The organism is Bradyrhizobium sp. USDA 4486, from assembly GCF_054057995.1.
This window is the reverse complement of sequence record NZ_JBSRZV010000001.1, coordinates 3373280-3488622: the sequence shown is the minus strand read 5'-3', so window position 1 is coordinate 3488622 and position 115343 is coordinate 3373280. Positions and strand designations below refer to the sequence as shown.

At 65.1% G+C, this 115343-nt stretch carries 103 protein-coding genes, 4 pseudogenes and 3 riboswitches (2 of these 110 running past the window's edge); of the genes and pseudogenes, 86 read left to right on the top strand and 21 right to left on the bottom strand.

Annotation, left to right across the window (positions count from 1 at the left end):
* Positions 1–954: the 5' portion of an AMP-binding protein gene (locus ACVWY3_RS17195; RefSeq protein ID WP_456839518.1), read on the bottom strand. Its footprint begins 540 nt before the window's first position; 954 of the gene's 1494 nt are visible here — the first part of the coding sequence; it begins with the start codon at positions 952–954; its stop codon lies beyond the left edge, outside the window.
* Positions 955–1123: 169 nt separating this feature from the next.
* Between ACVWY3_RS17195 and ACVWY3_RS17190 the strand changes: the two genes are divergently transcribed.
* The 36 genes and pseudogenes from ACVWY3_RS17190 to ACVWY3_RS17015 all read left to right on the top strand — a co-directional run bounded on the left by ACVWY3_RS17190 (position 1124) and on the right by ACVWY3_RS17015 (position 38932).
* Positions 1124–2383, top strand: coding sequence for an ABC transporter substrate-binding protein (locus ACVWY3_RS17190; protein ID WP_456839517.1), 1260 nt, complete (start codon positions 1124–1126; stop codon positions 2381–2383).
* Positions 2384–2472: 89 nt separating this feature from the next.
* A complete protein-coding gene (locus ACVWY3_RS17185) occupies positions 2473–3375 on the top strand; it encodes a branched-chain amino acid ABC transporter permease (RefSeq protein ID WP_456839516.1) in 903 nt (300 codons plus the stop codon).
* Entirely contained in the window at positions 3372–4391 is a 1020-nt protein-coding gene (locus ACVWY3_RS17180; RefSeq protein WP_456839515.1) for a branched-chain amino acid ABC transporter permease, read from the top strand. The genes ACVWY3_RS17185 and ACVWY3_RS17180 overlap by 4 nt, the downstream gene beginning before the upstream one ends.
* 135 nt (positions 4392–4526) lie before the next feature.
* Entirely contained in the window at positions 4527–5282 is a 756-nt protein-coding gene (locus ACVWY3_RS17175) for an ABC transporter ATP-binding protein (protein ID WP_456839514.1), read from the top strand.
* On the top strand, positions 5279–5992 hold the full coding sequence (locus ACVWY3_RS17170; protein ID WP_456839513.1) for an ABC transporter ATP-binding protein: 714 nt from the start codon (positions 5279–5281) through the stop codon (positions 5990–5992). The genes ACVWY3_RS17175 and ACVWY3_RS17170 overlap by 4 nt, the downstream gene beginning before the upstream one ends.
* Positions 5993–6033: 41 nt before the next feature.
* Entirely contained in the window at positions 6034–6375 is a 342-nt protein-coding gene (locus ACVWY3_RS17165; RefSeq protein ID WP_456839512.1) for a hypothetical protein, read from the top strand.
* Between the two features lie 110 nt (positions 6376–6485).
* Entirely contained in the window at positions 6486–7544 is a 1059-nt protein-coding gene (locus ACVWY3_RS17160; RefSeq protein WP_456839511.1) for a YeiH family protein, read from the top strand.
* Between the two features lie 251 nt (positions 7545–7795).
* Positions 7796–8968: a fumarylacetoacetate hydrolase family protein gene (locus tag ACVWY3_RS17155; protein ID WP_456839510.1), complete on the top strand. Its 1173-nt coding sequence runs from the start codon at positions 7796–7798 to the stop codon at positions 8966–8968.
* 91 nt (positions 8969–9059) lie between these two features.
* Positions 9060–10178, top strand: coding sequence for an IS630 family transposase (locus ACVWY3_RS17150; RefSeq protein WP_456839509.1), 1119 nt, complete (start codon positions 9060–9062; stop codon positions 10176–10178).
* Positions 10179–10539: 361 nt separating this feature from the next.
* Positions 10540–11505 carry a galactofuranose ABC transporter, galactofuranose-binding protein YtfQ gene (gene ytfQ, locus ACVWY3_RS17145; RefSeq protein ID WP_456839508.1) on the top strand — a complete coding sequence of 322 codons (966 nt, stop codon included), beginning with the start codon at positions 10540–10542 and terminating at the stop codon, positions 11503–11505.
* A gap of 114 nt (positions 11506–11619) precedes the next feature.
* Complete coding sequence (locus tag ACVWY3_RS17140; RefSeq protein ID WP_456839507.1) at positions 11620–13164, top strand: sugar ABC transporter ATP-binding protein; 1545 nt, start codon at positions 11620–11622, stop codon at positions 13162–13164.
* Positions 13161–14153, top strand: a complete 993-nt coding sequence (locus ACVWY3_RS17135) for an ABC transporter permease (protein WP_456839506.1) — start codon at positions 13161–13163, stop codon at positions 14151–14153. Before ACVWY3_RS17140 ends, ACVWY3_RS17135 begins: the two co-directional genes overlap by 4 nt.
* A complete protein-coding gene (yjfF, locus tag ACVWY3_RS17130; RefSeq protein ID WP_456839505.1) occupies positions 14150–15130 on the top strand; it encodes a galactofuranose ABC transporter, permease protein YjfF in 981 nt (326 codons plus the stop codon). Before ACVWY3_RS17135 ends, yjfF begins: the two co-directional genes overlap by 4 nt.
* Positions 15127–15897 carry a FadR/GntR family transcriptional regulator gene (locus ACVWY3_RS17125; RefSeq protein ID WP_456839504.1) on the top strand — a complete coding sequence of 257 codons (771 nt, stop codon included), beginning with the start codon at positions 15127–15129 and terminating at the stop codon, positions 15895–15897. Before yjfF ends, ACVWY3_RS17125 begins: the two co-directional genes overlap by 4 nt.
* Positions 15898–15899: 2 nt before the next feature.
* Complete coding sequence (locus ACVWY3_RS17120; RefSeq protein ID WP_456839503.1) at positions 15900–16826, top strand: Gfo/Idh/MocA family protein; 927 nt, start codon at positions 15900–15902, stop codon at positions 16824–16826.
* 2 nt (positions 16827–16828) lie between these two features.
* A complete protein-coding gene (locus ACVWY3_RS17115) occupies positions 16829–17905 on the top strand; it encodes an aldose epimerase family protein (RefSeq protein WP_456839502.1) in 1077 nt (358 codons plus the stop codon).
* Positions 17902–18783, top strand: a complete 882-nt coding sequence (locus ACVWY3_RS17110; RefSeq protein ID WP_456839501.1) for an SMP-30/gluconolactonase/LRE family protein — start codon at positions 17902–17904, stop codon at positions 18781–18783. The genes ACVWY3_RS17115 and ACVWY3_RS17110 overlap by 4 nt, the downstream gene beginning before the upstream one ends.
* A gap of 71 nt (positions 18784–18854) precedes the next feature.
* Complete coding sequence (gene chvE / locus ACVWY3_RS17105) at positions 18855–19928, top strand: multiple monosaccharide ABC transporter substrate-binding protein (protein ID WP_456839500.1); 1074 nt, start codon at positions 18855–18857, stop codon at positions 19926–19928.
* 134 nt (positions 19929–20062) lie between these two features.
* A pseudogene (mmsA, locus tag ACVWY3_RS17100) lies at positions 20063–21641 on the top strand (multiple monosaccharide ABC transporter ATP-binding protein).
* A complete protein-coding gene (gene mmsB / locus ACVWY3_RS17095) occupies positions 21638–22828 on the top strand; it encodes a multiple monosaccharide ABC transporter permease (RefSeq protein ID WP_456839499.1) in 1191 nt (396 codons plus the stop codon). Before mmsA ends, mmsB begins: the two are co-directional and overlap by 4 nt.
* A gap of 480 nt (positions 22829–23308) precedes the next feature.
* Positions 23309–23737 (top strand): hypothetical protein, encoded by a 429-nt coding sequence (locus ACVWY3_RS17090; RefSeq protein WP_456843580.1) that lies wholly within the window; start codon positions 23309–23311, stop codon positions 23735–23737.
* A gap of 140 nt (positions 23738–23877) precedes the next feature.
* Positions 23878–24453 (top strand): cytochrome c oxidase subunit 3 family protein, encoded by a 576-nt coding sequence (locus ACVWY3_RS17085; protein ID WP_456839498.1) that lies wholly within the window; start codon positions 23878–23880, stop codon positions 24451–24453.
* Positions 24454–24455: 2 nt separating this feature from the next.
* Positions 24456–24716 (top strand): cytochrome C oxidase subunit IV family protein, encoded by a 261-nt coding sequence (locus ACVWY3_RS17080; protein WP_456839497.1) that lies wholly within the window; start codon positions 24456–24458, stop codon positions 24714–24716.
* 112 nt (positions 24717–24828) lie between these two features.
* On the top strand, positions 24829–25281 hold the full coding sequence (locus ACVWY3_RS17075; RefSeq protein WP_456839496.1) for a c-type cytochrome: 453 nt from the start codon (positions 24829–24831) through the stop codon (positions 25279–25281).
* Positions 25282–25333: 52 nt separating this feature from the next.
* Positions 25334–26680, top strand: a complete 1347-nt coding sequence (locus ACVWY3_RS17070; protein ID WP_456839495.1) for a cbb3-type cytochrome c oxidase subunit I — start codon at positions 25334–25336, stop codon at positions 26678–26680.
* Positions 26681–26742: 62 nt separating this feature from the next.
* Positions 26743–27549 (top strand): AAA family ATPase, encoded by an 807-nt coding sequence (locus tag ACVWY3_RS17065; RefSeq protein ID WP_456839494.1) that lies wholly within the window; start codon positions 26743–26745, stop codon positions 27547–27549.
* Between the two features lie 9 nt (positions 27550–27558).
* Positions 27559–29478 carry a VWA domain-containing protein gene (locus ACVWY3_RS17060; RefSeq protein WP_456839493.1) on the top strand — a complete coding sequence of 640 codons (1920 nt, stop codon included), beginning with the start codon at positions 27559–27561 and terminating at the stop codon, positions 29476–29478.
* A 73-nt stretch (positions 29479–29551) separates the two neighbouring features.
* The gene (locus ACVWY3_RS17055) at positions 29552–30217 is read left to right on the top strand and encodes an HAD family hydrolase (protein WP_456839492.1); all 666 of its coding nucleotides are present in this window, start codon (positions 29552–29554) and stop codon (positions 30215–30217) included.
* A 4-nt stretch (positions 30218–30221) separates the two neighbouring features.
* Complete coding sequence (locus ACVWY3_RS17050) at positions 30222–31172, top strand: sugar-binding transcriptional regulator (protein WP_456839491.1); 951 nt, start codon at positions 30222–30224, stop codon at positions 31170–31172.
* 216 nt (positions 31173–31388) lie between these two features.
* The gene (locus tag ACVWY3_RS17045; protein ID WP_456839490.1) at positions 31389–32699 is read left to right on the top strand and encodes an ABC transporter substrate-binding protein; all 1311 of its coding nucleotides are present in this window, start codon (positions 31389–31391) and stop codon (positions 32697–32699) included.
* 90 nt (positions 32700–32789) lie between these two features.
* Positions 32790–33662: a carbohydrate ABC transporter permease gene (locus ACVWY3_RS17040; protein WP_456839489.1), complete on the top strand. Its 873-nt coding sequence runs from the start codon at positions 32790–32792 to the stop codon at positions 33660–33662.
* A 1-nt stretch (position 33663) separates the two neighbouring features.
* Complete coding sequence (locus ACVWY3_RS17035; protein WP_456839488.1) at positions 33664–34494, top strand: carbohydrate ABC transporter permease; 831 nt, start codon at positions 33664–33666, stop codon at positions 34492–34494.
* A 10-nt stretch (positions 34495–34504) separates the two neighbouring features.
* A complete protein-coding gene (locus ACVWY3_RS17030) occupies positions 34505–35512 on the top strand; it encodes an ABC transporter ATP-binding protein (RefSeq protein WP_456839487.1) in 1008 nt (335 codons plus the stop codon).
* Positions 35513–35531: 19 nt separating this feature from the next.
* The gene (locus tag ACVWY3_RS17025; RefSeq protein WP_456839486.1) at positions 35532–36305 is read left to right on the top strand and encodes an SDR family NAD(P)-dependent oxidoreductase; all 774 of its coding nucleotides are present in this window, start codon (positions 35532–35534) and stop codon (positions 36303–36305) included.
* A gap of 39 nt (positions 36306–36344) precedes the next feature.
* The gene (locus ACVWY3_RS17020; protein ID WP_456839485.1) at positions 36345–37991 is read left to right on the top strand and encodes an FGGY-family carbohydrate kinase; all 1647 of its coding nucleotides are present in this window, start codon (positions 36345–36347) and stop codon (positions 37989–37991) included.
* Positions 37992–37996: 5 nt separating this feature from the next.
* On the top strand, positions 37997–38932 hold the full coding sequence (locus ACVWY3_RS17015; protein WP_456839484.1) for a carbohydrate kinase family protein: 936 nt from the start codon (positions 37997–37999) through the stop codon (positions 38930–38932).
* A 6-nt stretch (positions 38933–38938) separates the two neighbouring features.
* On the opposite strand, the gene ACVWY3_RS17010 is transcribed toward ACVWY3_RS17015, so the two are convergent.
* Positions 38939–39826: a LysR family transcriptional regulator gene (locus ACVWY3_RS17010; protein ID WP_456839483.1), complete on the bottom strand. Its 888-nt coding sequence runs from the start codon at positions 39824–39826 to the stop codon at positions 38939–38941.
* A 121-nt stretch (positions 39827–39947) separates the two neighbouring features.
* Here ACVWY3_RS17010 and ACVWY3_RS17005 point away from each other — a divergent pair, with 121 nt between their 5' ends.
* The 6 genes from ACVWY3_RS17005 to ACVWY3_RS16980 all read left to right on the top strand — a co-directional run bounded on the left by ACVWY3_RS17005 (position 39948) and on the right by ACVWY3_RS16980 (position 46855).
* Positions 39948–41372 (top strand): amidase, encoded by a 1425-nt coding sequence (locus tag ACVWY3_RS17005; protein WP_456843387.1) that lies wholly within the window; start codon positions 39948–39950, stop codon positions 41370–41372.
* Positions 41373–41459: 87 nt separating this feature from the next.
* Positions 41460–42410, top strand: coding sequence for an ABC transporter permease (locus ACVWY3_RS17000; protein WP_456839482.1), 951 nt, complete (start codon positions 41460–41462; stop codon positions 42408–42410).
* The gene (locus tag ACVWY3_RS16995) at positions 42407–43288 is read left to right on the top strand and encodes an ABC transporter permease (RefSeq protein ID WP_456839481.1); all 882 of its coding nucleotides are present in this window, start codon (positions 42407–42409) and stop codon (positions 43286–43288) included. Before ACVWY3_RS17000 ends, ACVWY3_RS16995 begins: the two co-directional genes overlap by 4 nt.
* Before the next feature lie 2 nt (positions 43289–43290).
* Positions 43291–44304 carry an ABC transporter ATP-binding protein gene (locus ACVWY3_RS16990; protein ID WP_456839480.1) on the top strand — a complete coding sequence of 338 codons (1014 nt, stop codon included), beginning with the start codon at positions 43291–43293 and terminating at the stop codon, positions 44302–44304.
* Complete coding sequence (locus ACVWY3_RS16985; protein ID WP_456839479.1) at positions 44301–45305, top strand: ABC transporter ATP-binding protein; 1005 nt, start codon at positions 44301–44303, stop codon at positions 45303–45305. Before ACVWY3_RS16990 ends, ACVWY3_RS16985 begins: the two co-directional genes overlap by 4 nt.
* 56 nt (positions 45306–45361) lie before the next feature.
* The gene (locus ACVWY3_RS16980) at positions 45362–46855 is read left to right on the top strand and encodes an ABC transporter substrate-binding protein (protein ID WP_456839478.1); all 1494 of its coding nucleotides are present in this window, start codon (positions 45362–45364) and stop codon (positions 46853–46855) included.
* 370 nt (positions 46856–47225) lie between these two features.
* On the opposite strand, the gene ACVWY3_RS16975 is transcribed toward ACVWY3_RS16980, so the two are convergent.
* Positions 47226–47861, bottom strand: a complete 636-nt coding sequence (locus ACVWY3_RS16975; RefSeq protein ID WP_456839477.1) for an alpha/beta hydrolase — start codon at positions 47859–47861, stop codon at positions 47226–47228.
* Positions 47858–48796, bottom strand: a complete 939-nt coding sequence (locus ACVWY3_RS16970) for a ring-cleaving dioxygenase (protein WP_456839476.1) — start codon at positions 48794–48796, stop codon at positions 47858–47860. Before ACVWY3_RS16970 ends, ACVWY3_RS16975 begins: the two co-directional genes overlap by 4 nt.
* A 127-nt stretch (positions 48797–48923) precedes the next feature.
* Here ACVWY3_RS16970 and ACVWY3_RS16965 point away from each other — a divergent pair, with 127 nt between their 5' ends.
* From ACVWY3_RS16965 to ACVWY3_RS16945, 5 genes are all read left to right on the top strand, one after another.
* Entirely contained in the window at positions 48924–49832 is a 909-nt protein-coding gene (locus tag ACVWY3_RS16965; RefSeq protein WP_456839475.1) for a LysR substrate-binding domain-containing protein, read from the top strand.
* Between the two features lie 354 nt (positions 49833–50186).
* Positions 50187–50978 carry a hypothetical protein gene (locus ACVWY3_RS16960; RefSeq protein WP_456839474.1) on the top strand — a complete coding sequence of 264 codons (792 nt, stop codon included), beginning with the start codon at positions 50187–50189 and terminating at the stop codon, positions 50976–50978.
* A gap of 44 nt (positions 50979–51022) precedes the next feature.
* Entirely contained in the window at positions 51023–51553 is a 531-nt protein-coding gene (locus ACVWY3_RS16955; protein ID WP_456839473.1) for a hypothetical protein, read from the top strand.
* A gap of 277 nt (positions 51554–51830) precedes the next feature.
* Entirely contained in the window at positions 51831–52412 is a 582-nt protein-coding gene (locus ACVWY3_RS16950) for a tetratricopeptide repeat protein (protein ID WP_456839472.1), read from the top strand.
* Positions 52413–53428: 1016 nt separating this feature from the next.
* A complete protein-coding gene (locus ACVWY3_RS16945) occupies positions 53429–53944 on the top strand; it encodes an inorganic diphosphatase (RefSeq protein ID WP_456839471.1) in 516 nt (171 codons plus the stop codon).
* Between the two features lie 284 nt (positions 53945–54228).
* Here ACVWY3_RS16945 and ACVWY3_RS16940 read toward each other — a convergent pair whose 3' ends face one another.
* Both ACVWY3_RS16940 and ACVWY3_RS16935 read right to left on the bottom strand, forming a co-directional pair.
* Entirely contained in the window at positions 54229–54486 is a 258-nt protein-coding gene (locus ACVWY3_RS16940) for a hypothetical protein (RefSeq protein WP_456839470.1), read from the bottom strand.
* Positions 54487–54745: 259 nt separating this feature from the next.
* Positions 54746–55912, bottom strand: a complete 1167-nt coding sequence (locus ACVWY3_RS16935) for a caspase family protein (protein WP_456839469.1) — start codon at positions 55910–55912, stop codon at positions 54746–54748.
* A 327-nt stretch (positions 55913–56239) separates the two neighbouring features.
* On the opposite strand from ACVWY3_RS16935, the gene ACVWY3_RS16930 reads away from it, so the two are divergent.
* Positions 56240–56920, top strand: a complete 681-nt coding sequence (locus tag ACVWY3_RS16930) for an SGNH/GDSL hydrolase family protein (protein ID WP_456839468.1) — start codon at positions 56240–56242, stop codon at positions 56918–56920.
* A gap of 56 nt (positions 56921–56976) precedes the next feature.
* On the opposite strand, the gene ACVWY3_RS16925 is transcribed toward ACVWY3_RS16930, so the two are convergent.
* The 4 genes and pseudogenes from ACVWY3_RS16925 to cobU all read right to left on the bottom strand — a co-directional run bounded on the left by ACVWY3_RS16925 (position 56977) and on the right by cobU (position 60388).
* Positions 56977–58182 carry an acyltransferase family protein gene (locus ACVWY3_RS16925; protein WP_456839467.1) on the bottom strand — a complete coding sequence of 402 codons (1206 nt, stop codon included), beginning with the start codon at positions 58180–58182 and terminating at the stop codon, positions 56977–56979.
* Positions 58183–58467: 285 nt separating this feature from the next.
* A complete protein-coding gene (gene bluB / locus ACVWY3_RS16920) occupies positions 58468–59100 on the bottom strand; it encodes a 5,6-dimethylbenzimidazole synthase (protein ID WP_456839466.1) in 633 nt (210 codons plus the stop codon).
* A gap of 4 nt (positions 59101–59104) precedes the next feature.
* On the bottom strand, positions 59105–59887 hold the full coding sequence (cobS, locus tag ACVWY3_RS16915; protein ID WP_456839465.1) for an adenosylcobinamide-GDP ribazoletransferase: 783 nt from the start codon (positions 59885–59887) through the stop codon (positions 59105–59107).
* A pseudogene (gene cobU / locus ACVWY3_RS16910) lies at positions 59884–60388 on the bottom strand (bifunctional adenosylcobinamide kinase/adenosylcobinamide-phosphate guanylyltransferase). The gene cobS and the pseudogene cobU overlap by 4 nt, the downstream one beginning before the upstream one ends.
* A gap of 138 nt (positions 60389–60526) precedes the next feature.
* Between cobU and cbiB the strand changes: the two are divergent.
* Positions 60527–61451 (top strand): annotated as a pseudogene (gene cbiB, locus ACVWY3_RS16905) (adenosylcobinamide-phosphate synthase CbiB).
* Between the two features lie 12 nt (positions 61452–61463).
* Positions 61464–62429 carry a threonine-phosphate decarboxylase CobD gene (gene cobD, locus ACVWY3_RS16900; protein WP_456839464.1) on the top strand — a complete coding sequence of 322 codons (966 nt, stop codon included), beginning with the start codon at positions 61464–61466 and terminating at the stop codon, positions 62427–62429.
* On the opposite strand, the gene ACVWY3_RS16895 is transcribed toward cobD, so the two are convergent.
* Positions 62418–63866 (bottom strand): cobyric acid synthase, encoded by a 1449-nt coding sequence (locus tag ACVWY3_RS16895; protein ID WP_456839463.1) that lies wholly within the window; start codon positions 63864–63866, stop codon positions 62418–62420. The genes cobD and ACVWY3_RS16895 overlap by 12 nt on opposite strands.
* A 5-nt stretch (positions 63867–63871) precedes the next feature.
* A complete protein-coding gene (gene cobO, locus ACVWY3_RS16890) occupies positions 63872–64507 on the bottom strand; it encodes a cob(I)yrinic acid a,c-diamide adenosyltransferase (protein WP_456839462.1) in 636 nt (211 codons plus the stop codon).
* Between the two features lie 40 nt (positions 64508–64547).
* Positions 64548–64766, top strand: a riboswitch (cobalamin riboswitch).
* A gap of 93 nt (positions 64767–64859) precedes the next feature.
* Between cobO and ACVWY3_RS16885 the strand changes: the two genes are divergently transcribed.
* Genes ACVWY3_RS16885 through cobJ form a run of 7 tightly spaced genes read left to right on the top strand, consistent with a single transcriptional unit; the run spans position 64860 to position 72767 of the window.
* A complete protein-coding gene (locus ACVWY3_RS16885; RefSeq protein ID WP_456839461.1) occupies positions 64860–65234 on the top strand; it encodes a DUF1636 family protein in 375 nt (124 codons plus the stop codon).
* The gene (gene cobW / locus ACVWY3_RS16880) at positions 65231–66265 is read left to right on the top strand and encodes a cobalamin biosynthesis protein CobW (RefSeq protein ID WP_456839460.1); all 1035 of its coding nucleotides are present in this window, start codon (positions 65231–65233) and stop codon (positions 66263–66265) included. Before ACVWY3_RS16885 ends, cobW begins: the two co-directional genes overlap by 4 nt.
* Positions 66265–69513 (top strand): cobaltochelatase subunit CobN, encoded by a 3249-nt coding sequence (gene cobN / locus ACVWY3_RS16875; protein WP_456839459.1) that lies wholly within the window; start codon positions 66265–66267, stop codon positions 69511–69513. The genes cobW and cobN overlap by 1 nt, the downstream gene beginning before the upstream one ends.
* Positions 69510–70673 carry a precorrin-3B synthase gene (gene cobG, locus ACVWY3_RS16870; RefSeq protein WP_456839458.1) on the top strand — a complete coding sequence of 388 codons (1164 nt, stop codon included), beginning with the start codon at positions 69510–69512 and terminating at the stop codon, positions 70671–70673. Before cobN ends, cobG begins: the two co-directional genes overlap by 4 nt.
* Positions 70673–71302 carry a precorrin-8X methylmutase gene (locus ACVWY3_RS16865; protein ID WP_456839457.1) on the top strand — a complete coding sequence of 210 codons (630 nt, stop codon included), beginning with the start codon at positions 70673–70675 and terminating at the stop codon, positions 71300–71302. Before cobG ends, ACVWY3_RS16865 begins: the two co-directional genes overlap by 1 nt.
* A gap of 2 nt (positions 71303–71304) precedes the next feature.
* Positions 71305–72036: a precorrin-2 C(20)-methyltransferase gene (locus ACVWY3_RS16860; RefSeq protein ID WP_456839456.1), complete on the top strand. Its 732-nt coding sequence runs from the start codon at positions 71305–71307 to the stop codon at positions 72034–72036.
* On the top strand, positions 72033–72767 hold the full coding sequence (gene cobJ, locus ACVWY3_RS16855) for a precorrin-3B C(17)-methyltransferase (protein ID WP_456839455.1): 735 nt from the start codon (positions 72033–72035) through the stop codon (positions 72765–72767). Before ACVWY3_RS16860 ends, cobJ begins: the two co-directional genes overlap by 4 nt.
* Here the strand turns inward: cobJ and ACVWY3_RS16850 are convergent.
* The gene (locus ACVWY3_RS16850; RefSeq protein WP_456839454.1) at positions 72743–73489 is read right to left on the bottom strand and encodes a cobalt-precorrin-6A reductase; all 747 of its coding nucleotides are present in this window, start codon (positions 73487–73489) and stop codon (positions 72743–72745) included. The genes cobJ and ACVWY3_RS16850 overlap by 25 nt on opposite strands.
* Here ACVWY3_RS16850 and cbiE point away from each other — a divergent pair.
* From cbiE to cobT, 8 genes are all read left to right on the top strand, one after another.
* Positions 73488–74669 carry a precorrin-6y C5,15-methyltransferase (decarboxylating) subunit CbiE gene (gene cbiE / locus ACVWY3_RS16845; RefSeq protein WP_456839453.1) on the top strand — a complete coding sequence of 394 codons (1182 nt, stop codon included), beginning with the start codon at positions 73488–73490 and terminating at the stop codon, positions 74667–74669. The genes ACVWY3_RS16850 and cbiE overlap by 2 nt on opposite strands.
* Positions 74666–75034: a cobalamin biosynthesis protein gene (locus ACVWY3_RS16840; RefSeq protein WP_456839452.1), complete on the top strand. Its 369-nt coding sequence runs from the start codon at positions 74666–74668 to the stop codon at positions 75032–75034. Before cbiE ends, ACVWY3_RS16840 begins: the two co-directional genes overlap by 4 nt.
* A complete protein-coding gene (gene cobM, locus ACVWY3_RS16835) occupies positions 75031–75813 on the top strand; it encodes a precorrin-4 C(11)-methyltransferase (protein WP_456839451.1) in 783 nt (260 codons plus the stop codon). Before ACVWY3_RS16840 ends, cobM begins: the two co-directional genes overlap by 4 nt.
* Positions 75813–77123, top strand: a complete 1311-nt coding sequence (locus ACVWY3_RS16830; protein ID WP_456839450.1) for a cobyrinate a,c-diamide synthase — start codon at positions 75813–75815, stop codon at positions 77121–77123. Before cobM ends, ACVWY3_RS16830 begins: the two co-directional genes overlap by 1 nt.
* Positions 77120–77851, top strand: a complete 732-nt coding sequence (cobA, locus tag ACVWY3_RS16825; RefSeq protein WP_456839449.1) for a uroporphyrinogen-III C-methyltransferase — start codon at positions 77120–77122, stop codon at positions 77849–77851. Before ACVWY3_RS16830 ends, cobA begins: the two co-directional genes overlap by 4 nt.
* A 44-nt stretch (positions 77852–77895) precedes the next feature.
* Positions 77896–78115, top strand: a riboswitch (cobalamin riboswitch).
* 37 nt (positions 78116–78152) lie between these two features.
* Positions 78153–78830, top strand: a complete 678-nt coding sequence (locus ACVWY3_RS16820) for an energy-coupling factor ABC transporter permease (protein ID WP_456839448.1) — start codon at positions 78153–78155, stop codon at positions 78828–78830.
* 41 nt (positions 78831–78871) lie between these two features.
* Positions 78872–79621, top strand: a complete 750-nt coding sequence (cobF, locus tag ACVWY3_RS16815; protein WP_456839447.1) for a precorrin-6A synthase (deacetylating) — start codon at positions 78872–78874, stop codon at positions 79619–79621.
* Between the two features lie 9 nt (positions 79622–79630).
* Positions 79631–80689 carry a nicotinate-nucleotide--dimethylbenzimidazole phosphoribosyltransferase gene (gene cobT / locus ACVWY3_RS16810; RefSeq protein WP_456839446.1) on the top strand — a complete coding sequence of 353 codons (1059 nt, stop codon included), beginning with the start codon at positions 79631–79633 and terminating at the stop codon, positions 80687–80689.
* A 74-nt stretch (positions 80690–80763) separates the two neighbouring features.
* Here the strand turns inward: cobT and ACVWY3_RS16805 are convergent, their stop codons facing one another.
* Positions 80764–81336, bottom strand: coding sequence for a histidine phosphatase family protein (locus ACVWY3_RS16805; RefSeq protein WP_456839445.1), 573 nt, complete (start codon positions 81334–81336; stop codon positions 80764–80766).
* A gap of 72 nt (positions 81337–81408) precedes the next feature.
* Positions 81409–81610, top strand: a riboswitch (cobalamin riboswitch).
* 114 nt (positions 81611–81724) lie between these two features.
* Between ACVWY3_RS16805 and ACVWY3_RS16800 the strand changes: the two are divergent.
* Both ACVWY3_RS16800 and ACVWY3_RS16795 read left to right on the top strand, forming a co-directional pair.
* Positions 81725–84080, top strand: a pseudogene (locus ACVWY3_RS16800) (TonB-dependent receptor plug domain-containing protein).
* A 12-nt stretch (positions 84081–84092) separates the two neighbouring features.
* Positions 84093–85523, top strand: coding sequence for a PepSY domain-containing protein (locus ACVWY3_RS16795; RefSeq protein ID WP_456839444.1), 1431 nt, complete (start codon positions 84093–84095; stop codon positions 85521–85523).
* Between the two features lie 114 nt (positions 85524–85637).
* Here ACVWY3_RS16795 and ACVWY3_RS16790 read toward each other — a convergent pair whose 3' ends face one another.
* Positions 85638–86330 (bottom strand): O-methyltransferase, encoded by a 693-nt coding sequence (locus tag ACVWY3_RS16790; RefSeq protein WP_456839443.1) that lies wholly within the window; start codon positions 86328–86330, stop codon positions 85638–85640.
* Between the two features lie 105 nt (positions 86331–86435).
* Complete coding sequence (locus ACVWY3_RS16785) at positions 86436–87302, bottom strand: AraC family transcriptional regulator (RefSeq protein WP_456839442.1); 867 nt, start codon at positions 87300–87302, stop codon at positions 86436–86438.
* 294 nt (positions 87303–87596) lie between these two features.
* Here ACVWY3_RS16785 and ACVWY3_RS16780 point away from each other — a divergent pair, with 294 nt between their 5' ends.
* From ACVWY3_RS16780 to ACVWY3_RS16755, 6 genes are all read left to right on the top strand, one after another.
* Positions 87597–89045: an NAD-dependent succinate-semialdehyde dehydrogenase gene (locus ACVWY3_RS16780; RefSeq protein WP_456843386.1), complete on the top strand. Its 1449-nt coding sequence runs from the start codon at positions 87597–87599 to the stop codon at positions 89043–89045.
* A gap of 768 nt (positions 89046–89813) precedes the next feature.
* Complete coding sequence (locus ACVWY3_RS16775) at positions 89814–91823, top strand: hydantoinase/oxoprolinase family protein (protein ID WP_456839441.1); 2010 nt, start codon at positions 89814–89816, stop codon at positions 91821–91823.
* Complete coding sequence (locus ACVWY3_RS16770; protein ID WP_456839440.1) at positions 91820–93400, top strand: hydantoinase B/oxoprolinase family protein; 1581 nt, start codon at positions 91820–91822, stop codon at positions 93398–93400. Before ACVWY3_RS16775 ends, ACVWY3_RS16770 begins: the two co-directional genes overlap by 4 nt.
* Before the next feature lie 10 nt (positions 93401–93410).
* On the top strand, positions 93411–94706 hold the full coding sequence (locus tag ACVWY3_RS16765) for an aminotransferase class III-fold pyridoxal phosphate-dependent enzyme (RefSeq protein ID WP_456839439.1): 1296 nt from the start codon (positions 93411–93413) through the stop codon (positions 94704–94706).
* A gap of 137 nt (positions 94707–94843) precedes the next feature.
* Positions 94844–95776 carry an N-carbamoyl-D-amino-acid hydrolase gene (locus ACVWY3_RS16760; RefSeq protein ID WP_456839438.1) on the top strand — a complete coding sequence of 311 codons (933 nt, stop codon included), beginning with the start codon at positions 94844–94846 and terminating at the stop codon, positions 95774–95776.
* A 5-nt stretch (positions 95777–95781) separates the two neighbouring features.
* On the top strand, positions 95782–96441 hold the full coding sequence (locus ACVWY3_RS16755; protein ID WP_456839437.1) for a flavin reductase family protein: 660 nt from the start codon (positions 95782–95784) through the stop codon (positions 96439–96441).
* Here ACVWY3_RS16755 and ACVWY3_RS16750 read toward each other — a convergent pair.
* Positions 96438–97100 carry an aspartate/glutamate racemase family protein gene (locus tag ACVWY3_RS16750; protein WP_456839436.1) on the bottom strand — a complete coding sequence of 221 codons (663 nt, stop codon included), beginning with the start codon at positions 97098–97100 and terminating at the stop codon, positions 96438–96440. The genes ACVWY3_RS16755 and ACVWY3_RS16750 overlap by 4 nt on opposite strands.
* Positions 97101–97156: 56 nt before the next feature.
* Between ACVWY3_RS16750 and hydA the strand changes: the two genes are divergently transcribed.
* From hydA to ACVWY3_RS16685, 13 genes are all read left to right on the top strand, one after another.
* Positions 97157–98626, top strand: a complete 1470-nt coding sequence (gene hydA, locus ACVWY3_RS16745; protein WP_456839435.1) for a dihydropyrimidinase — start codon at positions 97157–97159, stop codon at positions 98624–98626.
* Between the two features lie 16 nt (positions 98627–98642).
* The gene (locus ACVWY3_RS16740) at positions 98643–99617 is read left to right on the top strand and encodes an NAD-dependent epimerase/dehydratase family protein (RefSeq protein ID WP_456839434.1); all 975 of its coding nucleotides are present in this window, start codon (positions 98643–98645) and stop codon (positions 99615–99617) included.
* Position 99618: 1 nt separating this feature from the next.
* The gene (locus ACVWY3_RS16735; protein WP_456839433.1) at positions 99619–100368 is read left to right on the top strand and encodes an SDR family oxidoreductase; all 750 of its coding nucleotides are present in this window, start codon (positions 99619–99621) and stop codon (positions 100366–100368) included.
* On the top strand, positions 100365–101801 hold the full coding sequence (locus tag ACVWY3_RS16730) for an NAD(P)-binding domain-containing protein (RefSeq protein ID WP_456839432.1): 1437 nt from the start codon (positions 100365–100367) through the stop codon (positions 101799–101801). Before ACVWY3_RS16735 ends, ACVWY3_RS16730 begins: the two co-directional genes overlap by 4 nt.
* Before the next feature lie 119 nt (positions 101802–101920).
* Positions 101921–103540, top strand: coding sequence for an ABC transporter substrate-binding protein (locus ACVWY3_RS16725; RefSeq protein ID WP_456839431.1), 1620 nt, complete (start codon positions 101921–101923; stop codon positions 103538–103540).
* 31 nt (positions 103541–103571) lie between these two features.
* The gene (locus tag ACVWY3_RS16720) at positions 103572–104603 is read left to right on the top strand and encodes an ABC transporter permease (RefSeq protein WP_456839430.1); all 1032 of its coding nucleotides are present in this window, start codon (positions 103572–103574) and stop codon (positions 104601–104603) included.
* Positions 104600–105448, top strand: coding sequence for an ABC transporter permease (locus tag ACVWY3_RS16715; RefSeq protein WP_456839429.1), 849 nt, complete (start codon positions 104600–104602; stop codon positions 105446–105448). Before ACVWY3_RS16720 ends, ACVWY3_RS16715 begins: the two co-directional genes overlap by 4 nt.
* Complete coding sequence (nikE, locus tag ACVWY3_RS16710; RefSeq protein ID WP_456839428.1) at positions 105445–107115, top strand: nickel ABC transporter ATP-binding protein NikE; 1671 nt, start codon at positions 105445–105447, stop codon at positions 107113–107115. Before ACVWY3_RS16715 ends, nikE begins: the two co-directional genes overlap by 4 nt.
* A gap of 140 nt (positions 107116–107255) precedes the next feature.
* Positions 107256–108857 carry an ABC transporter substrate-binding protein gene (locus tag ACVWY3_RS16705; RefSeq protein ID WP_456839427.1) on the top strand — a complete coding sequence of 534 codons (1602 nt, stop codon included), beginning with the start codon at positions 107256–107258 and terminating at the stop codon, positions 108855–108857.
* A 17-nt stretch (positions 108858–108874) separates the two neighbouring features.
* Entirely contained in the window at positions 108875–109816 is a 942-nt protein-coding gene (locus tag ACVWY3_RS16700) for an ABC transporter permease (protein ID WP_456839426.1), read from the top strand.
* Positions 109813–110736, top strand: coding sequence for an ABC transporter permease (locus ACVWY3_RS16695; RefSeq protein WP_456839425.1), 924 nt, complete (start codon positions 109813–109815; stop codon positions 110734–110736). Before ACVWY3_RS16700 ends, ACVWY3_RS16695 begins: the two co-directional genes overlap by 4 nt.
* A 19-nt stretch (positions 110737–110755) precedes the next feature.
* Positions 110756–111745: an ABC transporter ATP-binding protein gene (locus ACVWY3_RS16690; RefSeq protein ID WP_456839424.1), complete on the top strand. Its 990-nt coding sequence runs from the start codon at positions 110756–110758 to the stop codon at positions 111743–111745.
* Positions 111742–112728 carry an ABC transporter ATP-binding protein gene (locus ACVWY3_RS16685; protein ID WP_456839423.1) on the top strand — a complete coding sequence of 329 codons (987 nt, stop codon included), beginning with the start codon at positions 111742–111744 and terminating at the stop codon, positions 112726–112728. The genes ACVWY3_RS16690 and ACVWY3_RS16685 overlap by 4 nt, the downstream gene beginning before the upstream one ends.
* Positions 112729–112804: 76 nt before the next feature.
* Here the strand turns inward: ACVWY3_RS16685 and ACVWY3_RS16680 are convergent, their stop codons facing one another.
* The 4 genes from ACVWY3_RS16680 to ACVWY3_RS16665 all read right to left on the bottom strand — a co-directional run.
* Positions 112805–113092: a YciI family protein gene (locus tag ACVWY3_RS16680; RefSeq protein ID WP_456839422.1), complete on the bottom strand. Its 288-nt coding sequence runs from the start codon at positions 113090–113092 to the stop codon at positions 112805–112807.
* A gap of 62 nt (positions 113093–113154) precedes the next feature.
* A complete protein-coding gene (locus ACVWY3_RS16675) occupies positions 113155–114129 on the bottom strand; it encodes a sugar ABC transporter substrate-binding protein (RefSeq protein WP_456839421.1) in 975 nt (324 codons plus the stop codon).
* Positions 114130–114170: 41 nt separating this feature from the next.
* Positions 114171–115148, bottom strand: coding sequence for an ABC transporter permease (locus ACVWY3_RS16670; RefSeq protein ID WP_091887690.1), 978 nt, complete (start codon positions 115146–115148; stop codon positions 114171–114173).
* A protein-coding gene (locus tag ACVWY3_RS16665; RefSeq protein WP_456839420.1) for an ABC transporter permease crosses the window boundary here: on the bottom strand, positions 115145–115343 show its end. The gene runs 752 nt beyond the window's last position; only the last 199 of its 951 coding nucleotides appear in the window; its start codon lies off the right edge, out of view — the gene reads right to left on this strand; it ends in the stop codon at positions 115145–115147. Before ACVWY3_RS16665 ends, ACVWY3_RS16670 begins: the two co-directional genes overlap by 4 nt.

Here is a 115343-nt window from a genome sequence, read left to right as displayed (position 1 = left end):
CGAGCCGATCTTCTCGATCTCGCGGCCCGCTTCCATAAAGGTGTCGCCGCCCATGGTCTCGGTGAGGCCATAGGCGTCGATGTAGCGCGCATTGCGGAAGAATTCCGAGAAGGCGCGGATGCGCAGCTCCGGCGTCTTCTCGCCGCCGCCGATCGCCCATCGCAGGCTCGACACGTCGTGGCGATCGCGGGTCGGGCAGGTGAGCATTGCGGTGGTCATGACAGGCGCGAACCAGGCGGCGTTGAGCTTGTCCTCGGCGATCGCGGCGAGCGCCGTTTCGGGCTCGAAGTTTCGCTCGATGCGGATGAAGCCGCCGTGCCAGAGCACGGCGATGCCGGGCAGGTCGAGCGCGCCGACGTGATAGAGCGGGCCGACGACGAGCAGACGCACGTCGGCGCTGAGGCCGAGCGCGATCGTCTGGTCGGCCGACTTCCAGTAGAAATTATCGTAAGAAAGCATCACGCCTTTGGGGCGATCGGTCGTGCCCGAGGTGTACATCAGCCGCATCAGGTCGGATGGCGCGCGGACGTTCATGGATACAGGTGCCGCGTCGCGCGCGAGATGCGTGACGCTTTGTTGCGCGGCCTCGCTCAGAACGACGGTCTTTGCGCCCGCTGCGTTCGCAACCAATTCTTCATCGATGATCAATAGCCGCGCGCCGGCATTGCCGGCGATATAGCCGATCTCGTCGCGGGAGAGGCGAAAATTGATCGGCAGGAACACCGCGCCGAGATGGCTGGTCGCAAACACCAGCTCCAGGAACGCCGCGCTGTTCTTCATCAGCACGGCGACGACGTCGCCGGCTCCGATGCCTTGCGAGGCGAGCCAGCCTGCGGCTTGCCCGATGCGCGCATCGAGCGCCGCGTAGGAGATCACCTCGCCGCGATATTTCAGCGCGGGCCGGTCCGGCGTTCGCCGGGCATGAAAGGCGATGAAGCTCGAAAGGTTGATCATGCTGCGGTTTCGGGCCGATTGGTGGCCACGTTTCCTCCCATTCTGAATTCTGACTCATAATTCATGTTTGTCTTGACGTCACCCCCTGCCTCTGAAATTGTTGGGAACACGGAGACGAGACGATCTTCGACAAGGGACTGGAACGCCGACCCGAAAGAGGGAGGGGAAAATGAAGAGAACCCGCACGCCGGGCGTCAGCCGCCGTTCAACACTGGCGCTGATGGGCGCCGGTGTGATGAGTGTTGCCGCGCCGTGGGTGGCGCGCGCCCAAGCCAAGACCATCAAGATCGGCATGCCGACGATCTTGTCGGGCCGCGTCGCGCAGCTCGGCACATCGTCGCGCAATGCGGTGATGCTCGAGGTCGAGAAGGTCAACGCCGCCGGCGGTCTTGCCGGCCGACAGATCGAGATGGTGATCCGCGACTCCAAGGGCCAGCCGCAGGAAGCAGCCCGCGTCGCGCGCGAGCTCGTCAACACCGATGGTTGCGAGCTGCTGATCGATGCCGAAGCCTCCTCCGGCGCCTTCGCGGTGCATGAGGTCGCGCGCGATCTCGGCGTGTTCTGCGTCCACACCAATTCGGAAACGTCGTCGCTGACCGCCGATCCCAAGCAGCACATTCCGAATGCCTTCCGCACCGCGCGACAGGGCGTGCACGATTCTATCGTCGGCGGCAGCTATGCCGCGGCGATCGCAAAGGCGAAGGGCTTGAAGAAATGGGCGACCTGCTCGCCCGACTACGCCTATGGCCGCGACACCACGGCGGAGTTCACGCTGTACCTCAAGCGCTTTGCGCCCGAGGTCGAGATCATCAGCGAGTCCTGGCCGAAGCTGTTTCAGCCCGACTATACCGAGGTGGTCACCAAGATCCTGCAGGCCAAACCGCAAGCGCTCTATTCCTGCTTGTGGGGCGGCGATCTGACCTCCTACATTGACCAGGCCAACATCTACGCGATGTTCGGCCAGATGGAGGTGTTCGCGGTTAACATGGCCGACTACACCGCGCTCACCGTGGTGAAGAACCTGCCCAAGGGCATCCACTCCGGCAACCGCTACATCAAGACGTTCCCGGCCACGCCGGAGAATGCCGCCTGGGGCGACGCCTACAAGGCCAAGTACAATGAATACCCGACCAACTGGTCCTGGGAGAACGCCACTGCCATCATGCTGATGGCGGAAGCCGCGAAGAAGTCGAACTCCGCCGACGGCAAGAAGATCGCGGAGGCGCTGAAAGGCCTCACAATCAAATGCCCGTTCGGCGCCGACGGCACCGTGACGATGCGCGGCGACGACCACACGCTGGTCGGCTACGCCATCGGCTGGGGCACCACGATTCCGCAGGAGCCTTATGTCCCGGAGGTCAAGGCCGGCGACTGGAAGACCATCTTCGAGTTAGAGGCCGAGTGGAAGAAGAGCAAGGGTTACAACTGATGTGATGTGCGGCGGAGGCGGGTGACTTCCTCCGCCGTTTTCGTCTGGCTTTCGCGCCACATCGGGCGCGCCGCAATGAAAGTGCTCCCGTGGACCTCGATGCGCTCACCGGCTGCCTCTCCAGCTCCGCCTGCCTGGTGACGCAAACCACCAGCGGGCTCATCATCGGCATGCTGCTGTTCCTGGTCGCGGTCGGATTGACCCTGATTTTCGGCGTGCTCAAGGTCGTCAATTTCAGCCACGGCGCCTTCTATATGTTCGGCGCATATTTCGCGATGACGGCCAATCAGCTCACCGGCAGTTTTGCGCTGGCGATGCTGGCCGGCGCGGCAGGCACCGCCATTCTCGGACTGATCTTCGAGCGCGTCTTCATGAGCCGCGTCTACGGCGCCGACGTTTTGATGCAGCTCCTCGTCTGCTACGCCTTCGTGCTGATCTTCGACGACGTCGTGCGCATCATCTGGGGGCCGGAGTTCAAGTCGATGGGCATGCCGTCCGCGTTCCAGGTGATGCCGCTGTTCATCGCCGGCGGCGTGGTGCCGCCCTATTATCTCTTGCTGATCGGCGTCGCGCTGCTCGCGGCGATCGTGCTCGGCATCGGGCTGTCGCGCAGCCGCATCGGCAAGGTGATCCGCGCCGCAGCACATAATCCCGGGATGGTCTCCGCGTTGGGCATCAACACCGGCCTGATCTATGGCGGCGTGTTCGCGCTCGGCGGCATGTTGGCGGGGCTCGCGGGCGCGCTGGCTGCGCCCGTGCGTTCGCTGACGCCCGGCATGGGATTTTCGGTGCTGATCGAATCCTTCATCGTCACCGTGATCGGTGGCATGGGCTCGATCCTGGGTGCGCTGATCGGAGCGCTGCTGCTCGGGCTGATCCGCTCGTTCGGCTCGCTCGGTTTTCCCCTGTTCACGGAAGGCCTGATGTATCTGTTCATGGTGATCGTGCTGGTCTCGAAACCCACCGGCTTGTTCGGCAAGGAGGCAGCATGACCGAGCTGGAGGCCGGACGCGCGCAAACGCTAGCGCCAGTGCGAAGCGGCTCGGCGCTTCATCGCTACCGCGACGTGCTGATCGCGCTGGCCGCCTTTGCCGTGCTGGCGAGCCTGCCGCTGTTCACGGGCAGCAAGGCGCTGCTCGATTTCGTGATCCGCTGCTCGGCGTACGGCCTGTTCGCGACCTCGCTCAATCTGCTGGTCGGCTACACCGGCCTGACCTCGTTCGGACACGGCATGTTCTTCGGCCTTGGCGCATACAGTTTCGGCCTGATCATGCAGAAGCTCGGCGTGCCGATCCCCGTGGCTTTCGTCGCGACACTCGCAATCACCGCGGTGATCGCCGCCATCATCGGCGCGATCTGCGTGCGGTTGAAAGAGATCTACTTCGCCTTCGTCACGCTCGCGTTCCAGATGCTGATCCACTCGACTATTTTGTCTTGGGCGTCTTTCACCGGCGGTGATCAGGGCTTGCGTGGCGGCATCCCGCGCCCGGTTTTCCTCGGCATCGATCTCGCCAACCACGTCCACCTCTATATCGCGAGCTGCGCGCTGCTGATCCTCGGTCTGCTCGCGATGCGCCAGATCGCGCAATCGCCGTTCGGCTACACACTGCGCATGATCCGCGACAACGCCACGCGCGCGAGCTTCCTCGGCATCGACGTCTGGCGCGCAAAACTCACCGTCTTTGTGCTGGCGGCGCTGTTCGCGTCGATGGGCGGCATGGTGATGGCGCTGTTCGTCTCCGGCGCCTATCCCGAGTTCGCCTACTGGACGATCTCGGGCGAGGGCATTTTCATCAACATGCTCGGCGGCGTCTCGACGTTCCTGGGGCCGATGGTCGGCACCGTGCTGCTGCTCCTCCTCAACGACACCGTCACGCGCTTCACCGAATATCACGGCATCGTGCTCGGCATGGTCATCCTGTTCTTCGCGCTGGGCCTGCGCAAAGGCCTGCTCGATTTCGTCGCCGAATGGTTCGCGCACCGGCGCGATGCAGGCGAGGGGCGCTAGCATGCCTGGAGTGTTCAAGATGGAGTCATTCCGGGGCGCACGAAGTGCGAACCCGGAATCTCGAGATTCCGGGTCTGGCCCTGACGGACCATCCCGGAATGACGGGGCCAGGCGAAGGCCTGAGGGGCGCTAGCCATGCTGGAGATCCGCAAGCTCGCAAAGTCTTTTGGCGGCGTGAAGGCGACCAACGACGTCTCGCTGGATTTCCCGGATGGTTCGCTCACGGCGGTGATCGGCCCGAACGGTGCCGGCAAGAGCACCTTCTTCAACCTGATCACCGGCGCGTTGAAGCCGGATTCCGGCCAGGTGCTGCTCGACGGCGTCGATCTCGCTGGCCGCTCGCCGCCGGAGATCGTGCGTCATGGCATCGGCCGTGCCTTTCAGGTCGCAAGCATCTTCAAGTCATTGACGGTGCAGGAAACCATGCTCGCCGCGGTCAGCGCCGACCAGCGCTCGTCGGCGGTGCTGCACAAGCGTTTTCCCTTGCCGGAGACGCGCGACCGCGCCGAGCGCGTGATGGAGCTGCTCGGCCTTGCCGGAAAGCGTCATCGCACCGCCGCGACGCTGTCGCATGGTGACCAAAAGCTGCTCGACATCGCTCTCGCGCTCGTTCTCGAACCGAAGGTGCTGCTGCTGGACGAGCCGACCGCCGGCATGGGACCGGAAGAGCGCTGGCGCATGATCGACAAGGTGCGCGAGCTCTGGGAGACCCAGAAGATCACGGTCATCTTCATCGAGCACGACATGGACATCGTGTTCAAGATCGCGCCGAAGATTGTCGTGCTTTGCTACGGCCGCATCCTCGCGACCGGCACGCCGGACGAGATCCGCAACAACAGCGCGGTGATCGATGCGTATCTCGGCACCGAACATGCGGGAGCCGCCGCATGAGCACGCCGGTCATCGAGGTCGCCGATCTCGACGTCTTTTACGGCACGAGCCAGATCCTGTTCGGCGTCGGCCTCTCTGTGCGACAGGGCGAGACCATGGCGCTGCTGGGGCGCAATGGCGCCGGCAAAACGACGACGATGAAAGCGATCATGGGCCTTGCGCCGCCGCGGCGAGGCAGGGTCAGCCTTCGCGGCGCGGTGATTTCCGGCCACAAGCCGCACCGCATCGCGCGCGCCGGGCTCGGCTTCGTGCCTGAGGATCGCCAGATCTTTCCGGAGCACACGGTCGAGGACAATCTCATCATCGGGAAGAAGAAAGGGCCGGAAGGCCAGGACGAATGGCCGATCAAGCGCATCTACGAGGTCTTTCCGCTGCTGGAGCCGCTGCGCCATCGTATCGCCGGGCGTCTCTCTGGCGGCGAGCAGCAGATGCTTGCGATCGCGCGCACGCTGATGGGTAATCCGGCGCTGCTGCTGCTGGACGAACCGAGCGAGGGGCTCGCACCGATCATCGTGCAGCGGATCGGCGAGCTGTTGCGGCAGCTTCGTCAGATCGGCTCGACCGTGCTGATCGCCGAGCAGAACATGCATTTCTGCCTGGGCCTTGCGAGCCACGCCACGGTCATCGACAAGGGCCAGATCGTCTATGCCGCCGGGATCGAGGAGCTGAAAGCCAACGACGCCATCCGTCGCCGCTATCTGGCCCTCTAGGCCGGTGGCCGGGGTCCAAATAGGCCGAAAGAAGAAAACCATTGCCTTGGCGCCGTCGAGAGGAAGGAGTTTCCCCTCCGGAGGATAAAAACGCCAATCGCTTCCATTGCTGTTTTGGGCCGAAACGACGACATTTCCGCCAGAGATTGATGGATTTGACCGCCATGGAACGCACCGGATTTGAGCCCTTCGGCGAGCAACTGGTGTCCGCAACGGACACCCAGCCGCGGTCGCGCGCCTCAAAAATGTTGCTGCGGGTCGGCACCGGCCTGTTCTGGTCGCTGGTCGCCGGCATCGTGCTCGCCCGTGCCGCTTTCTTTGAGCCGGGCGTCTATGATGGCTTCAGCCGCGTCGCTTTGCTCGCCAAAAGCCTGATCTTCTGACCCTCGCTCTTCCGGGCCGAGCACAGAACTTCCCTCGGCCCTGATATGCCGAAAACTTATTCCCCAATCGGACGGCGCTGCGTATAAATCCTTCCCCTTGGGAGAGATTTGTGTCGCAGAATCAAGCATCCAGCCCGGCCGATTCCAAGCCGGCCACCACCGCGAGCCGGGTCCTCGCGTTGATTCCCGGCATTCTTCTGTGCATCGTCGTCGCCGGGGTCTCGGCTCTGCTGGAGCGGGCTGAGCTCGGCGTGTTCGAGCATCCCTATGTCGAGGCGCTGGTGATGGCGATCCTGCTCGGCATGGCGCTGCGCAGCTTCTGGAAACCCGCGCCACGCTGGCAGGCCGGCATCGCCTTCAGCGCCAAGCAGCTGCTCGAAGTCGCGGTCATGCTGCTCGGCGCCTCCATCAGTTTTGCCGCCATCGCGGCCTCGGGCATCGCGCTGCTGGCATCGATCGCGGCCGTCGTCGGGGTCGCGCTCTGCGTCTCCTTCGGCCTCAGCCGGATGCTCGGCCTGTCGACGCGGCTGTCGATCCTGATCGCCTGCGGCAATTCGATCTGCGGCAATTCCGCGATCGCGGCGGTGGCGCCGATCATCGGCGCCAACAATGACGAGATCGCATCGTCGATTTCCTTCACCGCTATCCTCGGCGTGATGATGGTGCTGGGCCTGCCGCTGCTGATCCCGTTGCTGCAACTGTCCGCCACGCAATACGGCATCCTCGCAGGTCTCACCGTCTACGCCGTGCCTCAGGTGCTCGCCGCAACGGTGCCGGCCGGGCTGGTCTCGACGCAGATCGGCACGCTGGTGAAACTGATGCGCGTGCTGATGCTCGGGCCGGTCGTGGTCGTCCTGTCGCTAGTCGCCTCGCGCTGGCAAAGCGGTGCCAAGAAGGCCAATGTCGGTTTCTTCCGTCTTGTTCCCTGGTTTATCCTCGGCTTCCTCGCGCTGGCGACCTTGCGCTCCCTCGAGATCGTGCCGGCGACGGTAGTAGGGCCGGTGACGAAGATCACGAGTTTTCTCACGGTTGTGTCGATGGCCGCGCTAGGTCTGGGCGTCGATGTGCGCGTGCTGGCGAATGTCGGCGGCCGGGTGACGGCGGCCGTGACGCTGTCGCTGCTGCTGCTGCTTGGCATCAGCATCGCGCTGGTGCACTGGTTCAAGTGAGGCACACGAAACTGCCGTCGGGGTGAGCGAAGGCACGAACGCGCGGTGTCCACCATCTGCGTGACCAAAGATGCTGGGCACCCTCCGCTTTGCCCACCAATACGAGACCGTCGTCTCCGCAAGCGGGGAGGGCTTAATGAAATCCTCTAGCGATTGGCCGTGGACTTCCCATGCCAGACCGCTATTGGTTTTCGCCAATGTGGTTGGCCGTGAGCAAGCGCGGCCGATCCGACGAGAGCGAGGACGCGGCCATGACGACTTTGACGGTAAAGGACCTTCTCCCCGAGGACGGAACACGCGGCACGCTCGCCGGCCGCGTCTGGCTGCCGCAGGTGAATGGCCCCGCCGTGGTCGCCGTGCGCGGCGCTGGCGTGTTCGACGTCACGGCAAAATTTCCGACAATCAGCGCACTCTGCGAGGAGAACGATCCGGCCAAGGCGTTGGCCGCGGCGAAGGGCGAGCGCATCGGCGGTCTCGAAGCCATCGTGGCCAACACCGCGCCCGATAGTCGTGACCCCAAGAAGCCGTGGCTGCTCGCGCCGGTCGATCTCCAGACCTTGAAGGCCGCCGGCGTCACCTTCGCGATTTCGATGTTGGAGCGCGTGATCGAGGAGCGCGCGAAGGGCAATCCGGCGTCGGCCGAGGCGATCCGCAAAGAGGTGACGCGGCTGATCGGTGACGATCTGTCAAAGCTCAAGCCGGGCTCCGACCAGGCGATGCACCTGAAGCAGGTGCTGATCGATCAGAACGCCTGGAGCCAGTATCTCGAGGTCGGCATCGGCCCCGATGCCGAGGTCTTCACCAAGGCGCCGACCATGTCCTCAGTCGGCACCGGCATGGATGCGGGCCTGCATCCGAAGTCGACCTGGAACAATCCGGAGCCGGAGCTCGTGTTGTTCGTCTCCAGCCGCGGCAAGATCGTCGGCGGCGCGCTCGGCAACGACGTGAACCTGCGCGACTTCGAAGGCCGCTCCGCGCTGCTGCTGTCGAAGGCCAAGGACAACAACGCGTCCTGCGCGATCGGCCCACTGCTGCGCCTGTTCGACGACAGTTTCACGCTCGATGACGCGCGCAAGCTCGACATCAGCCTGAACGTGACGGGTGCGGACGGCTTCGTCCTCGACGGCCATTCCTCGATCAGCAAGATCAGCCGCGATCCGACCGATCTCGTCGCGCAGACCATCGGCAAAATCCATCAATATCCAGATGGATTCGTGCTGTTCCTCGGCACCATGTTCGCTCCCGTGAAGGATCGCGACGCGCCGGGGCAGGGGTTCACCCACAAGCGCGACGATATCGTCACCATCGCGGCGCCGCAGCTCGGCAAGCTCGTCAACCGCATGCGCACCAGCGACGAGTGCGAGCCCTGGACGTTCGGCATTGGTGCGCTGATGAAGAACCTGGCGCAGCGGAAGCTGATCTAGTGTCCTGAGTCACAAGTTCGCAATCGTAGATTCGCAGTAGATTCGCGTCGCTGTGCCAGAGATGGCGGCTGTAACAGCGACGGAGGATCTGATGTCGGCCCAGCGGCTTGCGCCCCTGATATTGAGCGATGATGAGCTTGCCGAACTTCAGTCGCTGACGATGCGGCGGAAGACGGCGCAGGCGCTGGCTCTGAGAGCCCGGATCGTGCTGACCTGCGCGGAAGGCGGTCAGAACAAGGAGGTGGCGGCCAAGCTAGGCCTGGAGCGGGGAACGGTAGGCAAGTGGCGGCAGCGTTTTGTAGAGCAGCGCGTGGCCGGGCTGCACGACGAGCCGCGTTCCGGGGCGCCGCGCACCATTGACGATGCCCGCATCGAAGCCGTGATCGTGCGGACGCTGGAAAGCTGCCCCGAGAACGCCACTCATTGGAGTTCTCGGGGCATGGCGAAGGCCAGCGGCCTGTCGGTGTCAACGGTGCAGCGCATCTGGCGGGCCTTCGGGCTCCAGCCGCACCGGCTAGAGACATTCAAGCTCTCCACCGATCCGAACTTCGTCGCCAAGGTGCGCGACGTCGTCGGCCTTTACGTCTCGCCGCCGGCACACGCCATCGTTCTGTGTGTAGACGAAAAGTCCCAAATCCAGGCGCTGGACCGCAGTCAGCCGATGCTGCCGATGCGTCCCGGTCAGCCGGCTCGAAGGAGCCGTGACTACAAAAGGCACGGCACCACATCGCTGTTCGCCGCTCTCGACATTGCGACCGGACGGGTCATCGGCAAATGCTACGGACGCCACCGAGCCGCCGAGTTCCGCAAGTTCCTCGACGAGATCGAGGCCGCCGTACCGGGCGAACTCGACGTCCATCTCGTCATGGATAACTATGCAACGCACAAGACGCCGCTGATCCGGAAATGGCTAGCCAAAAGGCCGCGTTGGCATGTGCACCTGACCCCGACCAGTTCGTCATGGCTCAATCAGGTCGAGCGCTTCTTCGCGCTCCTTACCGATAAGAAGATCAGGCGCGGCGTCTATCGCAGTGTCGCTGCCCTCAGGGCGGACATCACCTCGTTCATCGAACGACACAATGCCGATCCGAAACCATTCCGATGGACTAAGTCCGCTGACGACATCCTTGGTTCCATCGAGCGCTTCTGCCGATACAATGCCCCGGCACAAAACGGACCAATGTTGCGAACTTCTGGTTCAGGACACTAGCTCTTTTCCTGCGTCTGCTTGCGGCTTCGTCATGGCCGGGACTAGTCCCGGCCATCTACGTCTTGCTTGCGGCACAAGGTGTGGAGCCCAGAACAAGCCGGGCATGACGCGTTGCTGGCACGCAAACCACCCCGCACGTTTTCCTTCATCCTCCCGTTGCACTTGCGGAACAAAATCGCGCTTGGCGTGTCATCTGCGCGGCCGTCCCGCACGCCTGCGCCGCTTCATCTAATAGTCAAATAATATGACTATACGGAACCGATCTTACGTGAAATAGTAGCTTCCGCCAGCCTAAGGGGCCGGCCTGCGGGTGCCATGCTACCAATCGGCGCCCGAGATAACTCTTGGGAGACACGCCTTGATGATCCCTAAAGCCCTCTTTGCGGCCAGCGCCATGGCCGCGTTGCTTCTCGCGTTGCCGGTCAGTGCCGCAGAGCTCACGATCGGCTTCTCGCAGATCGGATCGGAATCCGGCTGGCGCGCGGCTGAGACGTCGGTCTCCAAGCAGGAGGCGACCAAGCGCAACGTCAATCTCAAGATCGCGGACGCGCAGCAGAAGCAGGAGAACCAGATCAAGGCGATCCGTTCCTTCATCGCGCAGAACGTCGATGCAATCTTCCTTGCGCCGGTCGTCTCGACGGGGTGGGATTCGGTGCTGAAGGAAGCCAAGGAGGCCAAGATCCCGGTCGTGCTGCTCGACCGTGACATCGATCCCTCGGGCAAGGAGCTCTATCTCACCGCCGTCACCTCGGATAGCGTGCATGAAGGCGAGGTCGCCGGCGACTGGCTGGCAAAGACGGTCGGCAACAAAGCCTGCAACATCGTCGAACTGCAGGGCACGGTCGGCGCCAGCGTCGCCGCGAACCGTAAGAAGGGTTTTGACACGGCGATCTCCAAGCATCCGAACCTGAAGGTGGTGCGCAGCCAGACCGGCGACTTTACCCGCGCCAAGGGCAAGGAGGTGATGGAGAGCTTCATCAAGGCCGAAGGCGGCGGCAAGTCGATCTGTGCCGTCTACGCGCACAATGACGACATGATGGTTGGCGCCATCCAGGCGATGAAGGAAGCCGGCCTCAAGCCGGGCAAGGAGATCCTCACCGTCTCGATCGACGCGGTTCCCGACATCTTCAAGGCGATGGCCGCGGGCGAAGCCAACGCCACGGTGGAGCTGACGCCGAACATGGCCGGCCCTGCGCTCGATGCCATCGCGGCCTTCAAGGCGAAGGGCACGGTGCCGCCGAAATGGATCCAGACCGAGTCGAAGCTCTATACGGCTGCCGACGATCCGCAGAAAATCTATGACAGCAAGAAGGGCCTTGGTTACTGAGGTGAAATGCGCCGCCGCGATGGATCATCCGGCGGCGCCCCTTCGAATCCGCTGCGCGAACGATTAGGCTGGCTGTCCGCGTCCCAAGCGCGGCACCGGTGGGAGTGAATTGCCATGGAGAACGGCCTTGACGCTGCTCCGCCGCTACTGGAGGTGCGCGGGATCAGCAAGAGCTTTGGCGCGGTGCGCGCGCTGCAGGAGGTCGACTTCACGCTCCGCGCCGGCGAGATCCATGCGCTGCTCGGCGAGAACGGCGCCGGCAAGTCCACGCTGATCAAGGTGATCACCGGCGTCTTTCCGCGGGATGCCGGTATCATCAGGATTGGCGGCGAGGAGGTTGCGCCGCGCTCGGCCAAGGCCGCACTTGGGGCCGGCATCGCCACGGTCTACCAGGAGGTCAATCTGTTGCCCAATCTCTCGGTGGCGCAGAACCTGTTCCTCGACCGGCAGCCGATGCGCTGCGGCATCGTGCGCGAAGGCGAGATGCGGCGCCGCGCCAAAGCGCTGCTTGCGGATTTCGGTCTCGATATCGACGTCACCGCGCCGCTCGGCAACTACTCCGTGGCGGTCCAGCACGTCGCCGCGATTGCGCGCGCCGTCGATCTCTCCGCGCGGGTACTGATCCTGGACGAGCCGACCGCGAGCCTCGACCGTCATGAAGTCGAGATCCTCTTCGGCATCATGCGACAGCTCGCGGGGCGCGGCATCGGCATCGTCTTCATCAGCCATTTCCTCGACCAGGTCTACGAAATTTCCGACCGCATCACCGTCCTGCGCAATGGCCGCCTCGTCGGCGAGCGCGAGACCGCCTCGCTGCCGAGGCTGGAGCTGATCCGCATGATGCTCGGCCGCGAGCTGGCCGAGACCACCAGCGCGCGGGCCTCGGCCGGCGAGCACAGGACACGCGAGGTTTGCGCGAGCTTCGAAGGCTATGGCAAATCAGGCTATGTCGCACCGTTCAATCTCGAGCTGCGCGACGGCGAGGTCGTCGGTCTCGCCGGTCTGCTCGGCTCGGGCCGCACCGAGACGGCGCGGCTGGTGTTCGGAGCCGAGCGCGCCGATTGTGGGCAGGCGAGGGTGGAGGGCACGGCCGTACGGCTGCAGTCGCCGCGCGATGGCGTGCGCCACGGCTTTGGCTATTGCCCGGAGGAGCGCAAGACCGACGGCATCGTCGCCGAGCTCACCGTGCGCGAGAACATCGTGCTCGCGCTTCAGGCCAAGCGCGGCCTGCACCGTCCATTGTCGCGCCGCGAGCAGGACGAGATTGCGCGTCGCTATGTCAGGATGTTCGACATCCGCCCGCCCGATCCCGAGCGCGCCGTCGGCCTGCTCTCCGGCGGCAACCAGCAGAAGGTGCTGCTCGCACGCTGGCTCGCGACCTCGCCGCGGCTCCTCGTGCTGGATGAACCCACACGCGGCATCGACGTCGGCGCGCATGCCGAAATCATCCGCCTGATCCGCGAGCTCTGCGACGATGGCCTCGCACTGCTCGTGATCTCTTCCGAGCTCGACGAGATCGTGACCTATTCCGACCGCGTCGTCGTGCTGCGCGACCGCGCCCATGTCGAGGAGCTCCAGGGCGAGGCGATCGACCTCACCAACATTCTCGCGGCCATCGCCGCCGACGACTCGGCCATCGCGCATGAGGGCAGGGCATGACAGCGCTGTTGCCGCGCCGCGGCCTTGCCCAGATCCTCGCGCTGATCGTCATCGTGGCGGTCGACCGCGCGGTTTCGCCGCAATTCTTCGACCTGCGCCTCCAGGACGGCCGCCTGTTCGGCAGCCTGATCGACGTGCTCAACCGCGGCACGCCGGTCGCGCTGCTCTCGCTCGGCATGGTGCTGGTGATCGCAACGCGCGGCATCGATCTCTCGGTCGGCGCGGTGATGGCGATCTGCGGCGCGATTGCGGCGACCCTCGCGGACAGCCACGGGCTGCCGGTGGTGCTGGTGGCTGCGCTGGGAGCCGGCCTCGTCTGCGGCTTGTGGAACGGTTTTCTCGTCGCCGTGCTCGGTATGCAGCCGATCGTGGCTACGCTGATCCTGATGGTGGCGGGGCGTGGCATTGCCCAGCTCATCACCGAAGGGCGGATCGTGACCTTCTCTTCGCCGGACCTGGTCTGGCTCGGTAATGGTTCGGTGCTCGGCTTGCCGGTGCCGGTCGTGATCGCCTTGGGCATGCTCATCCTGACCGGCGCGGTGGTGCGCGGCTCGGCGCTGGGGCTCCTGATCGAGGCGACCGGCGGCAATGCGCGCGCGAGCGAGCTTGCTGGCGTTGGCACCCGCGCGATGATCCTTTCCGTCTATGTCTGGTGTGGCATCTGCGCCGCGCTGGCCGGCGTGATCGCGGCGGCCGACATCATGGGCGCGGATGCCAACAATGCCGGTCTCTGGCTCGAGCTCGACGCCATCCTCGCCGTCGTAATCGGCGGTACCTCGCTGTTCGGCGGCCGCTTCAGCCTCGTTCTGGCCGTTCTCGGTGCGCTGATCATCCAGACCATGAACACCGGCATCTTGCTGTCCGGCTATCCGCCGGAGTTTAATCTGCTGGTCAAGGCGGTGGTGGTGCTCGCGGTGCTCCTGCTGCAATCGCCGAAACTACCGGGCATTGCCGGTGTCGTGTCGCGGCTGTGGAGGACGAAAGCATGAAAAGCTTGCCACCCGTCCTCATCACCGCCGTCGTGCTCGTTGTGGCCTTTGCGGCCTGCGCGGTGCAGTTCCCCAACATTGCCTCGACCCGTGTGGTCGGCAATCTCCTCACTGACAACGCCTTCCTCGGTATCGTCGCGACCGGCATGACGTTTGTGATCATCTCCGGCGGCATCGATCTGTCGGTCGGCTCGGTCATTGGTTTCACCACCGTGTTTGTCGCGCTCGCGATCGAGCGCTGGGGCGTGCCGCCGCTGGTCGCCTTCGTCGCCATCCTCGCGCTCTCGGCTGCCTTCGGCGCGGCCATGGGCGCTGTCATCCATATCTTCGACCTGCCGCCCTTCATCGTGACGCTGGCCGGCATGTTCCTCGCTCGTGGCGCGAGCTTCCTGCTCTCGACCGAATCGGTGCCGATCACCGCACCGTTCTATTCCACCGTGTCCGATTTCGCGCTGCGGATGCCCGGCGGCGGGCGGTTGACGGCGATCGCGGTCATCATGCTCGTGATTGTGATCGGCGGTGTCTTGCTGCTGCATCTCACCCGGTTCGGGGCCAATGTCTATGCGCTCGGCGGCAGCCGGACGACCGCGAGCCTGATGGGCGTCGCGGTCGGCAAGATGACGATCAAGATCTACATGCTGTCGAGCCTGCTCGCAGGCATCGCCGGCATTGTCTTCTCGTTTTACACCAGCGCCGGCTATTCGCTCTCGGCGGTCGGCGTCGAGCTCGACACCATCGCCGCTGTCGTGATCGGCGGCACGCTGTTGACGGGCGGGCAGGGCTCGGTGATCGGCACTTTCCTCGGCGTGCTGATCCAGGGTCTGATCCAGACCTACATCAATTTCGACGGCACGTTGTCGAGCTGGTGGACCAAGATCGCGACCGGCGTGCTGCTGTTCGCCTTCATCGTTTTTCAGCAGGGCCTTGTCGCGCTGGCGGGCCGACCGGTGGCGAAACGAGCGGGAGCCGTCTCATGACCTCGCGCATCGTTGTTATTCCGACACGACGAGCCCATTCCAACCATGCAGAAGTCGCCCGCTCGATCGGCGTCGACATCATCGCGGGCCGCTATGCCGAGGGCACGCGGCTTCCCGGCGATGCCGAGATGATCGCGATGTTCGGCGTGTCGCGGCCGGTGCTGCGCGAGAGCGTGAAGACGCTGGTCGCCAAAGGCCTGCTCAGCACCAAAGCGCGGGTTGGCACTATCGTGCGCGAGCGCGCCGCCTGGAACATGTTCGACGCCGACGTGCTGGCCTGGCATCTCGATGCCGGCATCGACAAGCGCTTCCTCAACGACCTCGCCGAGATCCGTCTCGCGGTCGAGCCGCGCGCCGCCATGCTCGCGGCCGCACAGCGATCTGAAGAGGACATCGCCGAGCTTCGCCGTAGCATGGAACGCATGCGTCTTGAAGCCTCCGACTCCGTCGGCTTTGCCGACGCCGACCTCGCGCTTCACGTGGCGGTGGCGCGTGCCTCGGGCAATCTGTTCATGCGCTCGATAGGGCACGTCATCGAGGCCGCGCTTCGCGCCTCGTTCCTGCTCAGCGCTCCGGTCGAGCAGGAGGACCGCGACACCGTGTTGCTCTGGCATCAGAAGATCGTCGATGCGATCGCCGCCGGCGATGCGGAAGCCGCATCAGAGGCGATGATTTACGTCATTCACAACGGCACGCGCCGCCACGAGGGTACGGTGATCGAGACTGCCCCGGCGGACCCGCTACCGTCAGCAGATACTGGAGAATAAGCGTGCGCGAACTTCGCATTGCCATCGTCGGCTTCGGCAAGATCGCACGCGATCAGCATGTCGGCGCGATCGCCGCCGTAGAAGGCGCGACGCTCGCCGCCGTTGCCAGCCGCAACGCCGCGTTGCCGGGGCTGCCGCATTTTGCGACCATCGAGGAATTGCTGGAGCAGGGCCCGCTGGTCGACGCCGTCTCGCTCTGCACGCCGCCGCAGGTGCGCCGCGCCCAGGCCGCCGCGGCGCTCGCGGCCGGCAAGCATGTGATGCTGGAGAAACCGCCCGGCATCGGCGTTGCCGAACTCGATCCGCTCATCGCGATGGCGACGGAGGCAAAGCGGACGCTGTTTGCGACCTGGCACTCGCGCTACGCGCCGGCAGTCGAGCCGGCGCGCGCATGGCTGGCCACGCGGCGGATCAAATCCGCACACATCAACTGGAAGGAAGACGTCCGCGTCTGGCATCCCGGGCAGACCTGGATCTGGGAGCCGGGCGGGCTTGGCGTATTCGATCCCGGCATCAACGCGCTGTCGATCCTGACTTGGATCCTGCCGCAGCCGATGTTCGTCACCTCGGCCGAACTTGCGTTCCCGGCCAATTGCCAGGCGCCGATCGCCGCGAATCTGAACCTGACGGATATCAACAGCCTGCCCATCAGTGCCGAATTCGATTTCCGCCAGACCGGGCCGCAGAGCTGGGATATCTTCGTCGACACCGACAAGGGGCAAATGACGCTGTCTCGCGGCGGCAGGATCATGGCGGTCGACGGCAAGGTTGTTGCCGAGGCGCCTGATGAGGAATATCGCGAGCTGTACCGGCGTTTCGTCGCGCTCACCGCGACCGGAGCGAGCGACGTCGACTTGGCGCCGCTCCGTCTCGTCGCCGACGCGTTCCTGCTCGGCAGGCGCACCCTGGTCGAACCTTTTGTGGACTGAACATGGCTGGCTCAAAAACAACAAAAGACGTCTTCGGAATGCTGCCTGACGGTCGCAAGGTCGAGCGCATCGTGCTGCGCGGCGAGGGCGGGTTTGAGGCCCACATCATCACCTATGGCGCGGTGATCCAGGCGCTGATCGCGCCGGACGCCAACGGCGGCACCGACGACGTCGTGCTCGGCCATGATGCTTTCGCCGGCTATCTCGCCGAACGGAAGTTCTTCGGCGCCACCGTCGGCCGCTACGCCAATCGCATCGCCAAGGGACAGTTTTCACTCGATGGCGAGACCGTCCAGCTCCCCGTCAACAACGGCCCGAATGCCCTGCACGGTGGCCTCGACGGTTTTGATCGCAAGCTGTGGGACATCGCCGCGACTGACGATGGCGCCGAGCCCGCAGTGACGCTCGCTTACACGAGCCCGCACGGTGAGGAAAACTATCCCGGCAAGCTCGAGGTCCGCCTGACCTATCGTGTGACCGGTCCGGCCGCGCTGTCTCTGATGATGGAAGCACGGACGGACCGTTCGACGATCGTCAACCTCACCAACCACAGCTTCTTCAACCTGGAAGGAGCCACATCCGGTACGCCCATTCTCGATCACCAGCTGACGGTCGTCGCCGAGCATTTCCTTGCCATCGATCCCACCGCCATTCCGCTGCCCGAGCCCCCACGCGCAGTGGCAGGCACGCCATTCGACTTCCGCGAGGCGCAGACCGTCGGTGCGCGCATCCGCGAGAGCCACGAGCAATTGCGCAACGGCAGGGGCTACGACCACACCTACTGCCTTGGGCGCGACGGCAAGCTGGCGCTCGCGGCGCGGCTGGAGGCACCGCGCTCGGGCCGTGTCATGGAGCTCTTGACCAATCAGCCGGGGCTTCAGGTCTATTCCGGCAATTATCTCGACGGCACGATCTCAGGCAAGGGCGGCAAGCTCATTCGGCAGTCGGATGCAATATGCCTCGAACCGCATATGTGGCCCAATTCGCCGAACCGGCCGGACTTTCCGAGCCCGCGCCTCGATCCCGGCCAAGTCTATCGGCATCACACCGTCTATCGCTTTGGGACGAGGTCGCCATGACGGAGCAGGTACCAACCTCGGTTCTATCTGCCGAGCAGTGTCATCTCGGCGAGGGACCGACCTATGACGTCACCACCGACACCGCCTGGTGGTTCGACATTCGCGAGGGACGTCTGTTCGAGGCGCATCTCGCCAGCCGACGCATCCGCGTCCACGCCCTCGGCCGGATGGCGAGCGCGCTCGGGCGCATTGATGCCGAGCGTCAGCTGATCGTCGCGGAGGATGGCCTCTACATCCGCACACCCGCCGACGGCGCGATGACATTGCTCTGTCCGCTTGAAGCCGATAATCCCGCGACGCGCTCCAATGACTGTCGCGTGCATCAGTCCGGCACGTTCTGGATCGGCACCATGGGCCGCAAGGCGGAAGCCGGGGCCGGCGCGATCTACGCGTTCCACCGCGGCAAGATCTCGACGCTGTTTCCCGGCATCAGCATTCCGAACTCCATCTGCTTCTCGCCGGATGGCGCCACCGGCTATTTCGCGGACACCGCGCGCGCGGTGCTCTACGCTGTGCCGCTCAATCCAACCACCGGCCTGCCGCGCGGTGAGCCGGAGGTGCTGCTGCGCCACACCGGCGTCGGCGGTCTCGACGGTTCGGTGTGCGATGCCGAGGGGAACATCTGGAACGCCTGCTGGGGCGCGGCCCGCATCGATGTCTACTCGCCGCAGGGCGAGCGCCTGCGCTCGCTCAGCGTGCCGGCAAAGCAGTCGAGCTGCCCGGCCTTCGTCGGCCCAGATTTCTCGCGCCTTCTCGTCACCTCGGCCTGGCAGGACATGGATGCGGCGGCGCGGGCTGCCGATCCGCAAGCCGGCTGCACCTTTCTCTTGGAGGCATCCGCGCACGGTCGCGCGGAGCCCGACGTCAAGCTCGCATAGGAGACCAGAGGCAATCCACCCAAGTTCTCGACGAAACGAAGAAACAGTCTGACACCCAAAGGGAGTGAAATATGCTGAAATTGAAGACGACTTTCCTCGCGCTTGCTCTCGCGAGCGCCGCTGCGATGATCGCTGGTGGGCCTGCGTCCGCCCAGGAGAAAGCAACTGTCGGTATCGCCATGCCGACCAAGTCGTCGGCGCGCTGGATCGACGACGGCAACAACATGGTCAAAGTGCTGAAGGAGCGCGGCTACAACACCGACCTGCAATATGCCGAGGACGACATCCCGAACCAGCTTTCGCAGGTCGAGAACATGGTGACCAAGGGCGCCAAGGCGCTTGTGATCGCCGCGATCGACGGCACCACGCTGTCCGACGTGCTCAAACAGGCGAAAGCAAAAGGCATCACCGTGATCGCCTATGACCGCCTGATCCGCGGCACGCCGAACGTCGACTATTACGCGACCTTCGACAATTTCCAGGTCGGCGTGCTCCAGGCGGAGTCGATCGTGCAGGGCCTTGGCCTGAAGGACGGCAAGGGTCCGTTCAACATCGAGCTGTTCGGCGGCTCGCCCGACGATAACAACGCCTACTTCTTCTACAACGGCGCGATGAGCGTGCTGAAGCCCTATATCGACAGCGGCAAGCTCGTCGTCGTGTCCGGCCAGATGGGCATGGACAAGGTCGCGACCCTACGCTGGGACGGCGCCACTGCCCAGGCCCGCATGGACAATCTTCTCAGCGCCTACTACGGCAACAAGAAGATCAACGCGGTGCTGTCTCCTTATGACGGTCTCTCGATCGGCATCATCTCCTCGCTGAAGGGCGTCGGCTACGGCAGCGCCGACCAGCCGATGCCCATCATCTCCGGCCAGGACGCCGAGGTGCCCTCGATCAAGGCCATGCTGCGCGGCGACCAGTATTCGACCATCTTCAAGGACACCCGCGACCTCGCCAAGGTGACCGCCGACATGGTCGACGCCGCACTCGCCGGCAAGCAGGTCACGGTCAACGATACCAAGACCTATGAGAACGGCGTCAAGACCGTGCCGTCCTATCTGCTCAAGCCGGTCGTGGTGTACAAGGACAATTGGGAGAAGGTGCTGGTCGACAGCGGCTACTACAAGAAGTCGCAGTTCCAGTAAAAGTTGCTTCTCCGTCATTCCGGGGCGATGCGTAGCATCAAGCTATGGTGCGCAATTGCGCACCTGAGAATCTCGAGGTTCCGGGTTCGCCCTTTGGGCGCCCCGGAACGACGGTGATTTAAGGACATGACACGATGACCGCCATGCTGGAGATGCGCAACGTCAGCAAGAGCTTTGCCGGTGTGCAGGCGCTGCGCGACGTCAACTTTTCAGTCGAGGCCGGCCAGATCCACGCCCTCGTCGGTGAGAACGGGGCCGGAAAATCCACGCTGATGAAGGTGCTGAGCGGCGTCTACCCCGCCGGCAGCTACGAGGGCACCATCGTTTTCGAGGGTGAGGAGCGGCGTTTCCGCGACATCAATGATTCCGAGGCGCTCGGCATCATCATCATCCATCAGGAGCTGGCGCTGATCCCGCTGATGTCGATCGCCGAGAACATTTTCCTCTCGCATCCGCCATCGAAGTTCGGCGTGATCGACCGCGACGAGGTGTACCGGCGCACGCGCGAGTTGCTGGCGCAGGTCGGCCTGAACGAGTCGCCGGATACGCTGATCACCGATCTCGGCGTCGGCAAGCAGCAGCTCGTGGAGATCGCCAAGGCGCTCTCCAAGCGGGTCCGCATGCTGATCCTGGACGAGCCGACCGCGAGCCTCAACGAGGCCGACAGCGCCGCGCTGCTCGAGCGCCTGATGGCGTTCCGCGAGCAGGGCATCGGCTCCATCCTGATCTCGCACAAGCTCAACGAGGTCGCCAAGGTTGCCGACCACATCACTGTGCTGCGTGACGGCCGCACAGTTGACAGCATCGACTGCCATGCCGAACCGATCCAGGAAGACCGCATCATCCGCAGCATGGTTAATCGCGATATGGCGCATCGCTTCCCGGAGCGTCGCGCGAAGATCGGCGAGCCGGTGCTGAGCGTCGAGAATTGGTCGGTCTATCACCCCATCCATCCCGAGCGGCAGGTGATCAAGAACGTCAATTTCGGCGTCAAACGCGGCGAGGTCGTCGGCATTGCCGGGCTGATGGGGGCGGGGCGCACTGAGTTCGCCATGAGTCTGTTCGGCCGCTCCTGGGGCACCAATATCAGCGGCCGCATCGCCCTCGAAGGCCACGAGATCGCGCTGCCGAGCGTCGCCGCGGCGATCGATGCTGGCCTCGCCTATGTCACCGAGGACCGCAAGCAGCTCGGCCTGATCCTCGCCGACGACGTCCGCAAGAACATCACGCTCGCCAGCCTGGACCAGGTCGCGCCGGGGAGGGTGATCGACGACATCGCCGAGCTGAAGGTCGCCAGCGATTACCGCAACCGCATGCGCATCCGCTGCTCCGATGTCTATCAGGAGACCGGCCAGCTCTCCGGCGGGAACCAGCAGAAGGTGGTGCTGTCGAAATGGCTGATGACCGACCCCAAGGTCTTGATCCTGGATGAGCCGACGAGGGGCATCGACGTCGGTGCCAAATACGAGATTTACTGTATCATCAATGAGCTGGCGGAAGCCGGCCGGGGCGTCGTGGTGATCTCCTCGGAGATGCCCGAGCTGCTCGGCATCTGCGACCGCATCTGCGTGATGAACGACGGCGCCTTCGTCGGCGAGTTCAATGGCTCAGAGGCGACCCAGGAAAAAGATCATGCGCGCCATCATGCGCAACGAACGAAGCATTGGAAACGCCGCGCCCGCGGCCGCGGAGATGGGAGGATCGCAGCCATGACCGACAAGACGGTTTCGCTGCCCGAGGAGCGCCAGCACGGCAGCTTCATCAAGAACAATTTGCGCAACTACGGCATGTTGATGTCGCTGGTTGCGATCATGCTGTTCTTCCAGGTCGTGACCGGCGGCACGCTGCTGCAGCCGCTCAACCTCACCAACCTGGTGCTGCAGAACAGCTACATCGTCATCATGGCGCTGGGCATGCTGCTCGTCATCGTCACCGGCCATATCGACCTCTCGGTCGGTTCGGTCGCGGGCTTCATCGGCGCCGTGGCCGCGCTTCTCATGGTGACCTACAAGGTCGACTACACCCTCGCCTTCGTCGCTTGCCTCGCGCTCGGTGCAGCCATTGGTGCGGCGCAGGGCTATTGGGTGGCCTATTTCAAGATCCCGTCCTTCATCGTCACGCTGGCCGGCATGCTGGTGTTCAAGGGGCTGGCGCTCGCGGTGCTGCAGGGCCAGTCGCTCGGACCGTTCCCATCGACCTTCCAGAAACTGTCGTCGGGCTTCATTCCGGAGCTGCTGCCCGAAGCCGGCACGCTGCATCCGACCTCGATGCTGATCGGCGCTGTGCTCGCGCTCGGGCTGGTCTACGCCAGCGCCAAGAGCCGGGCGCGTGAAGTGTCGCACGGTATCGAGGTCGAACCCTACGCGTTCTTCCTCGGCAAGAGCATTGTGCTGTCCTGCGCCGTGCTCTACTTCACTTATTTGATCGCGACCTATCGTGGCCTGCCCAACGTGCTGGTGATCATGAGCGCCTTGATCGCGCTCTATGGCTTCGTCACCCGCCGTACCGTGATCGGCCGGCAGATCTATGCCGTCGGCGGCAACGCCAAGGCGGCCAGCCTGTCCGGCATCAAGACCGAGCGGCTGACCTTCCTCACCTTCGTCAATATGGGCGTGCTGGCCGCGCTCGCCGGCCTCGTCTTCGCCGCGCGGCTGAATACGGCGACGCCAAAGGCTGGTTTGGGCTTCGAGCTCGATGTCATCGCCGCCTGCTTCATCGGCGGCGCCTCGGCCTATGGCGGCGTCGGGCGCGTCGGCGGCGCCGTGGTCGGCGCAATGATCATGGGCGTGATGAACAACGGCATGTCCATCCTCGGCATCGGCATCGATTATCAGCAGGTTATCAAGGGCCTGGTGTTGCTCGGCGCGGTATGCATCGACGTATATAATCAGCGGCGGTAGGCGCAAAGATCACGTCGCGGAGGTGGCGCTCTGGCGCGGCCCCCGCCAGGCGACCACAATTTTCGTCAATTTCGATCACGGCATCGGCATCGCGACCGGAACCGATGCCTCGCGATGACCATGATTGCGGTCTAAATCCGGGGGTGCCGAGGAGGGCACGGGCAGGGCAGCACCAGTGGCGGCTCATATAGACGAGATGACGGATGATGAATTTGAGGGGCGGCTTCGCATCCTCTTGCGGATCGTTTCCGTCTGCACTCTCGGGCTCTGCTCCTTTGCTGCAGGCTTGTTGATCGGCGCCTTTGTTCTGTTTTGAAGGACGCGATTCACGCCAAAGCCTCGGAACGGAAGGCGCCAGCGCGTCTTCTTGATCTAGATCAACCGGCAGACAGTTTCGCGCGAATTTCATGCGGTTGGCGCAAGGGATCATGGGGAAGCTGAGTGACGCGTACAGTAAGGTCATCGCTGGCTTCGGAGGTGATGCTGGTCTCGACGTTTCCGGCGTTGCAACTGATCTACGACACTGCCCCGATCGGGCTTGCCTGTCTGTCACCGGACTGCCGCTACCTATTGATCAACCAGCGCCTGACCGAAATCTGCGGTATATCCGTCGATCAGATCGTCCGTTCGATCATGGAGACCGGCGATCCCGTGATCGGCATCGAGGTGGCGGGCCGACCGCCGGCGCGAACTGATCGCACCTCCGATCGGCAGCGTCTGGATTATTGTGTCGTGAACAGCACCGTCGCGATCGCGACGGAAAGACTCACCGCCGAAACCGTCGCGACCGTCGACAATACGCCCATACGCCGGAGCGCGATGGCGAAGACGATGATGATGGGTGTCGCGGTCATCAGCCCGATCTGTGCATCGCTCATGGCGTCGCTCGCCGCTCCCTGGGAAGCCTGAGCCGGTTCGTACCGCGATCGAGCGAAACGGACGTTGCGCCGGCGCAAACATCTCCGCCGCCGATCCCCAGTTTGTCCTGCGACAAATTCCGAACAAGACGGCTGAGTTAAGGCTCACTGGTGTCCTGATCCGGAAAGACGATGTCTGCGGCCGATTGCGAACAACAGGGAACCGGCTGGGGAATTTTGGAAGATCTCCCCGGCGATCCCATGATCTGGGTGCTGATCTTCAGCGAGCTCGTCGCTTTCGGCCTGTTCCTCGGCGCCTTCGTGGTCGCCCGCGCGATCCATCCTGCGGTGTTCGCGGCCGGGCAGGCCGCGCTCGATTCGAATCTCGCCGGCCTAAACACCTTGGTGCTGGTGACCAGCGGCTGGGCTGCCGCCCGGGCGACGAAATCCGCGCGGGCCGGTGAGAAGTGGACGTCGCGCCGCTGCCTGCTGATCGCCATGGCGCTCGGTGGCTTCTTCATCGCGATCAAGCTGGCCGAATATGCCGAGGAGATCGGGCGCGGCATCGGCTTGGAGACCAGCCCGTTCTTCACGCTCTACTTCCTGCTGACCGGATTCCATCTGCTGCATGTCGGTCTCGGCATCATCATCCTAGCCGTGGTCTGCCGCCGCGCCGAGACCGCGGGCGTCGAGACGGGCGCCGCCTTCTGGCACATGGTCGATCTGGTCTGGATCGTCATGTTCCCGATACTGTATCTGGCGCGATGACGATGCCGGATCGCCTCGAGATCACCTGGACCACGCTGATCGGCCTCGCGCTCGCGACCATCCTGCTTCCGCCGTTGATGCCGTGGCCGCTGCTCGGCAACGCGGTGCTACTGGCGCTGGCCGGCATCAAGGGCCGCCGGATCGCGCTCGACTTCATGGACTTCAGGGCGGTGCCCGCGCTGTGGCGCGGCCTCGTCAGCGCCTGGGTCGTCATCGTGCTGCTGTTCGCATGGCTCGCCTCCGCCGTGATCATCCTGACCTGACGCTGCCAACGCGAGCGTTCATTGCGCCCCGACAAAGACCCATCCGCGCTATCAGGCAAAATACAGCATCACCGCTTCCTCACGACCGGACTCACCACGGAAAGGATTGGCAATGGCTGAACGCCTGACCAAGTCGGCGGCTCGAAACGTCTTCTACGGCGGCTCGGCCTTTTTCTTCGCCATCTTCTTAGGGCTGACGGCACACAGCCATTACTACATGGCCACGACCTCGACGGATGCGACGACGCTGACGTCGTCGGTCGCGCGCGGCAAGCATGTCTGGGAGAAGAACTCCTGCATCAACTGCCATACGCTGCTCGGCGAGGGTGCCTATTTCGCGCCTGAAGTCGGCAACGTCTGGGACCGTTGGGGCGGCAACGAGGATCCGGCCGCGGCGCGCGAGACGCTGAAAGCCTGGATGCAGTCGCAGCCCTCGGGCGCGGAGGGGCGGCGGCAGATGCCGCAGTTCAACCTCACCGACCAGGAGCTCAACGACCTCGCCGATTTCCTGCAATGGAGCAGCAAGATCAAGCGCCAGGAATGGCCGCCGAACAAGGCGGGCTAGCGCGCTTGCCTCTTTCAGGTCCCTGCCTCTTTCAAGACAGAGAGAATCCGAGATGAAATATCAGACCCAGAAAGTCGCGATGCTGTATTTCTACGGCGCGCTGACCTTGTTCATGGCCCAGGTCGTGTTCGGCCTGCTCGCCGGAACCATCTACGTCCTGCCCAACACGCTGTCGGTCATCCTGCCGTTCAACATTGTCCGGATGATCCACACCAACGCGCTGATCGTGTGGTCGCTGATCGGCTTCATGGGCGCGACCTACTTCTTGCTGCCCGAGGAAACCGAGACCGAGCTGTACAGCCCGCTGCTGGCAAAGATCCAGTTCTGGATGTTCTTTGGCGCCGCGGCCGTGGCTGTGGTGGGCTATCTCTTCCACTATCACGAGGGCCGCGAATTCCTCGAGCAGCCCTTCATCATCAAGGTCGGAATCGTCGTCGTCTGCCTGATGTTCCTGTTCAACGTCACCATGACGGCGCTCAAGGGCCGCAAGACCACGGTGACCAACATCCTGCTGTTCGGGCTGTGGGGCGTTGCGATCTTCTTCCTGTTCGCCTTCTACAACCCGGCGAATCTCGCCGTCGACAAGATGTACTGGTGGTACGTCGTCCATCTCTGGGTCGAGGGCGTCTGGGAGCTGATCATGGCCTCCGTGCTCGCCTACCTGATGATCAAGCTAAACGGCATCGACCGCGAGGTCGTGGAGAAGTGGCTCTATGTCATCATCGGCCTTGCGCTGTTCTCCGGCATCCTCGGTACCGGCCATCACTTCTACTGGATCGGCGCGCCCGGCTACTGGCAGTGGATCGGCTCGCTGTTCTCCACGCTCGAGGTCGCTCCCTTCTTCACCATGGTGATCTTCACGGTGCAGATGACCTGGAAGGCCGGCCGCAAGCATCCGAACCGCGCTGCGCTGTTGTGGTCGGTCGGCTGCTCGGTGATGGCGTTCCTGGGCGCCGGCGTCTGGGGCTTCCTGCACACGCTGTCGTCGGTGAACTATTACACTCACGGCACCCAAGTCACCGCCGCGCATGGCCATCTCGCCTTCTTCGGCGCCTATGTGATGCTGAACCTTTCGGTGATGGCCTACGCGATCCCGCAGATCAAGGCACGTGCGCCCTATAACCAGTGGCTCTCGATGGCGAGCTTCTGGATCATGTGCACAGCCATGATGGTGATGACCTTCGCGCTGACCTTCGCCGGCGTGATCCAGGTCCATCTCCAGCGTGTGCTCGGCCAGAGCTACATGGATGTGCAGGAACAGCTCGCCCTGTTCTACTGGGTGCGGCTCGGATCCGGCGTGTTCGTTGGGATCTCGGCGCTGATGTTCGTGTGGGCCGTGCTGGTCCCCGGTCGCGCCAGGCAGCCGGTCATCCCCGGCGCCTTGCAGCCGGCCGAATGAGCGTAAAGGCGGCCGCGGGTTCGCCGCGGCCGCCGTCTCAATCTGAATTGCGGAGAATGACCATGAAAGCTGCCCTTCACGCCGTCACCGCGCCAGCGCTGCCGGCCTATGTGGCCAGCGGCAATGAATGCGCGCTATTCGAGCACGCCTGGCGGCACCAGCTGCCGGTTTTGCTGAAGGGACCGACCGGCTGCGGCAAGACGCGCTTCGTCGCGCATATGGCGGCGCGGCTGGGATTGGCGCTGCACACCGTCGCCTGCCACGACGATCTCACCGCGGCCGATCTCACCGGCCGCTATCTGCTCAGGGGCGGCGATACCGTGTGGAGCGACGGCCCGTTGACGCGGGCGGTGCGCGAGGGCGGCATCTGTTATCTCGACGAGGTCGTGGAGGCGCGCAAGGACGTCACCGTCGTGCTGCACCCCCTGACTGACGATCGCCGCATCCTGCCTCTGGAACGCACGGGCGAGGAGCTTGCCGCGCCGAACCGCTTCATGCTCGTGGTCTCCTACAATCCTGGTTACCAGACGCTGCTGAAGGCGCTGAAGCCCTCGACGCGGCAGCGCTTCGTCGCCATCGAATTCGGCTTTCTGCCGCCCGAGCAGGAGATCGCGGTGATCGCGGCCGAGAGCGGATTGTCGCCGGAGCATGTGCGGCCGCTGGTTGTGTTGGCCGGCCGCCTGCGCGCGCTGAAGGGCCACGATCTGGAGGAGGGCGTCTCGACCCGGCTCGTGGTCTATTGCGCGACCCTGATCGCGGCCGGCATGCCGATTCCAGACGCGGTGCTCGCCGGCATGATCGAGCCGTTGACCGATGATGCCGACGTCAAGTCGGCGCTGCTCGACGTCGCACGCGCCGTGATCGGCTGAGGTTCGACCATGCTCGCTTTCCTGGAACTGGAGGAGACGGTCGGTCATGCCTGGCACAAAATGGTCGGCGGCACTGCCAGTTATCCGGTTCACGCCGATCATGCGGTCTCGCTTGCCGAGATGAGAAGCAGGCTCGCGGTGATGTTCCGCGCACTGGGCGGCGAGGCGGGTGTGCAGATCGCGAGCGCCGGCGCGCGCAAGTCCGGGCACCGGCTCGGCTGGCGGCAGCGCATCGGTCTCGGCGACGAGCGCATCGAGCAGCCGGGCCGCGACGCCGCGACCATCTTCCTTCCTGACCGCCTCGCGATCTTTCCCGACAAGGCGCTGAATGCAACGCTCTATCGCTGGCTGGCGGCCTGGTTCGCGGCCGCGCCGATCGAGGCGATCATCGAAACCGATGCGCTCCGGCGCGATCTGCTCGTGCTGCGCCGCGCCGCCGAAACCGCGGTCTTCGTGCTCACCCAGTTTCCCGGACTCGTCGCCGACTACGCCCAGCTTGCAGCGGCGACCGCCGAAGCCCGGCCGCGGCGCTCCCTGCCGCGTATCGAACAGGAGATCGAGCAGATCGTTCTCGCTTTGCTCGGCGCGGGACCTGCGCCCGCGGGGAAATTGTGGCCGGCGATGATGGGGATGGGACCACTGCCGGACAAGGCGCCGCCGGGCTATCGTCCGGTTCTGCCGTGCCCGCTCTGGGGAGATTGCTGGGCGCGTGCGCTGTCGCCGGCTCCTGCGGGCGAGGACGAGGGCGTGAGCGCCGCGGCGCCGGCCGCCCAGGACAATCGCAAGCGGTTCGCCGTCCGCGAACGCGAGGACCGCGCCAATCGCCGCGATCCCTTCGTGCTCAATCGCTTCGAAAAAATCCTAGCGATGGCCGAGATGGTCAATGTCGATCGTCCCTCGGACGACAGTGAGGACGAAGATGCGCAGAAAGCGGCCGACGATCTCGAGGAGATCACACTCAGCCGCCGCAGCGGCAAGCCCGCGAGCCGATTCAAGTTCGATCTCGATCTGCCGCCGGAAGCGCTCGATGCCTCGCGACTGACTGCGGACCTGATCTATCCCGAATGGGACTATCGCAGCGGCTCCTATCTGCCCGATCATTGCCGCGTGCTCGCATCGGCCGCTTCTGAAACCGGCGAAAGTTGGAGACCCGACGAGGCCATGCGCCGGCACATCCGCCAGGTGCGCCGCCGCTTCGAGGTCTTGCGGCCGCGCCACGAATTGATGCGCGCCCAGGCCGACGGACATGACCTCGACCTCGACGCGCTGGTGCGCGCGCGGTGCGATCTCCGGGCCGGTGGCAATGGCGCCGGTCTCGATCGTGTCCACATGGCGATGCGCCCGCAAGGGCACGATCTTGCCGTCACGCTGCTCGTCGACGTCTCGCTCTCGACGGACGCCTGGGTCGATGGCTACCGCGTGCTCGACGTCGAGAAGGAGGCGCTGCTCGTGCTTGCCCACGGGCTGTCGGCCTGCGGCGATCACTACAGCATTCTCACTTTCACCTCGCGCCGGCGTTCCTGGGTGCGGCTCGAAAGGGTTAAGGCGTACGGTGAGCCGATGAGCGGCGTGGTCGAGCGCCGCATCGGGGCGCTCAAGCCCGGCTATTACACGCGGATCGGCGCGGCGGTGCGCCACGCCGCGGCCGAGCTTGCGCGCCAGCCGCAGCGCAAGAAGCTGCTGCTCGTCCTCACTGACGGCAAGCCGAACGACGTCGACCACTATGAGGGGCGCTTTGCGCTCGAAGACACCCGGAAGTCCGTGCAGGAAGCGCGCCGGCTCGGAATCGCGGTGTTCGGCGTGACCATCGACGCGGCGGCGCAATCCTATTTTCCGACGCTGTTCGGCTGCAACGGCTATGCCATCGTCGGCAACATCAAGCGATTGCCGGCGGCGCTGCCGCTAATCTACCGCCAGGTGGCGCATTGAGCTGGGAATGCCGCCGCGCCATGTTCGTGGCTGAGCTATTGCTCACCTATTGAGTATATGATCGAATGGTCGGATGGACCAGCGCCGGTCAAAACCTGATCTGATCATCTTCGACTGCGACGGCGTGCTCGTTGACAGCGAACTCTTGAGCTGTCGCTGTCTGTCCGAGGTCTTGGCGGAATTCGGTCTGGTGCTCAGCGAGGAGCAGGCACTGGAGCTGTTCCTCGGGCGCAGCACCAGGGCGATCGAGCAGCACTACCGCGATCTCGGAGAGGTCGTGCCGGATGGCTTCCTGCCGCGATTGAAATCGCGCGTGCTGGAGACGTTTGCCGCCTCGCTCGAGCCGATCCCCGGGGTGGAGGCGGTGATCTCGGGGCTGACCGTGCCGTTCTGTGTGGCCTCGTCCAGCGACATTGACCGCGTCTCGCTCTCGCTCGACGTCACCGGTCTTCGGGCACATTTCGGCGACCGGATCTACACCGCGCAGATGGTCAGGCACGGCAAGCCGGCGCCTGATCTCTTTCTCCATGCAGCCGAGAACATGCGCGTCTCGCCTGCGCGCACGCTGGTGATCGAGGACAGTGTCAGCGGCGTGCAGGCGGGCAAAGCAGCCGGCATGACGGTCTTGGGATTTGTCGGCGGCAGCCATTATCGGGGGCGGGACGGCCGCGCTATATTGGCCGCCGCCGGAGCCGATCGGGTCTTCGCGCAGATGAGCGATTTCTGGAAGGAGACGTGACGCCTTGGCTGGCGAGAACGACAAGTCGAGGCTGGATGACGCCGCGCGGGCCGGCTGGCTCTATTTCATTGCCGGCCATACCCAGGACGAGATCGCAAAAATGCTCCAGGTCTCGCGCGCCTCGGCGCAGCGGCTGGTCTCGCTGTGCCTCGCCGAGCGGCTCATCACCTTCCGGCTCGAACATCCCATCGCCGCCTGCATGGAATTGGCCGCGCGCCTGAAGGAGCGGTTTGATCTCGTCCATTGCGAAGTTGTGCCGGCCGATCCTGCGGCGCCGCAGGCCACTGCCGGCATCGCCGAGCGCTGCGCCAATCTGCTGGACTCGACGCTGCGCTCCGAGACTCCGGTCATCGTCGCGCTCGGCACGGGAAGGGCGGTGCGCGCAGCGGTCGAGCGCGTCACGCCGATCGACCGGCCCAACCATCAGATTGTCTCGCTGGTCGGCAACATCTCTGCCGACGGCTCGGCGAGCTTCTACGATACCGTCGGGCGGCTCGCCGACCGCACCGGCGCGCGGCACTATCCGATGCCGCTGCCATTCCTGATGTCGTCCGAGGACGAGCGCAACAAGATGGTGCGGATCGAGCCGATCGCGAAGGTGAAGGCGGTCGCGGCCAAGGCGGACTTGCGCCTCGTCGGCATCGGCCAGATGGACCAGAAGGCGCAGGTCCACGTCGACGGCTTCGTCACACGCGATGAATTGTTCGAGATGATGCGATTGGGTGCCATCGGCGAGATCACCGGCTGGGCCTATGATGCCAAGGGCCGCCTGCTCAAGGCCGGCACCAATAAGCGCCTCACCAGCATCCCGCCGGAAGTGCCGGCCAAGACCACGACCATCGGCGCAGCCGTCGGTGCCGCCAAGGTCCCGGCGATCGCCGCGGCGCTGAATGGACGGCTGATCAACGGCCTGATTACGGACGAGGCGACCGCAAGGGCGATTTTGGAGCGATAGGTTGGCGCGGCAGCGGGACCCGGCTCCCTCTCCCGTTTGCGGGGGAGGTCGAGCAAGCCGCGGCGTTCGTTCCCAACAACTGACATCCCTCCCGCGCCGCAGCACTCATAAGTTGCGCGAACACCGGCGCGCCTGCTTGACAACCGTCGCCCTTCGGCCGAACATACGCTCAACGCGTGGGCATCTGCTCAAAAGCGCGAGCTTAGGGAGGTCACCGTGAAACAATTCCTCGGCGCCGTCTGCGGCGCGTCTGTCCTGTTGGCCGTCCCTGCGATGGCCGAAACCACCCTGACGATCGCCACCGTCAACAACGGCGACATGATCCGAATGCAGGGGCTGACCAGCGACTTCACCAAGAAGAACCCGGACATTTCAGTGAAATGGGTGACGCTGGAGGAAAACGTGCTGCGCCAGCGCGTCACCACCGACATTGCCACCAAGGGCGGCCAGTTCGACGTGCTCACCATCGGCACCTATGAGGTCCCGATCTGGGCCAAGAAGGGCTGGCTGGTGCCGCTCGCCAATCTCGGCGCCGATTATGACGTCGCCGACCTCCTGCCCAAGATCAAGGATGCCGTCTCCGTTGACGGCAAGCTCTACGCCGCGCCGTTCTATGGCGAGAGCTCGATGGTGATGTACCGCACCGATCTGTTCGAGAAGGCCGGCCTGAAGATGCCGGAAAAGCCGACCTGGGACTTCGTCATCGACGCCGCCAAGAAGCTCACCGACAAGAGCGCCGGCACCTACGGCATCTGCCTGCGCGGCAAAGCCGGCTGGGGCGAGAACATGGCGTTCCTGTCGGCGATGGCCAATTCCTACGGCGCGCGCTGGTTCGACGAGAAGTGGGAACCGCAGTTCAACACGCCGGAATGGAAGACGACGCTCACGACCTACGTCAATCTGATGAAAGAGGCTGGCCCTCCCGGCGCGAGCTCGAACGGCTTCAACGAGAATCTCGCGCTGTTCAACGCCGGCAAATGCGCGATGTGGATCGACGCGACGGTTGCGGCGTCGTTCGTGACCAACCCCAAGGATTCCAAGGTTGCCGACAAGGTCGGCTTCGCGCTTGCGCCCAACACCGGGCTCGGCAAGAACGCCAACTGGCTTTGGGCCTGGAACCTCGCCATCCCTGCCGGCTCGAAGAAGACCGACGCGGCCGAGAAGTTCATCGCCTGGGCGACCAGCAAGGACTACACCAAGCTCGTCGCATCGAAGGAGGGGTGGGCCAACGTGCCGCCGGGCACGCGCACCTCGCTCTACCAGAACGATGAGTATCTGAAGGTCGCGCCATTCGCGAAGCTGACGCTGGCCTCGATCGACGCAGCCGATCCGAACAAGCCGACGGTGAAGCCGGTGCCTTATGTCGGCGTGCAATACGCCGCGATCCCCGAGTTCCAGGGCATCGGCACGCAGGTCGGCCAGCAGTTCTCCGCGGCGCTCGCGGGCTCGACCACCGTCGATGCGGCGCTCTCCGCCGCGCAATCCTCCACCGAGCGCGAGATGAAGCGCGCCGGCTACATCAAGTGAACCCGAGCTCTCCTTCCTGAGCTCAAACTTGCGGCCATCCACCCATCCCGGATGGACGGCCGCCTTCTTCCGCCAGCGGAGACCTCAGGGATGGCAACCCGGCAGACGCAATTCCTTGCGCGGTCGCTCCTGACCCCGGCCGTCGGCCTGCTGTTCATCTGGATGATCGTTCCGCTCGCGCTGACGATCTACTTCTCGACCCTGCATTACAGCCTGCTCGATCCCGGTTCGGAATCGTTCGTCGGGCTGGAAAACTTCCGCTACTTCCTCACCGATCCCGCCTTCCTCGCTTCGCTCCAGAACACGCTGGTGCTGGTCGGCTCGGTGCTGGCGCTGACGATCGTGCTCGGCATCCCCCTGGCGCTGCTGCTCGACCAGCCCGTGGTGGGGCGCAACTTCGTGCGGCTGATGGTGATCGCGCCGTTCTTCGTGATGCCGACTGTGAGCGCGCTGGTCTGGAAGAACCTCTTGATGCACCCGGTCTCGGGCTTGTTCGCCTGGCTCGCCTCGCTGGTCGGGTTGACGCCGATCGACTGGTTCAACGACGTCCCGCTGCTCTCTGTGATCCTGATCGTCGCCTGGCAATGGCTGCCGTTCGCCACGCTGATCCTGCTGACCGCATTGCAGTCGCTAGACGAGGAGCAGAAGGAAGCTGCGGAGATGGATGGCGCCAGCGCCGTGTCGACCTTCATCTACATTACTTTGCCGCATCTCGCGCGGCCGATCACCGTCGTGATCCTGATCGAGACTATCTTCCTGCTCACGGTGTTCGCCGAGATCTTCGTCACGACCGGCGGCGGGCCGGGCCTGCAGACCACCAACATCGCCTTCCTGATCTACTCGCAGGCGCTGATCCAGTTCGATGTCGGCAGCGCCTCGGCGGGCGGGCTCGTCGCGGTCGTGATCGCTAACGTCGTCGCTTTCTTCCTGGTCCGCATCGTCGGCCGCAATTTGGAGGCCTGACATGGCGCGGATGGCGACGACGCAGCGGGTGGTGGTCTCGACGATCGGGGCGTGGTTGTTCGGCTTTCTGATCTTCTTCCCGATCCTCTGGATGGTGCTGGCGAGCTTCAAGACCGAGCTCGAGGCCTTCGCGATTCCGCCGTCCTTCCTGTTCTTCCACTGGACAACGGAGAACTATGCAACGGTGCAGGAGCGCAGCGACTATTTCCACCACGCGATGAACTCGATCATCATCGCCGGCGGCTCGACACTGATCGCGCTCCTGATCGCAATTCCCGCGGCCTGGTCGATGGCGTTCTCGCCGACCAAGCGCACCAAGGACACCCTGCTCTGGATGCTCTCGACCAAGATGATGCCGCCGGTCGGCGTGCTGGTTCCGATCTACCTCATCTACAAGAATTTCGGCCTGCTCGATTCCCGCATCGGTCTCGTCTTCATCCTCTGTCTCGGCAATTTGCCGATCGTGATCTGGATGCTGTTCACCTATTTCAAGGAGATCCCGCGCGACATCCTGGAGGCCGCGCGCATGGACGGCGCGACGATCGGCCGCGAGCTCGTCTATGTGCTCACGCCGATGGCGATCCCGGGGCTCGCCTCCACGCTGCTGCTCAATCTGATCCTCGCCTGGAACGAGGCGTTCTGGACGCTCAATCTGTCGACCTCGAGCGCCGCGCCGCTCACCACGTTCATCGCCTCCTATTCGAGCCCGGAAGGGCTTTTCTGGGCAAAGCTGTCCGCGGCCTCGACGCTGGCGATCGCGCCCATTCTCGTCCTCGGTTGGTTCAGCCAGAAACAGCTCGTGCGCGGGCTCACCTTCGGCGCGGTGAAATAAGGGGGCTGCCATGGGCCAGATCACACTTCAGGGCGTGCAAAAATCCTTCGGTCCCGTACACATTATCAAGGGCGCCGATCTCGACATTGCCGACGGCTCCTTCGTCGTCTTCGTCGGCCCTTCTGGTTGCGGCAAGACCACGCTGCTGCGGCTGATCGCGGGCCTCGAGGATGTCAGTGGCGGCAGCATCCTGATCGACGGGAGGAATGTGGTGGACACGCCGCCCGCCAAGCGTGGACTGTCGATGGTGTTCCAGTCCTACGCGCTCTATCCACATATGAGCGTCCGCGGCAATATCGGGTTCGGCCTGAAGATGGCGGGCCTTGCCAAGGATGAGATCAACCGCAAGGTCGAGGCCGCCGCCGCAACGCTGAACCTCACGCCCTATCTCGACCGCAAGCCGCGTGAGCTCTCCGGCGGCCAGCGCCAGCGCGTCGCGATCGGCCGCGCTATCGTGCGCGAGCCCAAAGCGTTCCTGTTCGACGAGCCGCTGTCGAACCTCGATGCGGCCCTACGCGTGCAGATGCGCATCGAGGTGACGCGACTGCAGAAGCAGCTCGGCACCACCGCGATCTACGTCACCCACGACCAGGTGGAGGCCATGACGATGGCCGACAAGATCGTCGTGCTTAACGGCGGCAAGATCGAGCAATACGGCTCACCGCTGGAGCTGTACGAGCGGCCGGCCAATCTCTTCGTCGCCGGCTTCATCGGCTCGCCCAAGATGAACTTTGTCACTGGTGAGCCTGCATTGCAGAAGGGCGCGGCCACGATCGGCGTGCGGCCGGAGCATCTGAAGATCGATCGCGATGGCGGAGGCGGCTGGCAGGGAACGATCTCGGTCGCCGAACATCTCGGTAGCGACACTTTCCTGTATGTCGATGCCGGTCCGCTCGGCATGCTGACCGCACGCTACATCGGCGAGCTGAGCCTGCATGCCGGCGACCGCGTCTCGCTGGTGCCGGACCCCGCGCGCATCCACCGCTTCGACCAGAGCGGCAACGCTCTTCGCGCTTAACAGGAAACGGAAGATCACCATGTACCTGGAAAAATTCAAGCTGAACGGCAAGACCGCGTTCATCACCGGCGGCGGGCAGGGCATCGGCCTTGGCTGCGCCGAGGCGCTGGCTGAAGCCGGGGCCAAGGTGATCATCGGCGACCGCGACAGCAAGGTCGCCGATGATGCGAAGGCCGCTCTGAAGGCCAAGGGTTTTGATATCGAGACCGCGATCATGGACGTCACCGACACCAAGCGGGTGGCGGAGGTCGCGAACGATCTCTTCGCCCGCCATGGCAAGGTCGACATCCTCGTCAACAATGCCGGCATTGCCCGCAGCGAGACCCCGGCCGAGACCGTCACCGACGAGCATTGGCTCAACGTCATCGACGTCAACCTCAACGGCACCTTCTGGTGCTGCCGCGAGTTCGGCAAACACATGCTGAAAGCCAAGAGCGGCGCCATCGTCAATGTCGGTTCGATGTCCGGCTTCATCGTCAACAAGCCGCAGGAGCAGTGCTTCTACAACGCCTCCAAGGCCGGTGTGCACCATTTGACGAAATCGCTCGCCGCTGAATGGGGCGCACGCGGCATCCGCGTCAATGCGGTGGCGCCGACCTATATCGAGACGCCGCTCAACGCCTTCGTGAAGAGCAATCCCAAGATGTACGACGCCTGGATCGGTGGAACCCCGATGGGGCGGATGGGGCAGGTCGAGGAGATCGCCTCCGTCGTGCTATTCCTTTCTTCGGAGGCCGCGAGTCTGATGACCGGCAGCATCGTGCTGGTGGATGGCGGCTACACTTGCTGGTAGGCTTGCGTCAAAATTGACGGAGAGCGACCAGGAGCGACTATGCCGCGAGCGTATATCGGCGTCGACGTGGGAACCACGAGCACGCGGGCAGGGGTGTTCGATGAGGCCGGCACGTTGCTTGCGACCGCGCGGCACCCGATCCGGACCTGGCACGAGGCCGGCGACGTCGTCGAGCAGTCCTCGCATGACATCTGGCAGGCCTGCGTCAGATCGGTGCGGGCGGCGATGGCGGAAGCCGCGATCCCGCCCGCCAGTGTCGGCGGCATCGGCTTTGATGCCACCTGTTCCCTCGTGGTTCTCGACAAGCAAGGCGAGCCGCTCACCGTCAGCGCCTCGGGCGAGGCGCAGCGCAACGTCATCGTCTGGATGGACCATCGCGCCGTTGCCGAGGCGCGGCTGATCAACGAGACCGAGGATGCCGTGCTGCGCTATGTGGGCGGCTCGATCTCGCCCGAAATGGAGATGCCGAAGTTGCTCTGGCTGAAGCGGCATCTGCGCGCGAGTTTTGATGCCGCCGGTCACTTCTTCGATCTCGCGGACTATCTGACCTGGCGCGCCACCGGCTCGCTCCAGCGCTCCACCTGCACGGTCACCTGTAAGTGGAACTATCTCGCCCATGACGACGGCGGCTGGAGCGCGTCGTTCTTCAAGCGCATTGGACTTGCGGATTTCGTCAATGAAAAATACGCCCGCATCGGCACCGAGATCGTCGCGCCCGGCACCCGCCTCGGCGAAGGGCTCACCCGGACCGCTGCGGCCGAACTCGGCCTGCCACCGGGCACGCCGGTCGGCGCCTCCTTGATCGACGCCCATGCCGGCGGCATCGGTGCGATCGGCGGCCGCGACGGCTTCGGCGCAACGGCGGATGTCACTGATCGCCTTGCCTACATCATGGGAACGTCGGCCTGCATCATGGCGACGACGAAGGAGCCGTGCTTCGTGCCCGGTGTGTGGGGGCCATATTATTCCGGCATGGTGCCGGACTTCTGGCTCAACGAGGGCGGCCAGTCGGCGGCGGGCGCTGCGATCGATCATCTCCTCAAGTCCCACCCCGGCCACGCCGAGGCGAGCGCGGCGGCGCGCGGCGAGGGTCTCGACCTCATCGACTTCCTCGAGCGCCGCATCATCGCGCGCGCGGGCAGCGCCAGCCGAGCCGCGCTGCTCGCCCGCGAGGTCCATGTGCTCCCTGAATTCATCGGCAACCGCTCGCCCTACGCCGACCCGGATACGCGCGCGGTGATCGCCGGGCTCGATCTCGACACCGGTATCGGCTCGATGGAGCGGCTGTTCATCGCCGGCCTCTGCGGGCTTGCTTATGGCCTCGCCGAGGTGATCGAGGCCTTTGCCGCGCACGGCGTTCATTCCAGCCTCATGATCATGGGCGGCGGCGCCAGCCGCAGCCCGCTGGTGCGGCAGATCATGGCCGACACCACAGGTCTCACGGTCGCCCTGCCGCAGACCAAAGAGCCGGTGCTGCTGGGCGCGGCCATGTTAGGCGCGGTCGCCGGCGGCGCCTACGCCTCGATCGGCGAGACCATGGCAAAGATGTCGGTGCTCGGAGGCAAGAGCGAGCCGACCACGCCCGACATGGCCGCCTTCCACGCCCGCAAGCGTGAGGTCTACAAGCTGCTGCGTGACGTCGATCGCGGCAGCCGCGCCGCGATGCGCGACATCGCCAAAGGTTGAAGCCAATGTTGATTTCCTGCGGCGATGCGCTGATCGATTTCGTGCCGACACGAAACGTTGCGGGGCGCGAGGCGGTGATGCCGGCTGTCGGCGGCTCCTGTCTCAACGTCGCGATCGGCATGGCGCGACTGGGCGCTGCGACCGGCTTTGTCGGCGGCATCTCAACCGATCTGTTCGGTCAGATGATCACAGATCACGCCGCGGCGTCCAACGTCCAGCTCGATCTCGCCACCCGCAGCGACGACCAGACCACGCTCGCCTTCGTCCGCATCGTCGCAGGCGAGTCGCACTACGCGTTCTACGATGCCGGGACCGCGACACGGAACTGGACTTACCGGCGCGGCTCGATTCCCTTCGCGAACGTCGAGGCCGTCCATGTCGGCTCGACCACGCTCGTCAGCGACCAGGGCGCGGCTGAGACGAAGGCGCTCATCGCGGACGCGCGGGCTTCCTCGACCATCTCCTTCGATCCGAACTGTCGGCCCAATCTCGTCAAGGACAAGCCGGCCTATCTTGCGCGCATGATGGCGTTCGCTGCGGGCGCCGACCTCATCAAGATGTCCGACGTCGACTTCGCCTATCTCTTCGGCGACGAGCCTTATCAGCAGCGCGCGAATGCGCTGCTCGGGCAGGGCACGCGCCTCGTCGTGGTCACCCGCGGCAACAACGGCGCTGTCGCCTGGCACGCGGGAGCAGGGCAGATCGAGGTTGCTGCGCCCAAGATCGAGGTCGCCGACACCATTGGTGCCGGCGACAGTTTTCAGGCGGCTCTGCTGTTTGCCCTGCACAAGCAGGGCTGCATCGCCCGCGAGAGGCTGAAGGACATCGGCGCCGACGAGCTCCGCCGCGCGCTGTCGTTCGCCGCCAACTGCGCCGGCCTCACCTGCACCCGCCCGGGTGCGGATCCGCCGTGGAGCCACGAGGTGACGTGGGGCCGGTAGTCCACATCACAGCCGTGAGACGACCTTCTCAGCGCATTTGAGAAAGGTGCGGATCAGCGGGCTGTGCGCGTCCCGCCGCCAGCACACCGCGATGTCGATGGAGTCGGCGGCATCCCGCAGCGGCCGGAACACGATGCCCTGCGGCGCGCCGAGCCTGGCGCAAGCCGGCAGAATCGCAAAACCTTCGCCGGCGAGGACAAGGCTCATCGCCGAATGCACCGTCTCGACCCGGCTTGCGATCGGCATCACCACCTGGTGCCGGCGCAGCAAGGCGACGACGGCCGAGGACGCGGGGCCATGGTCGGGATGCGGCAGCGCGATCAGCAGACGGCCCTGCAATCGCGCCATCGGCACCGAGCTCAGGCGGGCGAGCGGCGAGCTGGTCGGCATGACCAGCATTAAAGGCTGCGCGCCAATCCGCGCCACCTGGATCTCGGGATGGTTGATGGCGGGCATGCACAGCGCGACTGTGACGCTGCGGTCGAGCAGCCGCGCCTCGCGCGTCGAGGCGCTGAGCTCGGCGAAGTCGAGATCAACGCCGGGAATCGAGCGGCGCAGCTCGGGAATGAGTCTCGGCAGCATCGCGTTCGCCAGCACGAACATGTAGCCGACCGACAGCCGCCCGCGCCGCCCTGAGGCAACCGCGCGCGCGGCTTCGATGCCGTCGGCCGCCAGTGCCAGGGCCTCACCGGCGCGTGCCAGCAGCGCCTGACCGGCTTCGGTCAGGTCCATGCCGCGCGTGCCGCGGCGGAACAGCGGCGCGCCGACCTCGGCCTCGAGCTTGCGGATCTGCACCGAGAGCGGCGGCTGCGCCATCCGAAGGCGCTCGGCGGCCTTGCCGACGCTGCGCGCCTCGGCGACCGCGACGAAATAACGAAGCCGGCGGAGATCCATTGGCATACCGAAAGTGTATGGCTTGGCGCTCAAAAACGTATTGGACGGTGAGTTAACAAAACTGTCATTCTCGCTGTCAATGCCTGCCAACGGTGGTGGGCTTTTGGAGCGTGACGTGACGATGAACGGCGATCCCTGTCTGCTGTCCGCAACCGAGCTGCGCGGCCTCATCGCTGCCAGGAAGATTTCGCCGGTCGAGGTCGTCAGCGCCGTGCTCGCGCGTGCCGAGGCGCTGCAGCCCAAGCTGAACTGCTTCATCACGGTCTGTACCGACCAGGCAATGGAAGCGGCGCGCGAGGCCGAGCGCAAAATGATGGCCGGCGAGGCGCTCGGCCTGCTGCACGGCATTCCCGTCACCGTCAAGGACATCGTCAACACCAAGGGTGTGAAGACCACCTTCGGCGCCGTTCCTTACAGGGACAATGTGCCGACTGAAGATGCCGTCGCGGTCGCACGGCTGCGCAGCGAGGGCGCGATCCTGATCGGCAAGACCACGACGCCGGAGTTCGGCAGCAAGTGCCTGACCGATTCGCCGCTGTTCGGCCGCACCTGCAATGCGTGGAGTCCGGAGCGCTCCTCCGGCGGTTCCAGCGGGGGCGCGGCGGTGGCGGTGGCGAGCGGCATCGCGCCGCTGGCGATTGCGACCGATGGCGGCGGCTCGACGCGGATTCCCGCGGCGTGCAACGGCGTGGTCGGCCTGAAGCAGAGCAACGGCGTGATCGCGCATAGCCAGCAGGCGCTCGATGCCTTCGGTAACCAGACCTACGTCACGCCGACGACGCGCACGGTCGCGGATACCGCACTGATGATGCAGGCGATGGCCGGTGAGGATGCATGCGATCCCTGGTCGATCGGCGTGCCCGTGCCCGATTTCGTCGGCACGGCCGTCTCCCGCGGCGATCTGCGCGGGCAAAAGATCCTGTACTGCCTGACGCCGCCGGGCCGCCCGGCGTCCGCCGATGTCTGCGCCAGCTTCAAGGCGGGCCTCGACCGCCTCGCAGGCCTCGGTGCCGAGCTCGAGGAATTTTCCGGCGAGGGTTTTGACATCGAGCCGGTCTGGCGCGCCATCAACCACACGGTCTGGCGCACGCGCTTTGCCAAGCTCGCGGCCGAGCACAGGGACGAGCTGAGCGAGACCTTCCTCAAGCAGCTTGCGCTCGCGACCAATGTCAGCGGCGTCGACTATCAGGAAGCGATGTTCGCGCGCACCGCGCTGTTCCGCCGCGTTCAATCGCTGCTTGCGCGCGGGCATCTTCTGGCGATGCCGACGCTGACGCGCACCGCGCTGCCGATGGAGCAGGACCTGTTCGGCAGTATCGAGATCGATGGCAAGCTCTTCGACAGCGTTCGCCCGCACTGGTTCCCCTGGACCATGCTGTTCAACATGACCGGGCATCCCGCGATCAGTCTGCCCTGCGGCTTCGGCCGGGACGGCCTGCCGATCGGCCTCCAGCTCGTCGGCCGCTTCCGCGCTGATGCCGAATTGCTGCGCGTTAGTTCGCTGTTCGAGGCGTCAACCGACCTTCTGTCCCGCCGGCCCGGCTGAGGGGAGGAGGACCATGCCGCAAAGGACTTGCGTTGACCGTCCGGACATGTTGATCGTGCCGCGGATGAGCCGTGAACCCGAACGCGCATGAGCGTATTTGTCCTTCGACGTGTCCTGACATTGCTGGCGACGCTGGTCGGCGCATCCGTGATCATTTTCCTGGTGCTGGACGCGCTTCCCGGCAATGCCGCCCAGATGTTGATGGGCGCCGACGCATCGGCCGACGCGGTGCGCGCGCTCAGCGTCAAGCTCGGGCTCGATCAGCCGCTGGCGGTCCGCTACCTGCAATGGATCAAGGGCTTCTTCGTCGGCGATCTCGGCAACTCCTATGTCTACGGCACGCCGGTCGCGAGCCTGATCGCGGAGCGGCTGGTGCTGACCGTTCCGCTCGCGATCCTGTCGATGCTGATCACGGTGACGCTGGCGCTCTCGGCCGGCATCTACACCGCCGCCAACCACAACAAGCTCGGCGACGTCGGCGTGATGTCGCTGACGCAAGTGGGCATCGCGCTGCCGAATTTCTGGTTCGCGATCCTGCTGGTGTTGTTGTTCTCGGTGCGGCTGCAATGGCTTTCGGCGGGCGGCTTTGCCGGCTGGGAGGACGGCATCTGGCCGGGCATCAAGTCGCTGCTGCTGCCGGCCATCTCGCTGGCGGTGGTGCAGGCCGCGATCCTTGCGCGCGTGACGCGCTCGGCCGTGCTCGAAGTGCTGCGTGAGGATTTCGTGCGGACGGCGCGTGCAAAAGGGCTCGGCAAGCGCGAAGTGCTGTGGCGTCACGTGCTGCGCAACGCAATGATCCCCGTGATGACAGTGATGGGACTGCAATTCGCCAATCTGCTCGCCGGCACGATCGTGATCGAGAACGTATTCTACCTGCCGGGCCTCGGCCGGCTGATCTTCCAGTCGATTGCCAACCGCGACCTGATCGTGGTGCGCAATTGCGTGATGCTGCTGGCGGCCATGGTCGTCGTCGTCAATTTCGTCGTCGACGTGCTCTACGCCTTCATCGATCCCCGCATCAAGGTCCACGACCTGTGAGCGCGCCCCTGACCATTGACGCACCGGCGCGCCGCTTGCCGGCCAAAACCTTCTGGGGCCGCGCGCTACGCCATCGCAGCTTTGTGCTGGGTGGCGCGCTCAGCCTGCTGGTGCTGGCCTCGGCGCTGCTGTCGCTGGTGTGGACGCCGTGGTCGCCCTACGAGATCGACATCGCCTCGAAACTGCGGCCGCCGTCGGCGGCCCACTGGCTCGGCACCGATTCCTTCGGCCGGGACATCGTCTCGCTACTGCTCGCAGGCGCGCGCTCGACCATCCTGGTCGGCATCATCGCCGTCAGCATCGGTCTCACCTTCGGCGTCTGCCTCGGCCTGATCGCGTCGGCCAAGCGCGGCTGGACCGAAGAGATCATCATGCGGTTCTCCGACTTCACCTTCGCCTTCCCGGCCGTGCTGTCGGCGATCATGCTCGCCGCGGTGGTCGGCCCCGGCATGGTGACCTCGATCGTCGCGATCGGCATCTTCCAGATCCCGACCCTGACCCGGCTGACGCGCGGCTCGGCCAACGCGATCTGGGCGCGGGAATTCGTGCTGGCCGCGCGGGCCTCCGGCAAGGGCAAATTCCGCATCACCATCGAGCACGTGCTGCCGAACATCCTCTCGATCCTGATCGTGCAGGTGACGATCCAGTTCGCGCTCGCGATCCTTGCCGAAGCCGCGCTATCCTATCTCGGTCTCGGCACCCAGCCGCCGCAGCCGTCCTGGGGCCGCATGCTGAATGACGCCCAGACATTGCTGTTCCAGTCGCCGATGCTCGCGGTCTATCCGGGCGCTGCGATCGCGATCGCCGTGCTCGGCCTCAATCTGCTCGGTGACGGATTGCGCGACCTGCTCGATCCCCGACTGGCGCGGGAGCGGTGACGATGGCTGATCCCGCAACCACACCGCTGATCGACGTCGGCAATCTCGGCGTCCGCCTCAACACCAGCCGCGGCCCGGCACAGGCCGTGCGCGGCGTCAGCTTCACCCTGAACCGCGGCGAGACGCTGGGGCTCGTCGGCGAATCCGGCTGCGGCAAGTCGGTCACCGCACTGTCGCTGATGGGCCTCCTGCCCGAGAGTGCCGTCGTTACCGGCAGCATCAAGCTGGATGGCAGCGAACTCGCCGGACTATCGGATGCGGAGTATTGCCGCCTGCGCGGCAACCGGATCAGCATGATCTTCCAGGAGCCGATGACCGCGCTCAATCCGATGCACACGATCGGGCATCAGGTTGCCGAGCCGCTGCGGCGCCACAAGAAATATTCGCCGGCGCAGGCGCGGAAAGAAGCAATCGCCTTGCTCGACCGCGTCGGACTGCCCGATCCTGCGCGGCGCGTGGATGCCTATCCGCACCAATTCTCCGGTGGCCAGCGTCAGCGCGTCACCATCGCCATGGCGCTCGCCTGCGAGCCTGATCTGTTGATCGCGGACGAGCCGACCACCGCACTCGACGTCACCATCCAGGGCCAGATCCTCGATCTCATTGCCGATCTCGTCGAAGAGCGCGGCATGTCGATGATCCTGATCTCGCACGATCTCGGCGTCATCGCCGAGAACGTCCAGCGCATGATGGTGATGTATGGTGGCACCGTGATCGAGAGCGGGCCGACCGACGAGGTGTTCTGCCGGATGGGACATCCCTACACGCAGGGCCTGTTCCGTGCCCGCCCGAAGCTCGGCGCGCGCAAGGGGACTCGGCTGAAGACGATCTCGGGTACCGTGCCGGAGCTGGCCGATCTGCCGGCCGGCTGCACGTTCGCCGATCGATGTCCGCTCGTGATCGATGCATGCCGCGCGGCGCTGCCGCCGATGGTCGACGTCGGTCCCGGGCATGGTGTGCGCTGCATCCGGACCGACGTCTCCATGGCTGCGAATGTCGGAGCTCTGTCTGCATGACCGCAGCACCTCTTCTCGACGTCAAAAATCTCGAGCAGCGCTATACGCTGCGGCGCGAAAGCCTGTTCCGCCCGCCCGGCGAGGTGCGCGCGCTCAACGGCGTGAGCGTGACGGTCGCGGCCGGCAAGAGCCTCGGCATCGTCGGCGAGTCCGGCTCCGGCAAATCCACCTTCGCGCGCGTCGTGATGGCGCTGGAGCGGCCGACATCGGGAGAGGTCACGCTGCTCGGCCGCGATCTCAATCGCATCTCGCCCGATGAGCTGCGCCGCGCGCGCCGCGACTTCCAGATGGTGTTCCAGGATCCCTACGGCTCGCTCGATCCGCGCCAGACCGTCGCCCGCATCGTCACCGAGCCGCTCACCGTGCTGGAAGGGGCCGACCGTACCACCTTTCGCACACGCGTCTCGACGGTGTTGCGACAGGTCGGCTTGCGCGATGCGGACATGCACAAGTATCCGCACGAATTCTCCGGCGGCCAGCGCCAGCGCATCGCGATCGCGCGCGCGCTGATCACGCAGCCGAAACTGATCGTCGCGGACGAGCCGGTCTCCGCGCTCGACGTCTCCGTGCAGGCGCAGGTGCTCAACCTGATGCAGGATCTGCAGGAGCAGTTCGGCCTCAGCTACATCCTGATCAGCCACGATCTCGCCGTCGTCGACTATCTCTGCGATGAGGTCGCGGTGATGTATCTCGGCCGGATCGTGGAGCAGGGACGCCCCGAGGATCTGTTCGAGCGCTGCGCCCATCCCTACACGCGGGCGCTACTGGAGGCCGTGCCGCGGGCGCGGGCCGGGGGCGGCCGGCGCCGCCGCGGGGCGCAGGCGATCGCCTCGCAATCGGCGGCCGCAACCGGGTGCCCCTATGTCGCCCGCTGTCCGCTTGCCGACCAGCATTGCCGCGGGGTTCCGCCCTTGCTACGCAAGGTGGGTGAGGGCCATCTCGCCGCCTGCCACAAGGCGGAGGTGGTGATGGCGTTGCCGCAGGCGGTGATGGAAGGTTAGTGTCCGCCGCTGGATTGGCGTAGGCTCAAAAAGAAAGCAGGCCGGGGAGTTACGAGATGTTCAGGAAGCTATCGATCGTCGCTATTGCTGCAGCCCTTGCCGCAGCGCCGCTGCCGGTGCTGGCGCAGGGCAAGAAGGACAGCGTCGTCATGGCGATGACGCTGGAGCCGCCCGGGCTCGATCCCACCAACGCGGCCGCCGCGGCGATCGCCGAGGTCACGCTCTACAACATCTACGAGACCCTGACCAAGATCAACGAGGACGGCTCCGTCGCTCCCTTGCTGGCGGAGAGCTGGACCGCGTCGCCTGATTTGAAGACCTATACGTTCAAGTTGCGCAAGGGCGTCAAATTCCACAATGGCGAGCCGTTCGACTCTGCCGCGGTAAAGTTCTCGTTCGAGCGCAACGCGGCGCCCGCCAGCACCAACAAGGACAAGAGCCTGTTCCAGGCGTTCGAGAAGGTCGAGGCGCCCGACGCCGACACCGTGGTGATCACCCTGAAATATGGCGAGCCGAACCTGCCGTTCCTGCTCGGGCAGGCGAGCGGCTCGATCGTCGAGCCGAAGAGCGCAGCCACCAACGTCACGCAGCCGGTCGGCACCGGGCCCTATCAGTTGGGGGCCTGGGCCAAGGGCTCCTCGATCACGCTGAACAAATGGGCCGACTACCGTAACGCGTCCGCGGTCAAGCTCTCGAAGGTGACGATCCGCTTCATCTCCGATCCCGCAGCGCAGGCGGCGGCGCTGCTCTCGGGCGATGTCGATGCGTTCCCGCGCATCGCCACCCGCGTCGTCGCCCAGTTCAAGAGCGACCCACGCTTCACGGTGCTGATCGGCGGCTCCAAGGCCAAGACCATCGTTGCCATCAACCACCGCAAGAAGCCGCTCGATGACGTCCGCGTTCGCCGCGCCATCCTCGCGGCGATCGACCGCAAGGCGTTGATCGACGGCGCGGTCGAAGGTTTCGGCACGCCGATCGGCAGCTTCTACACGCCGGGATCGCTCGGCTATGTCGACACCACCGGGATCAATCCCTACGACCCCGAGAAGGCCAAGAAGCTGCTCGCTGAAGCCGGCGTCACGACGCCGCTCGAATTGTCGCTGAAGCTGCCGCCGCCTCCCTATGCGCGCCAGGGCGGCGAGATCGTCGCGGCCCAGCTCGCCAAGGTCGGCATCATCGCCAAGATCGAGAACGTCGAATGGGCACAGTGGCTGTCGCAGGTGTTCGCGGCCAACGGTCCGCATAATTTCGATCTCACCATCGTCAGCCATGTCGAGCCGTTCGACCTCGTCAAGATCACCGAGCCCGACTATTATCTCGGCTACAACAACGAGGCGTTCAACGCGCTCTACAAGCAGATCGTCTCGACGCCGGACGAAGCTGCGCGCGCAAAACTGCTCGGCGACGCGCAGCGCATGCTGGCGACCGACGCCGTCTCCGCCTACCTGTTCCAGCCGCAATGGCCGACCGTCATCAACAAGAAGCTCAAGGGCGTCTGGAAGGAAGTCCCGCAATTCGAGAACGATTTCTCGACGTGGTCCTGGGAGTAAGGACTGCGCGACCAGGTAACCTGTCGCCTCAACATCGGCCTCTTCCCATCGGGAAGAGGCTATTTTTTTGGCCGGTCCAAACCAAATTCTGAAAACAACCCCATGCACAGTAGCCCAGGGGTAGTCATTTCAACGGCTTGCGCGCGCTGCCCGACGGTATGCCCGAAATCCTCGATTCCGGTTGACCGTCGGGCAAAACACTGGCATGATGGCATCATCGGTAATTCCGAAGTCGGCGCCCGCGATGGCCCAAACTTATACCGATGAGTATTTCGCGATTTGTCCCCTGCTGCCGATCTGGTTCAAGCGGCGCGGCTGGTTCGAGTGACAAAGCGGGCGCACCGATTGGGAACAATGCGCCGCTTCCGGGTTACGCCGCTCTGGCGTCGACGCTGGCGATCCAGTTGCGGGCCAGCGTCACGTCGGCCTGCGATAGTTGATGGCCTGCCGGCAGCACCCTGTGGTCGACGCGCGCTCCTGCGTCCAGCAGCAGCGCCGTAAGCTGTTCCGAATTGCTCGCCGGCACGATCGGGTCGGCTTGCCCTGACAGCAGCAGCACCGGCTTGCCGTCGAGAGCCGGCTTCAGCGGATCGGTCTTGGGCGGATCCGACAGCGGCACCATGGCACGCAGCAGGATCGCGCCTGCCAGAGCCTCCGGCTTCAGCAAGAGCAGCGCGGCTGCGATATTGGCGCCGTTGGAGAAGCCGACCGCAACCGGCGCGGCGAGGCCGTATTGCTTCCGCGCCTCCGCGACGAACGCACCGAGCTCGAGCGCGCGTCGCCGCACGTCCGCCTCATCGAACACGCCTTCGGCGAGACGACGGAAGAAGCGCGGCATGCCGTGCTCGAGCACACGGCCGCGCGGCGAGAGCAGAGCGGAGCCGGGGGAGATCATCTTGCCGAGGCCGAGCAGGTCGTTCTCGTCACCGCCGGTGCCATGCAGCAGCAGCAGTGGAGGGGAGCCCGCGCGGGTCGCGGGCTCGAAACGATGGATGAACTCGGTCACGACACGCTCTCTTCCAGGCTCGGCAGAACTTCCTCGATCTGCTTGCGATGCTGTTCGAGGAAAGCCGGCAGCTTCAGGTCGCGTCCCAACGTCGCGACGGGCTCGTCGACGGCGAAGCCGGGGATATCGGTCGCGATCTCGAATAGAACGCCGCCGGGCTCGCGGAAGTAGATCGAGCGGAAGTAGTTGCGGTCCCGCTGCTCGGTCGGATGCAGGCCGTGATTGCTCACGAGCTTCTGCGCCATCTTGCCCTGCTCGGCATCGTCAGCCGCGCGGAAGGCGATGTGGTGCACCGAGCCGCCGCCCTGATGCCCGCGCAGAAAACCCTTGGCCTCGTAGATGTCGACGACGCTGCCCTCGGCATCGCCCGGCGCCTTGAAGCGGATCACCGAGCCTTCGCGTCCGGTCTCCTTGAAGCCGAACACGTCGGTGAGGACGGCCGCCGTCTTCGCCGCGCTATCGAGCAGCAGGGTCACGCCATGGAAGCCGCGGATCGCATGCTCGGCCGGCACATCGCCATTGCTCCAGCCGGGCTCGTTCTCGGCGCCGGGGACGCCGATGAGGGCGAGCGCCATGCCGTCAGGATCAGTGAACGGCAGCACGGATTCGCCGAAACGCTTCTCGAGCGCCTCGTAGGCAATGCCCTTCTCGATGAAGCGCTGGGTCCAATAGCCGAGCGAGCGCTGCGGCACGCGGAAGGCGGTCTGATGGGTCTCGCCGACGCCGCGGCGCCCGGCGGGAACGCCGGCCCAGGGGAAGAAGGTCAGGATGGTGCCGGGGCGGCCGGTCTCGTCGCCATAATAGAAGTGATAGGTGCCGGGATCGTCGAAGTTGACCGTCTTCTTGACGAAGCGCAGGCCGAGATCACGGGTGTAAAAGCCGAAATTGCGGATGGGATCGCCGGCAATCGCGGTGACATGGTGCAGTCCAGACATTGTCGTCCTCCAGATGCGGGGAGCGTCTTGCTCTGGGGCGAAATATCGTTCCGCTTTGGATTGGAGACAATCCATGCAAATATGACGGCTATGTCTACGATTTGGAAACAATCGCCGGGGCTGGTCCTTGGATAAGGTCGCCAGCCTTCGGGCCTTCGTGAAGGTGGTCGAGAGCGGCAGCTTTGCCGAAGCGGGCCGACAGCTCAGGGTATCGCGCTCGGCGATCAGCAAATACATCGCCGACCTCGAGGAGAGCCTCGGGGTGCAGCTGTTGAACCGGACCACGCGGCATGCGAGTCCGACCGAGAACGGCCAGCGCTATTTCGAGCGTGCGGTCGTGATCCTTTCGGAGATCGAGGCCGCCGATCAGGCGGTGACGCAAGCCCAGTCGGCGCCGCGGGGCCTCTTGCGCGTCAACGCGCCGATGTCGTTCGGCACCATGCGGCTAGGTCCCGTGCTCGCCGATTTCATGGCGCGTCATGGCGAGCTCCAGCTCCAGATCGTGCTCAGCGACGATCTGCTCGATCCTGTCCAGGACGGCTTTGACGTGACGCTGCGGATCGCGGAGCTGGAGTCCTCCAGCCTGATCGCGCGAAAGATCATGCCGATAGCGCGGATGATCTGCGCTTCGCCGGATTATCTCGCGCGTCACGGCACGCCGAGCCATCCGCAGGATCTGCGTGACCACGCGTCGCTGACCTACGGCTTCCTGCTGACAGGCAATCAGTGGAAGCTCACCGGCAGCGACGGCGATCACTGGATCCAGCCGGCCTGGTCGCTCTGCGTCAATAATGCCGAGGTGCTGCGCGACGTCGCGATCAAGGGCAGGGGGCTCGCGCTGCTTCCCGAATTCATCGCCGCCGATGCGTTGAACAAGGGCGAGCTGCGCTCGGTGCTGGACGACTATTCAGCGCCGCCGCTCGCGCTCTACGCGGTTTATCCGCCGACGCGGCATTTGTCGGTGAAGGTGCGGCTGTTCATCGATTTTCTGGTCGAGCGTTTTGGCCGGGAGGAGGAGGGCGCGCGGACGCGCTGAGGCGGCCAAGTGGACTCATATCAAGCGCTGGGGTTGCCGATGTCCGCTTCACCTCGAGCAACGATGGAAAACAGGGCGTACGGCGACTTCGCCTCGGGGCCAACAAGCAGGCTACCTGGCACCGTCCGCCTGCACTCCGCTTCCGAAAAGGCGACGTTCAGGCGTTTATGACGGAAGGCAGTTTGGAGCCAATAACGGAAATTTCGCTGTCCTATTAAGGAGGTGGCGCGTGTAGTAAGCTCCGATCGAGTTCAACCAATTCAGCAATACGCCTCCCTGGTCTTGGTCTTTGTCGCAACTTTGCACGCGGCAGGTCACGCGCGTCACCGCGTGCATTCTGGAGAGGAGAGTTAGATGAGGACTCACTCGATAAAGATATCTTTTGCGATAGCCCTGCTAGGTGGTGCCATCACGAGCGGTGCAATTGGTCAGCAAGACCAGCAGCTCGGTAAGGTGACATTCCCCACCTCTTGCGATCCCGGTGTACAAGCCGAGTTCGACCGTGGCGTCGCCATGCTGCATTCGTATTGGTTCCTGATCGCCCGCCGGAAATTCGAAGCGATACTGCAACAAGATCCCGGCTGCGCCATGGCATATTGGGGTGTGGCGATGGACCTCCTTGGCAACACGCTTGCGACCACGCCATCAAATGTCGAGGCACAAGCCGCCTGGGATGCACTTGAAAAGGCACGGTCGGTCGGGGCGAAGACTCCACGTGAGCGGGACTGGATCGAGGCGCTGAGCGCCTATTTCCGCGACTACAATAAGGTTCCCGTTGATGCCCGTCTGACGGCCTACAATGCTGCGATGGAGCGCATGGTGCAAACCTATCCTGACGACTACGAGGCGAAGGCGTACTACGCGCTCACGCTACAAGCTTCTGCGAAGAAGAACGACCTCTCATACACGAACCAGCTGAAATCCGCGGCACTTCTGGAACGCTTGTTCGAAGAGAACCCTCAACATCCGGGTGTGACGCATTACCTCATTCACGCCTACGATTTTGCTCCGCTTGCCGAAAAGGGTATTGCATCCGCCCGTCGCTACGCCGGCATCGCTCCGGCGGTGCCGCATGCGCGGCACATGCCGTCTCACATCTATTCCATGGTCGGGCTCTGGGAGGAACCATCGCCTCAAACGCCTTAGCGCTTGAGATTCAGCCCGACTACTATCACGCATCTGACTTCACGGTGTATGCGCATCTGCAGCTCGCGCAAGATGCCAAAGCCGACGCGATGATCAAAAAGTCGCTGGCCACCGCCGATCGCGGCGACCGACCGATCAACTTCGTCAATTTCACTGCCAAGGCCGCCATGCCGGCGCGCTATGTCTTGGAGCGTGCCGACTGGGCCGGCGCTGCCGCCCTGGCGATGACGCCGACTAAATATCCTATGGCGGATTCGTTGATCCGCTTCACGCGCGGTCTCGGCATGGCGCGTGTCGGCGATATCGCCGGCGCCAATAAAGAGATCGAGGAGATGAGAGTGTTGCGCACAACGTTGCAGGGTGCTGACCAATCCTACTGGGCCGAACGCACCGAAGAGCAAATGCTTGCAGTTGCCGCGTGGGTCGCACTGAAGGAAGGCGACCACGATCGGGCCCTCAAGTTAATGCGGGCAGCCGCCGACAGCGAAGACGGCAGTGTCAAACACGTGGCTATGGAGAACCGCCTCTTTCCGTTGCGTGAACTGTTGGCGGAATTGCTCCTGGAGGTAGGATAGCCCACATCCGCACTGAACGAGTATGAGACCGCACTCAAGCAAACTCCCAATCGCTTCCGTGCATTCTGGGGCGCCGCGCGCGCCGCCGACCGCTCCGGCGACCGTCAGAAGTCAACCGAGTATTATAGCAAACTGATAGAGCTCGCCAGGAACGCAGATACGGAGCGGCAGGAAATCCGTGAAGCCAAAGCACAGCTACGGAACGACACCGTGGGTACTTCACGACAATGATGTTTCGGCTGTCCGACCCATGCCCAAGAGCGCCGTCAATGTAGGAATGACAACGCTGATCCCAGCAATTGCTGCGGCGACGGTGCTCGGTGGGCTTGTCGCCTATTTCGCCGTCTACGGGAATGACCGGACGGAATGGGGGATTATACAGCTGTTCAGTGGGTCCACCGGCAAAGTGACGACCGCAGTCGCGCCCGAAGCTTGGCCGATCTGCACCACCATGGCGCCGGTGGCGGCGGATGCTGAGTGGGTGGAGCTCGATCCCGATTTCAAGGCGGGCAAGATGGCGCTTGCCGCTGCGGACTGGAATGGGGCCATTGTATCGTTCATGCGCGCCGCCCTGCGTGACCCGGTCAATGCCGATATCCAGAACTACCTTGGTTATTCGTATCGACGCTTGCGCCAACTCGGGCCGGCTATTGGACACTATCAGCAGGCGCTAATGTTAAATCCGCGTCATCGCAGCGCGCACGAGCATCTTGGCGAGGCTTATCTGGTGCTCGGCGAACCCAGCAAAGCTGAACAACATCTGGCTGCATTGGAAAATCTCTGCCTCCTTCGTCCGTGCCAGGAATATGATGACCTCATGCGCGCCATCGCGGCGTACAGAAAGCTAGCTGCACGTTGAGGGCAGAGCGGCCGCTTCGGAAACTTCGGCCGATAAATCAGCCTATACGCGCGGCTTCGGCAATTGAACAACGATATTTCCTCTGATGTGGACCCGCCCGCAGATTTCTGCTTAGGGGCAGTGGCGCTCCGCAGCATGCCTCCGCTCTGCCCGCTATTAGCCGGCATGTAGCTGCGCCGCATCAACGGAAGCGATGGGCCACAAGCCGACGTTGCGTCGTCGGTTCATCCCCAGGTGAACCCGACTTCGTGCCGACGAACCAAGTGAGACTTACTTACGTGGCTCGGTCACCACTTTGGTTGATCCGTCCGGCGCTGCCTGCATTCCCGGTGGGCTTTGACCTTGCGGGCTTTCCGGGTACGAGCAATTGGGTCCCTCACGCGAGTCTTGTTCAAAGGTCTATCTGAAGATTAAACCTATGTGTCTGCCACCTTCTGCATAGGAACTTAAAATCGCTCCGATCAGCAGAAGGAACACGCGATGGGAAAGAAGCGGAGGAGGTTTATGCAAACAGTTTCACTCGAAACACGGCTGACGCAGTTCGCTGAAGACATGCGGGAACGCGCGGAGCGAATCCCCGCCGGTGATGAGCGAAACTCCTTCGTAAAGCGAGCCTATAACGCAGATCAAGCAATCCAGTTGAAGCGGCAGCTTCGCGAGCATCATTAGGAACGAGACAGAAATGGGAGGTTGACTCTGCGTCCCTCCCAAACTTGGCCCCACGCGGGGCCTTTTCTTTGAATGCAGCATTTGAGCGCTGTCATTGCCGCCGACGCTCGGTCGCGTCATTCTTTGGGTAGGCCGACTTCTCTGGCGGTCCTTCGAGGCCACAAGCGGGGTCAACGCCCTAGCCCCGCGTCCGCTCCGCTTCCCATATCCGACATTGCAGATGCCTCGGCGGTTCGGCTGGGTCCAGACGCCGATATGAAGGGCGTAGCATTGCAAACCCGGCCGGTGTCTTGGTCGAATAGGAACCCAAAAATTGACTGCACGTTCCAACCCCAAGGATATCTGCAATGACAAATTATTTGAAGCTGCCGACTTGGGCCGACAAAGAGAACGTCTTCGCCGTCGTCGAGACTCCTCGCGGGAGTTGCTGTAAATTGGAATTCGATCCGAAGTTGCGGGTGTTTACGCTTTCAAAGGCATTGATGGCTGGCTTAACTTATCCTTACGACTGGGGATTCATTCCGTCCACTCGGGCTGACGATGGTGATCCGTTGGACGTGTTGGTGATCCACGATGGCGCTACCTATCCCGGCACGGTCCTTAGGTGTAGACCCATTGGCGTCCTCAAGGTCCTTCAGGTGACCGCGCGCAAGAAAAAGAGGAACGATCGAGTTGTTGCCGTGCCCCATCACTCTTTCTTTGCCGGTGATTTGCCGGACGTTCGTAGTCTACCTGCGACGGCGACGAAGCAATTGGAAAAGTTCTTTGATGCTAGCAACGCGCTCAAAGAAAAAAAGCTTCAGTTTCTCGGCTGGCGCGGGCCAGTTCGGGCAATGAAGCTCATAAATCGATGTCGTCTCTAGCCTCTTCAGGCAGAAACACCACCATGTCGATGCGCCGTTTGGTAAGCCTGTCAGTCACTTCTGATGTACCAGAGCGGCAGGATACGCGGCCACACCGCGATCTGAGACCAAGGTCCGCGAATGGGCAAGAGCGCTGGTTTGGCGCTCCGCAGCAAGCCTCCGCTCTGCCCGCTATTAGCCGGCATGTAGCTGCGCCGCGTCAACGGAAGCGATGGGCCACAGGCCGACGTTGCGGGTCGGCTCATCCCAGGTGAACGCGACTTCGCGACGACGAACCAAGTGAGTTACTTACGTGGCTCGGTCACCACTTTGGTTGATCCGTCCGGCGCTGCCTGCATTCCAGGTGGGCTTTGACCTTGCGGGCTTTCCGGCGGCGCGCCACCCGATTTCGTGTCCAGCGGCCCGGTCCAACCTTGTGGCTGCAATTGACCTTTTTCTTCTGGTGCCGAGCGTCCAGTTGTCATGTCCTTGGGGTCGGTCTGCGCTGCCGCAAATCCGCACGACAACGCCCAGCCGACCGCCGTTACCAGAATGATCCGCATTGCGAGACTCCGCTTGGCTGATCGATCGAACCAACAGGCTGGTCCCGCTTCAGTTCCGAATCGAACTCCCCGGAAGCGATGTCCGCCTCCAAGCGGGCTCCTGGCCTGTGGTTCGCGGCCGGAAAGCCGACGTATCGTCAGCCCAGGCTCATCCGCCTCGCGCGCCGCGCATCGCCTGTGCGACTTTCGTCGCCTGCGACGCTCGTCCGATCTTTGCGCCTGCAATGATCTTTCTTCGCGTGCTTGCCGGGCGGTCGCGTCACTGCGGACTCCGCTTCCAGTAACCGGTGCCGAGCTTGCCGGTGATGATCGCTGCGGTGTCCCGGATTTCGTAGGAGCCGCCGTCGTCATAGCCGGCGAGTCCTCTATTTGCGTGGATCGACCAGTGGCCGTTGCTGGCGGCGATCGTTCCTTCATGCGCCGGCGCTGCGCGATGTCCTTCGGCGCGGAATTTGTAAGTGCCGTCACCCATGATGCGCCAGATCCAGCGCGACATCCCGCGATCACTCGGCACCAAGATCTCCCAGGTCCCTACCAGCGCTGGATCGATTGCCAGAGAATAAGGCGCGAGTGTCACCCTCGCTGGTGCACCTGCGCCCGCAGGCGCGGCATTCGCCTGGCTTGTACCCGCCTGGTCAGCTGACAACGGCAGGCCTGCAAGATAGATCGCCCTGCGCGAGAGCGAGCCGTAGACAAAGGGCTGCTGCTCATTGCTGGTTGCCTCCATGACGTCGTCGCGGACGTTGCGAAGCATGAAGGTGACCTCAACCCCCGGCGCTTCAATATTGTGCAGGAGCGCCGCGGTAAATGGGCTATTTCGCCCGTCCCCGTCCAGAGCGGTGGTGCCGTCGCGAGCGGCATAAGCGACCAGCACGTTGCCGGCTGGCTCGATGCGACCGAGGCCGCCGCCGATGGCTGCGCGCAGCAACGGCGACCGAGACATCTTCGCAACAAATGGATTGTTGCGGCAGGCGTCGAGTATGACGAGGCCGAGGCTCGTGGTGTTCGACAGTTGCAAAATCACGCTGCGGAGGCTGACGGCTTCGTTCGCTGCGTCGGTGTCCTTCTTCAAGTCCGCATCGACCGGGATCAGCCAGTTCTCGCCGCTGATCTCCATGCCGTGGCCGGCAAAAAAGACCGCCGCCATATCGGCCCCTGCAGCGTCGTGCCCGAGCGCGATGAGGCCTCGCCGCATCTGGTCGAACGAGGCGTTGGTGAAAAGGGTCACGGCGAACCCGAGACGCTCCAGCGCCGCGGCGATATCAGTCGCGTCATTAGCTGGATTGGGCAGCGTCGGCACGTTCCGGTAAGTGCTGTTACCGATCACCAATGCCACGCGCTTGCCGTCCGCCAAGGCGGGCAGCACGGCGAAACCGGTCAGCACCGCGAAAAAGCCCAGTCCTCGAATAAATCCGCGTCGGTACATGCTCGCCCCGGATCGCCGTCTAACGGCGTCATCTTGTACAGCAACCGTAGCGGCCCAGCTATGGGACTGACCGCCGTAACGCATGAAAAGGCGATGGGCGAACGTGTCCTTTGGGGGGCACAAACGGGCTGCCATCAACCGAAGGGCGAGAGCAAGCTGCGGTGCAGTGAGGTCATTCGCCTGCCGCTTCCTCAGGGATCGTGGTTCCCGCTCTTCAGGTGGCTATACCGGCATTGCGAACGCGGTGGCGAGAGGCATTTTTGGCAATTGTTTAGAAACCAGTCCTAAGTTGCAAAAAGAATTCGGGGCTCATTGGACAGTTGCGCCATGCGATCTTGGAGGGGATTCGTCGTTTTTGCGGCAATGCTTGGCGCTTTTCTGACCGGTTATACAGCCGACAGATGGCGCCATGTTGACGTTCCTCCCCACTGGCCCCTTCGCACTCTGGCCATTCAGGCGCAAGCAGCTCAGTTGAAAAAAAGCGACTGGTTGTTGTTGGGCGATAGCATCGTCGAATTGGCCGCAGTGCCATCACTGTGCGGCGAGTCGGTATTGAATGCAGGCTTGGCTAGTGCCGGAGTTGCCGAAGTCGCTGGCGTCGTGTCCGGCCTTGGCTCGTTTAGAGCAAAGCACGTTCTCATAGCGGTCGGAGTAAACAACGCAAAGCGCACAAGCGGCACCGATGCAGTTGAATTTGCAAAAGCATACGGAGAGCTGGTTTCTTCCGCAAAATCGATCTCAACGGACGTTTTTGTCGCCCTGATCGCTCCGGTGGCCAAGGGAATGCCCGCTGGGGATCAATATTTTGATACGGCGAAGATCGCCGAGTTCAACGCCTTCATTCGACAAGTGAGCGGCGTGCGTCTGGTCGATTTCGCCGTCCTGGCCGGCCAAGATGGTTTTCTCCCGGCCGCGTGGACGGTAGATGGTGTTCACTTCACGCCGCCCGGCTATTCCGCTTGGCACAGTGTCATCGAAAAGACTGCTTGTAACCGCATCACTCCGTGACTACAGGCGCGCGAAGCGCCGGGAGTGGTGTAGCGAGTACACGGTGGGGGCCACTGTCAGGCTGATGCGCTACCGCCAAACGTTGCGCCTAATTCGATCGGTCGGCGTGACCTGGGCGAAAACCCGGAAATTGTAATCCGCGACAGAACGGCCGCCTCAAATCGTTCGAGCCGGTCTCTGAGCCGGAGTGCGTGTTTCTCGACGAGGTGCCAAGAGGCGATAGCAACGCCAAAGGCAATCGGCAGACTGATCAGGACGTTCAGATGCCAATGCTGAACCGACGGGTCGAACGCTGCAACGCACTGTTGGATGACGAAGCCATAGAGATACATCCCGTAGGAGTAGTCGCCGGACGACACGATCCAGCTTCGCCGCGGATACATGAGGCCCAGATAGCACGCGATATAAGTAGCGGGCACGGCAAAGAGCGCGTCGTGGCGTCCGCCAGCCATGCCGGCAGTACAAAGCACGAATGCGAACAGGCACGTCGCCCGGTTGTACGGTATCTTGTCGCGCCAGAGGTAGAAGCCGACACCCAAGAGGAAGCAGAACACAAGAAGGTGCGGGCGCAGGTGAATAAGCAACTCGTCACTATGGTAGATATCGTAGCAGACGAGCCCGATCTGGGCGAGCACCAGAAAGCCCAGGTATAGCACCCTGTTGAAGCAGATCGTGGTCACGGCAAGAAGCGCCAGGATGGTGTAGCACCACAGCTCATACGGCATCGTCCAAAGCTGAGCGTTCACCAGACCAGGCGTCGGATTGTGAAGAAATACGCCCGGCAGTGCAAAGTGGATGTCGCCGACGATGTTGAGAAAATAGATATGGAACTTCGGGTCCGCGAAGTACTCGCTCGCGGGCAGCTGGGTGAAGATCGGGCCGACGATGAGGGCCGACAGCGTCGTCTCGACCGCGAGCGCGGGCACGATGCGAAGCACGCGCAGGCCGATAAATGAAATCAGGCTTTTGCACCTCAACAAGCTCGCCGTCACCAAAAATCCGCTCAGAGCGAAGAAGAACGCGAGAAGCATGGCGTTCACCACGCGAAAATGGCCCACGATCTCCATGGCCCGATCGAGCCCAAGGGTGACGTTCGCGCCGTGCAGGCAGATAATCGTAGCCGCCAACACAAGTCGCAAGTAGTCGAAACCCGCGGGCCGATTGCGCGAAAGAGCCAACTGATCAGCCAGGCTGAACATGGTTGCGTGTCTCAAAGAAGCACCGCAAAGCCGCACGCGAAAGCGGCGATCAACCAGCAGCACTGCTCGGTCCGCGGATGGGACGCGCAACCTGTTCCGAGCGCAATTGAGAACGCGATCTGCAGATATTTCGATAATCCAATGCGGTCGAGCGACGCCACAGCTCTCGCAAAAGTCGACGCGCTGAACATTCCAATTCCAAACCAGCGTACGTGCAATTCTCGGGCAGTTCTCCTAGAAGTTTAGCATGCACACCGTCTGGTTGCACGGTGCGATCGAAGCTATCGATCTTGTTGGTGAATAGTGTGTTTCCAATTTCAGGTTGCTCGTGCAGCGCAAGCCAACAATCTAGCGCCGAACAGTGAACTCATCCGCGCTGCGCCGGTGCTCCCATTTCGCCTGCTCCAGCTCCGGCTGATCGCATTCGGCCTCGGGATAGCCGACGCAGAGATAGGCGATGAACTTCCAGGTGTCGGGTACGTCGAGAATCGCGTGCATGCGCGCGGGGTTCAGGATCGACACCCAGCCGAGCCCGATCCCTTCCGCACGCGCGGCCAGCCACATCGCGGTGATCGCGGCAACCACGGAATATTCCGTCGCCTCCGGCATGGTGGCGCGGCCGAGGCCGTGACCGATGTCGCTGGCCTTGTCGGCGAACACGGCGAGTTGGCCCGGCGCCTCTTCGAGGCCCGACAGTTTGAGCGTGGCGTAGCGCGCGGCGCGTTCGCCGGCATAGGCACCGAGCGCATCGGCGTTGCAGGCTTTGAAATCGTCGATGACGGCGCGCCGGCGGGCGGCATCGTCGACGACGACGAAGCGCCAGGGCTGGCTGAGGCCGACCGAGGGCGAGAGGCAGGCGGTCTCGATCAGGCGGTCGATGGCGCGCTCCGGCAGCGGATCGCTGCGAAAGCGCCGCACGTCGCGGCGCCACACGAACAGCTCGTGCAATTGCCGGCGGAAGGTGTCGTCGAACTCGACCATCGGCTCAAAGTCCGATCTGGAAAGCTGCGGCGACCAGCAGGATCAGGATCTCGCCGATCTGCTCGAACGCGCCGAGAATGTCGCCGGTCTGCCCGCCGATCTGGCGGACGGCAAGCCGCGCCAGCAGCAGCCCGGCGAGCGAGAGCAGGATCAGGCCGACCAGCGCCTTGCCCGGCCCCAACGCAAGGGCGAGTGCGAGCGTTCCAATCGCAAAGGCGATGGCGACGCTGCGGCCCGGTGGCACTCCCGCGCTGGCCGACAATCCATCCGGCCGTGCCGGCGGGACCAGCGACATGAACGCCGGCACGCCCGCACGCGCCGCTGCATGCGCCGCGCACAGCGCCAGCGTCACGGCCGTGGGATTGGCGATCGCCGCGAGCGCGCTCCAGCGCAGTCCGAACGACAGGATGAGCGCGCAAGTACCATAGGTGCCGATCCGGCTGTCGCGCATGATCTCGAGCTTGCGCTCGCGCGTGCGGCCGCCACCGAGCCCGTCGGCGGTGTCGGCGAGCCCGTCCTCGTGCAGCGCGCCGGTGATGAGAGCGGTTGTCGCGAGTGCAAGGAGGGCGGCAAGATCCGGCGTCAGTCCGACGCGCATGGCGAGCATGTAGACCAAAGCGCCGGCAAGGCCGACCAGCAGTCCGGCAAGGGGAAGTGCCCAGGTCGCGCGCGCGACCGCTCCGTCGCCCGCGGGTTTTGACGATGCCACGGGGAGGATCGTGACGAACGACGCCGCCATCCTGAGATCGGCGATGATGTCCTTCAAAAGTTCAGTGCGCGGCGTCATTTCAGTTTCATCGGCAGGCCGGCAACGATGAACTCGACCTCGTCGGCGATGGCGGCGATGGTCTGGTTCATGATCCCGGCGGCGTCGCGATAGTTGCGCGCCAGCGAATTGTCAGGCACGATGCCGAGGCCGACCTCGTTGGTGACGAAGACGGCGGGGCTCTTCAGGCGGGGGCAGGGCGCCGGCGAGCTCTCTCACTTCACGTTCCCAGTCGCGCTGCGCATGCATCAAGTTGGAGAGCCACAGGGTCAGGCAGTCCACCAGCCTTGCGCCGCCGCCATCGGTTGCGACCAGCACCTCTACGAGATCGAGCGGCACCTCGCGCTCGATCCAGCCGGTTGCGCGCCGCGTGCGATGTTTTGCGATGCGCAGCTCCATTTCGGCATCGAGCGCCTCGGCCGTCGCGATGTACACGGGCTCTCCGGGAAACGCGCGCGTGCGCATTTCCGCGCGCTTGCTCTTGCCCGATCGCGCTCCGCCGGTGATCAAGATGACAGCCATCAAAGTCTCCTTGAGCCTGACTAACCACCAAACACGGCCAAAGACAAAGCCGAAATCACGCGGGCAGGGGCTTGCGCTCGCCCCTCGCTTTGCGCAACAGGGGCGGGACAGGAGGCAGGTTTGGGCTTTGCAGGTGCGATGGTGGTGGCGATGGCGGTGGACGCCCTCTCGGGCTGGCCGTCATGGCTGTTCGCGCGGATCGGCCATCCCGTGATCTGGCTGGGCCGGCTGATCGGTGCGATCGATGTGGCCTGGAATCGCGATTCCGATCCGGCGGCCCTGCGCCGCGCTGCAGGTGTCGCTGGGGCGCTTGTGGTGATCGCGCTCTCCGTTGTGGCCGGCTGGGTGCTTCAGTCATGGCTCCCCTTGAGCTGGTTGCGGATCGTCCTGGTGGGCGTCCTCGCCTGGCCGCTCGTCGCGCTGCGCTCGCTGCATGATCATGTTGCGGCCGTCGCCGTGCCCTTGCAGGCCGGTGATATCGCGGCTGCGCGCGAAGCGGTCTCGCGCATCGTTGGGCGCGATCCGGCGGCGCTCGATGAGGCCGGCATCGCGCGCGCGGCGATCGAGAGTCTGGCGGAAAATGCGTCCGACGGCATCGTCGCGCCGGTGTTCTGGGGCGCGCTGTTCGGTCTGCCGGGCATCTTGGGCTACAAGGCTATCAACACGCTGGATTTCCATGATCGGCCATCGCAGCGATCGCCATGACGCTTTTGGCTGGGCCGCCGCACGCATCGACGACGTCGCCAACTTCGTCCCGGCGCGCCTGACCGGGTTTCTGTTCGTGCTGCTTGCTCCAAAGCGATCAGAGGCGCTGGCGTGCATGATGCGCGATGCCCGCCGTCATCGCTCGCCCAATGCCGGCTGGCCGGAGGCGGCGATGGCCGGCGCGCTCGGCGTGCGGCTCAGCGGCCCGCGCATCTATCATGGCAGCGTTACGAACGAGCCGTGGCTCAACGGAGGCGCGCGCGATCCGCTTGCTGCCGACATCGGCGAGGGACTGACCATCTACCGCCGCGCCATGCTGCTGCTCGCCGGCATCCTTGCGATCCTCGCCTTCGCGTGAAAGAACGGGGGCATGCGCGAGCACGGTGGAAATCTCGATCTGGCCCAGCAGCGGTTTGGCGGCCGCGCGGAAGACTGGATCGATCTGTCGACCGGGATCAACCGGCTGCCTTATCCCGTGGGCGAGGTGAGCGCACGCGCGTGGAGCGCGCTGCCGTCGCGGGCCGAGATCGAGACGCTGCATCAGGCGGCGCGGCAAGCCTATCGCACAAATGCGCCGATCGTCGCGCTCGGCGGCGCGCAGGCCGCCATTCAATTGCTGCCGCAACTTGGCGGGCCCGGCCGCGCCCGCATCCTCGCGCCGACCTACAATGAATATGCCGGGGTGCTGTCGATGGCGGGTTGGGACGTCCAAGAAGTCAGCACGCTCGACGCGCTGGGCGGCGCGGACCTCGCCATCGTGATCAATCCCAATAATCCCGATGGCCGAACCTTCGCACCAAACGATGTGTTGACACTGCCGCCGCGCGTCGGCCGTCTCATCGTGGATGAGAGCTTTGCCGATGCCGTTCCGCACGTCTCGCTCGCATCGGAAGCGGGCCGGCCGGGGCTCCTGATCCTGCGCTCGTTCGGCAAGTTTTACGGGCTTGCCGGGCTGCGGCTCGGCTTTGCGATCGGCCATGCCGACGACATCGGCAGGCTCGCGGCCATGTCCGGTCCGTGGCCAGTGTCGGGTGCGGCGATCGCGATCGGCTGCCGCGCCTTGCGCGATGATGCATGGGCCGAAGCGACGGCTTCGCGGCTTGCGCGGGACTGCGATCGTCTCGACGAGATGGTGCAGGCGCAAGGCTGGCGCCTTGTCGGCGGCGCGCCGTTGTTTCGTCTCTATGAAACGCCGGACGCATGTGCTGCCCAGGAAAGGCTCGCGCGTGGTCAGATCTGGTCGCGCGTGTTCGCGAAAGAGCCAACATGGTTGCGGCTCGGGCTTCCCGGCAGCGAAGCCGAATGGACACGTCTTGCCGAGGCCCTAGCGCGCTAGCGCGAGCAGGCCGTTGACGTCGAGATGCTTTTCGATGTGATCGGCGAGGGCGTCGAGCGCGCTCTCGACGCGGGCGTGATAGGGCTCGTTGCCCGCGGGAATGTCGAGCTTCGCCAAAAACGCCTTGCGGAAATCATCCGACGTGAACAGGCCGTGCAGATAGCTGCCCTGCACGCGGCCATCGCTGGAGATCGCGCCTTCCGGCTCGCCGTTGAGCTTCGCGAACGGATGGGCACGATCCGGACCGTCGGTGCGGCCGATATGGATCTCGTAAGCCTCGATCGGCTGATCCGTCGCCGCATGCACGGCTGCGACACGCGTCAGCGTCTTCTGCGGGCTCATCACCGTCTCGACATCGAGAAGCCCGAGGCCCGGCGTATCGCCCGCCGGGCCCTCAATGCCATGAGGGTCGGCAACATTGCGCCCCAGCATCTGATAGCCGCCGCAGAGGCCGAGCACATGACCGCCCCTGCGGTGATGCGCGAGCAGATCGATGTCCCAGCCCTGCGCGCGCAGGAAGGCGAGATCGCCGCGGGTGGACTTTGAGCCGGGGATGATGACGAGCCTGACGTCGCCGGGGATCGCTTCGCCCGAACGCACCATCACGAGATCGACGCCAGGCTCGAGCTTGAGCGGGTCGAGATCGTCGAAGTTCGCGATGCGCGAGAGCGCAAGGCAGGCGATCTTGCACTGGCCGGCCTTGCGCGCGTCGCTGAGGCCCAACGCGTCCTCGGCCGGCAGCTCGCCCGCGCGCGCGAACCAGGGCAGCACGCCGAGGCCGCGCCACGACGTTTTCTGCGCGATCAGCCTATAGCCGTCGTCGAAAAGCGTGGGATCGCCGCGGAACTTGTTGATGACAAAGCCCTGGATCATGGCGGCATCCTCGGGGTCGATCACCGTCTTGATACCGACGAGCTGGGCGATAACGCCGCCGCGGTCGATGTCGCCGACCAGCACGACCGGCACATCGGCCTTGCACGCAAAGCCCATATTGGCGATGTCGGCCTTGCGCAAATTCACTTCGGCCGGGCTGCCGGCACCTTCGACCAGCACGAGATCAGCGCGCGCTTTCAGCCGCTCAAAGCTCTCCAGCACCGCCCCCATCAGCTGTGGCTTCATTGCCGCGTATTCGCGCGCGCGCGCGGTCGCGATGCGCTTGCCATGGACGACGATTTGCGCGCCGACATCGGTCTCCGGCTTGAGCAGCACCGGGTTCATGTCGCTGTGCGGCTCGACGCCGGCGGCGAGCGCCTGCAACGCCTGCGCACGTCCGATCTCGCCGCCATCGACGGTGACGGCCGCATTGTTCGACATGTTCTGCGGCTTGAACGGAAGCACGCGCAAGGCCCGCCGTGTAAAGGCGCGCGCGAGACCGGCGACAATGAGCGACTTGCCCACGTCCGAGCCGGCCCCCTGGATCATCAGCGCGCGTGCCATCGACTTCAGAACTCGACGCCGGCCTGCGCCTTGATGCCGGAGCGGAAGGGATGCTTGACCAGCGTCATCTCGGTGACGAGATCGGCGATCTCGATCAGCTCGTCCTTGGCGTTGCGTCCGGTGAGCACGACATGCGTCATCGGCGGCTTCGAGGTCGTCAGGAATTCGACGACCTCGGCGATATCGAGATAGTCGTAGCGGAGCGCGATGTTGATCTCGTCGAGCACGACCATGCGCAGGTTCTCATCGAGGATCAGCTCCTTGGCCTTCTCCCAGCCGGCGCGCGCGGCGGCGATGTCGCGGGCGCGGTCCTGCGTCTCCCAGGTGAAGCCTTCACCCATGGCGTGGAACTGGCAGAGCTCGCCGAAATGGCCGGTGAGCAGGCGCCGCTCGCCGGTATCCCAGGCGCCCTTGATGAACTGCACGACCGCGCAGGGCAAGCCATGGGCGACGCAGCGCACGATCATGCCGAAGGCCGAGGACGATTTGCCCTTGCCGGCGCCGGTGTGGACGATGATGAGCCCCTTTTCGCCGCTCTTGGTCGCCATGATCTTGTCGCGGGCGGCCTTCTTCTTCGCCATTTTCTGGGCGTGCCGGGCGTCGGTTTCCTCAGCTGTTTGGGTATCCGGTTCAGGCGTCATCGGTCCCGGTCCTTCGGCTTGACAAGAGGCGGCCGGGGGCAAATGGTGGCCCGGCACTGGTTCCTGTCCTATGACAGGCGAAGAGGGAATGCGATAGGGTCCGAATCGACAAGATTTGGGTCCAAAATGCAGCCGCCCCCGCGACCGTGATCGGAGAGATGCCCGAAGCCACTGATCCCCTGGGATCGGGAAGGCGGGGATCGAAGGGCCAAAACCCTGCTCCGCAAGCCGGGAGACCTGCCAGCGCGGACGAGTTTTGGACCGGCGGACGGGGTGTTCCGCGACGGGGAACGGGCCTTCAGGAAATGGTCCGTGTGCCTCTTCGCCTCCCGCTGTTATTCTGGAAGAGGCGATGACCGTCACACTTCACGTCTGCATCACCTGCCGCGCCGGCCAGACGCTCAGCGAGGGCGAGCCGACGCCCGGCAAGCGCCTGCATGGCGCGATCCTCGAGGCCGGCGTGCCCGAGGGCGTCCGCGTGGTTCCCGTCGAATGCCTCTCTGCATGCAGCCAGGGCTGCTCGGTCGCGCTCAGCGCGCCGGGGCGCTGGTCCTATGTCTATGGCCGCCTGTCGGATGCGAACGCGCAGGACGTGGTCGCCGGCGCCGCGGCCTATGCGGCCGCGCCCGACGGCCTCGTGCCCTGGCGCAGCCGGCCCGAAATCTTCCGCAAGCAGTCGCTTGCCCGCATTCCCCCCATTGCCGTGTTGCCGGAGGCCGCTGAATGAACTCGCTTGCAAAAGTCCCGGTGACGGTGGTCACCGGCTTCCTCGGCTCCGGCAAGACTACCCTGATTCAGCACCTGCTCGGCAATGCGGGCGGCAAGAAGCTCGCCGTGCTCGTCAACGAGTTCGGCAGCGAGGGCGTCGACGGCGAGATCCTGAAGTCCTGCGCCGATGCCAACTGCCCGGAGGAGAACATCGTCGAGCTCGCCAATGGCTGCATCTGCTGCACCGTCGCCGACGATTTCATTCCGACCATGGAGCAGCTGCTGGCGCGGCCGGTGCGGCCCGATCACATCCTGATCGAGACCTCGGGCCTGGCGCTGCCAAAACCGCTGCTGAAAGCGTTCGACTGGCCGGAAATCCGTTCGCGCATCACCGTCGATGGCGTGATCGCGCTTGCCGATGCCGAGGCTGTGGCGGCCGGTCGCTTCGCGCCGGACCCGGCGGCTGTCGAAGCGCAGCGCGCGGCCGACGAGAATCTCGATCATGAGACGCCGCTGTCGGAAGTGTTCGAGGACCAGATCGCCTGCGCCGACATCGTGCTGCTGACCAAGGCCGATCTCGCCGGCAGCGCCGGCATTGAAGCCGCCAAGGCCGCGATCAGCGCCGAGATGCCGCGCCGTGTGCCGATGTTGCCGGTGACCGACGGCGCGATCGATGCGCGCGTCATCCTCGGGCTCGGCGCAGCCGCCGAAAACGATCTCGCCGCGCGTCCCTCGCATCACGATGGCGAGGAGGAGCACGAGCACGATGATTTTGCATCGGTGGTGATCGATCTTCCCGAGGTTGCGGATGTCGATGCGCTGGTCGCATCGGTGCAGAAGCTGGCGCGCGAGCAGAACGTGCTGCGCGCCAAGGGGTATATTGCGGTGGCGGGCAAGCCGATGCGCCTGCTGCTTCAGGCCGTCGGCGAGCGCGTTCGCCACCAGTTCGACAAGCCCTGGGGCGTGGGTCTCAGGCAGTCGAAGCTCGTCGTGATCGGCGAGCACGGCGACATCAATGAGGCCGCGATAAGAGCGGGATTGGGAGTCTGATGCACGTCGTCTTCCGCGAGAGCCGGGGTCTCGAGGAGACCGCGACGCCAAGAGACATCGGCCAGGACCCGGCCGATCTCGTGGTGCTCTCGTATTCGGATTCCGACCTTGCGGCATTCGCAGCCGGCTGGCGGCGTGGCCGGGACAGCCTGCCGTCGCTGCGGCTCGCCAATCTGGCGGAGCTGCGTCATCCGCTCTCGGTCGACACCTATATCGAGCGCACCCTGTCGCAGGCGCGCGGCATCCTGGTGCGGCTGATCGGCGGGGAATCTTATTGGTCCTATGGGCTGGCAGCGCTCCAGCAACTCGCGAAGGATCGCAACATTGTGCTGGCCGTGCTGCCGGCCGACGGCCGCGACGACGTCAGGCTCGATGCCTACTCGACCCTGCCGGTCTCGACGCTGCGGCGGCTGAAGGTGCTCTGCGACACCGGCGGTCCCGTCGCCGCTCAGGCGGCGATCGCACAGCTTGCGCTGGCCTCGGGCGCCTATGCGGGGCCGGTTGTTGGCGAGATGAGCGTGCCCGAGATGGGTTTTTACGATCCCGCGCGCCGTGTGATTGCCGCGCCGGCGTCGCGTGAAGGCAGCCCGCTCGCACTCGTCACCTTCTATCGCTCATATCTTACCGCTGCGGACACTGGCCCGGTTGACGCGCTGATTGCCGCGCTGCGCGAGAAGGGGTTCGACGCGTATGGGGTGTTCGTCACCTCACTGAGAGCTGCGGGCGCTGCGGATTGGCTGCGCGAGCATCTCATGCAAAATCCTCCGGCGGCGATCGTCAATGCGACGGCGTTCTCTGCCGTGGGCGATGACGGCACGACGCCGTTCGATGCCGCGCCATGTCCGGTGTTCCAGGTCGCGCTTTCGACCGCGCGGCGCGAGGACTGGGCGGAATCGCTGCGCGGCCTGTCGCCCGGCGATCTCGCGATGCATGTGGTTCTGCCCGAGGTCGATGGCCGCGTGTTCGCCGGCGTGGTGAGCTTCAAATCGGCGGCGGAGCGCGATCCGGATCTGCAGTTCTCGCATCTGGCGCACAGGCCCGATGAGGAACGCGTGACGGCCGTCGCCGCGCGCGTTGCGGCCTGGTGGCGCCTCGCGGCGACGCCTGCCGCCGAGAAGCGCGTTGCCATCGTGCTCTCGAACTATCCGGGCCGGCCGCACCAGATCGCTCATGCGGTTGGTCTCGATGCGCTGGCGTCGGTCGAGGCGCTGGTGTCTGACCTTGCAGAGGCCGGTTTCGATGCCGCGCGGGTCCATGCGCTCGGCGGGACGCTGCTCAAGCAGAAACGGTGCTGGGACGTTGCAGAATATCGCGCGGCGCTCGCGCGTCTGCCGCAAGTTTTGCAGGATGATCTCACGCAGGCCTGGGGCGCGCCGGAATGTGATCCGACCTGCCGCGACGGTGCGTTCCATTTCGCGGCGATCCAGTGCGGTAGCTCGATCATCGCGGTCCAGCCGGAGCGCGGCGACGTGGCTACGCGCGATAGCGATTATCACGATCTCGCCCGCACGCCGCGCCACGGCTATGTCGCGTTCTATCTCTGGCTCCGTGAGCAGCGGATCGATGCGGTCGTGCACATGGGTGCGCATGGCACGCTGGAATGGCTGCCCGGAAAATCCGTGGCGCTGTCGTCCGCCTGCTGGCCGGAAGCGCTGGTCGGCGATCTCCCCGTCATCTATCCCTTCATCGTCAACGATCCCGGCGAGGCCGCGCAGGCCAAGCGGCGCGTCGGGGCCGTCACCATCGGGCACCTGCCGCCGCCGCTCCAAACGTCCGCGGTGCCCGAAGGTTTGCGCCGGCTCGAACGCCTGCTCGACGAATATTCGACCGCCGACGGGCTCGACCCCGCGCGCCGCCAGCGCCTGATCGCTGCGATTCGCGACGAGGCCCGTGCAGCGGGCCTCGAAGACGATCTCGGTCTCGATGCATCGGCCGCGCCGGCGGAAGCCATTCCGCGCATCGACCGCTTCGTCTGCGATCTCAAGGAGAGTCAATTCGGCGACGGCCTGCACGTGTTCGGTCGCGGCGCCTGCGGTGAGGCCGAGCGGGACGCACTGCGCGCCGCGCTCGCAGGGCAGCGCGTCGCCCCGGGGCCATCGGGTTCGCCCTATCGCGGCCGGCAGGACGTGCTGCCGACGGGACGCAATCTGTTCGCCGTCGATCCGCGCGCGGTGCCGACGCCGTCGGCGCAGGCGCAAGGGATCAAGCTCGCCGAAGAGCTGCTCCGCCGCCATTTGCAGGATCACGGCGACTGGCCGAAGGGCCTCGTCGTCGATCTCTGGGGCTCGGCGACGATGCGCACCGCGGGTGAGGAGTTCGCGATGGCGCTGCATCTGGCCGGCCTCGCGCCGCGCTGGGATCATGCATCGGGCCGCATCACCGGCTACGACATCATTGCGCCGGCCGAGCTCGGCCGGCCCCGCATCGACGTTACGCTGCGCGTATCTGGCCTATTCCGCGATGTCTTCGCGGGGCTTGCGCAATTGTTCGAAGCCGCCACTGAAGCGCTGGCAAGCCGTCAGGATGAGGGCGACGAGAATCCCTACCGCCACCGCGCCTCCCGCGTGTTCGCGCCGCGGCCTGGACAATACGGCGTCGGCCTCTCGGCGATCCCCGATGCGTTCACGCCCGAGACGCGCGATGCGACGGGCGAAGCGTGGCTGTCGGCATCGTCTTGGGCATTCTCGGCTGATGGCGCGATTAAGCCGGATCGCACCGGCATCGAGCAGCGTCTCGCATCTGCCGATGCGTTCGTCCACGTCCAGGACCTGCCGGAGACCGATCTTTTGCTCGCCGCCGACTTTGCCGCGCATGAAGCCGGCGTTGCGGCGGCGGCTGCGCATCTCGGCGCGGCCGGTCCTTCGCTCTATCATCTCGACACGACGCGCCCGGAGCAGCCGCATGCGCGCACGCTGACCGAAGAGATTTCGCGCGTGGTTCGTGCGCGGGCCACCAATCCGGCCTGGATCGCCGGCATGATGCGCCACGGTTTTCGTGGAGCCGCCGAGATCACCGCCACGCTGGAGCATATGGCAGCGTTCGCGCATCTGGCCGGCGCCGTGCCGCCGCATCTGTTCGATCTATATTATGATGCGACGCTTGGTGATGCCGACGTCCGCGCCTTCATGGCTCGTGAAAATCCGGCAGCGCTGGCCGCCATGGAGACCTGCTTCACGCGCCTGCACGAGGCCTCGCTCTGGCGAACGCGCCGCAATTCGATCGCGGCTGCGCTGCGGGAGGCGTCATGAGTGCGTCGATGGTCAAGGGCTGGTGTCCCGGCGCGTTGCGGCCGATGCAATCGGGCGACGGGCTCGTGGTCCGCGTGCGTCCGTTCGGCGGACGGCTCGAAGCAAACCAGATTGCCGGGCTCGCCGATCTCGCCGAGCGCCACGGCAACGGCCTCATCGACGTGACGAGCCGCGCCAACCTCCAGATCAGGGGCGTGAGCGAGGAGAGCCATCGGCCGCTGATCGATGGCCTTTCCCGGCTGCAATTGCTCGATCCCGATACCGACATCGAAGCCCGCCGCAACATCCTGGTGACGCCGTTCTGGACTGTCGGTGACGAGACGCAGGCGCTCGCCGCGGAGCTTGAAGAAGCGCTCGCGGATAGCGCGCTCGATCTTCCCACCAAATTCGGCTTCGCCATCGACGACGGCAAGTCGCGCGTGCTCGCCGGCGATTCCGCCGACGTGAGGATCGAGCGCGATCGCGGCGGCCTTTTGATGGTGCGGCCCGATGGCGCAAGCTTCGGCCACTCGGTCGCGCGCGGAGAGGCGGTGAGCACGGCGCTCGCGCTCGCATCCTGGTTCATCGCTTCCGGCGGCGCGAAGGGCGGACGCGGGCGCATGGCGGCCCACATCGCGGCCGGCGCGGCATTGCCTGCGGCTTTGCGGGGCGAGACCGAGCCTGCGCCCGTGATGCCGGCGTCCCGGCCCGGGCCTTATCCGCAAGGAGCGCTCGTCGGCGTCGCCTTCGGGCAAATGCTGCACACGACGCTGCATCAGTTTTCCGGCTGCGGTCATGCGCTGCGCATGACGCCGTGGCGGATGGTTCTGAGCGAAGGCAAGCGCGCGATGCCGAGCGCGGCCGGCCTCATCACGGAGCCTCACGATCCGGCCCTGCGCGTGATCGCCTGCAGCGGCGCGCCGCGCTGCCGCGAAGCGCACGCCGACACGCGTGCGCTGGCGGCGGCGCTGGCGCCGCGCATCGCGCTCGACACGAAGCTCCACGTCTCCGGCTGCGCCAAGGGCTGCGCCCGCTCCGGAGCGTCCCCGGTGACGCTGGTTGCGACCAGCGCCGGCTTCGATCTCGTCCGGAACGGGTCAACCCGCGACGAGCCCGTCCTGCGCGGCCTGAGCTGTGCCGACATCGTCAGCGATCCCTCCATCCTGGTCGGAGGGCACTGATGCCGCACATCTACGAGACGGACGGCGCGGCGATCTACCGGCAGTCCTTTGCGACCATCCGGGCCGAATCCGATCTTGCGCGGTTCACGCCCGATGAAGAGCAGGTCGTGGTGCGGATGATCCATGCCGCCGGCATGGTCGGTCTCGAGGCGCATATTCGTTTCACGCCCGGCATGGCGACCGCCGCACGCGCGGCCCTGCAGAAGGGCGCGCCGATCCTGTGCGACGCGCGCATGGTCTCGGAAGGAATTACGCGCGCGAGATTGCCTGCGGCCAATGCCGTGATCTGCACGCTCGGCGACGAGGCGGTTCCCGCGCTGGCGCAGTCCATGCGCAACACGCGCTCGGCTGCGGCCCTCGAACTGTGGCGCCCGCATCTCGAAGGCGCGATCGTCGCGATCGGCAATGCGCCGACTGCGCTGTTTCACCTGCTCAACATGCTGGAGGACCAAAGCTGTCCGCGCCCGGCAGCGATCATCGGCTGTCCGGTCGGCTTTGTTGGCGCGGCCGAATCCAAGGCGGCGCTGATGGCCGCCCCGCCAGCGCCGGCATTGACGGTCGAGGGCCGGCTCGGCGGTTCCGCGATCACGGTTGCCGCCGTGAACGCGCTGGCGAGCCGGAGCGAATAGCGATGGGGCGCATCATCTGCTGCGGTCTCGGCCCCGGCGATCCCGATCTGATGAGCGTGCGCGCCGATCGCACGGTGCGCGGCGCAAAGCACGTCGCCTATTTCCGCAAGAAAGGCAGGCCCGGCCAGGCGCGGCGCATCGTCGAGGGCATGCTGGCGGCCGACGTTACCGAATATCCCATGGAATACCCGGTCACCACGGAGATCGCGTTCGACAGCGCTGAGTACGTTCAGCTGCTCGCCGGCTTCTACGACGAATGGACCGAGCGCCTTGCGCGGCTTGCGCGCGCGGTCGATGTCGTCGTGCTCTGCGAGGGCGATCCCTATTTCTACGGCTCCTTCATGCATCTGCACATGCGCCTGCAAGGCCGCGTCGAGATCGAGGTGATCGCCGGCATTCCCGGCATGGTCGGCTGCTGGAACGGCGTCGCGCAGCCGATCGCGCTCGGCGACGACGTGACGACGGTGCTGATGGGCACGCTGGCCGAGGACGAGCTCGAACGGCGCATGCGCGATTCCGATGCGCTGGTCATCATGAAGACCGGGCGCAATCTCGTGAAGGTGCGCCGCGCGCTCGCATCCGCCGGTCGGCTCGACGACGCGTGGCTGGTCGAGCGCGGCACCATGCCCGGCGAGCGCGTGGTGCGGCTCGCCGAGATCGATGCCACCGATTGTCCTTACTTCGCGATCGTGCTGGTGCACGGCAAGGGCCGGCATCTGGACGCCGCCGAATGACGGGCACACTGACCATCGCAGGCCTCGGGCCGGGCAGCGATGCGCTGGTGACGCCCGAGGTCGCCGCTGCGCTTGCCGCCGCGACCGATATCTTGGGCTATGCGCCTTACGTCTCGCGCGTGCCGCCGCGGCCGGGTCTCACGCTGCATCCGTCGGACAATCGCGAAGAGCTGCAGCGTGCGAGTGAGGCTTTGCGGCTTGCGGGGGAAGGCGGGCAGGTCGTCGTCGTCTCCTCCGGCGACCCCGGCGTGTTCGCGATGGCTTCGGCCGTATTCGAGGCGCTGGAACAGGCGCCGCACTATCAAGCGCTGCCGATCCGCGTGCTGCCCGGCATCACCGCGATGCTGGCGGCGGCCGCGCGCGCCGGCGCGCCGCTCGGCCATGATTTCTGCGCGCTCAATCTCTCCGACAATCTCAAGCCGTGGGCGGTGATCGAGAAACGCTTGCGGCTCGCCGCCGAAGCCGACTTTTCGATCGCGATGTACAATCCGCGCTCAGTGAGCCGGCCAGAGGGATTTGGCCGCGCGCTGGCGGTGCTGAAAGCGGCCGGCTGCGGCGAGCGCCTCGTGATCTTTGCGCGCGCGATCAGTGCTGCTGACGAGAAGATCGAGATCGTGACGTTGAGCGAGGCCCGCCCAGAAATGGCCGACATGCGCACGCTGGTGATCGTCTGCAATTCGCAGACGCGCCGTGTCGGCCGCTGGGTCTACGCACCGAGGCGGTTAGAATGACCGAGCCACTGCATCACCTCGGCCACGCTCTCTACGCAGGGCCTTTCGGGCAGATGTGGCCGGGAGATCATGATCACGGGCAGGCCGAGCCTGCGCGCGGCGTCGATCTTGGCGCGCGCGCCGTCGCCGCCGGAATTGCGGGCGACGATCCAGGCGATGCCGCGCGCCTGCAGCATCTCCAACTCGCCCTCGAGCGTGAAGGGGCCGCGCGACACAATGACATCCGCGGCAAAGGGCAGGGGCGCTTCGGGCGGATCGACGAAGCGCAGCGTGTAGGCATGCTGCGGCTTGCTCGCGAACGGGGCGATGTGCTGGCGGCCGATGGCGAGGAATACGTTTGCCGGCGCGTCGGGCAGCGCGGCGACGGCGGCGTTGATATCGTGAATTTCGATCCAGTTGTCGCCGGGCGCTCTCGTCCAGGGCGCGCGTTCGAGCGCTATCAGCGGCGTGCCGGTTTCCGCGCACGCCGCCACCACATTGCGGCTCATCTCGGCCGCGAAGGGATGCGTCGCGTCGATCACATGCGTGATGCCTTCGCTGCGGATATAGTCTGCAAGCCCGCCCACGCCACCAAAGCCGCCGATGCGGGTCGGCAGCGGCTGATCGGCGGGCGCGCGGGTGCGGCCGCCATAGGAATAGACGGCCTCGATCTGCGCGCGCGCGATCTCCGCCGCAAGCACGCTCGCATCGGCCGTTCCGCCCAGAATGAGGGCGCGTATCATGACTGATCCTTGGCTGACCATCATCGGTATCGGCGAAGATGGCCTTGCCGGGCTGTCTGAGGCAAGCCGAAAGGCGCTCGCCAAGGCGGAAACCGTTTTTGGCGGCGAGCGTCATCTCGCGCTTGCAGACGTTGGTCACCGCGGCCGCCCCTGGCCGGTGCCGTTCGATGCGGAGATCGTGCTGAAGCGCCGCGGCCGGCCGACGGTGGTGCTCGCCTCGGGCGATCCGTTCTGGCACGGCGCCGGCGCGAGCCTTGCCGAGAAGCTCGATGCTACCGAGTGGATCGCGCATTCTGCACCGTCGACCTTCTCGCTTGCCGCAGCGCGGCTGGGCTGGCGGCTCGAAGCCGTCGCATGCCTCGGCCTCCACGCAGCGCCGTTCGAGCGTCTCGTGCCGCATCTGGCGAATGGTGCGCGGATCCTTTGCCTCGTGCGCGACGGGAAAGCGGCCGGTGATCTCGCTAAGTGGCTCAGCGAGCGCGGTTGGGGCGCCTCGGTGTTCTGGATTCTGGCTGCGCTCGGTGGACCGCGCGAAAGCATTGCGGGATATCGTGCCGACAGCTTTGCGGGCGACCTCGCTGCAAATCTTGTCGCAGTCGCCGTCGAGGCGAGAGGTGGGCATGGTGTTCCCCGCAGCTCCGGCGTTTCGGACGATCTCTTCGTCCATGATGGCCAGATCACCAAGCGGCCGGTGCGCGCACTTGCGCTCTCGGCGCTGGCGCCGCGCCCGGGCGAGCAGCTATGGGACATCGGTTCCGGCTCGGGCTCGATCTCTGTGGAGTGGGCGCTGTGCGGGGGGACGGCGACCGCTGTCGAAATGCGCGAGGAGCGTGCGGCGAATATTCGCAGCAATGCAGTGGCGTTCGGACTCGCGCATCGGATCACCGTTGTCACGGGAAAGGCGCCTGAAGCTCTTGCTGGCCAAGACGTACCGGATGCCGTCTTCATCGGCGGCGGTCTCGATCTCGCGATGTTCGATGCCGTCTGGTCCCGTCTCTCGCCGGGTGCGCGGCTCGTCGCACATTCAGTCACGCTGGAGACGGAAGCGCTGCTCGGCGAGCTGCATCGGCGCAATGGTGGCGAGCTGATGCGGGTCGAGATCGCGCATGCCGCCCCGCTCGGCCGCTATCGCTCCTGGGAGGCAGCGCGCCCTGTGGTGCAGTGGAGTGTGGTCCGATGAAGGTCGCGGGACTTGGCTTCAAACGCGATGTGACGCTGGCTTCGCTGCGCGAAGCGCTGCTGGCTGCCGGCGGTGCGGAAGGGCTTGTGGCGTTGGCGACCGTCAGCGACAAGGCCGACAGCGACGCGCTGAAGCAACTCGCACGTGAATGCGGTGTGTCGATCAGGGCCGTTCCGGCCGCGACACTGGCCGGCATCGACACGCCCACGCAATCGACGCTTGTCGCGCAGAAGTTCGGCACCGGATCTGTGGCCGAGGCCGCGGCGCTCGCGGTCGCCGGTCCACGCGCGCGGTTGATTGCAACACGGGTTGTCTCGCAGGATCGCACCGCGACCGCTGCGATCGCGGAAGGAGACGGCGCATGACGGTGCATTTCATCGGCGCCGGGCCGGGCGCGCCCGATCTGCTGACGCTGCGCGGCCGCGACCTGATCGCGGCCTGTCCGGTTTGCCTCTATGCCGGCTCGCTGGTGCCGGAGGGCGTGCTGGCGCATTGCCCGCCGGGGGCGCGGATCGTCAATACCGCGCCGATGTCGCTCGACGAGATCATCTTCGAGATCGCCGCCGCGCATGCGGCAGGCCAGGACGTCTCCCGGCTGCATTCCGGCGATGTCTCGATCTGGTCGGCGATGGGCGAGCAGCTCCGCCGTCTGCGCGCGCTCGGCATTCCCTTCACCGTCACGCCGGGCGTTCCGTCGTTCTCGGCGGCGGCTGCCGCCCTGGAAGCCGAGCTGACGCTGCCCGGCCTTGCCCAAACGGTGGTGCTGACGCGCACGCCGGGCCGGGCCAGTACGATGCCTAAGGACGAGAAGCTCGCTGCCTTCGCCGCCACCGGCGCGGTGCTTGCTATCCACCTGTCGATCCATCTGCTCGACAAGGTCGTCGCCGAGCTGACGCCGTATTACGGCGCAGACTGCCCGGTCGCGATCGTCTGGCGTGCGAGCTGGCCGGACCAGCGCATCGTCCGCGCGACGCTTGCGACGCTCGATGCTGCCGTGGGTGCCGAGATGGAGCGCACAGCACTGATCCTCGTCGGCAAGACGCTTGGCGCGGCGGATTTTGACGAGAGCCGCCTTTACGCCGTCGATTACGATCGCCGCTATCGACCCGTCGGCGCCGAGCCGCGCTTTCCGGAGGCATCGTGATGGCTGCTGGCCTCGTCATCTCCGCGCCGGCCTCCGGCGTCGGCAAGACCACGTTGACGCTGGCGCTCGCGCGCGCCTGGCGCCAGCGCGGCTTGAACGTGCAGTGCTTCAAGAGTGGGCCTGACTATATCGATCCCGCCTTTCATGCCGCCGCGACGGGACGCGCCTCCGTCAATGTCGATAGCTGGGCGATGGATCGCGCGGACATCGCGCATCTCGTCAGCCGCGGCGCGGATGCGGATGTGGTGCTCGCCGAGGGCTCGATGGGTCTGTTCGACGGCGTCGCCGCGCGCGGCGTCTCGGGTACCGGTGCTACCGCCGATATCGCGGAGATGCTGGGCTGGCCGGTGGTGCTGGTGATCGACCCTTCCGGGCAGGCGCAGACCGCGGCGGCGATCGCGGCCGGCCTGCGCGACTATCGCGCCGGCGTGAGCCTTGCGGGCGTCGTGCTCAATCGTGTTGCCAGCTCGCGCCATGAAGACCTCGTGCGCCGTGCGCTCAACGACGCCGGCATCGCCGTTTTCGGCGCGCTGCCGCGCCATGCCGAGATCAGCCTGCCGAAGCGGCATCTTGGCCTCGTGCAAGCCGAGGAGCAGGCTGAGATCGGCAAGCTGATTGACGAAGCCGCGCGCTTCGTCGCCGAGCATGTCGATCTCGATGCGGTGCTGCGCGCGGCCGCCGTCTGGTCGCCGCAAGCTGCGTCGAACGGCCTCAACGTGACGCCGCCCGGGCAGCGCATTGCGCTGGCGCGCGATGCGGCGTTCTCCTTCGTCTATCCCCACATGCTGGAGGCCTGGCGCGCGGCTGGCGCGGAGATCTCGACGTTCTCACCACTCGCCGATGAAGGACCTAATGACAGTGCCGACGTGTGCTGGCTGCCCGGCGGCTATCCCGAGCTTCATGCCGGCAAGATCGCGGCCAATGCAAGCTTTCGTAGCGGCTTGCGCGCCTTCGCCGAGACGCGACCGGTGCACGGCGAATGCGGAGGCTACATGGTGCTCGGGACTGCTTTGACAGATGCCGACGGTGTGCGCCACGAGATGACGGGCCTGCTTGGCCTCGAGACGAGCTTTGCCAAGCGCCGCATGCATCTCGGCTATCGTCTCGCCGCGCTGGCAGCGCCGATGCCGGGACATCGGGCGGGCGCGCGCCTGCGCGGCCACGAATTCCACTATTCGACCATCCTTGCGCAGCCTGACACGCCTTTGGCCGTCGTGCATGATGCGACCGGCGCGGTGATCACCGAGACCGGCTCGCGGCGGGGACAGGCGACCGGGACGTTCTTTCATCTGATCGCGGAGGACCGGTGAGCGGTTTTGTCTCTTTCGTCTCTGCCGGCCCCGGCGATCCCGAGCTCCTCACCGTGAAGGGCGCCGCGCGGCTGCGCGAGGCCGACGTCGTGCTCTATGACGACCTTGCCTCCGGCGCGATCCTCGACCTGGCGCGGCCCGGCGCCAATCTCGTCGCGGTGGGAAAGCGGGCAGGGCGGCCTTCAACCAGGCAGCACCACGTCAACCGCCTCCTGGTTGACTACGCCGCAACCGGCGCGCGCGTGGTGCGGCTGAAGTCCGGCGATGCCGGCATTTTCGGCCGGCTCGAGGAGGAGCTGGAGACGCTGCGCGAAGCTGGCATCGGCTACGAGATCGTTCCCGGCGTCACCTCGGCCTGCGTCGCCGCCGCCCAAGCCGGCATTCCCCTGACCCGACGCCATACCTCGCGCCGGGTGCAGTTCGTCACCGGGGCCGACGTCACCGGCGAGCTGCCCCAAAACCTCAACTGGGCGGCGCTGGCCGACCCCGAAGCGACGACCGTGGTCTATATGGGCCGGCGCACCTTTCCGGATCTTGCCGCAAAATTGATCGCGCACGGGCTCGCTCCAACCACCCCGGCGCTGTTCGCCGAATCGCTTGGCCGTGCCGACGAACGGCTGGTTCGCACCACGATTGCGGAGCTTGCCGAGCAGCTTGCGCGGGGCGGGGCGGCCTCGACGGCGGCCGTCATCCTGTTTGGCGCGCTGGCGGGGGATTATCCGTCATGATGGCCCGGGCTGCCTTCCACCCTTGACGCCCGGCTGGCGAAAGGGGCACACAGGAGAGGCATGGTGCTCCATGCGGCGCAAAGCGCCGGAGCATAATCGGGAATGGGGATGGGCGGACCCAGTTGCGGCGCCCAAAACCCCAGCCGCCCCCGCGACTGTAAGCGGTGAGGGGCTCCGATCAGCCACTGGGCCGTAAGGTCCGGGAAGGCCGGAGAACCCCAGTGAACCGCGAGCCAGGAGACCGGCCGTGCATGTTTTGAGGCCAAGGCCGTCGGGTGTGACGGCAGGAAGGAACTGAGCCATGCATATCGAACCCGGCATCGTGACGGGCGCCAAGCTCGTATTGAGTTACGCAACCGGCATCGCCGCAGGCGGCGTTGCCTTGAAGCTCGCGGCCGAGACCGTACGCGAGCAGGGCATCACATCGTTCGCGGTGCGCACGCTCGCCACCACCGGCCTCGTCTTCACCTTCTTCGAGATCCTGCCGCACTTCCCGGTCGGCGTCTCCGAGGTGCACTTCATTCTCGGCTCGACGCTGTTCCTGTTGTTTGGCGCTGCGCCCGCGGCCTTCGGCCTCGCGTTCGGCCTCTTGCTCCAGGGCGTGTTCTTCGAGCCCGCCGACCTGCCGCAATACGGCATGAACGTCACCACGCTGCTGGTGCCGCTGTTCGGAATCCAGGCGATCGCCGCGCGGATCATCTCGCGCAACACTGCCTATGTCGATCTCAGGTATCGCCAGGCGCTGGCGCTCTCGACGACCTACCAGGCCGGCGTGATCGCCTGGGTGGCATTCTGGGCGCTCTATGGTTCCGGCTTTGCCATGAGCAACCTCGCCAACATCGCGACGTTTGCGGCCTCCTATGCGCTTGTCATCGTGATCGAGCCGCTCGCCGATCTCGCGGTGCTGGCGCTGGCGAAGTCGCTGCGCGGCGTCACCGCGCCCGGCCTCGTCACCCCGCGCCTGCACAACGCGGCCTAGGAGACAAGGGGCGGCCGCTAACGCCGCCCCTCGCGCTCGCGATGCTCACGCTCTCTCTGATAGGCATCGGTTGCGGCGATCCCGCTCAGCTCACGCGCGCTGGGATCACTGCCATCAACGCGGCCGATCTCGTCCTGATCCCGCGCAAGGGGAGCGCGAAATCCGATCTCGCCGATCTCAGGCGCACGATCTGCGCGGATGTGCTCACGAGCGACAAGACCCGCATCGCCGAGTTCGATCTTCCCGTTCGCGATGCGGGTGAAGCCGACTACCGCAAGGGCGTGGACGATTGGCACGATGCCGTCGCCGCAACGTGGTCGCAGGCGATCGCAGATCATCTTGGCGGCAAGGGCAAGGTTGCGCTGCTGATCTGGGGCGATCCCTCGCTCTATGATTCCTCGCTGCGCATTGCGCGTCGACTCAATCCCTTGCCCGAGATCGAGGTCGTGCCGGGCATCACCTCGATCCAGGCGTTGTGCGCGGCGCATGCATTGCCGCTCAACGACATCGGCGAGCCTTTCCTTGTGACGACGGGACGCCGCCTGCGCGAAGGCGGCTGGCCGCAGGGCGTCGATACCGTGGTAGCGATGCTCGATGGCGGCACCGCATTCCAGTCGCTCGATCCGGCGGGGCTTCACATCTATTGGGGCGCCTATCTCGGCATGCCCGATCAGCTCATCCTATCCGGCGCACTGGTCGAGGTTGGACCGCGCATCGTCGCCGCGCGGCAGGAAGCGCGCGAACGGCATGGCTGGATCATGGACAGCTACATTCTCAAGCGCGGGCGTTAGCGAGGCAGCATGCTCCCCGAATGGGTCTACCAAAAGTGCCCCGACATCTCGACGGTCCATCGCGAGGCGGCGATTGCGCGGCAGGCGCAGCTAACGAAACCGACCGGCGCGCTCGGCCGGCTCGAGCAGCTCGCGATCGAGCTTGCCGGCCTGCAAGCGACTGAGCAGCCGCGCGCGGCTCGCGTGCCGGTCACCGTTTTTGCCGGCGATCACGGCATCGTCGCGCAGGGCGTCTCGGCCTATCCGCAAGCCGTGACCATCGCCATGATGGCGAATTTCGCCTCCGGCGGCGCGGCGATTTCGGTGCTGGCTCGCGAACTGGGTTCGAGCCTGGAAGTCGTCGACGCGGGCACGCTGGCGCAGGAGGCGATGACAGGCGTCGTCACCGACAAGCCACGCAGCGGTACGCGTGATTTCAGCATCGAAGCTGCGCTCACGCCCGAGGAACTGGCCTTCGCGTTTGAAGCTGGCCAGCGCGCGGTCGCGCGCGCGGCGGCCACCGAGCCCGATCTCCTGATCTTCGGCGAGATGGGCATCGGCAACACCACGACGTCGGCGGCGATCGCCGCCAGCCTGCTCGGCACCAGCGCCGAGGAGATCGCCGGCAGTGGCACCGGTGTCGACGCCGCCGGCCGCGCGCAGAAGGCGCGGGTGATCGATGCTGCGATCGCACGGCATGGCGTTGCAGGCGCGGCGCCCGAAAAAATCCTGTGCGCCGTCGGCGGCCTCGAGATCGCCGCGATCTGCGGCGCAATCATCGCGGCTGCGCAGCGCCGCATTCCCGTGCTGATCGACGGTTTCATCGTCTCGGTGGCAGCGCTGGCCGCGACGCGCCTCAATCCCTCCTGCCAGCCGTTCCTGTTGCCCTCGCACCAATCTGCCGAGCAGGGGCATCGGCTGGTGCTGCGTGCATTGAACGTGCAGCCGCTGATCAGCCTCGACCTCCGGCTGGGCGAGGGATCGGGCGCCGCCATCGCGCTGCCGCTGGTGCGATCGGCCTGCGCTCTGCACAACGGCATGGCGACGTTCGCGCAGGCCAATGTGCCTGACAGGCCTAAAGCGCGATGAGATCATCGCGCTCTAGGTTGTTGTTTGAGCATGATCTTTTCGAAAAACCGCTGCGCACTTTTCCGGATCATGCGTTAGCTGATCCGCTGATTGACGGAGACGACGCGCCAGCCAGCCGCGAGCCGGTCGATCCGGGTCAGCGACAGCGGATCGACGACAAAGCGCAAGGCCGCTTGCGGCGTGAGGTCCAGCGCGAGGCAGAGCGCGGCGCGGATGGTTCCGGAATGGACGACCAAGTTTGCACAACCGGCGCTGATCCGCGAGAGACCCTGCCTGACACGTGCGACCTGATCCTCAAAGCTTTCGCCGCCCGGCGGCCTTCCGCGCGCTGGATCGCTCCAGAACTGTGCATAGGCATCGCCGCCTGTCGCGGCGAGTTCGTCATGCCGATGGCCGGTCCAGCCGCCAAAATTCTGCTCATTGAAATCGCTCACCAGCAGCGGCTCCAGCCCCAGCGCCCGTGCCGTCTCGGCCGTGCGCCGCGACGGGCTGGCATAGCTCGCAGCATCCCGCGGCAGGCGCTGCCGTAGCGCGTCGAGTTGCGCGCGATCGCCGAGATCAGCCGGCGCGTCGGCGGCATGGATCACGGCTTTGATGCCGTCGACGGGCGCATGCCGTATCAACCAGAGGAAGGTCTCGCCTTCCATGCTTGTCTCCAGGGAAGTTGGTGGCTGTGGCAATAACGCCGCAGCTTGCACATTGACTCTGTCTTGGTCGTAATCCTAGATGCCTTTGACGGTTTCCCCGAGAGGGGATGAAAAGGGAATGCGGTGCGGGGACATTGTCCCCAATGCCGTAGCTGCCCCCGCAACTGTAAGCGGTGAATCCTTCGTCAGAAGCCACTGGGTCCTCGGTCCCGGGAAGGCGACGAAGCGGTCACGACCCGCGAGCCAGGAGACCTGCCGTCAGCCGTGGTCATACGCGAAGATGTCGGTCGGGGAGTACAGACATTCGGCTTCATCGGGCGGCTGACAAGCCCAGGGTGAGACCTCGTTCGCTGTGACGTGCCACTGACGTCATACCGAGGTCCAAACCGTGCCTTCCATCCATATTGTACGACCGCGTCGTTTCCTGCTCGCCTCCGCCGTGCTCGCGGCGCTAGCGGTCGCAGATAATGTGCCCGCCGCGCTGGCGCAGCAGGCCCGCGAACAGCTGCCGCCCGTCGAAGTGTCGCCCGCCCAGTCCCGCAAGCAGGCGAGGCCGGCTGGCCGCGAACCCCAGAGCGCGCGGCGCACGGCAACGCGCAGGCCGGCGGCCGTTGCCCCTCAGCCGGTGGGGCCGGCTGCGACGGCGCAGACGCCGCTCAACTCCAACGCGGTCGCGGAAAGCGCCTCGCGTCTCGGCTTGACCGTGCGTGAGACGCCCGCGACCGTCGAGGTGATCTCGGCCGAGACCATGCGCGAGCAGGGCTATCGCACCGTGTCCGAAGTGGCGCAGGGCGCGGTCGGCGTCACCTCTGGCGACAATCCAGCCGAGCCCGCGGCCTTCTCCATGCGCGGCTTCACCAACAGCCAGATCAACACGCTCTACAACGGCATCAAGATCGGTCCGCAGAATATGACCTCGCGGATCATGGATACGGCCAATCTGGAGGCGGTGGAATTCCTGAAAGGCCCGGGCTCGCTGATCTCGGGCGAGGGCGCCGCCGGCGGCGCCATCAACTTCGTCACCAAGCAGCCGCACACCGGACCGATCCGCAATGAGGCGGACTTCTCCTGGGATTCGCTGAACTCGTTTGGCGCCCATTACGGCTCGGGCGGCAGCACCAATGTCCAGGGCCTCGACTACCGCTTCGACATCAGCCGCTCCTCGCTCAACGGCTTTGCCGACGACACCAACACCAAAACGCTCGACGTCTCGGGTCAGCTCAACTACCGCATCTCCGACAGCCTGAAGGTCTGGAGCGCGATCGAGTATCGCGAAGACCGCGGTAGGGCCTATTGGGGCGCGCCGCTGGTGCCGATCGCTTTCAGCGGCTCGCATGCGACGAGCGGCATCGTTTCGGGCAATTACGTCTCCAACTACAACGGAACCAATCTCGGCGCTGTCACCATCGACGATCGCACCTTCAACACCAACTATAACGTCCTCGACAATCGCAACGTCGCGCAGGAAGTGTGGCTACGCGGAGGCTTCGAGCTGAAGCTCGCGCCCGACCTGACACTGAAGAGTCAGGCCTACGGCTATGGCGCCGAGCGCACCTGGTTCAACAATGAGGTTGAGGCATTCAATTCCGTTTCGAATCTCGTCAATCGCGAGCGCTTTTACGTCGCGCACAGCCAGCGCCTTGTCGGCAACGTCACCGATCTGATCTGGGACACGAACATCGCCGGGTTCGACAACCGTCTGGTCACGACGCTGTCGTCAAGTTATCTGGATTTCGTCAGACCCGGTGCTGCGAACTTTCCCGGCGACTCCGTCTCGCTTGTCGATCCCGCCCGCGGCTATTACGGCCTGCTGACGATCCAGCAGCAGACCGCCCGCATCGACAACGAGGCGCTGTCATTCGAGGACCGCTTGAGGCTGACGCGCAGCTTTGCGCTGGTCGGGGGCCTTCGTGTCGAACATATCGGGCTCGACCGCAACTCCACCGACGTCAACGGCCTGGTGAAGGCGGGCTTCCCGTTTGCGACAGACTGGGCACCAGCGACCGGACGCATCGGCTACACCTGGGAGACCGTGCCCGGCTTGACCTTCTTCAGCCAGTACGCAACCGGCGCCGACGTTTCCGCCAACAACATCTTCCTGCTTGGGCCGACCCAGCCGCTCGACCTGACCACCGCACGCACCTACGAGACCGGCGTCAAGCATCTGTTCTGGGACAACAGGGCGGAGTGGTCGTTCTCCGCCTATGACATCCTGCGCAAGAACGTCTATGCCGCGGCCGGCGGCATGGCGCTCAACATCGCGGGGCGGCAGGAATCAAAGGGCGTCGAGCTCGCCGCCTCGGTGCGCCCGATCGAGCCGCTTCGCCTCTGGGGCAACATCGCCTATGTCGATGCACGCTATGCCGACTACAATTTCGTCGGCGGCTCGTTCTCCGGCAACACGCCGCCGAACGTGCCGAGCATCGTCGCCAATGCCGGCGCGTCGTACCGGTTCTTCACGCCATGGCCGGTGGAGCTCGGCATCACCGGCCGTCATGTCGGAGATCGCTACAACACCGATGCCAATGTGGTAACGATGAAGGCGTACACCGTTGCCGACGCCTATGCCTTCGTCGATATCCCGAAGACGGTGTTCAACGGGGTCGATCAGGCCCGACTCACCTTTCGCATGCGGAACATCGCCGACAAGCGCTACGCGATCTGGGGCGATCCGTTCTATCCCGACCAGATCCTCCTGGGCGCGCCGCGCACCTACGAGCTCTCCCGCCGCGTTCAAATGGTAGGGCGCTAGTCACATGATGAGCGCGATCGTCCTCTCGCATCGCTGGCTCGGGATCGCTTTCTGCCTGCTGTTCGCGATGTGGTTCGCAAGCGGGATCGTGATGCATTTCGTTCCGTTTCCGTCACTGACGGAAGCGGAGCGCTTTGCCGGACTGACGCCGATCGATCCTGCGGAGGTGAGGATCACCGTCGCCGAAGCCGTGACGGCAAGCGGGGCGGCGGATGCGACGCGCGCGCGGCTGGTCCAACGGGTCGATGGGCCGGTCTACATCGTGTCAGGGCGATCGCACCTCGGCGCGGTCCACGCGTTCGATGGACGGGACGCGAGTGTAACGTCTGCCGACATTGCGCTGGCTATTGCGCGGGCGAACGCCGAGCGGCGAGGGCTCGATCCCGCGCCGGCCGCAATCGTCGCGCGCGCGGACTATGACCAATGGAGCGTTCCGAACGGCTTTGACCGCCATCGGCCCTTGTTTCGCATCACCCTCGGCGACGCCGCAGGGAATGAGATCTATGTCTCGTCACGCACCGGCGAGGTCGTTCTCGATACGACCCGCAGCGAGCGTGGGTGGAATTGGCTCGGCAGCGTCTTGCACTGGATTTACCCGACCGTGCTGCGGCGCGATTGGGCGCTGTGGGACCGCGTGGTCTGGACGCTGTCACTGCTGGCCTCGATCGCGGCCTTGCTCGGTGCGGTGCTCGGGATCGTGCGGATCAGGATGCGGGGACGGGCGATCTCAACGCCGTACCGTGGCTGGCACGCCCTGCATCATCTCATCGGGCTCGCAGCAACGCTGTTCGTGCTGACTTGGATTTTCAGCGGCTGGCTGTCCATGGATCACGGCCGGCTGTTCTCGCGCGGGCAGTTGACGGGCGCCGAAGCCCGTGTGGTGGACGCCGCGCCGGACTGGACGGCCTCTTCGCGCGACGAGGTGGCGGCAGCGTCACCGGTCCACGAGGTCGAATGGTTCGCGTTCGACGGCAAACTCTACCGTCGCGATCGGCTTGGTCTCGAATCGCAGACATTGGTCGGGGCGGGGGATGTGCGTCGCGATGGACAAGCGGGAGCCTTGAGTGTGCGCGACATTCAGGAATTGACGAGGCGCCTTGCCGCCAACTGCGGCATGTCGTCCGTGCTCACGGAGTCTGACGACTATCCGGCGCAGTCCACCGTTCCCGGAGCGCCCGTCTACCGCACCCGATGCGGCGACGTCTGGTTCGATGTCGACGGCGCCGACGGCAACGTGCTGCAAAGGCTGGATGCCTCGCGGCGGGCCTACCGCTGGTTCTACGGCGCGCTCCACACGCTCGATTTTCCGGTCCTCATGGCGCATCCGCGCCTGCGCGAAATCCTGATTGTCGGACTTTGTGCGCTCGGGCTCGTATTCTCCGTGACCGGCATCGTCATCGGCTGGCGGCGTCTGCGGTCAACCGTTGCGGCTTGAACGACGGACCGGCCTCGTGTGTCCCTCATATCGGCTCGATGCCGATCGTCTCGATGATGCCGGCCCATTTGTTGGCGGGTCCATCACCAGCGGCTCGGCGCCCTGCGCGGCGGATCACCTGGTCTTGATCGTGAATTCGTTGCCGCGTCCTGGGTCGAACGGAAGCGACAGCGAGAGGTAGCCATTTTCGGGATCGCGGACGTAGTCGATATAGCCCGAGGCCTCCTCGAACGCGTTCTCGCCGACGATGAGCGCGCCGGGCTTCAGATGCGGCTCCAGCAGCTTGAGAATGGGAAGATAGAGCGTGAAGGCGCCATCGAGCATCACCATGTCGATCTCGCCTCCGAGATCGGCCTGGAGGGTTTCCCGCGCGTCGCCAAGCCGAAACGAGACCAAGTCCGCCAGCCCCGCGGCCGCGACGTTCGCTCGTGCGCGTTCGATCTTGCCGGGTTCGAGATCGGTCCCGATCAGGCGACCGCCGCCCATGTCGCGCAAGCCCGCGGCCATGTAGATCGACGAAATTCCCATCGAGGAGCCGAACTCGACGATGCGGTTGGCCTTGCTGGCGCGGACGCACATGTAGAGGAAGCGTCCGAACCGCGGCGAGACGCTCAGAAAATTGTTCGCAAATCTGTGGTAGACCTCATTGAGATCGCGGCTCTCGGCCGCGATCGCCTGGCTGATCATCTCTTCGCGACTCGTGCCCTCGTTCATGTAGGCCTGCATCAGCGGCCCGTCGGCGATCTCCGCTTCCTGATGAAGACGACGGAGGACGTCGGCGACGAGGCCGCTGCTGATCGAATCCATGTATCCAGCTCCCTTGCAATGCGCCCGCCGGCGCGTTGGAGCCTGGATACGAAATTACATCTCAGATCGCATTCCGCGAACGGGACAATCGATTGCGATTTTCGGTCAGTGTGCGCTGATGCGGCGTTCGGCGAGGTATCGCGCCGGCGGCTTGCCCAGCGCCTTGCGGAACATGGTGACGAAGGCGCTCGCGCCCTCATAGCCGAGATCCAGCGCCACGGCCTGTACCGAGGCGCCCTGGTCGAGGCGCTGGAGCGCGACGAGAATGTGGAGCTGCTGGCGCCACCGGCCAAAGCTCATGCCGGTCTCGCGTTGCAAGATCCGGGTGAGGGTGCGCGGGGCCACGGCGATGCGTCGGCCCCAATCCTCGATCGTCGCTCGGTCGGAGGGATCTTCCATCATCGCGCTCGCGATCCGGCGCAGCCTGGCATCCGCAGGCATCGGCAGCCGCAGCTCCTCGACCGCAGCGGCGGCGAGCTGGTCGAGCAGCACCGTGGCGATTCGGCCGTCGGGCCCGTCAACGTCGTACATGACAGGCATGTGGGTGGCATGCACCAGCAGGCTCGCCAGCAAAGGTGAGATCGAGAGCGCGCAGCAATGCCGCGGAAGCATTGGCATTGCGTCCGGTTCGATGAACAGGCAGTACATCTCGACATCGCCCGCGATGCTCACGCCGTGCGGCACGTTGCCGGGAATCCACACAGCGCAACGCGGCGGCACGATCCAGACGCCGTGCTCGGCCTCGAGCCGGACAATGCCCCGCAAGGCGAGAACGAGTTCGTCCTTGCGATGCGCGTGCATCGCGAGCCCCATTCTCTTGGTGACCATGCGGCTACCGAAGGCGGTGAGGGTGCGCGGCACGATCTCAGGATCGAAGTACCCGAGATCATCGGGGATCAATTGGTCGTCGGCGAGCCGGAAGAAGGGCATGGCGGGCGGTGATTGTCCGGATGCAATGGACTGCGTCAACATATCGGCCCGCGATCGAGACATTCAACACAGTCGGTCCCAATCTCGATCAGTTCTAACCAGCCCGCCTCGGTAGCGTTTTGCGCTCCTTGCGGCCGGACGAGCTCGCGCCGCCGGAGCGGGCTCTACAAACGTTCTGGCTATGGCGGCCAATGCCAACATCCCCGCGATCATGGCCGCCGAGAAGATCAGCGATGCGTTGCTGCGGCATCATTGATCCCTTTTCCCTGGCCGCCTTTCGGTGTAGCTCTGCGCCGGCTTGAAACGGAGGCGCCAAGCCCGCCAATGCGCGAAATCATGGAGGCAACGAGGATGTATCCGAAAGTTCAAATGTTCATCGCCGGCGAGTGGACCGACGGCACGTCCGGCAAGTCGGAGGACATCCTCAATCCCGCCACGGGCCAGCCGATCGGGAAGACCCCGCACGCCTCGAAAGCGGACCTCGACCGCGCGCTCGAGGCCGCCAAGGCCGGCTTCGAGCTCTGGCGCAAGACCTCGCCGTTCGACCGCTACAAGCTGATGCGGAAAGCGGCCGACATCATCCGCTCCCGTGCCGCCGAGATCGCCCCTGTCATGACCATGGAGCAGGGCAAGCCGGTGGTGGAAGCGCAGGGCGAGACCATGCTGGCCGGCGACCTCATCGACTGGTTCTCCGAGGAAGCCCGCCGCGCCTATGGCCGCATCGTGCCGCCGCGGATGGGCAACGTCTCCCAGCTCGTGACCAAGGAGCCGGTCGGCCCGGTCGCGGCCTTCACGCCCTGGAATTTCCCGATCAACCAGGCCGTGCGCAAGATCTCGGCAGCGCTCGCTGCGGGCTGCTCGATCATCGTCAAGGGTCCGGAAGAGACGCCTGCGAGCTGCATGGAGCTGGTGCGCGTCTATGCCGATGCCGGCATTCCGCCCGGCGTCGTCCAGCTGGTGTTCGGCGTGCCGGCGGAAGTATCGGAATATCTCATCCCGCACCCGATCATCCGCAAGATCAGCTTCACCGGTTCGACCGCGGTCGGCAAGCATCTGGCTGCGCTGGCCGGTCTGCACATGAAGCGCGTGACCATGGAGCTCGGCGGCCATGCGCCGGCGATCGTGTTCGCGGATGCCGATCTCGACAATGCCGCGAAGATCCTTTCGGCCAACAAGTTCCGCAATGCCGGCCAGGTCTGCGTCTCGCCGACGCGCTTCCTGGTGCATGAAAGCGTGTACCAGCCGTTCGTCGACAAGTTCGTCGCGGCCGCCAAGAGCCTCAAGGTCGGCAACGGCCTCGACAAGGACACCCGCATGGGTCCGCTCGCCAATCCACGCCGCGTCGATGCCATGGAAGGTTTCGTCTCCGATGCCGTCCAGCGCGGCGCCAAGGTGCAGGCCGGCGGCAAGCGCATCGGCAATGAAGGCTTCTTCTTCGAGCCGACGGTGCTGACCGATGTGCCGCGCGATGCCCGCATCATGAATGAGGAGCCGTTTGGGCCTCTGGCGCCGATCACCTCGTTCCGCAGCTATGACGAGGTGGTGGCCGAGGCGAATCGTCTGCCCTACGGACTTGCGGCCTATGCCTACACGACCTCGACCAAGACGATGCAGGCGATCGGCGCCGATGTCGAGAGCGGCATGGTCTCGATCAACCATCACGGCCTCGCGCTGCCCGAAGTGCCGTTCGGCGGCATCAAGGATTCCGGCTACGGCTCCGAAGGCGGTCTCGAGGCGATCGAAGGTTACCTCAACACGAAGTTCGTGACGCAGGCGAGCGCGTAAAGTCAGACGCGGTGTCATTCCGGGGCGCGCGGAGCGCGAGCCCGGAATCCATCGCACAGCACGCTACGCGTACAAATGGATTCCGGGCTCGCACCAAGTGGCGCGCCCCGGAATAAGGGCGGAGAGTATCTGCGTTGCCTGACGGGCGAGACATGGACAACAGCCGCCATCGCAAAACTTTCTCGAGCAGCCGACGCGGCAAGGCCTGGTGTTGGGCTATGCGCGGCTGCAGGTCGAAGATGCCACTCCGCTGCTTGCGAGAATCGCGGCTTGCATCGGCTCCGGTCCCCGCAAGGCACCATCCGGACCGGCAATTTCCTCCCTTACTGTTCGTACAATAAAGCGAGGCTGAGCCGACTGTGGTGCATGGCTCATGGGCAGGCGGTGATCCCGGTTGATCGCCTGCAAATTAGACAGTCGACTGTGCGCGCTTCGATTGCAGTGCAGCGGCACCGCGATTCACGCGGCAAATTTCGTGGTGCGCCGCACTCGTCTGGCGCGCCTTAGCCCGCGCTTGTGTGCTCTTTGCGCGGGCACCGCTGCCCCAAAACGTGCAGCCGATGTTGCAGCGCGCGATGCCGCGTATCTTCTGGTCTAGCGGATTGCGACAACTCTGGCCCTAGCGCGAAGCCTTCGCTCTGTCGCACGCTCCCGTCCGGTGGCATGACAGGGGATGCATGATGAGCGCTCGGTTCGGCATTCGACGTTGCGATGGATGGGAACGACCCGGCGTCCGGTCCGGACGTCACGCGTAGCTGATCCCCGCACATGAGCTCTTCCGAACATCACTGGGAAGTCGGCACCGATATCGGCGGCACCTTCACCGACATCATCGCCATCAGGCGCGGCTCCACGGAGACGCGGATCGCAAAAGTGCCGTCGCGGCCCCAGGCGCCCGTCGAGGCGATGCTGGAGGCGATCGAGGCGGTGGGCCTTCGCAAGAGCGAGGTCAAGCGCTTCGTCCACGGCACCACACGCGTCACCAACGCCATCGTCGAGAACCGGTTGCCGAAGGTGGCGCTGGTCGCGACGGAGGGATTTGCCGACGTGCTGGAGATCGCGCGCTATCGCCGCCGCGATCTCTACCGGCTCGACATTCCGCCGAAATCGCCGCCGCTGGTGCCGCCGGAACGATGTTTTGGCTTGGCCGAGCGCCTCGATCACGAGGGGCGGGTGCTGAAGGCGCTGGATGAAGCGGAGATCGAGCGCCTGGTGGATTGGCTGAAACAGACCGGCGTCCAGAGCGTCGCCGTGGCCTTGCTTCACGCCTATGCCAACCCGGTGCATGAAAGGATGGTAGGCGAGCGGCTCAAGGACGTCGTCGCTCATGTCTCGCTCTCGCACGAAGTCAACCCCGAGGCGCGCGAATACGAGCGGACCTCTGCCACCGTGTTCAACGCGGCGGCGATGCCGATCGCGGTGGAATATCTCAGCGAACTGGAGCAGCGGCTGCCGATCGGCGCGGGCTTGCAGGTCTTTCATTCGGCGGGTGCCATGGTTCCGATTTCGGCGGTGAAGCGGCGGCCGCTGGTGATGGCGATGTCGGGCCCCGCCGCCGGCGTCTCGGCCTCCGTCAGCATCGCGCGCCAGCTCGGCACGCCGCGCATGCTCACCTTCGACATGGGCGGCACCACGACGGACGTCTGCCTGATCATTGACGGCCAAGCCGAGTTGGCCGACGGGCGCATGCTCGGGGACAGGCCGCTGCGCCAGCCGATGCTTGCGGTTCATTCCATCGGCGCGGGCGGCGGATCGATCGTGCGCAACGGTCCCGGCGGTCTGACCGTCGGCCCCGAGAGCGCCGGCTCCGAGCCCGGACCGGCCTGCTACGGCCGCGGCGGCGTCGAGCCGACCATCACCGATGCCAATGCCGTGCTCGGCTATCTCAATCCCGAAACGAAACTTGGTGATCGTATCGGCATCGATACCGAATCCGCCAAGCGCGTCATCCAGCCAATCGCGCAGGCCCTCGGCCTCAGCCTGACCGAAACGGCGCTGGGCATCATCAAGGTCGCGAACGCGACCATGGCCCGCGCGCTCCGGCGCGTCACGGTCGAGCGTGGCATCGATGGGCGCGACTGCATGCTGCTCGCCTTCGGCGGCGGCGGTCCCATGCATGCAGCAGGACTTGCCGATCTCTACGGCATTGCGGAGGTCGTCGTGCCCAGCGCCTCGAGCGCGTTCTCGGCGCTGGGGTGTCTCACCGCCGATTTCAGCTTCCTCCAGCAGCAGACGCTTCGCGCCGCCCTCGACGGCACCGATCTCGTTCGCGTGTCGGATCGGATCGCCACCTTGATCGAGGACGCGTCCGCACCGCTGATCGCCAACGGCGTTGCGAAGGAGGAGATCCAGGTCGAGCTGGTGGCTTTGATGCGCTATGCGGCGCAAAACGACGCTATTCCGGTATCATTCACGCTCCCGCTCGACGTCGGCAAGCTGAAGCAGGATTTCCTGACGCGGCATCACGAGCTGTTCGGCTATGCAACCGGCGAGCCCTGCGTCATCGAATCCGTGCGGGTCCAGGCACGCCGCCCATCGACAACCGTGGTCAGCCGACCGGCGACCGTGGTGAGGGCGGTGTCGTCGGGCCAGCGGACCTGCTCGTTCGACGGCTTCCACGATATTGCGACAGCGATCATCGACCGCGCCGCGCTGACCGACATCGTCAGCGGGCCCGCGATCATCGAAGACGCATGGTCGACCGTGGTGGTGCCACCCGGCTGGCAGGCCAAACCTGACGCCGCCGGCAACCTGTTCCTGACGCGGAGGGCGGCATGAAGCTCGATCCCTTCGTCGTCGAAGTCATCAGGCACGGGCTCTCGGCCGCGGCCGAGGAGATGAGCCTCGTGATGACGCGCTCGGCGCGCTCGCCGCTGCTGCGCGAGGCCGGCGATTTGTCGTCGGCGATCACGGATGGTCGCGGCGGCCTGGTCGGGCAGGGCCGCGACATCCCGATCCATCTCGGCGCGATGGCCTACACGATCCCCGAATTCTTGAAGATAATGCCGATCGAGAGCCTGAACGACGGCGACGTCGTGATCTACAATGTCGGTGCGCTCGGCGGCAATCATCTCAACGACGTCAAGGTCGTGCGGCCGGTGTTCGTCGACGGCGAGATCGTGGCCTTCGCTGTCAGTCTCGCGCACTGGCCCGACATCGGCGGCACCTGGCCCGGCAGTTATTTCGCCAAGGCCGTCGACACCTTCCAGGAGGCGATGCGGATTCCGCCGGTGCTGATTGCGACGGCGGCCGGCGTCAACACGCCGATCGTGCAGCTGCTCAAGGCCAACGTTCGCGATGCCGAGTCCTGCGAGGGCGACCTGCTCGCCCAGATTGCGGCGACAAAGGCAGGCGAGAAGCGCATTGTCGAGCTTTGCCGCGAGCACGGCAAGGCGGTGTTCATGGCGACGCAATCGCGTCTGCACGATCTTTCCGAGCTCGAGATGCGCGAGGCGCTGCGCGATCTGCCGTATGGCGTCTACGAAGGCGAGGACTATCTCGACGACGGCAGCGAGAACAACGCGCCGGCGCGCATCCATGTGAAGATCACCATTCGCGGCGACGAGGCCACCTTCGACCTCTCTGGAAGCTGCGATCGCGTCACCAACTTCTGCAACACGACGCCGTTCATGGCGCGTTCGGCCGTCGCCTATGCCGCGCGCATCATGAGCGGGCGTGACATGAACCAGAACGCCGGCGCGCTGCGGCCTCTGACCATCATCACACGCCCGGGCTCGATCCTGGAGCCGGGCTGGACCGCGTCGGTCGCCGCCGGCAATCACGAGACGTCCATGCGCATCGTCGATGCGATCTTTCGCGCCATGCAGGACACGATCCCGGAACGTTTGTCGGCGGGCGGCGCGACCACTGCCGGCGTCCTGTTCTTCGCCGAGCCGCGGCCGAACGGTTCCTGGAAGATGCTCTACGAGGTTCACGGCGGCGGCGAGGGCGCGCGGCATGACCGGGCCGGCACCTCGGCGACGCGGGTGCATCTGTCGAACACCTCGAACACGCCGGTCGAGGTGATCGAGGCGAACTACGCGATTCGCCTCGAGCAGCAGGCCGTCCGCCGGCAGTCCGGCGGCGCAGGCGCGCATCGCGGCGGTGACGGCTCCGTTCGCACCTACCGCATCCTCGCACCTTCGATGCATCTGACCACCTGCATCGAACGGATGGTGATCGCGCCCTGGGGCATGCAGGGCGGCGAGTCCGGCAAGGCTTGCCGCATCTCGCTGGTCAGGCAGGGTGCGAACGTCGCGATCGACGGCAAGTCGAACCTGGTGTTGCAGCAAGACGATCTCGTCACGATCGAGATGTGCGGTGGCGGCGGCTACGGCGTCGCGGTCATGAAGTGAGGGACTCGCGATGAGCAGATTGTTGCGAACCGGGCTGAACGCGGGCGAGGCGGCGCCGATGGCTGTCGTCGGCGGCGAGGGCGTCTATTTTCATCTGTCGGACGGCCGCAAGCTGATCGACGGCAGCAATACCGGCGGCGGTCTCGGCCATCGCCACCCCGCGATGGTGGAGGCGATCCGCCGCGCGGCCGATACGCCCGTTGTCAACGAAGGCTGGACCTGGGTCGGCCGCGAGCAGGCCGCGGACGATCTGATGGCAACCGCTTTCAGGGGCGAAGAGGATTGGGTCGGCGCTGTGCGCTTCTGCATCAGCGGCAGCGAGGCCAACGACATGGCGCTGTCGCTCTGTCAGGCACTGACGCAACGCTCCGCGCTGGCGACGCGCGAGCGCGCCTATCACGGCATCACAGGGCTGTCGCGCAGCATGACGGTGCAACCGCAATGGCACGGCGGTCTCGCCGTACATACCGGCGGCTCGAAGCTGCCGGCACCGATGGCACCGGTGCGGATCTTGCCGGCCCCGGATGGCGCGATTTATGGTGGGCCGGCCAATAACACCCCGCCGAGCGAATATCTCGCGGATGCCGCGCGTCTGCTCTCGGACACGGCGGCAACGATCATCGATTACACCCAAGGCGGCATCTATTACGACGGCGCCTATCAGGACGAGGTGGCGCGCTGTGCGCGACAAGCCGGCTCCAACTGGATCGCGGATGAGGTCGTTACCGGTGCAGGCCGCGCCGGCCGCTGGTTCGCGTTCCAGGGCGCGCAAAGCCGCCCCGATATCGTGACGCTCGGCAAGTCGCTTGGTGGCGGTGCGGCGGCGGTCGCCGCGGTCGTGGTGTCCAAGGACATCGTTGAGCGGCTCAAGGGGACAAGCTGGCAGAACTACGGCACGCTGCGCGGCCATCCGATCAGCATGGCTGCCGTCAGCGCGTATCTTAAGGTCGTCAGCGGCGACAAGATTCTGGAACACGTTCAGAAGCTGGAGAAGCTGTTCGCCCGACGCCTCCTAGCGATCGCGCAAAAGCATCCGAGCGTGCGGCGCGTGGCCGGGCAGGGGTTGCACTGGACAGTGGAGCTGCACGGCCCGGACTGGCGCAGCTGGCACGCCGACACAACCGAAGTGCCGATCGCCTCGCGGGTCGCGGAGCGGGCGCTGGAGGCCGGCGCGGTGATCGGGACCAGCGGCGAGCAAACCTCGCTGTTCCTGGCGCCGCCCCTTGTGATCTCCGAGCGCGAAGCCGGGCAGCTTCTGGACGCGCTCGACCATGGCCTCGACATCGCCGACAGGGAGCATGGCTGAATGCGAAGCATGCAATGCACATCTTGCCGTCGCGCGGGCCTCCGGCTGGAAATGTCCGGCGAGGCTGCGCTAAGCTCCGCGCGCCGGCACGTCCCCGAAATGGCAGTCTCTGCCAAGACATCACCAGGAAATCGCTGATGCGCATCGTCAATGTCGCCGCTGCCCAGATGGGCTCGATCCAGAAAGCCGACAGCCGCGAGGCCGTGATCAAGCGTATGATCGCGCTGATGGACGAGGCCAAGAGCAAGGGCGCCGACCTGATCGTCTATCCGGAGCTGGCGCTGACGACGTTCTTTCCCCGCTGGTACGTCGAGGACCGCTCCGAGTTCGACAGTTGGTTCGAGCGCGAGATGCCGAATGCGGCGACGAAGCCGCTGTTCGAGCGTGCGTCGCAGCATCAGATGGCCATGAACTTTGGCTATGCCGAGCTGACGCCCGACGGCCACCACTTCAACACCGCCATCCTGACCGACAAGTCCGGCAAGATCGTCGGCAAATACCGCAAGGTCCATCTGCCGGGTCATGTCGACTACGACACCAAGCGCTCGCATCAGCATCTGGAGAAGCGCTATTTCGAGCCCGGCGATCTCGGCTTCAAGGTCTGGCGCGAGCTCGGCGGCATCATCGGCATGGCGATCTGCAACGATCGCCGCTGGCCCGAGACCTATCGCGTCATGGGCTTGCAGGGCGTCGAGATGGTGCTGATCGGCTACAACACGCCGTCCGTGAACGCTGAGAAGAGTGAAGAAGGCGTCGAGAAGCGCCTGTTCCACAATCGCCTGTCCGTGCAGGCCGGCGCCTATCAGAATGCGACCTGGGTGGTCGCGGTGGCCAAAGCCGGCAATGAGGACGGCCATGCGTTGTTCGGTGGCAGCCTGATCGTCGATCCCGATGGCGAGATCGTCGCCGAGGCCAGGACCGAGGAGGACGAGCTTCTGGTTCACGCTTGCGATCTCGATGCCACCACCTTCGGCAAGAGCACGATCTTCAACTTCGCGGCGCACCGCCGCATCGAGCATTACGGCTTGATCACCAGTCGCACCGGCGCGGTGCCGCCGCCGGAGACGTGAGGCCGATGGCGGACAAGGGCATCTCCCTGCGCGAGCTCGACCCGCGCGATCGCTACAAGCTGCTTTGCGGCGTGGTCGTGCCGCGGCCGATCGCGCTGGTGACGACGCTGGACCAGAACGGAGCCGTGAATGCCGCGCCGTTCAGCTTCTTCAACGTATTCTCGGAAAACCCCGCGCTGGTCGTGCTCGGGCTCCAGCACAAGCCGGATCACAGCCCGAAGGACACCACCCGCAACATCCACCGCGACGGCGAGTTCGTGGTGCACATGGTCGACGAGGCGCTGTCGGTCGCCATGAACGACTGCGCCGTCGATTTTCCCTCCGGCGACAGCGAGGTCGCCGCGACAGGGCTCGCCACGCTTCCCTCCGTCGATGTCAAGGTGCCGCGTCTGGCTGCCGCGCCCTTCGCTCTGGAATGCAGGCGCCACGTCGTGCTGACCTTCTCGCCCGATCGCGAACTCCTGGTCGGGGAAGTGCTCAGGATTCACGCCCGCGAGGGCCTCGTCGATGAGGCCAATATGTACGTCGATCTCGACGCCTATCGGCCGATCGGCCGCATGTTCGGCAATCTCTACACGACGCAGCGGGATACGTTTGCGCTTGTCCGCGAGAGCCATGCGCAATGGCTCGCGCGGCAGGACCAAAAAGAGCTGAAGGACGCCTAGTGAGCCGAGAACTGCACCGCACCCAGCGCCATGGTGACGGCCGCCTGTGTCGGGTCGATCACGGGAATGCGCAGCGCGTCTTCCAGCGGGCGGCGGTGACGCGCCATCCCGGCGCAGCCCATCACGATGGCGCAGGCGCCGTCCTCGTCCCGCAGCGCGCGGCCGACCTCGATCATCCTGGCCAGCGTGCCTTCGCCCGAGGCGGTCTCCGCAACGCTCATGTTGAGCGGCCGCTCGCCAGCGAGGCGCTCGGTCAGCCCCATCTGCCTGAGATAGCGCATGTGCCGCGGGATCGAGCGCTGCGCGATCGCGATGACACCGAAGGTTTCGGCGCGGGCGAGCGCCGTCAGCACACCGCACTCGGCAATGCCGAACACCGGCCGCTCGGTGCCTTCGCGGCAGACCTGAAGCCCGGGATCGCTGTAGCAGGCGATCACGAACGCGGCCGAGCTGTTGTCGCCTTCGACGAGGCGGCGCAGCGGCATCGCGACGCTGTCGACATCGGCCTGGCTCTCGATGCCGAACGGACCCTCGGCCAGCGACTGGCAGACCAGTTCCGGCCCGCCCTCGAAGCCGAGCGGCTTCAACGCATCCTCGAGTCCTCGCGTGACCGCAGGATTGGAGTTCGGATTGATGACGAGAATGCGCGGCCGGGACATGATGGTCTTCCTGCGAAATTGCGATTGCGAGCCTTGAGCCTATCACGGAGTGCCTCATGACTGAACCCGCCTACGACCTGATCATCCGCGGCGGCCGCGTCGCCACCACCACGGACGTCTTCGAGGCCGACGTCGCGATAACAGGCGAGACCATCGCGGCGATCGGCCGCGGACTTCCAGCGGGCAAGCGCGAGATCGACGCGCGCGGCAAACTGGTGTTGCCCGGCGGTGTCGACAGCCACGCTCATATCGAGCAACTGTCCGCCGCCGGCATCATGAATGCCGACACCTTCGAGAGCGCGACCGTGTCGGCGGCCTTCGGCGGCACCACCACGGTGATCCCATTTGCCGCTCAGCATGTCGGCATGAAGCTGCCGCAGGTGGTGGAAGACTATCACGCGCTCGCCAAGAAGGGCGCTGTGATCGACTATGCCTTTCACATGATCATTGCGGATGCGACCAGGGAGACGGTCGAGGAGCACATCCCGGCGCTGGTGAAGCAGGGCCACGGGTCGATCAAGATCTTCATGACCTATGACCGGCTCAAGGTGGATGACGAGCCGCTGCTCGACATTCTCCTGGCCGCGCGCCAGTCCGGCGCGATGCTGTGCGCTCATGCGGAGAACCACGGCATCATCGCCTGGATGGTGAAGCGGCTGCTTTCGCGCGGCTACACCATGCCGAAATACCACGCCGTCAGCCACGCCCGCGTCTCGGAGGCGGAAGCCTTCACCCGGCTGATCGGCATGGCGGCGCTGATCGACCAGCCAATCATGATCTTCCACGTCTCGACCGCCGAAGGCGCCAAGGTGATCCGCGACTCGCGCGGGCAGGGATTGAAGGTCTTCGCCGAGACCTGCCCGCAATACCTGTTCCTCACCGCGGATGATCTCGACAAGCCCGGTGCTGAAGGCGCCAAATGGATGTGCAGCCCGCCGCCGCGCACGCATGCCGACCAGGAGGCTCTGTGGCAGGCGCTGTCGCTCGGCGATCTCCAGACCATCTCGTCGGATCATGCGCCCTATCGCTATGACGAGACCGGCAAGCTGCGCGCCGGTCCCAATCCGAATTTCAAGCAGATTGCCAACGGCCTGCCGGGGCTGGAGCTGCGGCTGCCGCTGCTGTTCGACGCGATGGTCTCGAAGGGCCGGCTGGGCCTGGAAAAATTCGTCGAGCTGACCGCGACGGCCCCGGCGAAGATCTACAATCTGCATCCGCGCAAGGGTTCGATTGCGGTCGGTGCGGACGCAGATATCGCGATCTGGGATCCCAACCGCGAGGTCACCGTCGCTGACGAGATGATGCACGACCTTGCCGGCTACACACCGTTTGCGGGCCGCAAGCTGAAGGGCTGGCCGGTGTCGGTGCTCTCGCGCGGCCGCCTCATCATCGACGGCAACAAGTGCCTCGCGAGCGCCGGCAGTGGACAATTCCTCGCACGCAGCGGCGGCGAGGCGGCAAAGCCCACTGGCCGGCTCGTCGCCGACATGGATCCAGAACGGAATTTCGGAGCGAAGCTGCTGTGATGGTGGATCGCGCGCGATGAAGATCGTCGTCTTCGGCGGTACCGGCTTTGTCGGCCTCAATCTCGCTGAGGTGCTGCTCGCGCGCGGGCACGGGGTGGCGCTGTATGATCGTGCGCTGCTGCCGCCGGCAGCGCAGCGGTTCCTGGCTGATTTTCGGGAGCGGCTCAGGATCGTTCAAGGTGATATCACAGACGCGGACGGCATCGATGCCCTCATTGCCGAAGGTTGGGATGCGATTGTGCTGGGTGCGGCAATCACCGCCGGTGATGATCTCGAGCGGGCATCGCCCGCGCGCGTTCTCGATATCAACGTGATGGCCCAAATACCGATCCTGCAATCGGCGATCCGCCACGGCGTTCGCCGCGTCGTCAATCTGTCGTCGGCGTCGGCCTATGGCGCCGCGGGCCAGCGCTTTCCGGTGCTGGATGAGGAGACGCCCTGCGATCCGGTCTCGTTCTACGCGATCAGCAAGTTCACCTCCGAACGATCTGTCGCGCGCCACGCCGAGCTCTTTGGCGGCGATTTCTTGAGTGTGCGCTTAAGTGCCGTGTTCGGTCCATGGGAGCGGCCCGGCTCGGTGCGCGATACGCCGAGCCTGCAATTCCAGATCCTTGCTGCGTTTGCCCGCGGTGAGCCGGCTCTTCTCCCGGCGCCAGGCATCAAGGATTGGACCTATGCGCCGGACGCCGCTGAAGCGGTGGCACTGCTGATCGAGGCCGAGCGGCCGCGCCACGGGCTCTACAACATCTCCAGCGGCAGCGCCTGGTCGGCGCTGCAATGGGGCGAGGCGTTTGCGGGCCTGCATCCCGGGCTGGAGTGCCGGCTCGCGTCTCCCGGAGAGAAGACCTTCATCAAGCTCCACGGTGGGGATCGGGCGCCGATGTCGGTCAAACGGATGGCCGACGAATTCGGCTGGCGCGCGCGGTTCGGCTGTGCCGGGTCTGCGGCAGCGATGAGCACCTGGTGGATGCAGCACAAGGAGGGGATCTGACATGCGGCTGCAGGGGCGCACCGCCATCATCACCGGCGCCGGCTCCGGCATCGGCCGCGCCAGCGCGAGGCTGTTCGCTGAGGAAGGCGCGCGTCTGGCCCTGGTCGACCGCGATCCCGCAGGACTCGAGGAAACGCGAGCCTTGGTGGGCGAGGCAACGACGCATGTCGGCGACGTCGGCGATGCCGCATTCGCCGAGACTGTCGTCAGCGCGGTCGTCGCGCATTACGGCCGGCTCGATATCCTGATGACGGCGGCCGGCTTCTCCTGCGGCGGGACGGTGCTGACCACGAGCCTGGAAGACTGGGACGCGGTGTTTCGCGCCAATGTGGGAGGCACCTGGCTGTGGGCGCGGGCGGCTGTGCCGCAGATGCAGCGGCAGAGCAGCGGCTCGATCATCACCTTGGCATCGCAACTCGCGATGGCCGGCGGCAAGGGCAACAGCGCCTATATCGCTGCCAAGGGCGCGATCGTCAGCCTGACAAGGACCATGGCGGTGGACTTTGCTACCGATGGCATCCGCGTCAACGCAATCGCGCCGGGCGCGATCGATACGCCGATGCTGCGCCGCAGCTTTGCCCGGCACGCCAATCCGGACGAGGTGCGCGAAGCTTCCCGCAACCGTCACGCCATGAAGCGGTTCGGCCGCGCGGAAGAGATCGCCCAGACCGCGCTGCATCTCGCCAGCGATGCGTCCTCGTTCACGACGGGGACCGTGATGGTGGTCGACGGAGGCTGGCTCGCGGCATGAATGACGCGCTGACGGATCTCGAAGCGGACGTTCACACCGATCTTGCGCGGATCGCGCATCCCGGCGCCGCGTGGCTCGAACCGAAGACGGGACCCGATGGCAAGCCGGCGCTCGATGTGCTCATCATCGGCGCCGGCCAGTCCGGCATCGCCATCGGCTTCGGCCTGTTGCGCTCGCGCGTCAGCAATATCCTGCTGATCGATAAGGCGGAGGAGGGGAAGGAGGGCCCATGGCTCACCTATGCCCGGATGCCGACCCTGCGCAGCCCGAAGGACTATACCGGCCCGGACCTCGACATTCCGAGCCTGACCTATCAGTCCTGGCATGAGGCGCGGTTCGGCAAGAAGAGCTGGCAGCAGCTTGACCTGATCGCGCGCGATCACTGGGCCGAGTATCTGCTCTGGCTGCGGCGCACGATCGGCTTGCCCGTGCGCAACGGTTGCGAGCTTCTGGAGATTGCGCCTGCATGTGACGGCCTGCTCGCGGCGCGCGTGAAACGCGCCGACGGTATCGAGACGCTCTACGCCCGCAAGATCGTGCTGGCGACCGGGCAGGAGGGCATGGGCGGCTGGATGATCCCGGAGCAGCTAGCGCACCTGCCGAAAAGTTCCATCGCGACCGTCGCCGACGATATTGATTTCGAGCGCCGGCGCGGCAAGCGCGTCGCCGTGATCGGCGCCGGCGCCTCCGCCTTCGACAATGCGGCGACCGCGCTGGAAGCTGGCGCCGCCGAAGTGCACCTGCTCTGCCGCCGTGCGCAGATCCAGTTGATCCAGCCCTATCGCTGGCTGACCTTCCGCGGCTTCCTGCGCCATCTCAGCGATCTCGATGACGCCTGGCGCTGGCGCTTCATGCGCAAAATTCTCGAGATGCGCGAGGGATTTCCGCAGCCAACCTATGACCGCTGCGCGCGTCATGCCAACTTCAGCTTGCACGAGGGCGCGCCGGTCGACGCGGCGCAGGAGACCGGCAATGGCATCGCATTGCAGACGCCGCGCGGAACCATCACAGCGGATTTCGTCATCTGCGGCACCGGTATCGACATGAACTTCGCCGGCCGCGCCGAGCTCAGCCGTTTTGCCGCCAACATCGCGACCTGGGCCGACCGGTATCAGCCGCCGGATAACGAGCGCAACGATCGGCTCGGCCGCTTCCCTTATCTTGCCGACGATTACGCCTTCACCGAGCGTGTGGCAGGCACGACGCCGTGGATCTCCGACATCCATCTCTTCGCCATCGCCTCCACCATGAGCTTTGGCCCGTCGGGATCGTCGATCAATGCGATGACGACGGCCGTGCCAAAACTGGTGAATGGCCTGACGCGCGGCCTGTTCCGCGCCGATATCGCGCGACATTGGGCGTCGCTCGGCGCCTATGACGTGCCGCAGGCCACGATCACGCGGCCAGCGCGGACAATGGAGCAATCGCAATGATCATCCATGCGCCGCCGCGACGATACGCCTACAAAATCGCCCCATGAGACTGGCGCGCAACTTGCTTGTTTCTGAACCTGCCTTGCTGGCGTTCTCGTTCGAAATTCAGGGAAAAACCAATGCGTTTTGTGTCTTTCAGGCCGGCGACCTGCGTCCTCGCTACCACCGCGCTGTTGCTCGTCGCCACCGCGCCGTCGCAAGCGCAAACCAGGGCAGAGACATTGCGCTACGTCACCGGCGCGTCCGTCAACACGCTCGATCCCAACATTCCCGGATCCACCCGCGAGTCCTTCGCGCTGAGCATGAGCACCTATGACCGGCTGGTCGCGTTCGGCCGCAAGCAGCTCAACGGCAAATGGGTGTTCGATCTCGACACCATCACCGGTGAGCTCGCCGAATCCTACGACGTCAGCCCCGACGGCCTGAAGCTCACCTTTCGCCTGCGCAAGGATGCAAAATTCCAGGACGGCTCGCCCGTCACCGCCGAGGACGTCAAATGGTCGCTCGACCGCTGCGTCACCGCGCCGATCCTCGGCAAGGCGCAACTGCTGACGGGATCGTTGACGTCGGCCGACCAGTTCAAGGTGATCGATCCCCTCACGATCGAGGTAACGCTGCCAAAACCTGACAAGCTCGCGCTGCCGAACCTTGCCACCGTCTACCCGATGATCATCAACTCGAAACTGGCAAAAGAGCATGCGACGGCGGATGATCCCTGGGCGACGGCCTGGCTGAAGGAACATACCGCCGGCAGCGGCGCCTATGTGATCGAGACGTTCAAGCCGGGCGAGCAGGTGATCGTCAAGCGCAACGAGGCCTGGAACCGCGGATCACCAAGCAAGCCGGCGTTCTTCAAGCGCGTCATCATCCAGTCCGTGCCGGAGCCGGCCACGCGCGCCAACCTCGTCGAGCGCGGCGATGCCGATCTCGTCGTCGATCTTCAGGCCAGCGACGTGCAGGCGCTCGAGGCCAAGGGCAAGCTCAAGGTGATCTCGACACCGCAATACAATTCGATCACCTTCGTCTCGATGAACAACCAGATCCCGCCCTTCGACAACGTCAATGTCCGCCGCGCCATCGCCTTTGCGCTGCCCTATGAGGACATGTTCAAGGCCGCCCTGTTCGGCCGCGGTGCGCCGCTGTTCGGCGCGAACTGGCCGGACGGCAAGCCGCTGAGCGGTGTCTATCCGTTCCAGCAGCCGGTGAAGATCGATCTCGACAAGGCGAAGGAGTACCTGAAGGCAGCGGGCCTGCCCGAGGGATTCTCGACGACGTTCAGCTTCAATGTCGGCCAGGCCTCGACCGCCGAGCCGATGGCGGCGCTGGTGAAGGAATCGCTCGGCAAGATCGGGATCAAGGTCGACATCCAGAAGCTGCCGGATGCGCAGATGTCGACGCAGATCAACGAGAAGAAGCTGCCGTTCTTCACCGAGGGAATCGTCGCCTGGCTGCCGTCGACCGATTATTTCTACCGCAACTTCTACACCGGCAACCAGCGCTGGAACTACAGTTCGATCAACAATCCCGAGCTTGCCGCGATCGCGCAGGAGGCCCGCTTTGAGCCGGACAAGGCCAAATACGAGGAAGACGGCCGCAAGCTCAATGCGATGCATGCCGATTTGATGCCGCAGATCATGTTATGGCAGCCGAACCAGGATGCGGTGATGGCCGCCTCGATCGAGGGTTACACCTACGAGTTCCACCGGCAGGTCGACTATCGCGACGTCAGCCGCAAGTGACATGCGCAGCCAAGAGAGAGTTTGAGAGGTGATGACGGGTCTTGGCGCAACGATGGTGCGGGCGGGCAGGCGGCTATTGTCATCGCTGCCGGCGCTGTTCGGTGTGCTGGTCTTCACCTTTCTGCTGATGCGCGTCCTGCCCGGCGACCCCGCGGTGTTCTTCGCCTCGGGGCCCAATGCCGGCAAGGAGGAGATCGAGCAGATCAGAAAGCAGATGAGGCTCGACAAATCCGTGCCGGAGCAGCTCGTGTTCTATCTCTCCGACATCGGCCACGGCAATCTCGGCCGGTCCATGATGACCGGGCAGCCGGTGCTCAAGGATCTACGCGAACGGCTGCCGGCCTCGCTGGAGCTCACCTTCACCGCGTTGCTGATCGCGCTGATCGCGGCGGTGCCGCTCGGCGTGATCGCCGCCTTGAGGCCTGGATCAGTTGTCGACCATGTCGTGCGGCTGTTCTGCGCGCTCGGCGTCTGCGTGCCGACCTTCGTGTCGGGGCTGCTGCTGATCTACGTCTTCTATTATCTGCTCGGGCTAGCGCCCGATCCCACGGGGCGCATCGACGTCTTCACCTCGCTGCCGCCGTCACGCACCGGTTTCCTGTCGATCGATTTCCTGCTCGCCGGGGACTTCGAAGGCTGGTGGGCGGCCTGCAAGCAGCTCATCCTGCCGGCGGTGAGCATGGCGCTGTTCGTGATCGCGCCGCTGGCGCGGATCACGCGCGCCTCGATGCTGGTCTCGCTCGGCAGCGATTTTGTGCGTACCGCGCGTTCCGTCGGATTGTCCTGGCGCAAGGTGGTCGTCACTTACGCGTTGAGGAACGCGATCCTGCCCGTCATCACCATCGCGGGCATCGTGTTCTCGACCATGCTCGGCGCCAATGTCCTGGTGGAGAAGGTGTTCTCCTGGCCCGGCGTTGCCTCCTACGCGCTCGATGCGCTGCTCTCCTCCGACTACGCGCCGGTCCAGGGTTTCGTGCTGCTGATGGCCAGCCTGTTCGTGCTGGTCAATCTCGTGGTCGACATCTGCTACGGCATCGCTGATCCCAGGGTGTCGATCGAATGACCAGCGCAACCCTCCGCCATTCGGTCTGGATTCTGCGCGGCAACCCGCTGACGGCCGTCGCCGCGACCGGCGTGCTGGTGTTCGTCCTGCTTGCGATTTTTGGCCCCTGGATCGTGCCTTATGATCCCGTGGTCTCCAATGTGTCCGAAGCCTTGCAGCCGCCGAGTGCGGCGCATCTCGCCGGCACGGATCAACTCGGGCGCGACGTGTTCAGCCGTCTCATCATCGCGGCGCGGCTCGATCTCGCCATCGCGGTCTCGGCGGTCGGCATCTCCTCTGTGCTTGGCGCGGTCGTCGGTTCCTTCTGCGGCTATGCCGGCGGCAGGCTCGATCGTAGCGTCGGCCGTTTCGTCGACGTCATGATGGCCTTTCCGCTGTTCGTGCTGGCGATGGCGATGGTCGCGGCGCTCGGCAACCGGATCGAGAACATCGTGATCGCAACGGCGATCATCAATCTTCCCTTCTACATCCGTTTCGCTCGGGCCGAGGTCAACGTCCGCCGCAATGTCGGCTGGGTCGAGGCCGCGCGCGCCTGCGGCGAGAGCCATTTCTCGGTGGTGCTGCGCTTCCTGCTGCCGAACATCCTGCCGGCGATGGCGGTGCAGATCTCGCTCAATCTCGGCTGGGCCATTCTCAACGCGGCCGGACTGTCCTTCATCGGCCTCGGCGTCAAGCCGCCGACGCCGGAATGGGGCATCATGGTCGCGGAGGGCGCGCGCTTCATTTCGACCGGCCGGTGGTGGCTGGTGGCCTTTCCGGGCCTCGCGCTGATGCTTGCCGTACTGTGCTTCAATCTCCTTGGCGATGGGATGCGGGACATTCTCGATCCCCGGATGCGCACATGAGCGAAGCGCTGCTCAGGATCGAGGATCTCCACGTCACGTTCTCGACGCGGCGTGGCATGGTCGAGGCGGTGCGCGGTGTCACGCTCACGGTCGAAAAGGGCGAGATGCTCGGCCTCGTCGGCGAGAGCGGATCGGGCAAGTCGGTGACCGGCTTTGCGACGACGCGGCTGCTCGATGCGGCCGGTCGCGTCACCGGCGGCAGGATCCTGTTTCGCGGGCAGGACGTGACAAAACTCCGGGGCGATGACCTCCGTCAGCTCCAGGGCGCCGCGATGTCGATGATCTTCCAGAACCCGCGGGCGGCGCTCAACCCGATCCGTGCGATCGGCCTGCAGATCGCGGACGCGATCCTCACCCACAAGCGCATCTCGAAAGAGGCCGCGCGCGCCGAGGCACTGGACTTGTTGCGTGCGGTCCAGATCCGCGACCCCGAGACGCGGATGAATGCCTATCCGCACGAGTTGTCCGGCGGCATGTGCCAGCGCGTGATGATCGCGATCGCGATCTCCTGCAATCCCGCGCTCCTGATCGCGGACGAGCCGACCACCGGTCTCGACGTCACCACCCAGAAGGTTGTGATGGACCTGCTCGCCGACATCGCCGCCGCGCGCGGCATGGCCACGATCCTGATCACGCACGACCTTGGCCTTGCGGCGCGCTATTGCCGCCGCATTGCGGTGATGGAGCGAGGACGCATCGTCGAGGAAGCGAGCCCCAAGACGCTCTTTGCGGCGCCGCAGCACCCTTACACCAAACGCCTCGTTGCGGCATCGCCGACCGCGACCTCGCGGATCGAGGATCTCGTCACTGAGGAGGAGCGGGAGCGATACGCGGCCGTCGTCAGCAAGCCCAGGCCTGAGCTTCCGCACGGGACGCCACCGCTGCTCGAGGTGCGCAAGCTTGCAAAACGTTTCGACCAGGGCTCCGCCGCGGTCGCCGACTTCTCGATGACGATGGCCGGCGGCGAGAGCGTCGGGCTCGTCGGCGAGTCCGGCTCCGGCAAGAGCACGACGTCGCGGATGATCTGCCGGCTGATCGATCCGAGCGAAGGCGATATCGTGTTCGAAGGGCAGTCGATCGGCCACGTCGCCTCGCGCGACTTCCATCGCTCTCCCCTGCGCAAAGACATCCAGATGGTCTTCCAGGACCCGAACGAGAGCCTCAACCCGCGTTTCACGGCATTCGACTGCATCGCCCATCCCCTGATGCGGCTCGACGGCATGCGCGCCGGTGATGCGCTGCGCAAGCGGGTGGAGGAGTGTGCGGAGCGGGTCGGATTGCCGCTCGATCTCTTGCCGCGCTTTCCGCACCAGCTTTCAGGCGGCCAGAAAGCGCGCGTCGGGATCGCGCGCGCCATCGCCTGCCGGCCGCGGCTCCTGGTGCTGGACGAGCCGACCGCCGCGCTCGACGTTTCGGTGCAGGCGGTAGTGCTGCAGCTGCTCGATCGTCTCAGGCGCGAGAACGACATCGCGCTGCTGTTCGTCAGCCACGATCTCAACGTGGTTCGCATGCTGTGCGACCGCACCATCGTGCTGCGCAATGGCGGAATCGTGGAGCAGGGCGAGAGCCGGGCGCTGTTCGACAATCCGAAGACGGACTACACGCGCAAGCTGGTCGAGGCGATCCCGCATATCGAGACCGGCAAGGTGCTGGCGGCCGCCCTGTGAGGCCCGCATCGTTCCAAATTGCAGCGAGATCCCGCTGGCGAAGGGGCATTTAGTGGCATACCATTTGCTTGCAAATGGGCTCGGTTTCACTTGCCCTTGGCCAAAGAAAGCTGGCATCACGGCATTACTGGGAGGACTTCATGGATCGCAGGACCGTATTGAAGGGACTGGCTGGCGCGGGCGGTCTGGCATTGACGGGCCTGTCGGCCCCCGCGATCGCCCAGAGCGCCGCGGCGCGCACCCTGCGTTTCGTGCCCCAGGCCAATCTCGCCAATTTCGACCCGATCTGGGGCACGCAATATGTCGTGCGTAACGCCGCGGCGCTGGTCTGGGATACGCTCTACGGCATTGATTCCTCGCTCCAGCCGCAACGGCAGATGGTCGAATCCGAGGAAGTGACGGACGACGGCACGACCTGGACGTTCAAGCTGCGGCCGGGCCTCAAATTCCACGACGGCGAGCCGGTGCTGAGCAAAGACGTCGTTGCAAGTCTCACCCGCTGGGCGGCGCGCGATCCAATGGGATTGATGATCAAGGCGCTCCAGCAGGAGTTGACGGCGGTTGACGACCGCACCTTCAAGTGGGTCCTGAAGCAGCCCTACCCGAAGATGCTGTACGCGCTTGCCAAGAACAACTCGCCCTGCGGCTTCATCATGCCGGAGCGCATCGCGCAGACCGATCCGTTCAAGCAGATCACCGATTATGTCGGCTCCGGGCCGATGAAGTTCGCCAAGAGCGAGTGGGTGCCGGGCGCCAAGGCTGTGTTCGAGAAGTTCGCGGACTACGTGCCGCGCCAGGAGAAGGCGTCCTGGCTCGCGGGCGGCAAGCAGATGATGATCGATCGCATCGAATGGATCGTGATGCCGGATCCGGCCACTGCTGCCGCGGCGTTGCAGAATGGCGAGGTCGACTGGTGGGAAAGCCCGATCGCCGATCTCGTTCCGGTCCTGAAGAAGAACAAGAACATCAGCGTCGATATCGGCGATCCGCTCGGCAATGTCGGCTCGTTCCGCATGAACCATCTCTTTGCGCCCTTCAACGACGTGCGGGCGCGGCGCGCGGTGCTGATGGCGCTGAGCCAGGAAGACTACATGCGCGCGATCGTCGGCGACGACACGGCGCTGTGGAAGCCGCTGCCCGGATTCTTCACGCCGGATACGCCGCTCTATTCCGAGGCGGGTGGCGAAATCCTGAAGGGCAAGCGCGATTTCGACGCTGCCAAGAAGCTGCTCGCCGAGAGCGGATATTCCGGCCAGCCGGTGACGTGCCTCGTGGCGCAGGACCAGCCGATCACGAAAGCGCAGGGAGACGTCACGGCCGACCTGCTCAAGAAGCTCGGCATGAATGTCGATTTCGTCGCGACCGATTGGGGCACGGTCGGCTCGCGCCGCGCGCAGAAGACACCTCCCGGACAGGGCGGCTGGAACATGTTCCACACCTGGCATGCGGGCGCGGACTGCATCAATCCGGCGCCCTACACCGCCATTCGCGCCAATGGCGACAAGGCCTGGTTCGGCTGGCCGAACAGCCCCGGCACCGAGAAGGAGGTCGCGTCCTGGTTCGAGGCCAAGAACCTCGACGAGGAGAAGGCCGCCATCGGTCGCCTCAACAAGGCGGCGCTCGATGACGTGGTCTATGCCCCGACCGGTTTCTTCCTGAGCTACACGGCATGGCGCAAGAACGTCTCCGGCATCACCAAGGGGCCGCTGCCGTTCTTCTGGGGTGTGTCGAAGTCCGCATGATCGCGCGCTGAGGCCAGATGCTCTCCTACATCCTCCGTCGCATCGTCGCGACCTTGCCGGTGATGGCAATCGTCGCGCTGTTCGTGTTCAGCCTGCTGTACATCGCGCCGGGTGATCCCGCCGTGGTGATCGCAGGCGACCAGGCGAGCCCGGAGGATGTGGAGCGCATCCGCCAGAGCCTCGGCCTCGACCGCCCGTTCCTGATCCAGTTCGGGAGCTGGGTCTGGCGCATCCTGCATGGCGATCTCGGCACCTCGATCTTGACCAATCTGCCGGTCTCGGCGATGATCGGGCAGCGTCTCGGACCGACGCTGTCGCTGATGATCGTCACGCTGCTGCTCACCGTCCTGGTGGCGGTGCCGCTCGGCGTGGTGGCGGCGTGGAAGGCCGGCAGCCTGATTGATCGCGCGATCATGGGTTTTGCCGTATTCGGTTTCTCGCTGCCGGTGTTCGTGGTCGGCTACATGCTCGCCTACATCTTCGCGCTCGAGTTGGAATGGCTTCCGGTGCAGGGCTATACGCCGCTCAACCAGGGCTTCTGGCCGTGGCTGGAGAACCTGATTCTGCCGGCGGTTGCGCTCGGCTGCGTCTACATCGCGCTGGTCGCGCGCATCACCCGCGCCGCCATGCTCGAAGTGTTGCAGCAGGACTATATCCGCACGGCGCGTGCCAAGGGCCTCGGGCAGGGTGGCATCGTGTTCATTCACGCGCTGAAGAACGCGGCGGTGCCGATCGTGACCGTGATCGGGATCGGCATCGCGCTGCTGATCGGCGGCGCAGTGGTCACGGAAAGCGTGTTCGCGATTCCCGGGCTCGGCCGGCTCACGATCGACGCGATCCTGCGCCGCGACTATCCGGTGATCCAGGGCATCGTGCTGCTGTTCAGCTTCGTTTACGTCCTCGTCAACCTGATGATCGACGTCATTTATACGCTCGTTGACCCGAGGATCCGCTATTGACCGACACCACCGTCAATCCGCAATCACTTCCGGCCGGACTCGTCCTCGCGCCGCAGCTGCCGGAGATCCTGCGTCCGGTCACGATCCGGCGCGGTTTCATCGGCCTCTTGCGCGGCCATCCCACCGTTGCGATCGGCGGCGCGCTGCTGCTGCTGCTCGTCCTGATCGCGGTGTTCGCACCTCATCTCGGCACGGTCGATCCGACCGCGCTGGCGCCTGCAAAACGCACGCGGGCGCCGTCGGCCGATTTCTGGTTCGGCACCGACGTGCTCGGCCGCGACATCTATTCGCGCGTGCTGTTCGGCGCGCGGGTCTCGCTCACGGTCGGCCTGTCGGTCGCGATCTTCGCATCCGCGGCAGGTCTTGCCATCGGCATGGTCTCGGGCTTCATCCGCTGGGCCGACGGCATTTTGATGCGATTCATGGACGGGTTGATGTCGATCCCGCCGATCCTGCTCGCGATCGCGCTGATGGCGCTGACGCGCGGCAGCGTCGGCAACGTCATCCTCGCGATCACCATCGCCGAGATCCCGCGCGTCTCGCGTCTCGTCCGCAGCGTGGTGCTGTCGCTGCGCGAGCAACCCTATGTGGACGCTGCCGTCGCCTGCGGCACGCGCACGCCGATGATCATCCTGCGCCACATCCTGCCCAACACGGTGGCGCCGATGCTGGTCCAGGCGACCTACATCTGCGCCAGCGCCATGATCACCGAGGCGATCCTGTCCTTCATCGGCGCCGGCACGCCGCCCACCATTCCGTCCTGGGGCAACATCATGGCGGAAGGTCGCGCGCTGTGGCAGGTCAAGCCCTACATCGTGTTCTTCCCGGCGGCCTTCCTGTCGGTCACCGTGCTCGCCGTGAATTTGCTCGGCGACGGCCTTCGCGATGCGCTCGATCCGCGCATGGCCAAGCGTCTCTGATATCCCGGGGCTGCGTGCGATGGCGTTGCTAGAGGTCGAGAATCTGCAAACCCACTTCCGCACCCCGAGCGGCATCAACCGCGCCGTGGACGGGATGTCCTTCCACGTCAACGAGGGCGAGACGCTGGCCATCGTCGGCGAGTCCGGCTGCGGCAAGTCGGTGACCTCGATGTCGCTGATGCGCCTGATCCCGGAGCCGCCCGGCAGGATCGCAGGCGCCATCCGCTTCGCCGGTAAGAATCTCCTCGAGCTCTCGGATCGCGAGATGCGCGCCATCCGCGGCAACGACATCTCGATGATTTTCCAGGAGCCGATGACGAGCCTCAATCCGGTGCTGACCGTCGGCCGCCAAATCCGCGAGACCTTGATGATCCATCAGGGCCTCGACAAGCAGGCCGCCGAGGCGCACGCGATCGAGATGCTGACGCTGGTCGGCATTCCCGAGCCGAAGCGGCGCGTGCGCGAATATCCGCATCAGCTCTCCGGCGGCATGCGCCAGCGCGTGATGATCGCGATTGCGCTCGCCTGCAATCCAAAGCTCCTGATCGCGGATGAGCCGACGACCGCGCTCGACGTGACGATCCAGGCGCAGATCCTGAAGCTGATGCTGGATCTCAAGCGCCGGGTCGGCGCGGCCATCATCCTGATCACCCACGACCTCGGCGTCGTCGCCGAGATTGCCGAGCGCGTCATGGTCATGTATGCCGGCCGCAAGGTCGAGGAGGCGCCGGTGGCGGAGCTGTTCCGCTCTCCGCGGCATCCCTATACACAGGGCCTGTTAGGTGCGGTGCCGAAACTCGGCTCCTCGCTCGCAGGCACTGCGACGCGGCTCGCCGAGATTCCCGGACAGGTGCCTGACCTTCGCAAGCCGATCATTGGCTGCGTCTTTGCCGGGCGATGCGCGCTCGCCACCGATCTGTGCCGGCAATATGCGCCGGGCCTGGAAGAGAAAGGCCCGCGCCACATAGCGGCCTGCCACTACGCCGCCAAGGGAGCGGTCGCGGCATGAGTGTTCCGTTGCTCCAGGTCAACGACCTCAAGAAGCATTTTCCGATCAAGACCGGCCTGTTCGGCCGCAAGTCCGAGTTCGTCTATGCGGTCGACGGCGTGTCATTCGAGATCGCGCGCGGCGAGACGCTGTCGCTGGTCGGCGAGTCCGGCTGCGGCAAGTCGACGGTCGGCCGTGCCATTTTGCGGTTGTTCGACATCACCGCAGGGCAGGTGATCCTCGACGGCCAGCGCATCGACGACGCGCATCCGAGCACGATGCGTCAGATGCGCCGCCGGGTGCAGGTGGTGTTCCAGGATCCATTCTCGAGCCTCAATCCGCGCATGCGCGTGCGCGACATTCTCGCCGAGCCGATCCGTAATTTCGGCTTAGCCAAATCCGCGGAGGATCTCGAAGTCCGCGTCACCGCGCTGATGGACACGGTGCGCCTGCCGCGCGAGGCGCTGAACCGCCGGCCACACGAATTCTCGGGCGGCCAGCGCCAGCGCATCGGCATTGCCCGGGCGCTCGCGGCCGAGCCCGAGTTGATCGTCTGCGACGAGGCAGTCTCGGCGCTCGACGTCTCGGTCAAGGCACAGATCGTCAACTTGCTCCAGGACCTCCAGCAGAAATTCGGCCTGGCGCTGCTGTTCATCAGCCATGATCTCGCCATCGTCGAGCACATGACGCACCGCGTCGCGGTGATGTATCTCGGCAAGATCGTCGAGGTGGCGCCGCGCCGCGAGATATTTGCCGCGCCAAAACATCCCTATACGAGGGCGCTGCTCTCGGCGGTGCCGCTGCCTGAGCCCGGCGCGAAGCGCAATCCCATCATCCTCGGCGGTGACGTGCCGAGCCCGATCAATCCGCCGAAGGGATGCCGCTTCCACACCCGCTGCCCGCTCGTCTTCGACCGCTGCCGCACCGAGGAGCCGACGCTGCGCGCGATCGGACCCGAGCAGTGGGCGGCTTGTCACCTCGCGGAGGAAGTGGAGGGGCTTTAAAGCGTCATCGCGCTTTAGGTTGTTGTTTACGCATGATCTTTCCGGAAAACCGCTTCGCACTTTTCCGGATCATGCTCTAGCCCTGCCGGCGCAGGAAGCCGGTGATCGTGACTTTCTCCCAGATGCCCGCCGCGGCAAAGGGGTCGGCGCGGTTGAAGGCTTCGACCTCGCTGCGGCCCGGCGCCTCGATCAGGAACAGGCTGCCGATCATGGTCTGGCCATCGTCGGAGACCAGCGGCCCCGACATCACGATCTTGACGCCGAAGGACGAGGTGTCGCTCAGGAAGGCCTTGTGGGCGTCGTAATTGGCGAGCCGGGTCGGCAGCGCGCCGGCGCGGTCGACGGCGTGGATGGCGAACAGCATGGTGTCTCCGTGTTCTCAGGACGGCCGTGGGCGGCCGCCCGTATTTGCGGTGATTGGGTGGTCTATTTGGCGCCGAGCTTGCCCGCGTCCTCGAAGGTCGGGCAGGTGCGCTGCTCCAGCGGAACGTCGAACGGCTGGTAGTTGTCCTTGGTGATGACGGTCGGTTTCAGCACGATCTCGCTGATGACAGGCTGGTTGCGCAAGGAGCGGATCGCCATCATGGTGCCGAGGCAGCCTTGCGCAAATCCGTTGTAGTCGCCGCTCGCGAGCAGCTTGCCTGACTTGATCGCGTCGATGGCTTCCTTGGTGCCGTTGATGCCGATTACTTGCGCTTTCCGGTTCGCTCCGTCGAGCGCCTCGATCGCGCCGATCGCCATGGCGTCGTTGGCCGCGAGCACGCCGTCGATCTGCGAATTCGACTGCATCAGGTTCTCCATCACCTGGAGCGCCTGGAGCCGCTGATAGTTGCCGGGCTGCGAGGCCAAGAGCTTGGCGCCCGGGGCCTCCTTCAGCGCGTCGTTGAAGCCGCGGACGCGGTCGACATTTGTCAACGAGCCCTTGACGCCCTCGATGATGACGATGTTGCCCTTGCCGCCCAGCGTCTTGAGCAGGAAGCGCGCGGTCTCCAGCCCCAGGCTGTAATCGTCGGCGCCGACGAAGGACAGGAATTTTCCGCCCGCCGAGCGGTCGGTGATGTTGACGACCGGGATCTTTGCCTCGTTGATCTTCTCGACGCCCGGCACCATCGCCTTGTAGTCGACCGGCGTGAACACGATCGCGCTCGGCTTCTTCACCACGACGTCCTCGATCTGGCTGAGCTGCTCGGGGATCGAGTCGGGCTTGGTCGGAATGTATTGCAGCGTCTTCGCGTTCAGCGATTTCGCCATGTTGTCGGCGCCGACCCGCACCGTCTGGAAGAACGGGTTGGTCTGGTTCTTGGTGAAGATGGCGATGGTTTCGCCGTCGGCGCGCGCTCCAGTCGTGAACGCAGCCGCCATCAGCAGCGGCAGCGCCAAATAGCCCAGTTTCTGTCTCATAGTGCCTCCATCCCTCATTTTGCTTGTTGGATTTCTAGAACTCATTGCGCGCGGCGGCGGGTCTTCATGTCGAGCCAGACCGCGAGAATGACGATGATGCCCGTGACCAGCGGCTGCCAGTTGGCGCTGACCGAGAGCAAGTTCATGCCGTTCAGCACCAGCGTCAGGATCAGCGCCCCGATGAAGGTGCCGAACACGGTGCCGACGCCGCCGAACAGCGAGGTGCCGCCGATCAGCACGGCCGCGATCGCCGGCAGCGTCAGGCTTTCGCCGATATCGGCCTCGGCCGAATTGAGACGCGACAGGAAGATGATCGAGGCGAGCCCCGCCATGGTGCCCGAGACCGCGTAGACCAGCAGCAGGCGCCGCGCAACGGGAATGCCGGAGAGGCGGGCGGCGACCGGATTGGCGCCGATCGCATAGATCTCCTGGCCCCAGATCGTCCGCTGCGCGAACAGCGTGCCGATGCCGAGGAACACCAGCAGCAGGTAGACCGGTATGGGCAGGCCGAACAGATATCCGCTGCCGATCTGGCGGAAGCCCGCGGGGAAGCCGTGCAGGGTCTCGCCCGCCATGTACCAATAAGTCAGGCCGTTCAGCACCCAGAGCATGCCGTAGGTGGCGATGAAGGAGGGGATGCGCAGCGCGGTGACCATGACGCCGTTGAGGAGGCCGACGATGCCGCCGCAGGCAAGTCCGGTGAGGATGCCCAGCGCCGGCGAGCCGGTCTTGTGAATCACGGTGCCGGCAATGCAGGCCGACAGCGCGACATTGGCGCCGACGGAGAGATCGAGGCCGGCCGTGAGCACCACCAGCGTCAGGCCGGAGGCGATGAAGAAGGTCAGGCTCGCTTGCCTCAGCACATTGAGGATGTTGCCGAGGCTCAGGAAGGAATCGCTGAGCACGGCGAGCACCGCACAGATCAGGAGCGCCGCGAGCAGGCGATAGAACAGCTGGATCGCGTCCTGCGACAGGAACGAGCGGGGCGGCGCGATGGCGTCCTTGGTGATGTCGGTCATGCGCGGCTCCTGAGGCCGTCGAGGAACAGGGCAACGATGACGAGGACGCCGACGCTTGCGACCTGCACCGAGGACGGCAGCGAGATCAGGTTCAGGCCGTTGCGCAGCACGCCGACGGAGAGGACGCCGAGCAGGGTGCCGAGCAGCCAGCCATTGCCGCGCTCGAACGAGGTGCCGCCGACCGCGACTGCAGCG

Coding starts and splice junctions, on each gene's coding strand:
- ACVWY3_RS17190 (WP_456839517.1), top strand. CDS start 1,124: ATGAAGAGAACCCGCACGCCGGGCGTCAGCCGCCGTTCAACACTGGCG.
- ACVWY3_RS17180 (WP_456839515.1), top strand. CDS start 3,372: ATGACCGAGCTGGAGGCCGGACGCGCGCAAACGCTAGCGCCAGTGCGA.
- ACVWY3_RS17175 (WP_456839514.1), top strand. CDS start 4,527: ATGCTGGAGATCCGCAAGCTCGCAAAGTCTTTTGGCGGCGTGAAGGCG.
- ACVWY3_RS17170 (WP_456839513.1), top strand. CDS start 5,279: ATGAGCACGCCGGTCATCGAGGTCGCCGATCTCGACGTCTTTTACGGC.
- ACVWY3_RS17155 (WP_456839510.1), top strand. CDS start 7,796: ATGACGACTTTGACGGTAAAGGACCTTCTCCCCGAGGACGGAACACGC.
- ACVWY3_RS17150 (WP_456839509.1), top strand. CDS start 9,060: ATGTCGGCCCAGCGGCTTGCGCCCCTGATATTGAGCGATGATGAGCTT.
- ytfQ (WP_456839508.1), top strand. CDS start 10,540: ATGATCCCTAAAGCCCTCTTTGCGGCCAGCGCCATGGCCGCGTTGCTT.
- ACVWY3_RS17140 (WP_456839507.1), top strand. CDS start 11,620: ATGGAGAACGGCCTTGACGCTGCTCCGCCGCTACTGGAGGTGCGCGGG.
- ACVWY3_RS17135 (WP_456839506.1), top strand. CDS start 13,161: ATGACAGCGCTGTTGCCGCGCCGCGGCCTTGCCCAGATCCTCGCGCTG.
- yjfF (WP_456839505.1), top strand. CDS start 14,150: ATGAAAAGCTTGCCACCCGTCCTCATCACCGCCGTCGTGCTCGTTGTG.
- ACVWY3_RS17125 (WP_456839504.1), top strand. CDS start 15,127: ATGACCTCGCGCATCGTTGTTATTCCGACACGACGAGCCCATTCCAAC.
- ACVWY3_RS17115 (WP_456839502.1), top strand. CDS start 16,829: ATGGCTGGCTCAAAAACAACAAAAGACGTCTTCGGAATGCTGCCTGAC.
- ACVWY3_RS17110 (WP_456839501.1), top strand. CDS start 17,902: ATGACGGAGCAGGTACCAACCTCGGTTCTATCTGCCGAGCAGTGTCAT.
- chvE (WP_456839500.1), top strand. CDS start 18,855: ATGCTGAAATTGAAGACGACTTTCCTCGCGCTTGCTCTCGCGAGCGCC.
- mmsB (WP_456839499.1), top strand. CDS start 21,638: ATGACCGACAAGACGGTTTCGCTGCCCGAGGAGCGCCAGCACGGCAGC.
- ACVWY3_RS17090 (WP_456843580.1), top strand. CDS start 23,309: ATGCTGGTCTCGACGTTTCCGGCGTTGCAACTGATCTACGACACTGCC.
- ACVWY3_RS17085 (WP_456839498.1), top strand. CDS start 23,878: ATGTCTGCGGCCGATTGCGAACAACAGGGAACCGGCTGGGGAATTTTG.
- ACVWY3_RS17080 (WP_456839497.1), top strand. CDS start 24,456: ATGCCGGATCGCCTCGAGATCACCTGGACCACGCTGATCGGCCTCGCG.
- ACVWY3_RS17075 (WP_456839496.1), top strand. CDS start 24,829: ATGGCTGAACGCCTGACCAAGTCGGCGGCTCGAAACGTCTTCTACGGC.
- ACVWY3_RS17070 (WP_456839495.1), top strand. CDS start 25,334: ATGAAATATCAGACCCAGAAAGTCGCGATGCTGTATTTCTACGGCGCG.
- ACVWY3_RS17065 (WP_456839494.1), top strand. CDS start 26,743: ATGAAAGCTGCCCTTCACGCCGTCACCGCGCCAGCGCTGCCGGCCTAT.
- ACVWY3_RS17060 (WP_456839493.1), top strand. CDS start 27,559: ATGCTCGCTTTCCTGGAACTGGAGGAGACGGTCGGTCATGCCTGGCAC.
- ACVWY3_RS17055 (WP_456839492.1), top strand. CDS start 29,552: ATGGACCAGCGCCGGTCAAAACCTGATCTGATCATCTTCGACTGCGAC.
- ACVWY3_RS17040 (WP_456839489.1), top strand. CDS start 32,790: ATGGCAACCCGGCAGACGCAATTCCTTGCGCGGTCGCTCCTGACCCCG.
- ACVWY3_RS17035 (WP_456839488.1), top strand. CDS start 33,664: ATGGCGCGGATGGCGACGACGCAGCGGGTGGTGGTCTCGACGATCGGG.
- ACVWY3_RS17030 (WP_456839487.1), top strand. CDS start 34,505: ATGGGCCAGATCACACTTCAGGGCGTGCAAAAATCCTTCGGTCCCGTA.
- ACVWY3_RS17025 (WP_456839486.1), top strand. CDS start 35,532: ATGTACCTGGAAAAATTCAAGCTGAACGGCAAGACCGCGTTCATCACC.
- ACVWY3_RS17020 (WP_456839485.1), top strand. CDS start 36,345: ATGCCGCGAGCGTATATCGGCGTCGACGTGGGAACCACGAGCACGCGG.
- ACVWY3_RS17015 (WP_456839484.1), top strand. CDS start 37,997: ATGTTGATTTCCTGCGGCGATGCGCTGATCGATTTCGTGCCGACACGA.
- ACVWY3_RS17010 (WP_456839483.1), bottom strand. CDS start 39,826: ATGGATCTCCGCCGGCTTCGTTATTTCGTCGCGGTCGCCGAGGCGCGC.
- ACVWY3_RS17005 (WP_456843387.1), top strand. CDS start 39,948: ATGAACGGCGATCCCTGTCTGCTGTCCGCAACCGAGCTGCGCGGCCTC.
- ACVWY3_RS17000 (WP_456839482.1), top strand. CDS start 41,460: ATGAGCGTATTTGTCCTTCGACGTGTCCTGACATTGCTGGCGACGCTG.
- ACVWY3_RS16990 (WP_456839480.1), top strand. CDS start 43,291: ATGGCTGATCCCGCAACCACACCGCTGATCGACGTCGGCAATCTCGGC.
- ACVWY3_RS16985 (WP_456839479.1), top strand. CDS start 44,301: ATGACCGCAGCACCTCTTCTCGACGTCAAAAATCTCGAGCAGCGCTAT.
- ACVWY3_RS16980 (WP_456839478.1), top strand. CDS start 45,362: ATGTTCAGGAAGCTATCGATCGTCGCTATTGCTGCAGCCCTTGCCGCA.
- ACVWY3_RS16970 (WP_456839476.1), bottom strand. CDS start 48,796: ATGTCTGGACTGCACCATGTCACCGCGATTGCCGGCGATCCCATCCGC.
- ACVWY3_RS16960 (WP_456839474.1), top strand. CDS start 50,187: ATGAGGACTCACTCGATAAAGATATCTTTTGCGATAGCCCTGCTAGGT.
- ACVWY3_RS16950 (WP_456839472.1), top strand. CDS start 51,831: ATGACAACGCTGATCCCAGCAATTGCTGCGGCGACGGTGCTCGGTGGG.
- ACVWY3_RS16945 (WP_456839471.1), top strand. CDS start 53,429: ATGACAAATTATTTGAAGCTGCCGACTTGGGCCGACAAAGAGAACGTC.
- ACVWY3_RS16940 (WP_456839470.1), bottom strand. CDS start 54,486: ATGCGGATCATTCTGGTAACGGCGGTCGGCTGGGCGTTGTCGTGCGGA.
- ACVWY3_RS16935 (WP_456839469.1), bottom strand. CDS start 55,912: ATGTACCGACGCGGATTTATTCGAGGACTGGGCTTTTTCGCGGTGCTG.
- ACVWY3_RS16930 (WP_456839468.1), top strand. CDS start 56,240: ATGCGATCTTGGAGGGGATTCGTCGTTTTTGCGGCAATGCTTGGCGCT.
- bluB (WP_456839466.1), bottom strand. CDS start 59,100: ATGGTCGAGTTCGACGACACCTTCCGCCGGCAATTGCACGAGCTGTTC.
- cobS (WP_456839465.1), bottom strand. CDS start 59,887: ATGACGCCGCGCACTGAACTTTTGAAGGACATCATCGCCGATCTCAGG.
- cobD (WP_456839464.1), top strand. CDS start 61,464: ATGCGCGAGCACGGTGGAAATCTCGATCTGGCCCAGCAGCGGTTTGGC.
- ACVWY3_RS16895 (WP_456839463.1), bottom strand. CDS start 63,866: ATGGCACGCGCGCTGATGATCCAGGGGGCCGGCTCGGACGTGGGCAAG.
- cobO (WP_456839462.1), bottom strand. CDS start 64,507: ATGACGCCTGAACCGGATACCCAAACAGCTGAGGAAACCGACGCCCGG.
- ACVWY3_RS16885 (WP_456839461.1), top strand. CDS start 64,860: ATGACCGTCACACTTCACGTCTGCATCACCTGCCGCGCCGGCCAGACG.
- cobW (WP_456839460.1), top strand. CDS start 65,231: ATGAACTCGCTTGCAAAAGTCCCGGTGACGGTGGTCACCGGCTTCCTC.
- cobN (WP_456839459.1), top strand. CDS start 66,265: ATGCACGTCGTCTTCCGCGAGAGCCGGGGTCTCGAGGAGACCGCGACG.
- cobG (WP_456839458.1), top strand. CDS start 69,510: ATGAGTGCGTCGATGGTCAAGGGCTGGTGTCCCGGCGCGTTGCGGCCG.
- ACVWY3_RS16865 (WP_456839457.1), top strand. CDS start 70,673: ATGCCGCACATCTACGAGACGGACGGCGCGGCGATCTACCGGCAGTCC.
- ACVWY3_RS16860 (WP_456839456.1), top strand. CDS start 71,305: ATGGGGCGCATCATCTGCTGCGGTCTCGGCCCCGGCGATCCCGATCTG.
- cobJ (WP_456839455.1), top strand. CDS start 72,033: ATGACGGGCACACTGACCATCGCAGGCCTCGGGCCGGGCAGCGATGCG.
- cbiE (WP_456839453.1), top strand. CDS start 73,488: ATGACTGATCCTTGGCTGACCATCATCGGTATCGGCGAAGATGGCCTT.
- ACVWY3_RS16850 (WP_456839454.1), bottom strand. CDS start 73,489: ATGATACGCGCCCTCATTCTGGGCGGAACGGCCGATGCGAGCGTGCTT.
- ACVWY3_RS16840 (WP_456839452.1), top strand. CDS start 74,666: ATGAAGGTCGCGGGACTTGGCTTCAAACGCGATGTGACGCTGGCTTCG.
- cobM (WP_456839451.1), top strand. CDS start 75,031: ATGACGGTGCATTTCATCGGCGCCGGGCCGGGCGCGCCCGATCTGCTG.
- ACVWY3_RS16830 (WP_456839450.1), top strand. CDS start 75,813: ATGGCTGCTGGCCTCGTCATCTCCGCGCCGGCCTCCGGCGTCGGCAAG.
- ACVWY3_RS16820 (WP_456839448.1), top strand. CDS start 78,153: ATGCATATCGAACCCGGCATCGTGACGGGCGCCAAGCTCGTATTGAGT.
- cobF (WP_456839447.1), top strand. CDS start 78,872: ATGCTCACGCTCTCTCTGATAGGCATCGGTTGCGGCGATCCCGCTCAG.
- cobT (WP_456839446.1), top strand. CDS start 79,631: ATGCTCCCCGAATGGGTCTACCAAAAGTGCCCCGACATCTCGACGGTC.
- ACVWY3_RS16805 (WP_456839445.1), bottom strand. CDS start 81,336: ATGGAAGGCGAGACCTTCCTCTGGTTGATACGGCATGCGCCCGTCGAC.
- ACVWY3_RS16795 (WP_456839444.1), top strand. CDS start 84,093: ATGATGAGCGCGATCGTCCTCTCGCATCGCTGGCTCGGGATCGCTTTC.
- ACVWY3_RS16790 (WP_456839443.1), bottom strand. CDS start 86,330: ATGGATTCGATCAGCAGCGGCCTCGTCGCCGACGTCCTCCGTCGTCTT.
- ACVWY3_RS16785 (WP_456839442.1), bottom strand. CDS start 87,302: ATGTTGACGCAGTCCATTGCATCCGGACAATCACCGCCCGCCATGCCC.
- ACVWY3_RS16780 (WP_456843386.1), top strand. CDS start 87,597: ATGGAGGCAACGAGGATGTATCCGAAAGTTCAAATGTTCATCGCCGGC.
- ACVWY3_RS16775 (WP_456839441.1), top strand. CDS start 89,814: ATGAGCTCTTCCGAACATCACTGGGAAGTCGGCACCGATATCGGCGGC.
- ACVWY3_RS16770 (WP_456839440.1), top strand. CDS start 91,820: ATGAAGCTCGATCCCTTCGTCGTCGAAGTCATCAGGCACGGGCTCTCG.
- ACVWY3_RS16765 (WP_456839439.1), top strand. CDS start 93,411: ATGAGCAGATTGTTGCGAACCGGGCTGAACGCGGGCGAGGCGGCGCCG.
- ACVWY3_RS16760 (WP_456839438.1), top strand. CDS start 94,844: ATGCGCATCGTCAATGTCGCCGCTGCCCAGATGGGCTCGATCCAGAAA.
- ACVWY3_RS16755 (WP_456839437.1), top strand. CDS start 95,782: ATGGCGGACAAGGGCATCTCCCTGCGCGAGCTCGACCCGCGCGATCGC.
- ACVWY3_RS16750 (WP_456839436.1), bottom strand. CDS start 97,100: ATGTCCCGGCCGCGCATTCTCGTCATCAATCCGAACTCCAATCCTGCG.
- hydA (WP_456839435.1), top strand. CDS start 97,157: ATGACTGAACCCGCCTACGACCTGATCATCCGCGGCGGCCGCGTCGCC.
- ACVWY3_RS16740 (WP_456839434.1), top strand. CDS start 98,643: ATGAAGATCGTCGTCTTCGGCGGTACCGGCTTTGTCGGCCTCAATCTC.
- ACVWY3_RS16735 (WP_456839433.1), top strand. CDS start 99,619: ATGCGGCTGCAGGGGCGCACCGCCATCATCACCGGCGCCGGCTCCGGC.
- ACVWY3_RS16730 (WP_456839432.1), top strand. CDS start 100,365: ATGAATGACGCGCTGACGGATCTCGAAGCGGACGTTCACACCGATCTT.
- ACVWY3_RS16725 (WP_456839431.1), top strand. CDS start 101,921: ATGCGTTTTGTGTCTTTCAGGCCGGCGACCTGCGTCCTCGCTACCACC.
- ACVWY3_RS16720 (WP_456839430.1), top strand. CDS start 103,572: ATGACGGGTCTTGGCGCAACGATGGTGCGGGCGGGCAGGCGGCTATTG.
- ACVWY3_RS16715 (WP_456839429.1), top strand. CDS start 104,600: ATGACCAGCGCAACCCTCCGCCATTCGGTCTGGATTCTGCGCGGCAAC.
- nikE (WP_456839428.1), top strand. CDS start 105,445: ATGAGCGAAGCGCTGCTCAGGATCGAGGATCTCCACGTCACGTTCTCG.
- ACVWY3_RS16705 (WP_456839427.1), top strand. CDS start 107,256: ATGGATCGCAGGACCGTATTGAAGGGACTGGCTGGCGCGGGCGGTCTG.
- ACVWY3_RS16700 (WP_456839426.1), top strand. CDS start 108,875: ATGCTCTCCTACATCCTCCGTCGCATCGTCGCGACCTTGCCGGTGATG.
- ACVWY3_RS16690 (WP_456839424.1), top strand. CDS start 110,756: ATGGCGTTGCTAGAGGTCGAGAATCTGCAAACCCACTTCCGCACCCCG.
- ACVWY3_RS16685 (WP_456839423.1), top strand. CDS start 111,742: ATGAGTGTTCCGTTGCTCCAGGTCAACGACCTCAAGAAGCATTTTCCG.
- ACVWY3_RS16680 (WP_456839422.1), bottom strand. CDS start 113,092: ATGCTGTTCGCCATCCACGCCGTCGACCGCGCCGGCGCGCTGCCGACC.
- ACVWY3_RS16675 (WP_456839421.1), bottom strand. CDS start 114,129: ATGAGACAGAAACTGGGCTATTTGGCGCTGCCGCTGCTGATGGCGGCT.
- ACVWY3_RS16670 (WP_091887690.1), bottom strand. CDS start 115,148: ATGACCGACATCACCAAGGACGCCATCGCGCCGCCCCGCTCGTTCCTG.